The sequence below is a fragment of the Streptosporangium sp. NPDC023825 genome, from assembly GCF_040639575.1.
GTDB lineage: Bacteria > Actinomycetota > Actinomycetes > Streptosporangiales > Streptosporangiaceae > Streptosporangium.
This window is the reverse complement of sequence record NZ_JBFAAE010000019.1, coordinates 1-114,031: the sequence shown is the minus strand read 5'-3', so window position 1 is coordinate 114,031 and position 114,031 is coordinate 1. Positions and strand designations below refer to the sequence as shown.

At 71.0% G+C, this 114,031-nt stretch carries 99 protein-coding genes and 1 pseudogene; 58 read left to right on the top strand and 42 right to left on the bottom strand.

The genetic code is table 11. The annotated features are described in order from the left end of the window. Positions 1–27: 27 nt before the first annotated feature. Together AB0G15_RS19035 and thpR are read left to right on the top strand one after the other, a co-directional pair. Positions 28–1,293, top strand: a complete 1,266-nt coding sequence (locus tag AB0G15_RS19035) for an MFS transporter (RefSeq protein ID WP_362841181.1) — start codon at positions 28–30, stop codon at positions 1,291–1,293. After that, a complete protein-coding gene (thpR, locus tag AB0G15_RS19030; protein WP_362841178.1) occupies positions 1,247–1,837 on the top strand; it encodes an RNA 2',3'-cyclic phosphodiesterase in 591 nt (196 codons plus the stop codon). Before AB0G15_RS19035 ends, thpR begins: the two co-directional genes overlap by 47 nt. A gap of 133 nt (positions 1,838–1,970) precedes the next feature. Here thpR and AB0G15_RS19025 read toward each other — a convergent pair whose 3' ends face one another. Beyond that, positions 1,971–2,939, bottom strand: a complete 969-nt coding sequence (locus tag AB0G15_RS19025) for an aldo/keto reductase (protein ID WP_362841175.1) — start codon at positions 2,937–2,939, stop codon at positions 1,971–1,973. 118 nt (positions 2,940–3,057) lie between these two features. On the opposite strand from AB0G15_RS19025, the gene AB0G15_RS19020 reads away from it, so the two are divergent. Together AB0G15_RS19020 and AB0G15_RS19015 are read left to right on the top strand one after the other, a co-directional pair. Further along, positions 3,058–4,236, top strand: coding sequence for a hypothetical protein (locus tag AB0G15_RS19020; protein WP_362841172.1), 1,179 nt, complete (start codon positions 3,058–3,060; stop codon positions 4,234–4,236). 86 nt (positions 4,237–4,322) lie between these two features. Next, positions 4,323–7,811, top strand: a complete 3,489-nt coding sequence (locus AB0G15_RS19015; RefSeq protein ID WP_362841169.1) for a hypothetical protein — start codon at positions 4,323–4,325, stop codon at positions 7,809–7,811. Positions 7,812–7,875: 64 nt separating this feature from the next. On the opposite strand, the gene AB0G15_RS19010 is transcribed toward AB0G15_RS19015, so the two are convergent. Next, positions 7,876–8,253, bottom strand: a complete 378-nt coding sequence (locus tag AB0G15_RS19010) for an STAS domain-containing protein (protein WP_362841166.1) — start codon at positions 8,251–8,253, stop codon at positions 7,876–7,878. 375 nt (positions 8,254–8,628) lie between these two features. Here AB0G15_RS19010 and AB0G15_RS19005 point away from each other — a divergent pair, with 375 nt between their 5' ends. The 4 genes from AB0G15_RS19005 (at position 8,629) to AB0G15_RS18990 (ending at position 13,158) form a co-directional block, all read left to right on the top strand. Continuing rightward, positions 8,629–9,642 carry an NAD-dependent epimerase/dehydratase family protein gene (locus AB0G15_RS19005; RefSeq protein ID WP_362841163.1) on the top strand — a complete coding sequence of 338 codons (1,014 nt, stop codon included), beginning with the start codon at positions 8,629–8,631 and terminating at the stop codon, positions 9,640–9,642. A 195-nt stretch (positions 9,643–9,837) separates the two neighbouring features. Continuing rightward, positions 9,838–11,028: an L-2-hydroxyglutarate oxidase gene (gene lhgO / locus AB0G15_RS19000; protein WP_362841161.1), complete on the top strand. Its 1,191-nt coding sequence runs from the start codon at positions 9,838–9,840 to the stop codon at positions 11,026–11,028. Positions 11,029–11,062: 34 nt separating this feature from the next. Continuing rightward, entirely contained in the window at positions 11,063–11,770 is a 708-nt protein-coding gene (locus AB0G15_RS18995; protein ID WP_362841158.1) for a response regulator transcription factor, read from the top strand. After that, positions 11,767–13,158 carry a HAMP domain-containing sensor histidine kinase gene (locus AB0G15_RS18990; RefSeq protein ID WP_362841156.1) on the top strand — a complete coding sequence of 464 codons (1,392 nt, stop codon included), beginning with the start codon at positions 11,767–11,769 and terminating at the stop codon, positions 13,156–13,158. Before AB0G15_RS18995 ends, AB0G15_RS18990 begins: the two co-directional genes overlap by 4 nt. A gap of 166 nt (positions 13,159–13,324) precedes the next feature. Here AB0G15_RS18990 and AB0G15_RS18985 read toward each other — a convergent pair whose 3' ends face one another. After that, a complete protein-coding gene (locus AB0G15_RS18985; RefSeq protein ID WP_362841153.1) occupies positions 13,325–15,286 on the bottom strand; it encodes an efflux RND transporter periplasmic adaptor subunit in 1,962 nt (653 codons plus the stop codon). A 147-nt stretch (positions 15,287–15,433) separates the two neighbouring features. On the opposite strand from AB0G15_RS18985, the gene AB0G15_RS18980 reads away from it, so the two are divergent. The 7 genes from AB0G15_RS18980 to AB0G15_RS18950 all read left to right on the top strand — a co-directional run bounded on the left by AB0G15_RS18980 (position 15,434) and on the right by AB0G15_RS18950 (position 23,983). Continuing rightward, on the top strand, positions 15,434–16,597 hold the full coding sequence (locus AB0G15_RS18980; protein ID WP_362841150.1) for a biotin/lipoyl-binding protein: 1,164 nt from the start codon (positions 15,434–15,436) through the stop codon (positions 16,595–16,597). Further along, positions 16,594–17,361, top strand: coding sequence for an ABC transporter ATP-binding protein (locus AB0G15_RS18975; RefSeq protein WP_362841148.1), 768 nt, complete (start codon positions 16,594–16,596; stop codon positions 17,359–17,361). The genes AB0G15_RS18980 and AB0G15_RS18975 overlap by 4 nt, the downstream gene beginning before the upstream one ends. After that, complete coding sequence (locus tag AB0G15_RS18970; protein ID WP_362841145.1) at positions 17,358–18,626, top strand: ABC transporter permease; 1,269 nt, start codon at positions 17,358–17,360, stop codon at positions 18,624–18,626. The genes AB0G15_RS18975 and AB0G15_RS18970 overlap by 4 nt, the downstream gene beginning before the upstream one ends. A 46-nt stretch (positions 18,627–18,672) precedes the next feature. Next, on the top strand, positions 18,673–19,248 hold the full coding sequence (locus tag AB0G15_RS18965) for a hypothetical protein (RefSeq protein WP_362841143.1): 576 nt from the start codon (positions 18,673–18,675) through the stop codon (positions 19,246–19,248). A gap of 92 nt (positions 19,249–19,340) precedes the next feature. Next, positions 19,341–20,036, top strand: a complete 696-nt coding sequence (locus AB0G15_RS18960; RefSeq protein WP_362696376.1) for a response regulator transcription factor — start codon at positions 19,341–19,343, stop codon at positions 20,034–20,036. A gap of 261 nt (positions 20,037–20,297) precedes the next feature. Next, complete coding sequence (locus AB0G15_RS18955) at positions 20,298–22,166, top strand: ABC transporter (protein WP_362841140.1); 1,869 nt, start codon at positions 20,298–20,300, stop codon at positions 22,164–22,166. Continuing rightward, a complete protein-coding gene (locus AB0G15_RS18950) occupies positions 22,163–23,983 on the top strand; it encodes a GTPase (protein WP_362841137.1) in 1,821 nt (606 codons plus the stop codon). Before AB0G15_RS18955 ends, AB0G15_RS18950 begins: the two co-directional genes overlap by 4 nt. Before the next feature lie 191 nt (positions 23,984–24,174). Here the strand turns inward: AB0G15_RS18950 and AB0G15_RS18945 are convergent, their stop codons facing one another. Both AB0G15_RS18945 and AB0G15_RS18940 read right to left on the bottom strand, forming a co-directional pair. Further along, positions 24,175–24,519: a DUF1036 domain-containing protein gene (locus tag AB0G15_RS18945; RefSeq protein ID WP_362841134.1), complete on the bottom strand. Its 345-nt coding sequence runs from the start codon at positions 24,517–24,519 to the stop codon at positions 24,175–24,177. A 2-nt stretch (positions 24,520–24,521) separates the two neighbouring features. Beyond that, positions 24,522–24,731 (bottom strand): hypothetical protein, encoded by a 210-nt coding sequence (locus tag AB0G15_RS18940; protein ID WP_362841132.1) that lies wholly within the window; start codon positions 24,729–24,731, stop codon positions 24,522–24,524. A gap of 281 nt (positions 24,732–25,012) precedes the next feature. On the opposite strand from AB0G15_RS18940, the gene AB0G15_RS18935 reads away from it, so the two are divergent. The 3 genes from AB0G15_RS18935 to AB0G15_RS18925 all read left to right on the top strand — a co-directional run bounded on the left by AB0G15_RS18935 (position 25,013) and on the right by AB0G15_RS18925 (position 26,506). Beyond that, the gene (locus tag AB0G15_RS18935; RefSeq protein ID WP_362841129.1) at positions 25,013–25,615 is read left to right on the top strand and encodes a PadR family transcriptional regulator; all 603 of its coding nucleotides are present in this window, start codon (positions 25,013–25,015) and stop codon (positions 25,613–25,615) included. 115 nt (positions 25,616–25,730) lie between these two features. Continuing rightward, a complete protein-coding gene (locus AB0G15_RS18930; protein ID WP_362696153.1) occupies positions 25,731–26,111 on the top strand; it encodes an SgcJ/EcaC family oxidoreductase in 381 nt (126 codons plus the stop codon). After that, positions 26,108–26,506: a hypothetical protein gene (locus tag AB0G15_RS18925; protein ID WP_362841126.1), complete on the top strand. Its 399-nt coding sequence runs from the start codon at positions 26,108–26,110 to the stop codon at positions 26,504–26,506. The genes AB0G15_RS18930 and AB0G15_RS18925 overlap by 4 nt, the downstream gene beginning before the upstream one ends. Before the next feature lie 145 nt (positions 26,507–26,651). Here AB0G15_RS18925 and AB0G15_RS18920 read toward each other — a convergent pair whose 3' ends face one another. After that, positions 26,652–27,026 (bottom strand): hypothetical protein, encoded by a 375-nt coding sequence (locus AB0G15_RS18920; RefSeq protein ID WP_362696157.1) that lies wholly within the window; start codon positions 27,024–27,026, stop codon positions 26,652–26,654. A 235-nt stretch (positions 27,027–27,261) separates the two neighbouring features. Between AB0G15_RS18920 and AB0G15_RS18915 the strand changes: the two genes are divergently transcribed. Together AB0G15_RS18915 and AB0G15_RS18910 are read left to right on the top strand one after the other, a co-directional pair. Continuing rightward, on the top strand, positions 27,262–28,017 hold the full coding sequence (locus tag AB0G15_RS18915) for an ABC transporter ATP-binding protein (RefSeq protein WP_362841123.1): 756 nt from the start codon (positions 27,262–27,264) through the stop codon (positions 28,015–28,017). Continuing rightward, positions 28,002–29,837: a hypothetical protein gene (locus tag AB0G15_RS18910; RefSeq protein ID WP_362841121.1), complete on the top strand. Its 1,836-nt coding sequence runs from the start codon at positions 28,002–28,004 to the stop codon at positions 29,835–29,837. Before AB0G15_RS18915 ends, AB0G15_RS18910 begins: the two co-directional genes overlap by 16 nt. Here AB0G15_RS18910 and AB0G15_RS18905 read toward each other — a convergent pair. Next, entirely contained in the window at positions 29,821–30,441 is a 621-nt protein-coding gene (locus AB0G15_RS18905; RefSeq protein ID WP_362841118.1) for a helix-turn-helix domain-containing protein, read from the bottom strand. The genes AB0G15_RS18910 and AB0G15_RS18905 overlap by 17 nt on opposite strands. Positions 30,442–30,784: 343 nt before the next feature. Here AB0G15_RS18905 and AB0G15_RS18900 point away from each other — a divergent pair, with 343 nt between their 5' ends. Both AB0G15_RS18900 and AB0G15_RS18895 read left to right on the top strand, forming a co-directional pair. Beyond that, a complete protein-coding gene (locus AB0G15_RS18900; protein WP_362841115.1) occupies positions 30,785–32,365 on the top strand; it encodes an NCS1 family nucleobase:cation symporter-1 in 1,581 nt (526 codons plus the stop codon). Continuing rightward, positions 32,365–33,105, top strand: coding sequence for an aspartate/glutamate racemase family protein (locus AB0G15_RS18895; RefSeq protein ID WP_362841229.1), 741 nt, complete (start codon positions 32,365–32,367; stop codon positions 33,103–33,105). Before AB0G15_RS18900 ends, AB0G15_RS18895 begins: the two co-directional genes overlap by 1 nt. A gap of 60 nt (positions 33,106–33,165) precedes the next feature. Here AB0G15_RS18895 and AB0G15_RS18890 read toward each other — a convergent pair whose 3' ends face one another. Then, on the bottom strand, positions 33,166–34,635 hold the full coding sequence (locus AB0G15_RS18890) for an ATP-binding protein (RefSeq protein WP_362841113.1): 1,470 nt from the start codon (positions 34,633–34,635) through the stop codon (positions 33,166–33,168). A gap of 209 nt (positions 34,636–34,844) precedes the next feature. On the opposite strand from AB0G15_RS18890, the gene AB0G15_RS18885 reads away from it, so the two are divergent. The 3 genes from AB0G15_RS18885 to AB0G15_RS18875 all read left to right on the top strand — a co-directional run bounded on the left by AB0G15_RS18885 (position 34,845) and on the right by AB0G15_RS18875 (position 37,357). Beyond that, complete coding sequence (locus AB0G15_RS18885) at positions 34,845–35,369, top strand: sigma-70 family RNA polymerase sigma factor (RefSeq protein WP_362841110.1); 525 nt, start codon at positions 34,845–34,847, stop codon at positions 35,367–35,369. A 25-nt stretch (positions 35,370–35,394) separates the two neighbouring features. Beyond that, positions 35,395–36,492 carry a CU044_5270 family protein gene (locus AB0G15_RS18880; RefSeq protein WP_362841107.1) on the top strand — a complete coding sequence of 366 codons (1,098 nt, stop codon included), beginning with the start codon at positions 35,395–35,397 and terminating at the stop codon, positions 36,490–36,492. A 334-nt stretch (positions 36,493–36,826) separates the two neighbouring features. After that, positions 36,827–37,357: a pyridoxamine 5'-phosphate oxidase family protein gene (locus tag AB0G15_RS18875; protein ID WP_362841104.1), complete on the top strand. Its 531-nt coding sequence runs from the start codon at positions 36,827–36,829 to the stop codon at positions 37,355–37,357. An 806-nt stretch (positions 37,358–38,163) separates the two neighbouring features. Here AB0G15_RS18875 and AB0G15_RS18870 read toward each other — a convergent pair. From AB0G15_RS18870 to AB0G15_RS18820, 11 genes are all read right to left on the bottom strand, one after another. Beyond that, positions 38,164–39,078, bottom strand: a complete 915-nt coding sequence (locus tag AB0G15_RS18870; protein WP_362841101.1) for a LysR family transcriptional regulator — start codon at positions 39,076–39,078, stop codon at positions 38,164–38,166. A 78-nt stretch (positions 39,079–39,156) separates the two neighbouring features. Beyond that, positions 39,157–40,329 carry a glycine C-acetyltransferase gene (locus tag AB0G15_RS18865; RefSeq protein WP_362841099.1) on the bottom strand — a complete coding sequence of 391 codons (1,173 nt, stop codon included), beginning with the start codon at positions 40,327–40,329 and terminating at the stop codon, positions 39,157–39,159. A gap of 52 nt (positions 40,330–40,381) precedes the next feature. Next, positions 40,382–41,410: an L-threonine 3-dehydrogenase gene (gene tdh / locus AB0G15_RS18860; RefSeq protein WP_362696183.1), complete on the bottom strand. Its 1,029-nt coding sequence runs from the start codon at positions 41,408–41,410 to the stop codon at positions 40,382–40,384. 260 nt (positions 41,411–41,670) lie between these two features. Beyond that, positions 41,671–42,786, bottom strand: coding sequence for an SPFH domain-containing protein (locus AB0G15_RS18855; RefSeq protein ID WP_362841096.1), 1,116 nt, complete (start codon positions 42,784–42,786; stop codon positions 41,671–41,673). 4 nt (positions 42,787–42,790) lie between these two features. After that, entirely contained in the window at positions 42,791–43,228 is a 438-nt protein-coding gene (locus AB0G15_RS18850; protein ID WP_362841094.1) for an NfeD family protein, read from the bottom strand. 111 nt (positions 43,229–43,339) lie between these two features. Then, positions 43,340–44,476 (bottom strand): fumarylacetoacetase, encoded by a 1,137-nt coding sequence (gene fahA / locus AB0G15_RS18845; RefSeq protein WP_362696378.1) that lies wholly within the window; start codon positions 44,474–44,476, stop codon positions 43,340–43,342. Beyond that, positions 44,476–45,426, bottom strand: coding sequence for a hypothetical protein (locus tag AB0G15_RS18840; RefSeq protein ID WP_362841091.1), 951 nt, complete (start codon positions 45,424–45,426; stop codon positions 44,476–44,478). The genes fahA and AB0G15_RS18840 overlap by 1 nt, the downstream gene beginning before the upstream one ends. Positions 45,427–45,473: 47 nt before the next feature. Further along, positions 45,474–46,646 (bottom strand): homogentisate 1,2-dioxygenase domain-containing protein, encoded by a 1,173-nt coding sequence (locus AB0G15_RS18835; protein ID WP_362841226.1) that lies wholly within the window; start codon positions 46,644–46,646, stop codon positions 45,474–45,476. A gap of 270 nt (positions 46,647–46,916) precedes the next feature. Then, a complete protein-coding gene (locus tag AB0G15_RS18830; RefSeq protein ID WP_362841088.1) occupies positions 46,917–47,369 on the bottom strand; it encodes a DUF1801 domain-containing protein in 453 nt (150 codons plus the stop codon). 154 nt (positions 47,370–47,523) lie between these two features. Then, on the bottom strand, positions 47,524–47,769 hold the full coding sequence (locus AB0G15_RS18825) for a hypothetical protein (RefSeq protein WP_362841085.1): 246 nt from the start codon (positions 47,767–47,769) through the stop codon (positions 47,524–47,526). 77 nt (positions 47,770–47,846) lie between these two features. Further along, the gene (locus AB0G15_RS18820) at positions 47,847–48,203 is read right to left on the bottom strand and encodes a VOC family protein (RefSeq protein WP_362841083.1); all 357 of its coding nucleotides are present in this window, start codon (positions 48,201–48,203) and stop codon (positions 47,847–47,849) included. Positions 48,204–48,381: 178 nt separating this feature from the next. On the opposite strand from AB0G15_RS18820, the gene AB0G15_RS18815 reads away from it, so the two are divergent. Next, positions 48,382–51,171: a LuxR C-terminal-related transcriptional regulator gene (locus tag AB0G15_RS18815; RefSeq protein WP_362841080.1), complete on the top strand. Its 2,790-nt coding sequence runs from the start codon at positions 48,382–48,384 to the stop codon at positions 51,169–51,171. 203 nt (positions 51,172–51,374) lie between these two features. Here AB0G15_RS18815 and nhaA read toward each other — a convergent pair whose 3' ends face one another. From nhaA to AB0G15_RS18795, 4 genes are all read right to left on the bottom strand, one after another. Further along, positions 51,375–52,688: a Na+/H+ antiporter NhaA gene (gene nhaA, locus AB0G15_RS18810; RefSeq protein ID WP_362841077.1), complete on the bottom strand. Its 1,314-nt coding sequence runs from the start codon at positions 52,686–52,688 to the stop codon at positions 51,375–51,377. 135 nt (positions 52,689–52,823) lie between these two features. Continuing rightward, complete coding sequence (locus AB0G15_RS18805) at positions 52,824–53,636, bottom strand: SAM-dependent methyltransferase (RefSeq protein WP_362841075.1); 813 nt, start codon at positions 53,634–53,636, stop codon at positions 52,824–52,826. A 117-nt stretch (positions 53,637–53,753) separates the two neighbouring features. Continuing rightward, positions 53,754–54,386, bottom strand: coding sequence for a helix-turn-helix domain-containing protein (locus tag AB0G15_RS18800; protein ID WP_362696195.1), 633 nt, complete (start codon positions 54,384–54,386; stop codon positions 53,754–53,756). Between the two features lie 124 nt (positions 54,387–54,510). Beyond that, complete coding sequence (locus AB0G15_RS18795; RefSeq protein ID WP_362841073.1) at positions 54,511–55,170, bottom strand: response regulator transcription factor; 660 nt, start codon at positions 55,168–55,170, stop codon at positions 54,511–54,513. A 165-nt stretch (positions 55,171–55,335) separates the two neighbouring features. On the opposite strand from AB0G15_RS18795, the gene AB0G15_RS18790 reads away from it, so the two are divergent. Continuing rightward, positions 55,336–57,216: a DUF4118 domain-containing protein gene (locus tag AB0G15_RS18790; protein ID WP_362841071.1), complete on the top strand. Its 1,881-nt coding sequence runs from the start codon at positions 55,336–55,338 to the stop codon at positions 57,214–57,216. Between the two features lie 11 nt (positions 57,217–57,227). On the opposite strand, the gene AB0G15_RS18785 is transcribed toward AB0G15_RS18790, so the two are convergent. Then, positions 57,228–58,046 carry a HAMP domain-containing sensor histidine kinase gene (locus AB0G15_RS18785; protein WP_362841068.1) on the bottom strand — a complete coding sequence of 273 codons (819 nt, stop codon included), beginning with the start codon at positions 58,044–58,046 and terminating at the stop codon, positions 57,228–57,230. Positions 58,047–58,486: 440 nt separating this feature from the next. Here AB0G15_RS18785 and AB0G15_RS18780 point away from each other — a divergent pair, with 440 nt between their 5' ends. Further along, positions 58,487–59,815 carry a hypothetical protein gene (locus tag AB0G15_RS18780; RefSeq protein ID WP_362841065.1) on the top strand — a complete coding sequence of 443 codons (1,329 nt, stop codon included), beginning with the start codon at positions 58,487–58,489 and terminating at the stop codon, positions 59,813–59,815. A gap of 28 nt (positions 59,816–59,843) precedes the next feature. Here AB0G15_RS18780 and AB0G15_RS18775 read toward each other — a convergent pair whose 3' ends face one another. The 6 genes and pseudogenes from AB0G15_RS18775 to AB0G15_RS18750 all read right to left on the bottom strand — a co-directional run bounded on the left by AB0G15_RS18775 (position 59,844) and on the right by AB0G15_RS18750 (position 65,703). Beyond that, a complete protein-coding gene (locus tag AB0G15_RS18775; protein WP_362841223.1) occupies positions 59,844–60,584 on the bottom strand; it encodes a hypothetical protein in 741 nt (246 codons plus the stop codon). A 105-nt stretch (positions 60,585–60,689) separates the two neighbouring features. Beyond that, positions 60,690–61,466 (bottom strand): annotated as a pseudogene (locus AB0G15_RS18770) (phenylalanine--tRNA ligase subunit alpha); the annotation flags it as partial. Between the two features lie 452 nt (positions 61,467–61,918). Continuing rightward, entirely contained in the window at positions 61,919–62,134 is a 216-nt protein-coding gene (locus AB0G15_RS18765) for an EF-hand domain-containing protein (protein ID WP_350969734.1), read from the bottom strand. 234 nt (positions 62,135–62,368) lie between these two features. Then, positions 62,369–62,725, bottom strand: coding sequence for a four-helix bundle copper-binding protein (locus tag AB0G15_RS18760; RefSeq protein WP_362841061.1), 357 nt, complete (start codon positions 62,723–62,725; stop codon positions 62,369–62,371). A 177-nt stretch (positions 62,726–62,902) separates the two neighbouring features. Continuing rightward, on the bottom strand, positions 62,903–65,179 hold the full coding sequence (secD, locus tag AB0G15_RS18755; protein ID WP_362841059.1) for a protein translocase subunit SecD: 2,277 nt from the start codon (positions 65,177–65,179) through the stop codon (positions 62,903–62,905). Between the two features lie 137 nt (positions 65,180–65,316). Continuing rightward, positions 65,317–65,703, bottom strand: coding sequence for a hypothetical protein (locus tag AB0G15_RS18750; RefSeq protein ID WP_362841056.1), 387 nt, complete (start codon positions 65,701–65,703; stop codon positions 65,317–65,319). A 118-nt stretch (positions 65,704–65,821) separates the two neighbouring features. Between AB0G15_RS18750 and AB0G15_RS18745 the strand changes: the two genes are divergently transcribed. Next, a complete protein-coding gene (locus AB0G15_RS18745; protein ID WP_362841053.1) occupies positions 65,822–67,483 on the top strand; it encodes an alpha-amylase family protein in 1,662 nt (553 codons plus the stop codon). Between the two features lie 52 nt (positions 67,484–67,535). Here AB0G15_RS18745 and AB0G15_RS18740 read toward each other — a convergent pair whose 3' ends face one another. Then, positions 67,536–68,186, bottom strand: a complete 651-nt coding sequence (locus AB0G15_RS18740; protein ID WP_362841050.1) for a TetR/AcrR family transcriptional regulator — start codon at positions 68,184–68,186, stop codon at positions 67,536–67,538. Between the two features lie 79 nt (positions 68,187–68,265). On the opposite strand from AB0G15_RS18740, the gene AB0G15_RS18735 reads away from it, so the two are divergent. From AB0G15_RS18735 to AB0G15_RS18725, 3 genes are all read left to right on the top strand, one after another. Beyond that, complete coding sequence (locus AB0G15_RS18735; protein ID WP_362841047.1) at positions 68,266–69,000, top strand: SDR family oxidoreductase; 735 nt, start codon at positions 68,266–68,268, stop codon at positions 68,998–69,000. Between the two features lie 202 nt (positions 69,001–69,202). Beyond that, entirely contained in the window at positions 69,203–72,283 is a 3,081-nt protein-coding gene (locus AB0G15_RS18730) for an AAA family ATPase (protein WP_362841044.1), read from the top strand. Positions 72,284–72,506: 223 nt separating this feature from the next. Beyond that, positions 72,507–73,046, top strand: a complete 540-nt coding sequence (locus AB0G15_RS18725) for an RICIN domain-containing protein (RefSeq protein ID WP_362696219.1) — start codon at positions 72,507–72,509, stop codon at positions 73,044–73,046. Positions 73,047–73,071: 25 nt separating this feature from the next. On the opposite strand, the gene AB0G15_RS18720 is transcribed toward AB0G15_RS18725, so the two are convergent. Further along, complete coding sequence (locus tag AB0G15_RS18720; protein ID WP_362841041.1) at positions 73,072–73,488, bottom strand: VOC family protein; 417 nt, start codon at positions 73,486–73,488, stop codon at positions 73,072–73,074. 457 nt (positions 73,489–73,945) lie between these two features. Here AB0G15_RS18720 and AB0G15_RS18715 point away from each other — a divergent pair, with 457 nt between their 5' ends. Next, the gene (locus AB0G15_RS18715) at positions 73,946–75,037 is read left to right on the top strand and encodes an alanine racemase (protein ID WP_362841039.1); all 1,092 of its coding nucleotides are present in this window, start codon (positions 73,946–73,948) and stop codon (positions 75,035–75,037) included. 242 nt (positions 75,038–75,279) lie between these two features. On the opposite strand, the gene AB0G15_RS18710 is transcribed toward AB0G15_RS18715, so the two are convergent. After that, positions 75,280–77,094 (bottom strand): potassium transporter TrkA, encoded by a 1,815-nt coding sequence (locus tag AB0G15_RS18710; protein WP_362841038.1) that lies wholly within the window; start codon positions 77,092–77,094, stop codon positions 75,280–75,282. Positions 77,095–77,817: 723 nt separating this feature from the next. Beyond that, positions 77,818–78,357 carry a DUF4262 domain-containing protein gene (locus tag AB0G15_RS18705; RefSeq protein ID WP_362696227.1) on the bottom strand — a complete coding sequence of 180 codons (540 nt, stop codon included), beginning with the start codon at positions 78,355–78,357 and terminating at the stop codon, positions 77,818–77,820. Positions 78,358–78,532: 175 nt separating this feature from the next. Between AB0G15_RS18705 and AB0G15_RS18700 the strand changes: the two genes are divergently transcribed. The 8 genes from AB0G15_RS18700 to AB0G15_RS18665 all read left to right on the top strand — a co-directional run bounded on the left by AB0G15_RS18700 (position 78,533) and on the right by AB0G15_RS18665 (position 88,697). After that, positions 78,533–79,315, top strand: coding sequence for an IclR family transcriptional regulator (locus AB0G15_RS18700; protein ID WP_362841036.1), 783 nt, complete (start codon positions 78,533–78,535; stop codon positions 79,313–79,315). Positions 79,316–79,414: 99 nt separating this feature from the next. After that, the gene (locus AB0G15_RS18695; protein WP_362841033.1) at positions 79,415–80,830 is read left to right on the top strand and encodes an aldehyde dehydrogenase family protein; all 1,416 of its coding nucleotides are present in this window, start codon (positions 79,415–79,417) and stop codon (positions 80,828–80,830) included. Then, positions 80,827–82,530: an ATP-binding cassette domain-containing protein gene (locus tag AB0G15_RS18690; protein WP_362841030.1), complete on the top strand. Its 1,704-nt coding sequence runs from the start codon at positions 80,827–80,829 to the stop codon at positions 82,528–82,530. Before AB0G15_RS18695 ends, AB0G15_RS18690 begins: the two co-directional genes overlap by 4 nt. A gap of 93 nt (positions 82,531–82,623) precedes the next feature. Continuing rightward, positions 82,624–83,679 carry an ABC transporter permease gene (locus AB0G15_RS18685; protein ID WP_362841028.1) on the top strand — a complete coding sequence of 352 codons (1,056 nt, stop codon included), beginning with the start codon at positions 82,624–82,626 and terminating at the stop codon, positions 83,677–83,679. A gap of 37 nt (positions 83,680–83,716) precedes the next feature. Next, positions 83,717–84,703 carry a substrate-binding domain-containing protein gene (locus tag AB0G15_RS18680; protein ID WP_362841025.1) on the top strand — a complete coding sequence of 329 codons (987 nt, stop codon included), beginning with the start codon at positions 83,717–83,719 and terminating at the stop codon, positions 84,701–84,703. A gap of 184 nt (positions 84,704–84,887) precedes the next feature. Next, a complete protein-coding gene (locus AB0G15_RS18675; protein ID WP_362841024.1) occupies positions 84,888–86,885 on the top strand; it encodes a discoidin domain-containing protein in 1,998 nt (665 codons plus the stop codon). 397 nt (positions 86,886–87,282) lie between these two features. Beyond that, complete coding sequence (locus tag AB0G15_RS18670; RefSeq protein WP_362841023.1) at positions 87,283–88,089, top strand: SDR family oxidoreductase; 807 nt, start codon at positions 87,283–87,285, stop codon at positions 88,087–88,089. Between the two features lie 380 nt (positions 88,090–88,469). Beyond that, positions 88,470–88,697 carry a hypothetical protein gene (locus AB0G15_RS18665; RefSeq protein WP_362841020.1) on the top strand — a complete coding sequence of 76 codons (228 nt, stop codon included), beginning with the start codon at positions 88,470–88,472 and terminating at the stop codon, positions 88,695–88,697. Positions 88,698–88,727: 30 nt separating this feature from the next. Here AB0G15_RS18665 and AB0G15_RS18660 read toward each other — a convergent pair whose 3' ends face one another. Beyond that, on the bottom strand, positions 88,728–90,263 hold the full coding sequence (locus AB0G15_RS18660; RefSeq protein WP_362841017.1) for a glycosyltransferase family 39 protein: 1,536 nt from the start codon (positions 90,261–90,263) through the stop codon (positions 88,728–88,730). A gap of 324 nt (positions 90,264–90,587) precedes the next feature. On the opposite strand from AB0G15_RS18660, the gene AB0G15_RS18655 reads away from it, so the two are divergent. Further along, on the top strand, positions 90,588–91,103 hold the full coding sequence (locus AB0G15_RS18655) for an FBP domain-containing protein (protein ID WP_362841014.1): 516 nt from the start codon (positions 90,588–90,590) through the stop codon (positions 91,101–91,103). Position 91,104: 1 nt separating this feature from the next. Here the strand turns inward: AB0G15_RS18655 and AB0G15_RS18650 are convergent, their stop codons facing one another. After that, complete coding sequence (locus tag AB0G15_RS18650) at positions 91,105–91,518, bottom strand: SRPBCC family protein (RefSeq protein ID WP_362841011.1); 414 nt, start codon at positions 91,516–91,518, stop codon at positions 91,105–91,107. A gap of 94 nt (positions 91,519–91,612) precedes the next feature. Then, positions 91,613–92,215: a MarR family transcriptional regulator gene (locus AB0G15_RS18645; RefSeq protein WP_362841009.1), complete on the bottom strand. Its 603-nt coding sequence runs from the start codon at positions 92,213–92,215 to the stop codon at positions 91,613–91,615. A gap of 271 nt (positions 92,216–92,486) precedes the next feature. Between AB0G15_RS18645 and AB0G15_RS18640 the strand changes: the two genes are divergently transcribed. From AB0G15_RS18640 to AB0G15_RS18610, 7 genes are all read left to right on the top strand, one after another. After that, complete coding sequence (locus AB0G15_RS18640) at positions 92,487–93,860, top strand: alpha/beta fold hydrolase (RefSeq protein ID WP_362841007.1); 1,374 nt, start codon at positions 92,487–92,489, stop codon at positions 93,858–93,860. 233 nt (positions 93,861–94,093) lie between these two features. Continuing rightward, positions 94,094–94,615, top strand: a complete 522-nt coding sequence (locus tag AB0G15_RS18635; RefSeq protein WP_362696255.1) for an RNA polymerase sigma factor — start codon at positions 94,094–94,096, stop codon at positions 94,613–94,615. Continuing rightward, entirely contained in the window at positions 94,612–95,817 is a 1,206-nt protein-coding gene (locus AB0G15_RS18630; protein WP_362841004.1) for a CU044_5270 family protein, read from the top strand. Before AB0G15_RS18635 ends, AB0G15_RS18630 begins: the two co-directional genes overlap by 4 nt. A gap of 112 nt (positions 95,818–95,929) precedes the next feature. Next, on the top strand, positions 95,930–96,562 hold the full coding sequence (locus AB0G15_RS18625; RefSeq protein ID WP_362841001.1) for an AAA family ATPase: 633 nt from the start codon (positions 95,930–95,932) through the stop codon (positions 96,560–96,562). Between the two features lie 267 nt (positions 96,563–96,829). After that, positions 96,830–97,675: a class I SAM-dependent methyltransferase gene (locus tag AB0G15_RS18620; RefSeq protein WP_362840999.1), complete on the top strand. Its 846-nt coding sequence runs from the start codon at positions 96,830–96,832 to the stop codon at positions 97,673–97,675. 143 nt (positions 97,676–97,818) lie between these two features. Beyond that, entirely contained in the window at positions 97,819–98,505 is a 687-nt protein-coding gene (locus tag AB0G15_RS18615) for a helix-turn-helix domain-containing protein (RefSeq protein ID WP_362840996.1), read from the top strand. Between the two features lie 69 nt (positions 98,506–98,574). Next, positions 98,575–100,035: a serine/threonine-protein kinase gene (locus AB0G15_RS18610; protein WP_362840993.1), complete on the top strand. Its 1,461-nt coding sequence runs from the start codon at positions 98,575–98,577 to the stop codon at positions 100,033–100,035. A 120-nt stretch (positions 100,036–100,155) separates the two neighbouring features. Here AB0G15_RS18610 and AB0G15_RS18605 read toward each other — a convergent pair whose 3' ends face one another. Continuing rightward, positions 100,156–100,884 carry a hypothetical protein gene (locus tag AB0G15_RS18605; RefSeq protein WP_362840990.1) on the bottom strand — a complete coding sequence of 243 codons (729 nt, stop codon included), beginning with the start codon at positions 100,882–100,884 and terminating at the stop codon, positions 100,156–100,158. Positions 100,885–101,108: 224 nt separating this feature from the next. Here AB0G15_RS18605 and AB0G15_RS18600 point away from each other — a divergent pair, with 224 nt between their 5' ends. From AB0G15_RS18600 to AB0G15_RS18585, 4 genes are all read left to right on the top strand, one after another. After that, complete coding sequence (locus AB0G15_RS18600) at positions 101,109–102,296, top strand: CE1758 family FMN-dependent luciferase-like monooxygenase (RefSeq protein ID WP_362840987.1); 1,188 nt, start codon at positions 101,109–101,111, stop codon at positions 102,294–102,296. Between the two features lie 2 nt (positions 102,297–102,298). After that, complete coding sequence (locus AB0G15_RS18595; protein WP_362840984.1) at positions 102,299–102,787, top strand: MarR family transcriptional regulator; 489 nt, start codon at positions 102,299–102,301, stop codon at positions 102,785–102,787. Further along, positions 102,784–103,500: a CE1759 family FMN reductase gene (locus AB0G15_RS18590; protein WP_362840981.1), complete on the top strand. Its 717-nt coding sequence runs from the start codon at positions 102,784–102,786 to the stop codon at positions 103,498–103,500. The genes AB0G15_RS18595 and AB0G15_RS18590 overlap by 4 nt, the downstream gene beginning before the upstream one ends. A 206-nt stretch (positions 103,501–103,706) precedes the next feature. Further along, complete coding sequence (locus AB0G15_RS18585; protein WP_362840978.1) at positions 103,707–104,735, top strand: oxidoreductase; 1,029 nt, start codon at positions 103,707–103,709, stop codon at positions 104,733–104,735. A gap of 17 nt (positions 104,736–104,752) precedes the next feature. On the opposite strand, the gene AB0G15_RS18580 is transcribed toward AB0G15_RS18585, so the two are convergent. Beyond that, a complete protein-coding gene (locus AB0G15_RS18580; RefSeq protein WP_362840976.1) occupies positions 104,753–105,355 on the bottom strand; it encodes a TetR/AcrR family transcriptional regulator in 603 nt (200 codons plus the stop codon). A 102-nt stretch (positions 105,356–105,457) separates the two neighbouring features. Here AB0G15_RS18580 and AB0G15_RS18575 point away from each other — a divergent pair, with 102 nt between their 5' ends. Both AB0G15_RS18575 and AB0G15_RS18570 read left to right on the top strand, forming a co-directional pair. Beyond that, complete coding sequence (locus tag AB0G15_RS18575) at positions 105,458–105,895, top strand: nuclear transport factor 2 family protein (protein WP_362840973.1); 438 nt, start codon at positions 105,458–105,460, stop codon at positions 105,893–105,895. After that, entirely contained in the window at positions 105,892–106,758 is an 867-nt protein-coding gene (locus AB0G15_RS18570) for an NAD(P)H-binding protein (protein ID WP_362840970.1), read from the top strand. Before AB0G15_RS18575 ends, AB0G15_RS18570 begins: the two co-directional genes overlap by 4 nt. A 66-nt stretch (positions 106,759–106,824) precedes the next feature. On the opposite strand, the gene AB0G15_RS18565 is transcribed toward AB0G15_RS18570, so the two are convergent. Next, entirely contained in the window at positions 106,825–108,372 is a 1,548-nt protein-coding gene (locus tag AB0G15_RS18565; RefSeq protein WP_362840967.1) for an MFS transporter, read from the bottom strand. A gap of 67 nt (positions 108,373–108,439) precedes the next feature. Between AB0G15_RS18565 and AB0G15_RS18560 the strand changes: the two genes are divergently transcribed. The 3 genes from AB0G15_RS18560 to AB0G15_RS18550 all read left to right on the top strand — a co-directional run bounded on the left by AB0G15_RS18560 (position 108,440) and on the right by AB0G15_RS18550 (position 111,657). Further along, positions 108,440–109,423, top strand: a complete 984-nt coding sequence (locus tag AB0G15_RS18560; RefSeq protein WP_362840964.1) for a LysR family transcriptional regulator — start codon at positions 108,440–108,442, stop codon at positions 109,421–109,423. A 369-nt stretch (positions 109,424–109,792) separates the two neighbouring features. Beyond that, complete coding sequence (locus AB0G15_RS18555; RefSeq protein ID WP_362840961.1) at positions 109,793–110,815, top strand: DUF3466 family protein; 1,023 nt, start codon at positions 109,793–109,795, stop codon at positions 110,813–110,815. A gap of 299 nt (positions 110,816–111,114) precedes the next feature. Continuing rightward, positions 111,115–111,657: an HIT family protein gene (locus AB0G15_RS18550; RefSeq protein ID WP_362840958.1), complete on the top strand. Its 543-nt coding sequence runs from the start codon at positions 111,115–111,117 to the stop codon at positions 111,655–111,657. A gap of 261 nt (positions 111,658–111,918) precedes the next feature. Here the strand turns inward: AB0G15_RS18550 and AB0G15_RS18545 are convergent, their stop codons facing one another. Both AB0G15_RS18545 and AB0G15_RS18540 read right to left on the bottom strand, forming a co-directional pair. Further along, positions 111,919–112,338, bottom strand: coding sequence for an ATP-binding protein (locus tag AB0G15_RS18545; RefSeq protein WP_362840955.1), 420 nt, complete (start codon positions 112,336–112,338; stop codon positions 111,919–111,921). A 190-nt stretch (positions 112,339–112,528) separates the two neighbouring features. Beyond that, complete coding sequence (locus tag AB0G15_RS18540) at positions 112,529–113,029, bottom strand: hypothetical protein (RefSeq protein WP_362840952.1); 501 nt, start codon at positions 113,027–113,029, stop codon at positions 112,529–112,531. Positions 113,030–114,031: the final 1,002 nt, after the last annotated feature.

The following is a 114,031-nucleotide window of genomic DNA, read 5'->3' as shown; positions in this document are numbered from 1 at the left end:
GCCACGGAGAGCGGGACGGCCCAGCCCGTGCCCGAGACGCGGGGCGGGATGTTCCGGTCCCTGCGCGTCTACAACTACCGGCTGTTCGCGGCCGGAGGCGTGGTCTCCAACGTCGGCTCGTGGATGCAGCGCACCGCGCAGGACCTGCTGGTGCTCGACCTGACGAACGGCAGCGCCTTCGCGCTGGGCGTGACCGTCATGCTGCAGTTCCTGCCGTTGCTGCTCTTCGGCCTCTGGGGCGGCATGCTCGCCGACCGCTATCCCAAGCGGCAACTGCTGATCGTCGCCCAGTCGCTCATGGGCCTGCTGGCGCTGACCATGGGCGTGCTCGTCGTGACCGGCTCGGCCCAGGTCTGGCAGGTGTTCGTGATGGCGTTCCTGCTCGGCCTCATCGCCTGTGTCGAGGTGCCGACCCGGCAGTCGTTCGTCGTGGAGATGGTCGGCCGCAAGGACCTGTCCAACGCGATCGCGCTGAACGCGTCGAGCTTCAACCTGGCCCGTGTGGTCGGCCCGGCCGTCGCGGGTGTCCTGATCTACGCGCTCGGCGGCACCGGTCCGATCTTCCTGATCAACGCGCTCTCCTTCGCGGGCGTGCTCGGCGGCCTGATGCTCATGCGCACCTCCGAGCTGACCACCCCGGAACCGGTGCCGAGGGCCAAGGGGCAGCTCCGCGAGGGCCTGCGTTACGTGATGGTGCGGCCCGAGCTGCTCATGCCGATACTGCTGATCGCCTTCGTCTCGCTGTTCACGCAGTCGTTCTCGATGTCGATCGCGCTCATGGCGCGCCAGGTCTTCGGGGCGGGCGCGGCCTCGTTCGGGCTGGCCTCCAGCATGTTCGCGGTCGGCGCGCTGGCGGGCGCGCTCATGGCGGCGCGGCGGGTACGGCCCAGCAGGCGGCTGCTGGTCGGCGGCGCGGTGGCGTTCGGACTGTTCCAGATCGTCAGCGGCCTCGCGCCGTGGTACTCCCTCTACCTGGTCTCCCTCGTGCCCGCCGGCATCGCGTTGATCTCGGTGAACACCGCGGCCAACGCCAGCGTGCAGCTCGCCACCTCGCCGGAGATGCGCGGCCGGGTGATGGGCATCTACGTGCTCGTGTTCACCGGGGGAGCCCCCTTCGGCGCGCTGCTGCTCGGCTGGATCTCGGATCTGGGCGGCCCGCGCGCGGGAGTCATGGTGGGCGGTACGCTCACGCTGATCGGCTCCGGTGTGGCCATAATGCTGACAAAGATGATCAGCAGGAGGTCGCATGCGGCTGTTCGTGGGGTTGCTGCCGCCACCACCGGTGCGCGATGAGCTCATCCTCGCCCTCGAAGCCCACCGGCCGCGCTGGCCGGGGCTCCGCTGGCTGGAACCGGCGAGCTGGCATGTGACGCTGTCGTTCCTCGGGGAGGTGCCCGACCTGGTGCTGCCCGAGCTGCGGGCGCGCCTCGCCGACGCCGCCACGCGTCACCCGCCGCTGACGCTGTCCCTCACCGGTGCCGGGGCGTTTCCCTCGGCGGGTCGGGCGCGGGTCTTCCTGACCGGTCTGGGGGGCGACCGCCCCGGCCTCGCCCGCCTGGCCGACCAGGTGGGGGCCGGGGCGCTGGAGGCCGGAGCCGGGCAGACGGACCGCCGGCGGTTCACGCCGCACCTGAGCCTGGCCCGGTGCCGCGCCGACACGGACGTGAGAACTCTGGTCGAGGCGTTCGGGGCGTTCTCCGGCGCCGCCTGGGAGGCGGGAACGGTGCACCTGATCCGGAGCGACTTCGGGGGCGGGACCACCGGCGGGGGCGGGGCTCGCTACGAGACGGTCGAGGAATGGCCTCTGACGGCCCGGGCACCCCGTGGACAGGGCTAGGCTCCAGGACGTGGATCGTCCCCGTCGCTGGCTGCTGCCCACGGTGCTCGCACTGCTCGTGCTCCTCGTGGTGATCGGCGCCCTCGTGTCCTAGCCGCAGGGCGGCCGTCTTCCATCCGCCCGGCGGCACCGTTCACCAGGCGTAGTGCTCGGGCGCCGTCTTGAAGCCGGGGAAGATCTCGTCCAGGCGGGTCAGGGCCTTCTCGTCCAGCACGATCTCCAGCGCCCTGGTGACGCCGTCGAGCTGGTCGAGCGTGCGCGGCCCGACGATCGGCGCGGTGACGACCTTCTGGTGGAGCAGCCACGCCAGGCCGACGTTCGCCGGGTCCTCGCCCAGCTCGTCGCAGAACTCCTCGTAACGCTCGATCTTGTCGCGGTGCTTGTCCAGCTGCTTGGTGATCTGCTCCGAGGCCGAACGCCCCTTGTCGATCTTCCGAAGGATGCCGCCGAGCAGGCCGCCCGCGAGCGGGCTCCACGGGATCAGGCCCACACCGTAGTCCTCGGCCGCCGGGATCACCTCGAGTTCCGGTGCGCGGACGACCAGGTTGTAGTGGGACTGCTCGGAGACCAGGCCGACGCTGTTGCGGCGCCGCGCGCTCTCCTGGGCCTTGGCGATGTGCCAGCCCGCGAAGTTGGACGACCCGACGTACAGGATCTTGCCCTGCTGCTTGAGGATGTCCATCGCCTCCCAGAACTCGTCGAACGGGGTGTTCCGGTCGACGTGATGCGCCTGGTAGAGGTCGATGTGGTCGGTCTGCATCCGCTTCAGCGACGCGTCGGCGGCGCGGCGGATGTTGAGCGCGGACAGCTGCCCCTCGTTGGGCCAGTCCCCCATCGAGCCGTAGAGCTTCGTGGCGATCACCGTCTTCTCGCGGCGCCCGCCCCCCTTGGCGAACCAGCGGCCGATGATCTGCTCGGTGATGCCCTCGCCCTTCTTCCAGCCGTAGACGTTGGCGGTGTCGAAGAAGTTGATCCCCAGCTCGTGGGCGTGGTCCATGATCGCGAAGGAGTCTTCCTCCGTGGTCAGGGGGCCGAAGTTCATCGTGCCCAGGCAAAGGCGGCTGACCTTCAGGCCGGTACGGCCAAGCTGCGTGTAATCCATACCTTCACACTAGGTACCTGGAGCGCACTCCAGGCGAGCGGATTCGCGAGGAAATCCGTGTCGGCCGGACCCGCCACGTCTGTGACGCCCGCGCGTACCGCCGGGGCATGATGGCTGAATGCTGAGTAAGGCGGGGGAAGTCCTGGTTCGCGGGTTCGCGGTGGCCGGTCTGGCCACGGCCGCGGTCCTCGCGGGACAGGGCGCGTGGGCGGGCGGGGGGCAGGACGTCCGGGGGGACGCGGGACACGGTACGCGGGCGGGGGCGGGGGCGGCGCGAGAGGCGGAGCGCGGCGCACCGGCGGCTACCGGGCGGGCGGACGGCGGGGAGCGGATCCTCTTCCGCTTCAAGGACAGCCGGATCACCGAGTCGAGCGGGCTGGCGGTCTCACCGACCGGCAAGGACGTCTACTACACCCACAACGACAGCTCCGCGGGGCCGGTCTTCTTCGCGGTCGGCCCCGACGGGCGGACCCGCGCGACCTTCACCCTGCGGGGGGCGGCCTCCCGCGACTGGGAGGGCATGGCCGCCTCCACCGACCCTCGGACCGGGCGGGGCGTGCTCTGGTTCGCCGACATCGGCGACAACCTCGAAGGGGCCTGGCCCGACATCTCCGTGTACAAGGTGGCGGAGCCCGCCACGCTGAGCGACGCCGTCGTCCCCGCCGTGCGCTACCGGTTCCGCTACGAGGACGGCGGGCACAACGCCGAGGGCATCATGGTGCACCCCCGTACCGGCCGCCTCTCCATCGTGACCAAGCAGTTCGCCGGCGCCGTCTACCAGGCTCCGAAGCGGCTGCGCGCCGACCGGGTCAACGTGCTCCGCAAGGTCGGCTCCGCGCCCATCATGGCCACCGACGCCGCCTACGCCCCCGACGGGTCGAGCTTCGTGATCCGTACCTACTTCTCCGCCACGGTCTACCGCGCGCCGGGGGAGCAGATCGCCCGGGTGACGATGCCGGAGTTGCGGCAGGCCGAGTCGATCGCCTACACACGCGACGGCAGGTACCTGCTCACCGGCAGCGAGGGAAGCCGCAGCCCGGTCTACCGGGTGCCGCTGCCCGAGAAGGTTCTCGGCGTGGCGGCTCCCGGGCCCGCGTCCGCCCGGCGCCAGGCGGCTCCCACCCCGGCCTCCGGTGCCACCGGCGCTCCGGAGCCCACGCCGGTCGCCGGGGTGGAGGCCGACGAGGACGGCTCCGGCGCGGACACGGGGGTGCCGACCTCGGCCGTGCTCCTCTGGCTGGCCATCGCCGCGGGCGCCATCGGCGTCATCACCCTGATCGCCCGCAGAACCCGCTGAGATACTCAAAACCGCCGAGGTACTCAGACCCGGTTGAGTGATCCGACGCAAGCGGACGGCAAGCCGCTTGCGCCATCCTTCGGACCATGCATGACGAGAACCCGGCGTCGAGCCCCCATTCCTCCTCGCCGGTGGGCTGCCCTGAGTGCTCGGCCCCCATCGCGGGGACGTACGAGCGCTGCCCGCGCTGCGCGCTGCCTCTGCGGGGAGCGGTGGCGGCCGAGCTGTGGCGGCTCGACGGTGCCCTCGCGGGGCTCCGCGCCCGCGAGGCGGAGCTTCTCATCCGGCGCGGTCACCTGCTCGGCCTGCTCAGGCAGGAACGAGCCGGACAGGAACCGGCCGAACAGGAGCGAGCCGGACAGGAACCGGCCGGACGGGAGCCGGCCGGCCAGGAAGGAACCGGACAGGAGCCCGCCGGACAGGAGCCGGCCGGACGACAGCGGGCCGGGGGCGAGCGGGAACACCTGACCGATGGCGGACCCGCCGGGCCGCCGGAGACGGTGCCCGAGCCCGCCGGGCGGGCGAAGACGATGTCGGAGCCGGGAAAGGACTTCTCGCCCCGGGCGGTGCAGAACCTGCTGCTCGGCCTCGGCGGACTGCTGCTGGCCGTCGCGGCCGTGGTGTTCACGGTGGTCAGCTGGGGGAGCATGGGCCTCGGCGGCCGGGCGGCGATCCTGGCCGCCGTCACCGGGCTGACCTTCGCCGCGCCGACGCTCCTGGTGAGGCGCGGGCTCGTCACCACCGCCGAGACCATCGCGATGCTCGGCGCGGCGCTGCTCTTCCTGGACGGCTACGCGGTCCGGCGGACGGGGCTGGCCGGGGCCGACGGCATGGCCGTACTCCATTACGCCGCCCTGTTGTTCGCCCTGGTCGCGCTCGTCATGGCGGGCTACTCGCGGTTCCTCCCGCTGCGACTGCCGCTGCCCGTCGCGATCGTCCTCGCCCAGTTCCCGCTCCCGCTGCTCGCTCTCGGCGAGACGACGCCGTGGATCACCGCCGCGCTCGCCGCGACGGCGGCCGCCGACGCCGCCTTCCTGGTGTTTTACATGGCGGGCCGGAGTCCCGAGCCCGGCACCGGAGCGGCGGCGCCCGCGGGCACGCCCGGCGGCCGCGGGCCGCTGACGACGGTCGCGGCCTGTTTCGGCGTGGTGTGGGGGCTGGGGGTGTGCCACGGCCTCCTGGAATCACTCCTGAGGAAGACGTCGAGCCCGTTCCCCGGCGAGGTTGCGGCGATCGCCTCGCTCAGGGACGCCCTGTTGCTGGTCACGCTGGCGGTGATCGGGCTCGCGGTCGCGCGGAGGGTGCGGAACACGGACCGCCTCCTGGTCGTCACCGCGGTCTCGGCGCTCACGCTGACGGCGGGACTGGCGGCCCCCGCCTGGCCGCTGCCGCTCACCTGGTGGGCCGTGCCGTACACGGTGGCGGCCTTGGTCGCCGTGGCGGTCATGCTGTACGCGCCCGGCCTGGACGAACCGCGGGTCCGCTCGGCCGGCGCCGTCTCCGCCGGGGTGCTGGCGGTGCTCACCGCACTGCCCTTCGCGAACGAGGTGATCTTCACCCTGTTCGCCCCGTTCAACCGGATCGGCGATGTGTGGTCGGGATCTCCGGGCTTCGCCGATGCCCGCCTGATCGCGCCGTTCCCGCAGTTCCCGGTCGTGTCGGGGCTGCTGGCCGTCGCCGCGGCCCTGGCGGCCGCCCGGGGGCGGGCCTCCATGGGGTTCGCCGCGCTCGCCGCCGGGACGCTCGCGACGGCCGTCGCCCCCGTCGCCTTCGGCTGGGGACACGGGGTGGACCTCGTGGTCCTGTCGGCGCTGGCCGTCGTCCTCGTGACCGGTATGACCCTGGCCCGTCGGCCGCGGTGGGTGGGGGACCTCGCGATCGCCGCCGGTGGGGTGTCCGCGGTGGCGACGGTCACCGCGCTCGCCGAGCGGTCCGGCACGTACGCGACGCTCGGCGTCCTGCTCGTCGCGTGGGGCGCGGCGGCGTTCGCGGCCCGGGTACGCGAGGCGGCGGCGGTCTCGCTGGTCGCCGGTGTGCTCTTTGCGACCGGCCTGATGTGGGCGGTCGCCGCCGGGACCCGGTGGCTTCCAGCGGGTGACGGCCTGTCCCTGTCCCTGGCCGCCGGTGCGGTGCTCGCGGCACTCCTCGCTCCGCGCGGCGGCTCACCGGCCAGGCCCCCGTCCGAGGGCGTGCCGGGGGAGAACAGCGATCTCCGGCGCTCCGCCGGGCTGGTGCTGAGCGTCGTGCTGGCGGTGCTCGCGGTCGTCTCCGCGCATGCCGCCGTCACCGCGGTCCTCGGCTTCCACCGCCCCCTCGTACGGCCGTGGACGGCCGTGGCCGGCCCCGCGGGCGGCCATCCGCTGCTCGCGGTGGTGGTTTGTCTCGTCGCCGCGGCGGCGGTGCTGGTCTCCTGGCAGGGCGCGCGGCGCCGGGGTGCGACCAGGGCGGCGCTGCTCGCCTGGCCCGCGGTGGTGGTGGCCCTGCCGGTGTCGGTCGCCCTGCCGTACGGGGCAGAGCTGGGGCTGTTCGTCGCCGGTACCGTCCCGACGGCGTGGATGGCGGCGCGGAGCCGCGCGAACGCGGTCTTCGGCGGGGTGGCGGCGCTGTGGACCGCCTCCGTCGCGATCTCCTGGGCCCTCATGAGCGAGCCCGCGACCCTGCTCGTCCTTCCGGCCGTGGCGGTGATCGCCGTGGCGGTCGTGCTGGGTGACCGGGCGAGGGCGAGGGGAAGGGCCGGCGCGGCGGCGGTCGCGTTCGGGGAGCGGGCGGTGGCGCCGGTCGCGGCGGGGCTGGCGGCGCTGCTGGCGGGCGGGGAGGCGCTGGCGGCCGGGCTGGCGGCGGACTGGCCGGTACGGCACGCGGCGTTCGGCCCGCTCGCCGTGGCCTGCGCGGCGGCGGCCGTGGCGGGCCGGTTCAGGAGGGCGACGTTCGCGGCCGGCGTGGAGGCGGCGGGGTACGTCCTCGTGGGAACAAGCCTGCCGCTCGCCTCGGCCGACCTGCCGTCGGCGAGCCTGGCGTGCGCCGTGACGGGCGTGCTGATGGCCGGTACGGCGCTGCGGCCCGATCGCCGATGGGCAGGATACGCCGGAACGGGCTTCCTGCTCCTGGCCTCCTGGCTACGGCTGCTGGCCTCCGACATCAGCGTGATCGAGGCGTACACGGTCCCGTTCTCGCTGGTGCTGCTGGCGTTCGGCTGGTGGCGGGCGCGCGGAGAGGAGAGGTCGTCCTGGGTCGCCTACGGTCCCGGGCTCGTCTCCAGCCTGGTGCCCAGCGTGTTCGCGCTGCTCACCGGCTCGGGCTGGCTCAGGCCGCTGCTGCTCGGCGTGGTCTCGCTGGCCGTGCTGCTGGCCGGTGCCCGGTTCCGGCTCCAGGCCCCGGCGGTCCTCGGCGGGCTGGCCCTGGCCGTCGTCGCCCTGCACGAGCTGGCGCCGTGGATCGCCGAGGTGGTCGTGCTGGTGCCCCGATGGGTGCCGATGGCGCTGGGCGGGGCGCTGCTCGTGGTCGTCGGCGCGACCTACGAGGCGCGCCTGCGGGACGTGCGACGCCTGCGGGGCGCGGTCGGCCGGATGCGCTGACCGTGCCCGGGACCGCTTCCCGAGGCCGGCTTTCCCCGGCATGCTTTCCCCGGCCGCTCGGGGCTCAGCCGGGGGACTGCAGGTCGCGGCGGGCGGCGTGATCGAGGGAGGCCGCCACGTCGGGGTCGACGGGAAACCAGGTGAAGAGATCGGTCACCTGCAGAAGGCGTTTGAGTACATCCGATACCCCGGCGAGACGCAGCCACCCTCCCGCCTCCGAGGTCAGCCGCGCGCCGCTGAGAAGTATCCGCAGCCCTGTGGAGTCGCAGAAGGTGATGCCTCCGGCGTCGATGACGATCCGCGGGCGGTAGCCGAAGACCAGTTGTTCGATGGTCTCTCTGAGCAGCTCGCTGGAATTACGGTCGATGTCACCCACGACAGTGATCACGGTGCAGTCGACGTGCCCGTGGTGGTCGACGCCGATGGAGAGTTCTCTGCTCATCGCCTCGTATCTCCACCCGGTGACGCGGTCGGTTTCGGCCGCCATCCGGCCTGATCAAGGTATACCCCTCCGTGACACCGGGGTGGGCGACGGACGGGAGACATGTGCGTAACGGCTACGGACACCCGCCGTTCGCCGCCCGCTCCGGAAGCAGGTGCGGGCGGCGATCTCAGATGCGATCTCAGATGCAATCTCACACGTGGTCCCGAGCGCGATCTCATGCCGAAAATGAATGACCGCATCACTCTTTACTGCCCCGACATATTCACGTATTCCTTGACCGGCCTGGACGTATTTCCCGCATAGGCAATGACGGTTAAGAACCAGGCCGGTTATCCCTTCTCTTGTGGTGATGATTGCCGCTAACTTTCGAGCATGCGCGTTCTGATAACCGGGGCATCAGGTTTCGTCGGCTCGCATGCGGTCGCCGCGCTCCTCGCAGACGGGCATGAGCCGCTTCTTCTCATACGTAATCCAGAGAAAACACGCGAGGTGCTGGCCGCCGTCGGCGTGACGGGGGCGATTCCCCTGCACAGGGCCGATATCCGGGACGCTGCGGCCGTGCGGGAGGGGCTCGAACAGTGCGACGCCGTCATTCACGCCGCCGCGGAAATCGGGGTGATCGGCCGGGCCGATGACCTAAACGGTACGAATGTGACCGGGGTCAAGAACGTCCTCGGGCAGGCCGTCGAACTCGGTCTCGACCCCATAGTGCACGTCTCCAGCGTCGGCGTCTTCGTGCCTCCCTCCGGACCGGTGATCACGACCGAGAGCCCGCTCTCCACGCCCAGGAACGGATACGGCAGAAGCAAGATCTCCGCCGAGCGCTACGCCAGGCGGCTCCAGGAGCAGGGGATGCCGATCACGATCGTCTATCCGGCCGGGGTCACCGGGCCGTACCAGCCCTCGCTGGACGCGATGGTGGAAGGGCTGCGCGCCGGCCTGGAGCAGGGCTGGCCGATCACCGCGGGCGGCGTCAACATCGTCGACGTACGGGACCTGGCCGTCGTGCTCGCCCGCTGCCTCGAACCGGGGCGCGGACCACGCCGGTTCATGCTGGGCGGCCACTACCTCACCTGGGCGCAGCTCGCCGACGTCTGCGACGAGTTGACGGGCAACCGCGGCCGGAGGTTCAGGATCCACCGGTCGGTGTTGCGCGGCGCGGCGGCCGTGGGCGACGTGATGAAGCTGATCAAGGAGATCGACTACCCGCTGACCAGGGACGCCGTCGAGATGATGGTCACGATGGTCCGCACGTACGACACCCCGACCCTGGAGGCGCTCGGCGTGGGCCTGCGGCCGGTCCAGGAGACCATCGCCGACTCGCTGCGCTGGCTGGCACAGGAAGGACATCTCACCACCGGCAAGGCCGGGAGACTGGCGGGATGACGTCACGCGGTGGCACGCTTTCCCCCTGGCGGAAGCGATCATCTCGGACCACCCCGTGATCACCTTCTGGGAAAGCAGCCTCGCGGGGAAGCAGCCTCGCGGGAGAGCGGTCTCGCCGGAAAGCGGCCTCGCGGGCAGGCGGCCCGGTGAGGCAGCCTCGTAGGAGGCAGGGGAACGAGCAGGGAGGAGCCGGCGATGAAGGTCGGGATCGTCGGTGCGGGGATCGTCGGGCTGGCCGTGGCCAGGGAGACGGCGCTGACCCACGGGGCCACGGTGACCGTCCTCGACAAGGAGGACCGCGTCGGGGCCCACCAGACCGGGCACAACAGCGGTGTCGTCCACGCCGGGATCTACTACCGTCCGGGCTCGCTCAAGGCCACGCTCTGCAGGGAGGGCGTGGCGATGCTCAGGCAGTACTGCGCCGAGCACCGCATCCCGTACGACGAGGTCGGCAAGCTCGTCGTCGCCTCCACCGGATCCGAGCGGCCCGAGCTGCGCGGGATCGCCGAGCGGGCCCGCGCGAACGGGGTTCCCGGCATCGCCGAGCTCGACGCGCTGGCCCTGCGCGAGATCGAGCCGCACGCCGTCGGCGTGGGCGCCGTGCACTCCCCGCACACCGCGATCGCCGACTTCCCCGCCGTCGCCCGGCGCCTCGCCCTGGACGTGGAGGAGAGCGGCGGCTCGGTGCTGCTGTCCCACCCGGTGCGCGCCGTAAGGGAGACCGCGGGCGGGGTGAGCGTCCTGGCGGGGGAACGGACGCTGAGGTTCGACCGGGTGATCGTCTGCGCAGGGCTCGGCACCGACACCGTCGCGCGGATGGCGGGGATCCCCGGCGACGTGCGGATCGTCCCCTTCCGCGGCGAGTACTACGCGCTGGCCGGGGAGGCGAAGGACCTGGTCCGCGGGCTCATCTACCCGGTTTCCGACCCCCGCTACCCGTTCCTCGGCGTGCACCTGACCCGCAGGATCGACGGCGAGGTGCTGGTCGGTCCCAACGCGGTCATGGCGCTGGCGCTGGAGGGCTACTCCTGGCGGGACGTCGACCTCGCCGACCTGGGCCGGATCCTGGCCTGGCGGGGCACCCGGCGGCTGGCCGCCAGGCACTGGCGGACCGGGATCAGGGAGGTGGCCGGTTCGATGGGTAAAGGATCCTTCCTGCGGGCCGCGCGCCGCTACGTCCCGGCCCTGACCGCAGCCGACCTGGTCAGGACCGCCGGAGGCGTCCGCGCGCAAGCTGTGGACGGGCGGGGCGGCATGCTGGACGACTTCGCGATCGACGTGCACGGCCGCGTCGCCCTCGTGCGCAACGCCCCCTCACCGGCGGCCACGTCAAGTTTGGCGATTGCCAGGCATATTGTGGGGTTAGCCTCAGTGTTGACCAGTTAACTGCTTTCTCATGTGGGCCGGTGAAAATAAACCAGTGACCGACTCACCCGAGGCCCGCCTGCTGATCGTCGAGGACGAGCCCAACATCCTCGAGCTTCTGGCCGCGAGCCTGAGGTTCGCCGGGTTCGGTGTCAACACGGCCGGCAACGGCACGGACGCCGTCGCCGCCGTCCAACGGCACCGGCCCGACCTCATCGTGCTCGACGTGATGCTCCCCGACATGGACGGCTTCGACGTCGTACGGCGCCTGCGCGGCGGCGGCAGCGACACGCCGGTGGTCTTCCTCACCGCGCGTGACGCCACCGAGGACAAGATCCGCGGGCTGACCGTGGGCGGGGACGACTACGTGACCAAGCCGTTCAGCCTGGAGGAGGTCGTGGCCCGCATCCGGGCCGTGCTGCGCCGTACCGGCTCCGGCGACCTCGCGCCCCGGCCGCCCCGGCTCACCTTCGCCGACCTCGAGCTCGACGAGGAGAGCCACGAGGTGTGGCGCGGGGGCAGGGCGGTGTCGCTGTCGCCGACGGAGTTCAAGCTGCTGCGCTACTTCATGGCGAACGCGGGGCGGGTGCTGTCCAAGGTCCAGATCCTCGACCACGTGTGGGACTACGACTTCAGGGGCGACGTCGGGATCGTGGAGTCCTACGTCTCCGTGCTCCGCCGCAAGATCGACAATGTCGAACCGAGGTTGATCCACACCCTGCGCGGCGTGGGATACGTGCTGCGCTTACCACCGGGCACATGATGCTCGACGCGACTCCCCTGCGGGTGAAGCTGATCGGCGTCATCCTGGTCCTGCTGACGATCGCGCTCGCCCTCATCGGCATCGGCAGCGTCTCGATCATGCGCGGTTACCTGATCGACCGCGTCGACGGCCAGATCGACCTGACCACCGACTCCGCGCTGCGCCGCATGAACAACCGGGGGTCCGTCGCGCTGGTCGGCAAGTCGATGCCGTCCGACGCCAGGCTGGAACTCCGCGGCAGGAACGGCAAGACCCTCGTCCTGCTCAGCGGCATCGACGTGGAGGGCAAGCCGGGGCCGGAAGTGTCCCCGGGACAGGGCGGCCACCCGTTCGAGAGCGGCGACTGGCGGGTCCGGGTGACCTCGCTGGACACCGGCGGAATCCTCATCGTGGCCGTGGACATGGGAGAGGTACGGCAGATCGTCGGCCAGCTCGCGCTGGTGGAACTGCTCGGCGGGAGCGGCCTGGTGCTGATGCTCGCCGGGGCCGGTGTGGTGATCATCCGCAGGAGCCTGCGCCCGCTGGAGGAGATCGAGCGCACCGCGGAGGCCATCGCCGCCGGAGACCTGGGCCGCCGCGTCCCCGACGCCGACCCGCGCACCGAGGTGGGCCGCCTCGGCCGGTCACTGAACGGCATGCTCGCCCAGATCGAGACGGCCTTCCGCGCCCGTTCGGAGTCGGAGTCCTCGGCCCGCAGCTCGGAGGAGCGCATGCGCAGGTTCGTCGCGGACGCCTCGCACGAGCTGCGCACACCGCTCACCTCGATCCGGGGGTTCGCCGAGTTCTACCGGCAGGCGCCCGGCATCGACGCCGCGCCGCTGATGCGCCGGGTCGAGTCCGAGGCGGTCAGGATGGGCCTGCTCGTCGACGACCTGCTGATGCTGGCCCGGCTCGACCAGCAGCGGCCGATGGTCATGCGGCCGGTCGACCTGCTCGCCATCGCCGCCGACGCCGTCCACGACGCCCGCATCCTCGCCTCGGAACGCGAGGTCACGCTCTCGGTGGACGGCTCCGCGCTCATCGTCTCCGGCGACGAGGTACGGCTCCGCCAGGTCGTGGGCAACCTCATGACCAACGCGCTCACCCACACCCCCGAGGGCACCCCCGTACGGGTGGCCCTCTCCGGCGACGACGGCATGGCCGTCATCGAGGTCGCCGACGACGGGCCCGGCCTCACCACCGAGCAGCGCGAACGCGTCTTCGAGCGGTTCTACCGCGCCGACTCCGCCCGGGGACGGCGCGCCCCCGAGGACGGCGGCAGCGGTCTCGGCCTGGCCATCGTCGCCGCGATGGTCGAGGCGCACGGCGGCCGCGTCGCCGTGGAGTCGGAGCCCGGCAAGGGCTCGACGTTCCGGGTGATCCTCCCGCTCGCCCCCGAATCCGACTGAACCGCGCCTGCGGATCCGGACGGATCGGGTCCTCGAATCCGGCTGAAACGCGCCTTCGGACCTGGCCTGACCCCGTTCCCGGACCCGGCCGAACCCCACCGGAATCCGCCGGTCCAGCCGGTACAGCCGGTCCGGCCGGTTCAACCGGTCACCGTCACCGCCCGGTTCAGGGGGCGCCGGTGCCGGGCTCCGGCCAGCTGCTGTCGGGGAACTCCCCTCCGGCCGCGCCGCCGGGCAGTACCACCCGGTCGTTCTCGGACAGTCCGGAGGTGATCTCGACGTACCGGTCGCCGCGGACCCCGGTCTCCACGACCCGCTCCGCGCCTCCTCGCACGGTGACCCTGGAGACCCCGTCCCTGGTCCGTACGGCCTGCGCCGGGACGTAGAGCGTCTCGGCGGACTCGGCGACGGTCACGGTGACCGAGGCGGTCTGGCCCACCAGGAGGTTCGCCGGGGGCTCGTCGAACGCGATCGTGACGCCGTACCTCACCAGCCGGTCGCTGGTGGTCGCGGTGGGGGCGATCCCCGTCACGGTGCCCGTGTACCTCTCCCCCTGCCGGGTGGCCAGGGTGATCGCCGCCTGCTGCCCCGGCCTGAGGCTGCCGATGTCGGATTCGGTGAACAGCGCCTCCACCTGGAGTTCGTCCAGGTTCCCGAGGGTGAGGAAGGTGCCGGTGCCCGCGCTGTCGCCGACCGCCCCGGCCACGGACATGACGGTGCCGTCGGCGGGGGCGACGATCCGCACGCCCGCGAGTTCCTCCGTGGCGTCGGTCAGCTCCGCCCGGGCCTGCTTCACGCGAGCCTCGGCCTGCTCAACGGTGAGCGTCCCCCGCCCGGCTCCGCCGTTCTGCCGAGAACTCTGCTGAGGGCCCTGGGCGTTCCTGTTCGTTGAGGTGCCCCTGTCTGTTCCCGTGCTCGCGCTCGGCTTCGGGGTGGGACAGCCGGTGGTGGTGGGCCTGGCGGTGGCGGTCGGTACCGCCGTGCCGGTGGGAGCGGTGGGACCCGCCGTCGGTCCGGGGTGCTCGCCGGGGCCGGTCGACGGGTCCGAGGGCGGGCCCGTGGGACCGGGGCCGGTGGTCGCGGGCGGCTCGCCCCCGTGCGGCCTCGCGGTCACGGTGACCGTCGCGGTGGCCGTCACGGTCACCGTCGGAGCGGCCGTCACGGTGACGGTGACCGTCGGCGCGGGCTGGGGAGAGCCGTCACCCGTCCGCGCGGCCTCCGGCTCCGCGACCGCCGGTGTCGCGGTCGGTGCCGGTACGGACGCGAAGTCCCGCGCCGGGACGGGGGTGGGGGCCGGGGCCGCCGCGAAGCGGTACCCGGCGGGGACGATCCCGCCCGCGGGGACGGCCTGTGCCGTCCGCGCCGATCCGGCCGGTGTGGGTGCCGGGTACGGCGAGGGCGTGCGTGCCGATCCGGCTGGCGCGGATGCCGAATACGGTGAGAGCGTGCGTGCCGATCCGGCCGGTGTGGACGGCGAGGGTGGCGAGAGCGTGCGCGCGGGCCCCGGCCCCCGCGTGGGGGCACCCGTCCCGGTAGGGGCGGGCGTGGGGGTGGCGTCCGCCCCCGGGGGGCGTGTCGCCGTGGGCTCGCAGCCCGCCTGCCTGGCGGGACCCGTCCGGTCCCCGGTTCGATCTCCTGTCCGGTCCGGCCCTGTCCGGCCCCCGGTCTGGTCCCCGGTTCGGCCACCCGTCCGGTCCCCGTCCTGCTGCCCGGCCTCGGTCGTCCCCGCACCCCCCGCCGTGCTCCCCACCGTGCTCCCCGCTGTGTCCAGCGCCTCCTCGGCCGCCGCGAGCCGCGCCTTCGCCGCGTCGTAGCGCTCGCGTGCGGGGGCGGAACCGATCCTGGCGAGCACGTCCCCCTTGCCGACCCTGTCCCCGGCCTTGACGTAGACCTTCGTGACCGTCCCCGAACCGCCGAAGGCCAGGTCGCGGGTGCCGTCGTCCACGGTGCTGCCCGCGGCCGACACCGCGGCGGTCACCGTCCCGCGCCTGGCGGACGCCAGCTCCACCCGGGGAGCCTGGTCGGAGCCGCCGTCGAACACGACGATCGCCCCCGCCCCCACCAGGACGAGGGCGGCCAGGGCGAGTCCTCCCGCGCGCAGCTTCTTCGGGAGATGGGTCGGTCTCATGGCGGACATCCTGGACCGCCTGATTCACAGCATGCTCACAGGTCCCTGAAGGTTTGCTGTGCATCACGGGCGGTACGACCAGGTCTGCAGGAAATCTTCAGCCTTCGTCGGGGTGAGTCCAAGCCTGATGCGCCAGGGTCAGGCGCTGTGAAGCTGTCGACCAAGCGCGGAGCGCTGATCGTGAACGGGACCCTGGGGGTCCTGTTGCTGGGCGGGGTGGTGATCGCCTACTCCTCCCTCGGCGGCGAGGCCCCATCCGCCGACGCCGCGGTACGGACCGTGCCGGTGACCCGTGCCACGGTCTCGGCCTCCGTCTCCGCCTCGGGAACCGTGGCCAGCGCCCGAGCCCGGTCCCTGTCCTTCGGATCGAACGGCACCGTCGAGAAGATCTACGTCAAGGCCGGTGACAAGGTCACCGCGGGGCAGATCCTCGCCCGGCTGGACGACGACTCGGCGCAGGAGAGCCTGGACGCGGCCGCCGCCGCCCTCGACACCGCGGACGACGACACCTCCACCGCCGCGGCCTACGCCGAGTACGTCACGGCCAGGAACACCTACCGGTCCGCGAAGCGCGCGGTGGACGGCACCGTCATCAAGGCGCCGTTCGCCGGTACGGTCACCGCCGTCAACGGCACGGTCGGCGGCTCCTCGGGCACCGCCGCCAAGGCCGCGACCAACGCGAAGAACTCGGCCGGTTCCGGGACCTCCGCGAACACGGACGGCGCGGCGAACGCCTCGGGCGGGTTCGTCGACCTCGCCGACACCCGCAAGCTCGAACTCGTCGGCACCTTCACCGAGACCGACGTCACCAAGCTCAAGATCGGCCAGGCGGCCTCCATCGGGTTCGACGCGCTCACCGGGGTGACCGCCTCCGGAAAGGTCACCCAGATCCAGCCGACCGCCACCACCGGCAACAACGTGGTCCAGTATCCGGTGACGATCTCCTTCACCGAGGTGCCGAAACAGGTCAGGCTCGGCCAGACGGCCACGGTCGGGGTCGTCGTCGAGCGTGCCGAGGACGTGCTCGCCGTCTCCTCCGCGGTGGTCTCCACGGCGGGCGGGCGGAGCACGGTGACCGTGCTGCGGGACGGACGCCAGGTGCCCGTCCAGGTGGAGACCGGGATCAGGGGCGACGCGCTCACCGAGATCAGGTCCGGGCTCGCCGAGGGAGACCAGGTGGTCCGCCCGGTGGCCACCGAGACCACCCGGCAGGGCGGCGGGTTCCCCGGCCTCGGCGGCGGGGGCGGCGGTCGAAACGGCGGGGGCGGAGGCGGCGGCATGCGCCCCGCCGGGGGAGGGAACGGCCGATGACCGTCCCCGTCCTGTCCCTCACGGACATCACCAAGGTGTACGGCAGGGGAGACGCCGAGGTCCGGGCGCTGCGCGGGGTGTCGCTCAGCGTCGACCGGGGCGACTACGTCGCCATCATGGGAGCCTCGGGTTCCGGCAAGTCCACGCTCATGAACATCCTGGGCTGCCTGGACGTGCCCACCTCCGGCGACTACCGCATCGACGGCACCGACGTCGGCTCGCTGGACGAACGCAGGCTCGCCGTCCTCCGCAACCGGAAGATCGGATTCGTCTTCCAGTCGTTCAACCTCATCCCCCGGATGAGCGCGCTCGCCAACGTCGAGCTGCCCATGGCGTACGGCGGGGTCGGCGCCGCCGAACGGCGGGCCCGCGCCCTGGCGGCCCTGGAACAGGTCGGCCTGTCCGACCGGGTCCGCCACGAGCCGAACGAGCTCTCCGGCGGCCAGCAGCAGCGGGTGGCCGTGGCCAGGGCGCTGGTCACCGCGCCGGCCCTCCTGCTGGCCGACGAGCCGACCGGCAACCTCGACACCGCCTCCACCGGGGACGTGCTGGGCATCCTCGACCGGCTGAGCGTCGCGGGCCGGACGATCGTGATCATCACCCACGAGGACGACGTGGCCGCCCACGCCAAGCGGGTCATCCGCCTGGTGGACGGCCGGATCGTCGAGGACCGCCGTCAGGCCCCCGCCGACGGCATTCCGCCTCGCATGCCGGAGTCCCCCGCCGACGGCATTCCGCCCCGCACGCCGGAGGTCACCGCGTGAGCCGGCTCGAGATCCTGAGGTTCGCGCTCCGCGGGCTGGCCGCCAACAAGCTGCGCAGCTTCCTGACCACCCTCGGCATCCTCATCGGGGTGGCTGCCGTGATCCTGCTGGTCGCCTTCGGCGAGGGGGCCTCGCAGAGCATCCAGCAGTCCATCCAGCGGCTCGGCGCCAACACCCTCACCATCTCGGCGTCCTTCGCCGGAGGCGGCGGTGGCGGAGGCTTCGGGGGAGGGGGCGGGGGCCGGGCGGCCGGGGGCCGGAACGAGGGCCCGCGTACCCAGGCCAGGCAGCTCACCCTGGAGGACGCCAGGGCGCTGACCGACCGCGAGCGGGTTCCCTCGGTGCGGAGCGTGTCGCCCGTGGTGACCGCGAACGCGGCCACCGCCGTCCACGAGGGCGCCAGCCACACGATCGCGCAGCTCGTGGGCACCTACCCCAGTTACTTCGAGGCCACGAACAGGCCCGTCGAGAGCGGCACCTACTTCGTCAACGACGACGTGCTCGCCGCCAGGAAGGTCATGGTCATCGGGCGGACGGTGGCCGAGGAGCTGTTCGGCGCGGCCGACCCGGTCGGCAGGCCGGTCAGCGTCTCCGGGGTGCCGTTCACGGTGATCGGGGTGCTCAGGGAGTCGGGCTCGGCGGGCATGCAGGACGCCGACGACGTGGCCGTCGTGCCGCTGCCCGCCGTGCAGCAGAGCCTGACGGGGTTCGGCGCGCTCGGCTCGATCATCGTGCAGGCGACCGGTGCCGACACGACCGACTCCGCCCAGGCCGAGGTGACCGCCGTGCTCGACCAGCGGCACGGCATCACCCCTGCGGGCGTCGCGGACTACCGGATCCTGAACCAGGCCACCCTGCAGGAGACCGTCAGCTCGACCGTCGGGATCTTCACCGCCCTGCTCGGCGCGGTCGCCGCCATCTCCCTGCTGGTCGGCGGCATCGGCATCACCAACATCATGCTCGTCACCGTCACCGAACGGACCAGGGAGATCGGCATCAGGAAGGCCATCGGCGCGCCCAGGAGCGCCATCCTCGGCCAGTTCCTGCTGGAGGCGACGGTGCTGAGCCTGGTGGGCGGCCTGTCGGGGGTCGCGATCGCGTTCGCCGGCACCCGCTTCACGATCGCCGGGATCTCACCGGTGCTCGTACCGTCCTCGATCGTGCTGGCCCTCGGCGTCTCCGTGGGCATCGGGCTGTTCTTCGGCGGTTACCCCGCCAACCGCGCGGCCAGGCTCCGGCCCATCGAGGCCCTGCGTCACGAGTGACCCGTACGGCTTATCCGGCTCAGGCGGCTTAGGCAAGGAGAGACACATGGGCGGCAACGCCGACGAGACGGTCCCGGCGGGGAGAGCGCTGGAGAGTTCCCCGTTCCCGGGGGACCTGGACAGCGAGCTGGCGGCCCGGCCGCCGCGCCGCCTGTCGACGCTCACCCTCGTGCTGGGTGCCGGGGTGATGCTCGTGGCGGGGGTGATCGTGGGCATCCAGGCGCAGAAGGCGATGGGCGGCCCCTCCGGCGTCCCCGCGGCGGCGCGGCAGGGCGGCGCGGACTTCGGCGGCCCCGGCGACCGGCAGGGCGGCCAGGGCCGTCAAGGGGGCCAGGGCCGTCAGGGCGGCCAGAGAGGCGAGGAAGCCGGTCGGGGCGGCGGCGGCCGGGGCGGCATGACCGTCGGCACGGTGCAGCGGGTCGAGGGCGGCAAGGTCTACGTCCAGACGGCGGACGGCTCGGTCGTGACCGTGAACACCACGGACGAGACGTCCGTACGCGTCACGAAGGAGGGCAAGGTCACCGACCTCGAGCCCGGAGGCGCGGTGGTCGTACGCGGGGCGGCGGCCGAGGACGGATCGGTGACCGCGACCGCGATCAACGAGGGCGCCGGACGCAGGTGAACCGGCCGCGCCCGGAGGACGGGCCGGTTCTCAGGAAACGTTCAGCCCTGGCTGAGCTGCGTTCCAGCGAGGTGGGCGAGCCTCGGGATGTGCTGGACAGAGTGGAAGCCCGATTGCTGGTCGTGGACGACGAACCGAACATCAGGGAGTTGCTCTCGGCCAGCCTGCGCCTGTCCGGGTTCGAGGTGGTGACCGCCGTGGACGGCCGGGAGGCCGTGCACTTCGCCGAGCGCATCCGCCCCGATCTGGTCGTGCTGGACGTGATGCTGCCCGACATGGACGGCTTCGCCGTGGCGGGGCGGCTGCGGGAGATGAGCGGGCAGATGCCCGTGCTCTTCCTGACCGCCAGGGACGCCACCGACGACAAGGTCGCCGGGCTGCGCCTGGCCGACGACTACGTGACCAAGCCGTTCAGCCTGGAGGAGGTCCTCGCCCGCATCCGGGCCGTGCTCCGCCGTACCAGGGGAGACCTCGACCTGCCGGTCCGCCTGCAGGTCGGTGACCTCGAGCTGGACGAGGAGGCGCACCAGGTCTGGCGCTCCGGCGTCCCGGTGCGGCTGTCGCCGACCGAGTTCAAGCTCCTGCACTACTTCATGGTCAACACCGGCAGGGTGCTCTCCAAGGCGCAGATCCTCGACCACGTCTGGAACTACGACTTCGGCGGCGACGCCGGGGTGGTCGAGTCCTACGTCTCCTACCTGCGCCGGAAGGTCGACACGGCCGAGCCCCGGCTCATCCACACCCTCCGTGGTGTGGGCTATGTGCTGCGACCGCCCCACAGTGATTGAATTTTCAGCTGATATTCAGCTTCAGCTGACCCGTTTCTGAGCTTTGTGTGTTCCAATAGACAATGCACGACCCCCGATCACCTCGGAAGCATCCGATGGGCTCGGGCTCGCCTCCAGCTGCGGGGGAGACGAGCTCGGCACGGCCCGCGGATGAGGTCCGAGGGCTGGGCCCCACCGTTTTACCGAGTTCGCCCCCGTAACCCGGTCGAGCGGTGGGGCCAAACGCGTCTAGAGGGCTCTTCGCAGGGCAGGATCGACCGTATGGGTGACAACGACGGTCTTCTGGAGACGCTGCGAGAGCTGCGGCGGCACCTCGACCGCGAGCTGTTCCCCCTCGCGATCGGCGACGTGGTGGCCGACCGCCGGGCGCTGCGCGAGCTGACCGGCCAGCTCGACGACTACCTGATCCCGCGGCTGAGCGCGATCGACGCTCCGCTGCTCGCCGTCGTCGGCGGCTCCACCGGGGCGGGAAAGTCCACGCTGGTGAACTCCCTGGTCGCCGAGGACGTCTCCGAGCCGGGCGTGCTGCGGCCCACGACGATGGCCCCCACCCTGGTCACCAGCCCCGTCGACCGCGAGTGGTTCACCGCCCAGCACGTCCTGCCCGGCCTGCCGCGCGTCACAGGGAGCGGCAGGGGCGAGCCCGGCACGCTCCGGATCGTCACCGCCGCGGCCGTCCCGCCGGGCCTGGCCCTGCTCGACGCCCCCGACATCGACTCGATCGTCACCGCCAACCGCGAACTGGCCGCCCAGCTGCTCGCCGCCGCCGATCTGTGGTTGTTCACCACCACCGCCGCCCGGTACGCGGACGAGGTCCCCTGGAGTTTCCTGCGTTCGGCCAGGGAGCGGAGCACGGCCCTCGCCGTCGTCCTGTCCAGGGTGCCCCCCGAGGCCATGGGCGTGGTACGCAAGGACCTGAACCGGCTGCTGGAGGCGAACGGCCTGGGCGGGACGCGCCTTTTCGAGGTGCCCGAGCTGGTACTGCCCGACGAGAACGCCCGCCTGCCGCGCCAGGCGGTCCAGCCGATCGCCGACTGGCTCATGGCCATCGCCGCCGACTCCCGTTCCCGCGCCGAGGTGGTGCGCCAGACCCTGTCCGGCGCGCTGGAGAGCCTCTCCACCCGCGTGCCCGCGCTCGCCGCGGCGGTCGACCGCCAGCACACCGGGGCCGAGGAGCTCCGCTCCATGGCGGACGCCGCCTACGCCGTGGGCCTGTCCACCTTCGACGAGGGCATGCGGGACGGGTCGCTGCTGCGCGGCGAGGTCCTGGCCCGCTGGCAGGACTTCATCGGGACCGGCGACCTGATGCGTTCCCTGGAGAGCCGGGTCGGCAGGTTCAGGGACCGGGTCGTGGCCTTCGTCACCGGGCGGCCCGCGCCCGAGAGCGAGCTGCGGACCGCCCTGGAGAGCGGGGTGGAGGCGCTGATCAGGGCGTCGGCCGACAGCGCCGCCGAACGCCTGCTGGAGTCGTGGTCGTCGCATCCCTCGGGGCGGGCCCTCCTCGAGCGCGAGGGGGTCGCCGTCGCCGGACGTCTGGGCCGCGCCTCCGCCGACCTGCCCGCCAGGGCCGAGGAGGCCGTCAGGGGCTGGCAGTCGTACGTGCTCGACCTGGTCCGCGAGGAGGGGGCGGACAAGCGGACCACCGCCCGCGTCACCTCCTTCGGCCTCAACGGGGCCGGGCTGCTGCTGATGATCGCGGTGTTCGCCTCGACCGGCGGCCTGACCGGCATCGAGGTCGGCATCGCCGGAGGCACCAGCGTGCTCAGCCAGAAGGTCCTGGAGGCCGTCTTCGGCGACCAGGCCGTCCGCGACCTCACCGTCAAGGCCCGCTCCGACCTGCGCGCCCGCGTGGCGATCCTCCTCGGCCAGGACGCCGACCGCTTCACCGACCTGCTGGACGCCGTCCAGCCCCCCGAGGGCACCGCCCCCGCCCTCCGCGCCACCGCGGACGCCGTACGCGAGCACCTGCGCGAGCTCCCCGTCGCGGACCGCCGGGCCGCCCTCCCCGCGGGTTCCGTCCCGATCGCCGTGGGGGAGTCCCGAAGACCGCCCGACGGCCTCCCGCACGTGACCGGCGCACCTGACGGCGTCCCGCGCGCCACCGGTGCGGGAGAGGCGGGCCAGGCGTGAAGCTGCTGCGACGAGAGAAGACGGTCTCGCTGGACGACCGGCTGGCGGCACTGGCGCGCGCCGCCGACCTGGCCGACGGGAGGCTGGACGCCGAGGCGGTCGCCGCGGCGCGTTCGGTGATCTCCCGCGCCGGCGTACGGGCGAGCCTGTCGGTCGACCACACCGCGGTCGCGCTGGCAGGGGCCACCGGCAGCGGCAAGTCCTCGCTGTTCAACCTGCTGTCGGGCACCTCACTCGCCACGGTCGGCGTCACCAGGCCGACCACCTCGGCCGCTCAGGCCGCACTCTGGGAGGGCGCCGGGGCGGGACCGCTGCTCGACTGGCTGGAGATCCCCCGCCGCCACGAGCTCCTCGGCACCCCCGGCCAGGCCGCGCAGAGCCCGTGGCACGGAAACGGTGAGGAGCCCCGGCCCGGCACCGGCCGGTCGGCCGGTGCGAGCGGGACCGAGCTGAGCGAGCGGGCCGAAGGGACGGCTTTCGGGACGGACGGGGAGGCCGCCGGGCTGATCCTGCTGGACCTGCCCGACCACGACTCGATCGAGCCGTCGCACCGGCTGGAGGTCGACAGGCTCGTCGAGCTGGTCGACCTGCTGGTGTGGGTGCTCGACCCGCAGAAGTACGCCGACGCGGCCGTCCACGACCGCTACCTGCGGCCGCTGGCCCGGCACCGGGACGTCATGGTCGTCGTCCTCAACCAGGTCGACCGGCTCTCCCCGGCCGCCGCCGAGCGGTGCCTGAAGGACCTCCGGCGGCTCCTCGACGAGGACGGGCTGACCGGTGTCCCGGTGGTCGGGGTGTCCACCCGCACCGGCGTGGGCGTCCCCGAGCTGAGCTCGCTGCTCACCTCCCGGGTCGCCGACCGGCGGTCCTGGTCCGCCCGCCTCGCCGCCGACGCGGGGATGGCCGCCGACGCGCTTCTCCAGGCGTCCGGCGTCATCCCCGGAGAGACCCCTCCCGGTGCCGCGAGCAGGCCGGACGGGCTGGCGAGGCCGCTGAGGGACGCGCTGTCGCAGGCCGCCGGGGTGCCGGTCGTCGTCGAGGCCGTGGCCAAGTCCCACCGGCACCGCTCGGTCGCCGCCACCGGCTGGCCGCCCACCCGGTGGATCCGCCGTCTGCGGCCTGACCCGCTCCGCCGCCTCCGCCTGGACGCCACGAGCCGGTCCACCGGAGAACGGGTGATGCCAAGGGAGCCCGGAGAGCCGGGGAACGTCATCGGAAGGACCTCGATCCCCGTCGCGACCGTCGTCCAGCGCTCCCGGATGGACACCGCGATCCGCGAGGCCGCCGGAGCCGCCTCCGCGGGGCTTCCCGCGCCGTGGGCCGCCGCCGTACGGCAGGCGGCGAGGTCGCGCGGAGACGAACTGGAGGACGGTCTGGACCGGGCGGTGGCCACCACCTCGCTCGGGGTCTCCAAACGGCCCCTGTGGTGGCGGCTGGCCGGTATGGCGCAGTGGCTGGCGCTCGCGACGGTGCTCGCCGGGGGGATCTGGCTGCTCGCCCTGATCGCCCTGGACTATCTCCGGCTTCCGCAGCTCTACATGCCGACCGCGGGGGAGTTGCCCTGGCCGACCACGCTGCTGATCGGGGGTGTCCTGCTCGGGCTGCTGATCGCGCTGCTCTCCCGGGTGGCCGCCTGGCTCGGTGGGCGGCGCCGGGCCCGCAAGGCGGCGAAGGCGCTGCGATCGAGCGTCGACAAGGTCGGCCGCGAGCTGGTGCTGGATCCCATGGAGGAGGAGCTGACCCGGTATCAGCACTTCACCGAGGCGGTCACGGTGGCCGGGAACGTCTCGGCGGCCGGGAACGGAGCCCGCGGATAGCCCGCGAACAGGCGGGACGGTTTCAGCGGGGATCGAGTTCAGCGGGGATCGAGCGCCTCCCGGGCGAAGGGGGACGGACCCTGGAGAAGGGATTCTGGCGTCCGTCTCTCAGGAGGCGCTCATCCGCGTCCTCTCCCACTGCCGCGCGGAACCGGACGGGGCCGGTCGGCGCGTCGCGTGGGGGGAGCGCGTCAGGAGGTGAGATTCACGTAGTAACTCGAATAGCCGTTCATGTCGATCAGCCGGGTGCCGACGAGCCTGGCGGCGGTGCTGCCGATGCCGAGGCAGGAGTCGAAGGCGTTCTGGTAGACGTACATCGGGCCGTAGGCGCCGGTCCAGACGGCTCCGTTGGCCGCTTCGGCGTAGTAGGCGGCGTAGCGGTTGTTGGTGTTGAGGACGAACGCCTCGCCGCCCGGGTTGATGGGCCACCAGCCCCGGGTGCCCCACTGACCGTAGTCGCGGCAGCCGTCGGGGCTGTAGAACATGATCGCGACCCACACCTTGGAGCTGTAGCGATTGCGGAAGTGCAGTTGCATCTCTACTCCTCCGATTCCGTGAATCGCATGGCGAGGGGCCTGTCGTCGATCGGCTGGTCGGCCAGGGGCGGCAGGTGGTCGTCGGTCTTCGCGACCACGGCGGCGCGGTCGGCTGCCCCCGGCCGCTCGTCCGTCTCGCCCGTGTTGGCCGCCGCCGCGTCCGCGAACGCCACCCGGGGGTCGGGAGAGCGTTCAGTGCCGTTGTCCGGCATGTGGCTCACCTACATTCGTCGAGTTCGTAGAGTGATTGCTCGACAACATACAGTCACATCCAAGGCCATGTAAAGAATCGTTTTCATTTCCAGTCGGGCGGGGCGGCCGGCGGGACGGTCGCGGCGAGACGCGGGGCAGGCGGGAAGGTCGTCGCGTGGCCGGGGCGCACGATGCCGCGACGCGGCGCTTTCGAGGCCGCCGGGCGCGGGGCCGATCGTCTGGTCGAGATCATTGTCGCTTCTGCTATATTGCATAACGCAATATAGAGAAAGGCATCATCATGGCGCGACGCCCCGATCTGGTCGGCCTGACCGTGCTGGCCATGCTCTCGGTGCGCGCCGCCCACCCCTACGAGCTCCACCGCTTCATCGTCGACACGCACAAGGACTACGTGACGGGGCTGCCCAGGAGCCTCTACCACGCGGTCGAGAGACTCGCCGGTGAGGATCTGATCGTCCCGGTCGAGACCAGCAGGGACGGTCGCCGGCCGGAGCGCACGGTCTACGAGATCACCGACGAGGGCCGCCGGGAGCTGTCGACCAGACTCCGCGCGCTCCTTGAGAACCCCGGCCCCGACCGCCGTACGTTCACCGCGGCCGTCTCCCTCATGGGGACCCTGCCGGTGCCCGACGCGATGCGCGCCCTGCGCGCCAGGGCCGCGACGATCGAAGGGCTGCTGGCCGGGATGAACGCCCACCTGGGCGCCATGAGGGAGAGCGGCCTGCCCGACATCCTGATGATCGAGGTCGACTACGAGCGCACGCTGAACGAGGCCGAGCTGGCCTGGGTGCGACGCGTCGTCGCCCGCCTGGAAACCGGGGAACTCGACTGGCGGGGCACCGTCAGGCAAGAACTGCTGTCGCAAGTACTCGACGAACCATGAGAAGGCGGCTGCCGGGGTGCGCCAACACCCCGGCAGCCGGACATCCGAACAAGGCGCCTGCCCTGTCTGGACTCGCATCCCCAGGATAGGCGCCGCGACCGTGAGGAATCGCGCCATGTCCGTGAACACGGAGATCACCGGCCTGCTCACCCGCCTCGCCGAGGCGTGGAACGCGGGCGACGCCACCGCCTACGCCGCCCTCTTCACCGAGGACGCCGACTACATCGTCTTCAACGGCGCGCACATCGAGGGGCGGGCGGCCATCGAGTCCTCGCACCGCCCGCTCTTCGACGGCCCGCTCAAGGGCTCCACCATGTCCATGCCGGACGACCGGATCAAGGTCAAACCGCTGGCCGACACGGCGGTCCTGGTGATCTCGGAAGGTGGCACCGACCTGGCGGGCGAGCTCCGCACGTCGATCGTCTCCTTCACCGCCGTCAGCACACCCGGAGGATGGCGGTTCGCCTCCTTCCAGAACACCAGGGTGGCGCGGTGACGAAGAGGAAGCTGATCACCGAGGTCGCCGGGATCGTCGAGGCGCCGGTCGACGTGGTCTTCGACGACCTGGCCGACGCGCTGCTGCCCGAAGGCCGGCGCGCCGGCCGCTTCACCGTCGAGGATCTCCCCGGCCACACCTCCACCGTGGAGGTCGTCGGTCACACCATCTCCTTCCAGGGCGGCTGGTGGTACCGGGGCGAGTGGAGCGTCGAACCGCATCCCCGGGGCGCGCTGCTCGTGCACCGGGTCTTCAACGTCGCGCGGTCGATGCGGTGGGGCGTGTCGCCGGCCAACCGCTTCTTCATCGGCTTCGCCGACAGGACGCGGCAGGGGTTCGCCGAGAGTCTCGTCCGGACAGGACGGCGCCTGGACTGTCCGGCCCGTATGGCCTAGTGCTCCGGTGGCGCCGCACGACCTCGCCGGTCGGGAGGGCGCCGCCGGCGAGCGGACCTCGGGCACGTGGCTCGAGTCCGTCCACGCCTGAGTCACCTGGCCTTCGCCGCGGTCCCGTCCGGTGACGGGACCGCGGCGAAGGCCGTCACCGGTAGCGGAAGCCGTCGAAGAAGCGGCGGAAGACGCCGCCGATGCGGGGCAGGGGCTCGGCCGGCGGCGGTGCCTGCGCGCGCTGCCTGGCGATGGGCCGGTCGTAGTCGGTCCGCGCGATGGCGTCGAGGACCTGCTGCTCGTCGAAGTCCTCGGACCCCTCGATCACGGGGACGAAACCGACCAGCATCCCGTTGCGCATCACCTGGGCCTCGAGACCCGCGGTGCCGTCGGTGTCCCACTCCGCCTCGCGCCCGTCGGGCAGCGACACGCGTATCCCGAACTGATACACGCCGACTCTCGCCAGATGGCCGTCTATGCCGCGGTCGCGCAGCGCGTCAACGATCCGTCGTGCCCGGTTCTCTTCCACCTCTCCCAGGATAGGTCGGCCGGATCCCGTCCGCTCATGAGGCGCCGGCGAGCGCACTGGGCGCGGGACACCTCGTGCCGGGGGTGACCCGGGAGATCGTTCTTCCGGTCGGGAGCGTGGTCACGATGTCGTCGAGGCTGTAAGTTCTCAAACACTTATATTTCTTGATCTTCGTCTCGGTCACCTCGCGTACCAACCGGCCGACTTCCGCCCCCGCGATCCGGAGTACCCCCCCATGCCCGCAGCACTCGAGATCCATGGCCTGTGCAAGACCTTCGGTGAGAAGGTCGCCGTCGACCATGTGGATCTGAACATCCCCCAGGGCTCCTTCTACGGGCTCGTCGGCCAGAACGGCGCCGGCAAGACCACCACCCTGTCGATGGCCGTCGGCCTGCTCCGCCCCGACGACGGCCACGCGCGCATCTTCGGAGCCGACGTCTGGTCCGACCCGGCCACGGCCAAGACGCTGGTCGGCGTGCTGCCCGACGGGATGGCCATGCCCGAACGGCTCACCGGCCGGGAGGTGCTGACCTACCTCGGCCTGCTCCGCGGGCTGTCGCGCGAGGTCGTCGACCAGCGCGCCGAGGAACTGCTGTCGGTGCTGGAACTCGACGAGGCGGAGAAGACGCTCGTCATCGAGTACTCCACCGGGATGCGCAAGAAGATCGGCCTGGCCACCGCCCTGCTGCACGCGCCGAGGCTGCTCGTGCTCGACGAGCCCTTCGAGGCCGTGGACCCGGTGTCCGCCGCGACGATCAAGACGATCCTGCGCGGTTTCGTGGCCGGCGGCGGGTCCATCGTGCTCTCCAGCCACGTCATGGCCCTGGTGGAGCAGCTCTGCGACCACGTCGCGGTGATCGACAAGGGCAGGGTGGCCGCCGCGGGGTCCCTGGACGAGGTCCGCGGCACCGGCTCCCTCGAAGACACCTTCGTCGGCCTGGTCGGCACCTCCGACGGCGGATCGAAGGAGCTGACGTGGCTGTCGCGCTGACCATGGCCCAGATGAAGGTGGCCGTGCTCCGGCACTCGATGAGCGGGCAGCGGGCCGGCTTCGTCGTCATGGGCGCGCTGGTCGGCCTGGTCTTCGCGGCCGGCACGATCTTCACGGCCCTCTCCTGGCCGGAGCTGCTCCCGGCCGTGTACGCCGTCTGGATGCTGGGCTGGATCTTCGGCCCCGTCTTCGCCGGAGGCGGCGACGAGACGCTCCGCCCCGAGTACTTCACGCTGCTCGGCCTGCGACCCAGCCGCCTGGCCTCGGGACTGCTCGTGGCGGCCTTCGTCGGGGTGGCGCCCGTGATCAGCCTGCTCGCCCTGAGCGGGCTCACGGTCTTCGGCGTACGGCAGGGGTTCGCGGCCGCGCTCGTCTCGGTCCCGGCGCTGCTGCTCCAGCTCGCGATGTTCGTCCTGCTCTCCCGGGTCGCGGTCGCTCTGCTCGGCCTGGCGCTGCGCTCCCGCGTGGGCGCGGTCGGCGCCGGGCTGACCAACGGCCTGATCCTGGCCTTCCTCGGCCAGATCTGGGTCGTCTTCATGGCGCTCGGGCAGACGGCGGGCATCCCGCCGGTGGTGGCGACGGCGGCCCGCTACCTGCCCTCCGGCTGGGGGACGGTCGCGGTCGAGGCCGCCGCGTCCGCGGACTGGCCGCGAGTCCTGGCGGCCCTGGGCGGGATGGTGTTGCTGGTCGTCCTGCTGCTGGCCGCGTGGGCGGCGCTGCTCACCCGGCGGGCCGGGGCGTCCAGGGCGGCCACGCGGGGACGCCGGCCGATCCGGGCCACCACCGCCTCCGGCGCCGTGCTCGCCAAGGAACTGCGTACCTGGTCGCGTGACCTGGTGCGCACGCACCAGCTGACCTTCGCCCTCGCCTACGGCGTGTCCTTCGCCGTGGCGCCGCTGCTGCTGGGCTGGACGGGGATGCTGCCCTGGGCGGGACCGGTCTTCGTCGTGATGGCCGCCGCCATGTCGGCCAACCTCTACGGCACCGACGGCACCGCGCTGTGGCTCATGCTCATGACGCCCGGCGCGAGCGACGTGCGCGGCCGGCAGCACGCGTGGCTGCTGACCGTCGCGCCCGTCGCCCTCGTGGTGACGGTCTCCCTCGCCGCGGTCACCGGCGGGCCGTGGCCCATGCTGCTCGCCGTCCTCCTCGCCATGCTGGGCGGCGGCGCCGGGCTGGTCCCCCTGGTCTCGGTGTACGGGCTCATCCCCGGCACCGACCCGCACCGGCGCGGCGGCAACCCGCTGCGCTCCACGGAGGAGGACGGCGCGGTCACCGGCATGGTGTACGCGGTGCTGGCGCTGGTGGCCCTCACCGCGGCCCCCGCCGCGATCGTGACCGGGCTGTTCGGCTGGGCGGGCGTGGCCGTCGGAGCCCTGACGGGGGTGCTCTGCTACTGGTGGTTCGGGTTGCTCGCCGAGCGGCGGCTGCTCGCGCAGGGGCCCGAACTGCTCGACACGATGCGCACCGGCCGCAGGCCCGCTCCGAAGCCGGGCGCGAGAGGGCGGCTCCCCTTCGAGTCCCTGCCGCGCCACAAGCAGATCATCATCGGGTTCTGTTTCACGGTCGGCGCGATCCCGCTGTTCCCGCAGGGACTGCTGGCCGGCTATCTCAAGGCGTCGGAGAGCCCGACGCGCGCGTGGTTCCTCGCCCTCTACCTGCCGCCGTGGCTGCAGTGGCCCACGATCGTGTTCATGGTCCTGCTGGGGGTGGGCATCTACACGACGGGCGTGGTCCTCTCCTACCGCCGTAAGGAGTCTCCGACGGCCGGCGGTGAACCCGGTGGTGAATTCGGCGGCGAACTCAGTGGTGAACGATGAGCCAGGTCGCGACGGCGGTGACGGTCTCCGAGCGGTTGCCGATGATGTGGGGGCGGCTGCACGGGAAGGTGATGGAGTCGCCCTCGGCGAGGGTGACGACCTCCGACTCGAAGTCGACGGTCAGCTCGCCCCGGGTCACCGTCCCGACCTCGTAGCCCTCGTGTTTGAGGAAGTGGCCGTGGGCGTTGGAGGTCGAGCCCGGCGGATAGGTCGACTCGAAGAACTCGACGTCGGGTGACGGCGTGGGCGAGAGCCTGCGGAAGGTGACGCCGCCGCTGAGCTGAATGGGGGCGACCTCCCACGAGCGCCGGATGGCGAACCGCCCTGCGGGTGTGTCCTGCTCCGCCGGGCCGGCGCCGGGCGGTTCGGCGGTGTCGAACACGGCCGCGAGCGGCACGCCGATCGCGGCCACGAAGGCGATGAGCCTGCTGACGGACGGCCGCATCGTGCCGAGCTCGATCTGGGAGACCGCGCTGGCCGAGATGCCGAGCTCGCGCGCCAGGGCGCGCAGCGACATCCCCGACCGGAGCCGCAGCTCGCGAAGCCTCCGGCCGAGGTGCTCGTTCGTGATCGCCTCGATCTCCGTGCCGGGTTCCGGGGTCATGCCTGTCACGGCCTCCACACCAATTGTCACAAGGCCTTTACGCGGGTGAAATTAGGACTCGGGTGTCAAGGCATACATTGACGGCAGCTGTTAAGTGACCACTTAACAGCCCACGCCACAGCCCCTGCGACGACCCCGGCCGCAGCCCATGCCGCGGCCCGTCGCACAGCCCGTCGAGCAGTCCCGAACGGTCGCCACGGCTGCGCCGACACGCCATTCTCGCCGATCCTCCGAAGCCGATTCCTCGCGCCGGGCCCCCGAGCCGATCCCGGGCACCTTCCGCCTCGGCGCGCCCGCACGCGGGACACCGGTTCCCGCGCCGTACCCCCCACGGAAGCCGACAATGACCGAACACAGCGCACCGTCCCAGCCGAAACTACACGACGTCGTCGAGGCGGCAGGCATGCCCGTCGGCGCCGGTCTCGTCAAGCCCGGCTACGATCCCCGGCTCGCGAACGAGGACCTGGCCCCGCTCCGCGAGCAGAGGTGGTCCTCGTACAACATCTTCGCCTTCTGGATGTCCGACGTGCACAGCGTCGGCGGCTACGTCACCGCGGGCAGCCTGTTCGCCCTCGGGCTGGCGAGCTGGCAGGTCCTGTTCGCCCTGCTCGCGGGCATCGTGATCGTGAACGTGTTCTGCAACCTGGTCGCCAAGCCCAGCCAGGTCACCGGGGTGCCGTACCCGGTCATCAACCGGGCGATCTTCGGGGTGCGCGGCGCGAACATCCCCGCCATCATCCGCGGGCTCATCGCGATCGCCTGGTACGGGGTGCAGACCTACCTCGCCTCCCAGTCGCTCATCATCATCTTCCTCAAGTTCTGGCCCGCGTCGGCGTCGCTGAACGAGGGCGGCTTCCTCGGCCTGTCCGCGCTCGGCTACATCTGCTACGCCATCCTCTGGGTGGCTCAGGCGGCCGTGTTCTGGAAGGGCATGGAGGCGATCAGGCGGTTCATCGACTGGGCCGGTCCCGCCGTGTACGTCGTCATGGTCGTGCTCGCCGTCTACCTGGTCGGCCAGGCGGGCTGGGAGAACATCAGCCTCGACCTCTCCCAGGGCGAGAACCTCGACTTCGGCGCGTCCATCCCGGTCATGCTCAGCGCGATCGCCCTCGTCGTCTCGTACTTCTCCGGGCCGATGCTGAACTTCGGCGACTTCTCCCGGTACGGGAGGTCGTTCGCGGCGGTGAAGAAGGGCAACCTGCTCGGGCTGCCGGTCAACTTCCTGTTCTTCTCGCTGCTCACGGTGATCACCGCGTCGGCGACCGTGCCCGTGTTCGGCGAGCTCATCACCGACCCCATCCACACGGTCGAGCGCATCGACACGCCGTTCGCGATCCTGCTGGGCGGGCTCACCTTCGTCATCGCGACCATCGGCATCAACATCGTCGCGAACTTCATCTCCCCGGCGTTCGACTTCTCCAACGTGAACCCGCAGAAGATCAGCTGGCGGACCGGCGGCATGATCGCGGCGGTCGGCTCCGTGCTGCTCACGCCGTGGAACTGGTACAGCAACCCGGACGCCATCCACTACACGCTGGGCATCCTCGGCGCCCTGATCGGGCCGCTGTTCGGGATCCTGATCTCCGGCTACTACATCGTGAGCCGCCAGCGGGTGTGGGTGGACGACCTGTTCACGCTCGAACCGACCGGCCGCTACTTCTTCCGGAGCGGCTACAACCCCAACGCGGTCTGGGCGACGGTGCTCAGCGGGGTCCCCGCGATCGCGTCGGTGCTCGTGCCGAAGATGCTGCTGGACCTGGAGCTGACCACGGCCGACGTGACCTGGATCGCCGACTACAGCTGGTTCGTCGGCTGCGGGCTCGGGTTCGCGGCGTTCACCGTGCTGGAGCGGATGTCGCCGAGGATCGGCGGACTCGACCGCGACGCCGAGCGGGTGTCGGACGGCACGACCCTGGCCGGTTGATGACCCGCATCGGCATCCGGGTGATCAACCCCAACACCGCCCGGGCCATGACCGAGACCATCGGCCGGTGCGCCCGGGCGGTCGCGGCGCCGTCCACCGTCGTCACGGCCGTCAACCCGGCGATGGGCCCCGAGTCGATCGAGAGCCACTACGACGAGGCCCTGGCCGTGCCGGGCCTGCTGGCGGAGATCGCGGCGGGCGAGGCGGCGGGGGCGGACGGGTACGTCATCGCCTGCTTCGGAGACCCCGGCCTCGACGCCGCCCGCGAGCTGGCCTCGGGGCCGGTGGTCGGGATCGCCGAGGCGGCCATGCACGCCGCCACCCTGGTCGGCCGGAGCTTCAGCGTCGTGACGACCCTCGCCAGGACCACGGGCAGGGCGTGGGACCTCGCCGCCCGGTACGGTTTCGCGGGCGCGTGCCGGGGGGTGCACGCCTGCGACATCCCCGTACTGGAGCTGGACGACCCCTCCTCGGACGCGCGGAAGGTGGTGGCCGCCCTCTGCGCCGAGGCCGTGGAGCGGGACGGATGCGACTCGATCGTGCTCGGCTGCGCGGGCATGGCCTCGTTCTGCGCGGACGTCTCCCGGGCCGTCGGCGTCCCCGTGATCGACGGCGTGGCGGTGGCGACCAAGCTCGTCGAGTCGCTGGTCCGCCTCGGCCTGCGGACGAGCACCCGGGGCGAGTTCGCCCCTCCGGGGCCCAAGAGGTACACGGGCCTGCTGCGCGACTTCACCGTCTGACGTAAGCAATCCGGTGCCCTGTCCTCCGGCACCGCGGCGCGGGGACAGGGCACCGGTCGTTCAGGACCCCTCGTAGAGACGGGCCAGATCGACGAGTTGCACGTCCACGCGGTCCTGCGCGGTTTCCCGCAGTTGGGGCATGAAGCCGGCGGCGCCGAACAGCAGAAGCCGGGTGCCAGGGGTGGCGCGGTCGTCGCGACGGATGAGAAGTTCCCGGAGGCGCTCAAGGCGCTCAAGATGACCACGACCGACGACGTCGCCGTACTTCGCCTCGCCGATCGCGAGGATGACCTCTCTGCCGTCGCCGTCACGGCCGAAGACGACGACGTCGATCTCGTGGCTGTTCCTGGCCGCCGGGTCGGGCAGGACACCGGAGGCGACACGGGTGCGTAGACCGCCGAGAGTTTCGGCATCGGCGTACCAGCGCGTCCAGGTGCGGGCCAGGTGTTCGAAGTGCGGGCCGAGGACCTTGCTGCGAAACGCCGTCTGCGAACGATCCCAGACCTGTCCGGCATAACCGGGACGCTCCAGGTCGGTCCATTCCGGCCGCATGATCGCGTGGTAGAAGCTGAGAATGGGCTCGGTGATGCGGTAGGTGGAACGTTTGCCATGGAAGGCGTCCGGATCCCGGGTGATCATGCCGACGTCTTCCAGGAGCGTCAGGGAATGGCTCAGGTCGGTGGATTTGCGGCCGAGGAATCCGGCGATGCCGCCGCGAGTATGGTTGCCGTTCGCGATCGCCGACAGGACACCGTGGTACAGGGCGACGTCCCGCAGCTCTGGCTCCTCGGCGAGGAGGAACCGGGCCTCACGGAACAGGGGACGACCCGGGTTGAGCACGTTGCGCGTCACCCACGGCCCGAAGTCCTCGATGTCGTCAGGGACGTCGCCGAGGGTGAACTCGCGCCGGTAGGCGGGGGTGCCGCCGACGACGGCGTTGACCAGCAACGCCAGGGCCGGATCGGTGATGCCCCAGAAATCCCTGGCCAGCCGGTAGTCGAGGGTGGGAACCACCAGCTCCAGGCTCGCCCGACCACGGAGCGGCGCGGTTCCCGCGAGGAGCGAGCCCATGAAGGACAGGGCCGACCCGCACAGCAGGAGCCGTACCGCGCTGCCGTGGCGCTGCCCCTGAGGGCCGAGAGCCCGTTGGATCAGGGAGGGAAGGTGTGAAGAAGCCCTGACCAGATAGGGAAACTCATCGATGACCACGGGGGTCGGCCCGGCGACGGCGATGGTCATGAGGAATTCGATGGCCTCGTCCCAGTTCGCGAACCTGCGGGGGACCGGCTCTCCGAGATGGCGGGCGAGCGCCGTGCCGAACTGCTGGAGAGACTCGGTCTCGGTCGCCTCGGTCGCGGCGAAGTAAAACCCTCCCGTGGCCCGGCAGACCGCGTCCAGTAGGAAGGTCTTACCCTGGCGGCGGCGTCCGGACACCACGCCAAGCGTGGCCTCCGGTCCCGAATAACGGACGAAGCGCGACAGTTCCGACCACTCGTAGTCACGATCGAACATCTCTACCGGCTTGTCCATGATCATCTCCATCAATGATGAGGACGTTTATTATAGGCCAACTCCTCATCGGTTATCGGGGGTGGGCCGGAGGGCTTCTTCCTTGGGGATTTGCCGTGAGACATGACCATCGTTGTGTGACAAGGGCTGACGTGGTGGAGTTCGGCCGAGCATGAGGGACGAATCGACGGGACGTGGTAATCCGGACGTGTCCGGAGGGACTACTTGGTGTGGACGATCCCGAAGAACGATTCACCGACCTGTACGACCGGCACTACCGCAGCGTGCTCGGCTACGCCCTGCTGCGAGCCGAGCGTGACGCGGCCGAGGACGTCTGCAGTGAGACGTTCCTCGTGGCGTGGAGACGGCTCGCGGAACTGCCCGAGCCGCCGCTGCCCTGGCTGCTCGGTGTCGCCCGCAACCTGCTGGCCAAGCAGCGCGACTCGCGCACCCGCCGCCAGGCCCTGGCCGACCGGATAGCCGCCCTCACCACCTCACGCGACCACGTGGCGTGGGACGTGGCCGAGCACGTCGTCGACAGGGAGAGCGCCCTGGCCGCGCTGTCGGCCCTGCCCGAGCAGGACGTGGAGGCGATGGTGTTCGCCACCTGGTACGGCCTGCCGCCGGAGCAGGCCGCGACCGTCATGGGGTGTTCGGTCCGCACGTACAACGTCCGGTTGCACCGGGCGCGCAAGCGCCTGGCCCAGGCGATGCACGCCGGCGGCCCACGCCGCGTTCGCAGTCTCGAATCCTGATCCGCACCCCTTTGGAGCCCCTTTCATGGACGATCGCACGTTCGCCCGGCTCAGGCCCAGCGAGCTGGACGAGCTGACCGAAGACGGCTACCGGCGCCGCCGGGCGGACGACCTGGCCCGCGCCTTCGCCACCCCGTACACCGAACCGGCCCGGCCCGCCCGCCCGGCCCGGCCGCGCTCGCGGCGGCCGTACCTCCTCATGGCCGGCACGCTGGCCGCCGGGCTCGCGGCCGCGGCCGTCGTCGTCACGACCGGTGGCGGCGCCGGTCCGGAGCCGGGCGGTGCCGTGGTGGCCTCCACGACGCGGGGGGCGCCCGGACGCGTGGCGGACGCGCGCACGTTCCTGCTGGCCGCGGCCTCGACCGCGCGGCGGGAACCGGCGGACTCCGGCCGCTACTGGTACGTCAACGAGCGCACCATACAGAAGGTGTACGACGTCCCCGGCGAGCACACGGCCGAGATCAAGGCGGAGCCCGCCGAGTTGCCGTACGCGGCCTACCTGGCCAACACCCGCGAGACCTGGCGCGCCATGAAGGCGGGCGAGACCGGCCGGAGGGTGAGCAACCAGGACGTGGCGGTCACGTTCGGCTCCCCGCAGGACGAGGCCGCCTGGAAGGCGGCGGGGTCGCCCGAACTGGCGGACGACAAGCCCCGGAGCGCCGACGACGACTTCGAGCCGATCCTGTCGATCGACAACCCGAGCCTGACCCTGCGGAACGTCACCGAACTGCCCACCGGCAAGGACGGGCTCAAGCGCCACCTGGACGACCTCTGGAAGCGCAGCCCCGACTCCGCGGGCTCCGGCAAGGCCGTTTACCTGTGGCAGACGGGCGTGGACCTGATGACCGCGCCGATCACGCCGGGCACCCGGTCCGCCCTGTTCAAGGTGCTCGCCGACCAGCCGGGCATCACCTCGCAGGGTGAGGCGAAGGACGTGCTGGGGCGTACAGGGGTCGCCCTTTCCTCGTCCACGGCCGACGCGTTCACCTTCCGTCTGATCATCGACCCGCGGACGGCCGAACTGCTCGAGTACGACGTGGTGGAGAAGGGCGTGCCGCTACTGCGCGTGGCACTGGCCGACGTGGGCTTCACCGACGAGCTCGGCGAGCGCCCGAAGGACTGATCTCCCTCGTGACCGTCAGCCCACACCCTCACCGTGACGGTCACGGCCCCGCCCTCCTGATCGGCGAGCCGCCCGAACCTCGGCGTGCCGCCGGTCAGGAGGGCCTTTCCACGCAGAAGGTCGATCACGGGCCGGTCCCAGGTCACGGCAGGCACCGGCAGCAGCGAGTGGGAGCGGTGGGCATCACCTCCCCGGACTCGCGGCGGTCCGCCACGGTCCGCGAGACGGGCGAGGAAACATGACACGAGGTGTCGGGTTTTCGGGCGAGCATGGTTCGACCGGTCGGCGTCGACGGCGGCCGTGGACCGGCCTCTACGGATGGACAAGGACTTCAATGCGCGAAACGCCAGAAGAGCTCAAAGAGCTTCAGGCCCTCCTCGACGCCTCCCTCTCCCGTTCCAGTTCGCACCTCCGCTCGATCATCAACGACGAGCACACCCTGACCGCGGAGCAGCTCGCCCAGGTCCTCACCGGCATGTGCACCCTCGCGCTGTCCACCGTGACGGCGAAGGGCGAGCCGCGGATCAGCGGTGTGGACGGGCACTTCCTGCACGGAAAGTGGCACTTCGGCACGGCGCGCAACGCCGCCAAGGCCCGCCACCTCGCCGTCAGGCCCGCCGTCAGCGCCGCGCACATGCGTGGCGAGGACCTGGGCGTGTTCACGCACGGCACGGTGGAGATCCTCAACCCCCGGGACGGTGAGCCTGCCGCGGACTGGCCGGACCTGCTCGCGTATCTCAAGGGCTTCTACGGCGACGACTCCTTCGACTGGGACGACGAGGTGGTCTACTACCGGCTGCGTCCACACTGGATGACCGTCTACACCTCCGACGTCGCGAAGCTCACCGCGGCACCCCGGTCCTGATCCGCAGCGGGACGGAGGCCGTCGTGTGAGCGGCGATCCTGATCGTGCGGTGCCTCGGCAGCAAGGCCGTTGTCGAGAACCCGGCTGGACCGGGTCTCCTGTCCCGGTGCCGGAAACTGCTCGCGAGTCTCTCCGCATGGGAACGACGGGTGCCACGATGCCTCGTACGGACCGAACGTAACTTTGCGGAGACGGGCCTGACGCGGTGTCCTCGCGGTACGCCGGAGCGCGTCCGGCACGGAGCGAACCGGAGATCGGTCCGGGGAATCGGCGAAGATCACTATCTCGTCGGTGTCGCCCTCGGCGGTGACGTGTACGACGTCCGTTCCGGACAGGAGACTCCGGCCGGAGGCGTCCTCGTAGCGCCATCCGAAAGGCGCCCGCTCTCCCGGCGCGTCCACCTGGGTCGTACGGGGCGGGAGGGACGGGAGGATTCGTTCCGGAGGGCGAGTACGGCCAGGTCAAGCGCTTTCCAAAAATTACGTAATTCGTAACGCATCCATGAGTCCCCCGTTTCACGAAAAGTCCCATAAGGAATCTTTAGGACGGAGTGGGTGATATGTACCTGGTGTTTCAGTCAGTGATCGCCGGGATGATCGCCGCGGTCGCCCTCGTGGTGGGGGCGATGGGCCGTCATTGGCACCGTAGCCGGCACCGGTGGCCTGTTCTGGCGGGAGCGTGGACGGGCGACGGCGAGGAGCCCTCGTCGCCCCCGGAACTCGAAGGCGTGGACGACGGGTATCTCGGTGCCTCATACGTACCGAAGACGTCCTCGGCCGCGACGAGCGTCCGTGTCACGGGGGTCGTCACAGGGACGGGGTCCTGCGCAGTGTCGTCGCGGCGTCCTGGAGAGCGTTCAGCAGTGGGATGAGCAGGGGATGCCGCTCGGCGCCCCGGCGTACGGCGGTGAAGACGCGGCGTTCGGGGCCGGGCACCGGGCGGATCACCACGCCGGACGGGTCGGTGCCGCGCAGGGCCAGGCGGGGTACCATCGCCACCCCCGCTCCGGCGGCGGCCAGCGCGACCACCGCGCTGAAGTCGTCGGAGGAGTGGGCGAACTCGGGGGTGAAGCCCGCGTGCTCGCAGGCCAGCGCGATCACGTCGTGGCAGGGGTTGCCCGGGTAGGGGCCGATCCAGGTCTCGCCCGACAGGTCCGCGACCGTCACCTCGCTCCCGGAGAGGCGATGGCCTCGGGGAAGCACCAGGTCGAACGGCTCGGAGTAGAGCGGGATGCGCGACAGCCGCCGGTCGTCCTCGGCCGGGGCCCCGCGGTACTCCACGGCCACGGCCGCGTCCACCGCGCCGTCCAGGACCATGGTGAGGCTCTGGTCGCCCTCGGCGTCCAGGACGCGCACCCGGATGCCGGGCTCCTTGTCCCGCAGGACGCCGACGGCGGGGGCCACGACCAGCCCGATCGCGGTGGCGAAGGAGGCCACCTTCACCTCGCCCGCCGTACCGGCCGTGTAGGCGGCGATGTCGGCCCCGGCCCGCTCCAGCTGGGCGAGGATCTCGTTGGCGTGGTCGAGGAGGATGCGCCCGACGGCGGTGAGCCGCACGCCCCGGCCGTCGCGGTCGAGCAGGCGGTGGCCCACCTCGTGTTCCAGGGCGACGAGCTGCTGGGAGACCGCGGAGGGGGTCAGGTGCAGCGCGGCGGCGGCCGCGGTGACCGTGCGGTGGTCGGCCACCGCACGCAGGGTTCTGAGCCGCCGCGTGTCTATCACCTCTGTATTCTCGCCGAGGTCGCCCGTTAACTACGACAAAAGCCCTTTTGGTGGTTATCGCGTAGGGCCGGCCGCTGTTCAGCCGCGGGCGGCGACGAAGGCCTCCAGGGCGCGGTCGACGTCCTCGGCCGAGTGGGCCGCGGACAGCTGGACCCGGATGCGGGCCTGGCCGTGCGGGACCACGGGGTAGGAGAAACCGATCACGTAGACGCCCAGCTCCAGCAGGCGTTCGGCCATCGCGGCGGCCTCGGCGGCGTCGCCGATCATCACCGGGACGATGGGGTGGTCGCCGGGCAGGATGTCGAACCCGGCCTCGGTCATGCCGGTGCGGAATCGCTCGGTGTTGGCGCGCAGTCTCGTCCGGGCCTCGTCCGAGCCGCTGATCAGGTCGAGGACGCGCAGCGACGCGGCGGCGATCACCGGGGCGAGCGAGTTGGAGAACAGGTAGGGGCGCGAGCGCTGGCGGAGCAGCTCGCAGATCTCCTTGCGTGCCGCCACGTAGCCGCCGCTGGCCCCGCCGAGCGCCTTGCCGAGCGTGCCGGTGAGGATGTCGACCCGGTCCCGCACGCCGTGCAGCTCGGGGGTGCCCCCGCCGTGCTCGCCGACGAAGCCGACGGCGTGCGAGTCGTCGACCATCACCATGGCCCCGTACCGCTCCGCCAGGTCGCAGATCTCCTCCAGCGGCGCGACGTAGCCGTCCATGGAGAAGACGCCGTCGGTGACGATCAGCCTGCGCCGGGCGTCGGCGGACTCCTTGAGCCGCGCCTCCAGCTCGGCCAGGTCACGGTTGGCGTAGCGCAGGCGCCGGGCCTTGGACAGGCGGATGCCGTCGATGACGCTCGCGTGGTTGAGGGCGTCGGAGATCACCGCGTCGCGGTCGTCGAGCAGCGTCTCGAACACGCCGCCGTTGGCGTCGAAGCACGAGCTGTACAGGACGGTGTCCTCCTGGCCGAGGAAGTCCGACAGCCGCGCCTCCAGCTCCTTGTGCACCTCCTGGGTGCCGCAGATGAAGCGGACCGACGCCATGCCGAAGCCCCAGCGGTCGAGGGCCTCCTGGGCGGCGGCGACCACCTCGGGGTGGTCGGCCAGGCCGAGGTAGTTGTTGGCGCAGAAGTTGAGCACCTCGCCACCGCCCGCGACCGCGATCCCGGCGCGCTGCGGGGTGGTGATGACCCGCTCGGGCTTGAGCAGCCCGGCCTCGGCGATCTCGTTCAGGGTCGTACGGAAGTCGTCGCGGAGATTGTCGAACATCAGGCGGTCCAATCCGGGGTGATCTTGCCGGAGTCGCGGCGGGAACCGAACATCAGGCCGTCCAGTCCAGGATGACCTTGCCGGTCCTGCCTCCGGCGGCGGTGTCGAAGGCCGCGTCGAAGTCGCGGTAGGAGAAGCGGTCGGTGATCACGGGGGAGAGGTCGAGGCCCTTCTCCAGGAGCACGGACATGGCGTACCACGTCTCGTACATCTCCCGGCCGTAGATCCCCTTGAGCGTGATCATCGAGGTAACGATCGTCGCGAAGTCGACGGCGAACTCCTCGGCGGGCAGGCCGAGCATGGCGATCTTCCCGCCGTGCGACATGGAGGCGATCATGTCGCGGAGCGCCTTCGGGTTCCCGGACATCTCCAGGCCCACGTCGAAGCCCTCGCGCATGCCCAGCCCGTCCATGCCCTCCTGGACGGATGTCTCGGCGACGTTCAGCGCCAGGGTGACCCCGAGCTTGCGGGCCAGCTCCAGCCGCTCCGGGCTGACGTCGGTGACGACCACGTTGCGGGCGCCCACGTGGGTGGCCACCGCGGCGGCCATCAGCCCGATCGGGCCGGCGCCGGAGATCAGCACGTCCTCGCCGACCATCGGGAACGTCAGGGCGGTGTGCACCGCGTTGCCGAACGGGTCGAAGATCGCGGCCACGTCGAGGTCGACCGGGACCCGGTGCACCCAGACGTTGGAGGCCGGGAGCGTCACGTACTCGGCGAAGGCGCCGTCGCGGTTCACCCCCAGCCCGATCGTGGCGCGGCACAGGTGCCGCCGTCCGGCCATGCAGTTGCGGCACTTGCCGCAGACCAGGTGCCCCTCGCCGCTGACCAGGTCGCCGGGGGCGATGTCCTCCACGCCCGGCGCCACCTCGACGACCTCGCCGCAGAACTCGTGACCGACGACGAGCGGCGTCCGCAGCGTCTGCCGGGCCCACGCGTCGAAACTCCGGATGTGCAGGTCCGTGCCGCAGATCCCGGTGCGCAGCACCCTGATCAGCACCTCACCGGGGCCGACGGACGGTTCGGGCACGTCGGTCAGCCACAGGCCGGGTTCGGCCCTCTCCTTGACCAGCGCTTTCATAGCGGATTCCCCCTCAGCTCCGACCCTACGCACTGTGCCCGGTCGCCTTCGGGGATGTCCATCGCGGTTTTCTTAACCCCACCCACAGCGTTGCTTCACGCCCGGTCCCCGAGACCTAGAGGGTTACCCAGACATTTGACCGCAAACCGACCAGGGGGCGGTCCTCGCCGCCGGTTCCCGGCACGACGTCGGCCCTCCCGCCCGGACACGCAGGGCGGAAGGGCCGAGGGAGATCGAGAATGCGGGGAGGGCCGGAAAGGTCAGGCGCCGTTCCGGTGGTGCTCCTCCCGCGCTCCCACCGCCGTTCCCGCCCCGGTCCCCGTTCCCAGGAGGTCGTCGCCGGGCAGGTGCGCGGGGGCCGCGTTGAGCTGGCGGGGGCCGCCGCCGAGGCTGTCCGCCTCGGCTGCCTCGGCGACCGCGTCGGCGGCGGCCTGCTCGGCCTGCTTCCGCTCCTCGGCCGCCGCCTCGTTGACCCTGGGGGTCTCGCGGACGGCCGACGACTGCGGCAGCGCCTCGGTGAACGCCTTGGAGACGCCCTGGATCGCGGAGGTGACCTCGCTGGGGATCACCCAGAACGTGTTGTTCGGGCCCTTGGCCAGCTCGGGCAGCACCTGCAGGTACTGGTACGCCAGCAGCTTGGGGTCGGGGTCGTTGCGGTGCACGGCCTGGAAGACCTCGTCGATGGCCTGGGACTGGCCCTCGGCCTTGAGGATCGCGGCGCTCCGGTCACCCTCGGCCCGCAGGATCGCGCTCTGCTTGTCGCCCTCGGCGGTGAGGATCTGCGACTGCCGCTGGCCCTCGGCGTTGAGGATCGCGGCGCGCTTGTCCCGCTCGGCGCGCATCTGCTTCTCCATCGCCTCCTTGATGCTCTTGGGCGGGTCGATGGCCTTGATCTCCACCCGGTTGACCCGGATGCCCCACTTGCCGGTCGCCTCGTCCAGCACCCCGCGCAGCTGGCTGTTGATCGTGTCGCGCGAGGTCAGCGTCATCTCCAGGTCGAGCGAGCCGACGACGTTGCGCAGCGTGGTGACCGTGAGCTGCTCCACGGCCTGGATGTAGTTGGCGATCTCGTACGCCGCGGCCCGGGGGTCGGTGACCTGGAAGTACAGGACCGTGTCGATCTCGACGACCAGGTTGTCCTCGGTGATCACCGGCTGGGGCTTGAAGGAGACGACCTGCTCGCGCAGGTCGATCATCGGATAGACGCGGTCGATGTACGGGATCACGAAGTTCAGGCCGGGCTTCAGCGTGCTGTGGTAGCGGCCCAGCCGTTCGACGTTGCGGGCCCGGGCCTGGGGGACGATGCGCACCGAGCGGATCACGGTGAACACCGCCAACAGGACGATGAGCAGTCCGGCTATGAGCAGAGCGTCCATGGTGTCACTCCCGTGGATACACGAGCGCGGTCGCGCCCTCGATCTCGATGACGTCGACGGTCGCCCCGGCGGGTATCACCAGGGTCTCGTCGTAGGCCCTGGCGGACCACTCCTCGCCGCCGATCCGCACCCGGCCGTCCATGCCGGTCACCTCGCGCAGGACGTAGGCGGGCTTGCCCACGAGCGCCTGGATCCCGAACCGCTGGCTCCGGGGCTGCCGCATGGTGAGCTGGCGCTTGGCGATGGGCCGGACCACGACCACCCCGGCGGCCAGGGAGGCGATGAACACCACGAGCTGGAGCGGGACGGGCAGCCCCAGCCCGGCGGCGACGGAGGTGATGAGGGCGGCGCCCCCGAGCAGGCCGAGAGCGGTGGTCAGGGTGAATATCTCGGCGACTCCCAGTGCCACCGCCAAGATCAACCAGATGACCCAGTACTCCATGCTCCGGCCCTCCTGCCTGTACAACGCGCCGGACGTCTGGGAGGTTCCTTTCCCACCGTATGTCCTTCACCGGATCGCCGACAGGCCCGGCTCTGCCGTCCGGCCCCGGGGCTACCGTGCGGGCTCGATCGTTCCCGACACCTCTCCCAGGGTGATCACGGTTCCCCCGGGTCCGGGGGCGGTCGCGGTGATCGTGACGGTGTCCCCGTCCTCCAGGAAGGTCCTGGCCGAGCCGTCGGGCAGCTTCAGCGGCTCGGTGCCGTTCCAGGTCAGTTCGATCAGCGAGCCGCGCTCGCCGGGCCCGGAGCCGGAGACCGTGCCGCTGGCGTAGAGGTCGCCGGTGCGCAGGGCGGCGCCGTTGACGGTCATGTGGGCGAGCATCTGGTCGGGGGTCCAGTACATGTCCCGGTACGGGGGGCGGGAGACGACCTCGCCGTTCACCGAGACCTCCAGCCGCAGGTCGAGCCCCCACGGCTCCTCGCGGCGCAGGTAGCCGAGCGGCTCCGGGTCCTGCGGCCTGCCCTCGGTCCGCGCCTCCGACAGGGCCGCGAGCGGGGTGATCCACGGCGACACCGAGGTGGCGAAGGACTTGCCGAGGAACGGGCCCAGCGGGACGTACTCCCAGGCCTGGATGTCGCGGGCGCTCCAGTCGTTGACCAGGGTCACGCCGAACACGTGGTCCTCGAACCGCCCGGCCCGGTCGCCGAGGGCCGTGGGCGCGCCGACGACGAATCCCAGCTCCGCCTCGATGTCCAGCTTGGCGGACGGGCCGAAGACCCCCGCGCCGCGCTGCCCGCACGGCCGGGTGACCGGGGTGCCGGACGCGACGACCGTCCCGGCCCTGCCGTGGTAGCCGACCGGCAGGTGCCGCCAGTTCGGCTTGAGCGGCTCCTCGTCGGGGCGGAACATCCGGCCCAGGTTGGAGGCGTGCTCCAGCGAGCAGTAGAAGTCGACGTAGTCGGCCACCTCGACCGGCAGGTGCAGGGTGACCTGGTCGAGCGGGACGAGGTGCGGCCCCATCACCGCCTGGTCGGTGCTCAGCTTGTTCTGGATCAGGGCCCGGGTGTCGCGCCACGCGGCCGGGCCCCTGGACATGAAGGCGTTGAGCGAGCCGGTGGCGAACACCTCGTCGTGCAGGGCCCCGGCCAGGTCGACCACGTGGTCGCCGTAGCGGACGCCGACGCGAGGGGTCTCCCCCTCGTGGCGGGAGAAGACTCCGTAGGGCAGGTTCTCCAGGCCCCAAGACATCACGCACTCTCCTCTGCTGCGCCGGTGGCCGCCGTTCCGGCGGTCGTTCCGTCGCCGGGTGTTCCTTCGGGGGACGCCGCGCCCGCGGGCGCGGGCGGGCGCCGGGTGATCAGGCACAGGGCCGCCAGGTCCTCGATCGGGGTGTGCGTGTCGCACGACCCGTACGACACCAGCAGCTCCCTGGCGCGCGCCGCGGTGTCGCCGGGCACGGCCTGCGCCAGCCGTACCAGCTCGCCGACGTCGGTCAGCTTCAGCACCGGCACCGGATCGCGGTCCTCCACGGCCGCGCAGACCGCGAGGACCAGGTTGAGGAAGCCGTGCCGGTCCACGCCCAGCACGGGGTCGAAGTGGCGGACCGCGTTGTGCAGCCCCGCGGTCGCCTTGAACGGCACGCCGTGCCTCGCGCAGTGCGCGATGAGGGCGCCCAGGTCCGCGGCGCTCGGGAAGGCTCCGGCGGTCAGCCCGCCGCAGCGGAACTTCAGGCCGGGGCCCGTGGCGTCGCGCGGCAGGGAGGCGAGGTCGCCGGGGGAGACCTCCACGAACAGCCGGGCACCGCCGGGCAGCCGTCCGGCCAGCCGCTCCGCCACGGTCGCCGGGGTCTCGCCCGGCGCCTGGCGCACCTCGACGAGCTCGACGGCGATGTTCTCGAGGGACTCGAGGGACTCGAGGGACGGTACGCCGGGGGTGTCCAGGATCAGGCCGAGCCGGACCGGGAAGGTCAGGTGGTCGCGAAGCTCCGCCAGGCGTCCGGCCGGGCAGAGGAAGCGGTGGGCGAGCACCGGGTCGTCGCCCGCCCGGTCGTTCCTGTGCCGCTCCAGGGCCTCGGCCATCGGCAGCCCGGTCGGCGGGAACAGCCCGGCGTCGTCGACGAGCCCCCGGAAGAGCGTCGCCGTTGCCGTCCCCACGTCGTTCACCTTCGCGCCCGTCCCCGTGCTCGTGTGTGCGCTCATGGTCCTGTCCCTACCCCGTGGCGGGCCCGCGATCGTGCCCGCGTCCGTCAACGGGCCCATGTCCACGCGTACGCGGGGTCCTCCACCGACAGCCCGGCCGGGCCCAGGTCGAGGGGGCGGAAGGTGTCGACCATCACGGCCAGCTCGCTCGTCTGCGTGTGGCCCTGCCGCACCGCCTCGATGACGGCCTCGACGGCGCCCGGCTGCGGGCCGTGCGTGAACCCCGCCGGGTGCAGCGAGACCGAGCCGACGTCGATGCCCGAGCCCCTGCGCGCGGTGTAGTCACCTCCGGCGTAGAACATCAGCTCGTCGGAGTCGACGTTGTGGTGGTTGTACGGGATCGGGATCGCGTCCGGGTGGAAGTCGAGCGGCCGGGGGCAGAACGAGCAGATCACGAAGTTGGGACCCTCGAAGGTCTGGTGCACCGGCGGCGGGGCGTGGGTGCGCTTCACGATCGGCTCGAAGTCGTTGATGTTGAACGCGTACGGGTAGAGACAGCCGTCCCAGCCGACCACGTCGAACGGGTGGTCGCGGTAGACCAGCCGGGTGAGCCCGCCGCGCGTGCGGACCAGGACCGGCACCTCCTCGCCCTCGGCGATCAGGGGCTCCTGCGGGGTGCGCAGGTCGCGCTCGGAGTAGGGGGCGTGCTCCAGGAACTGGCCGTACTTGGACAGGTAGCGCTTGGGCGGCCGGATGTGGCCCGCCGCCTCGATGGTGAAGGCCGTGACGCGGCCCCGCGGCACCCACCGGTGGATCGTCCCGGTCGGGACGACGACGTAGTCGCCCTCCCCGGCCTCGATCGCCCCGTACGTCGACTCGAACCTGACCTGCCCGCTCGCGATGTAGACGCACTCGTCGCCCATGGAGTTGCGGTAGAGCCCGCTGGGGGCCTCGCCCGCGGCGTACGACATGCGGACGTCGGCGTTTCCGGCGAGCAGCCCGCGCCCGGTGACCAGGTCGCCCCCGTCCGGCAGGTCCTGGGTGCGCAGGTGGCGGGGGGAGAGGGGCACGTTGGGGGTGAGAAGCCCTCTCGACGCCTCGGGCTCGACGGCCTCGGCCTTGATGATCGCCGTGGGGAGGTGACGGTGGTAGAGCAGCGAGGAGTCGCTGGAGAACCCTTCCTCGCCCATCAGCTCCTCGGCGTACAGCCCGCCGTCGGGCCGCCGGAACTGCACGTGCCGCTTGCGGGGGATCTCCCCCACGACCCGGTAGTACGGCATCCGCTTCTCCCAGCTCTGTCCGTTTATCGGACGCATACGTCCTTTATACGAACAACCATCTGTCAGGGGAGGGGAGATGTCAAACGTCGTCGCGGCGTCGTCGGTTCTCAGCGCACCTGATCCAGTCTCACGAATCTGATCCATGAGGTGATCCGTTCTCAGCACAGCTGATCCGCTTGTCACTGAGTCTTCTGGTATCGATGAGGTGTGTGCCTGTGAGTGAGATGACAAGCCAAGCGTCGGGGTTACCGGACACCGCTGCGGCGCGCCTCAGCTCACCGCCTGCCTCACCAGCGCACCGATCCGCGCCTCCACTTCGGCCGTCACCTCGGTCAGGGCGAAACCGGCAGCCCACATCGTGCCGTCGTCCAGGTTCGCCTGGTCGCTGAACCCGAGCGTCGCGTAGCGTGTCTTGAACTTGGCCGCGCTCTGGAAGTGGCAGACGATTTTGCCGTCCAGCGCGTAGGCGGGCATCCCGTACCAGAGCTTGGGCGCGAGGGCCGGGGCGCTGGCGGTGATGACGGCATGGACGCGCTCAGCCATGATCCGGTCCGATTCCTGCATTTCGGCGATCTTCGCGAGTACGTCACGCTGGTCCTGTGCCGCCTTGTCCGCGCGTGAGCTGCGGCGCGCCGCCTTCTTCTGCTCTTGGGCGTGGTCCTTCATCGCGGCCCGCTCCTCGGCCGTGAATCCCTGGTAGGTGCTGCTTTCGGTGTTGCCCATGGCGATTTTCTCCTTGAGAATCTTGATTTTCGGGATCTTGGGAAGGGACCTTGTGGTCCTTTGTTCGGAAGCGGTGCCACCGGAGCGTGAAGCCTCGGGCAGGCGGCGTGTCCGATCGAGGCGTCAGACCAACCAGCTCGGCTGCCGTCGCGCATCAGCTCGCGGCCGGGTGGTTCGCTCTCCTTGCGTCGAGCCTGGGTGCGGCGCGGGGGGCGCGAAACCAGCGGTGGTTCGTTGGGTCGCCCATGGGATCGCGGGCGCCGCGGTCGACGTGGAACCGCTTGCCCGCCTTGACGTCCGCCACTCCCAACAGGAGCGCGACCTGGTCGACGCGGTTGTGGAAGGCGTCCGCGGCCGTGGGGTCGGGAACCTCAAGGGTGACGGATTCGAAGGAGATCATGCGGATCCTTTGAGCGAGGGGGTTCGTCGTCTTGTCGGCGGCCGCTACGCAGCGGACATGGCAGGGGTAGGAGGCACTCAACGGTCCTGCAGGAGCCCCAGGACGTTGCCGTCGGGGTCGATGACGGTGGCCACCAGACGGCCGCCGCCGACCTCGTGCGCGGCCTCCTGTACGGTGGCCCCCGCGGCGATCACCTCGGCCAGCTTCGCCTCGATGTCCGGCACGTGCCAGTAGGCCACCGGCGAGGTCATGCCCTGCGGTCCACCGCCCGGCACCAGCCCGATGTGCTGGCCCTCAACCTCGAAGCCGACGTAGTAGGACGAGTCGGTCTGCGGCGGGATGCCGAGCAGGGCCGCGTACACCGCCTTGGCCTTCGCCAGGTCGGACACGGGGTGCAGCACGGTCTTGATTCCCCGGGTGAGAGAGCCGGTCATGGTCACTCCTGTGGTCGTGGGCCTCATCGACCCGCCGTGTTCGTGTTCACAGCCTCTCTCCCGGCCCGCCCGCTCCACATCCGTGGTGACCACGGAACCGCCCACGGATCGACGGCACGGATCGCGCACAGTGGCCACTACGGATGAGAGCACGGAGGGGATGCGGCAATATGTGACAGTGATTGCAGCGGCGGACATCTCGCCTCGGGAAGCCGAAGTGCTGGAACTGGTCGGAGCCCATCTCAGCAACGCCGAGATCGCGGCACGGCTGTGCATCTCGGTACGTACCGTGGAGAGCCACGTCTCCTCGCTGCTGCGCAAGCTGGAGGTCCCGGACCGGCGGGCGCTCGCCCGCCGCGCGTCCGAGCCGGCCGGCGTCGGCCCGTCTCGCCCGGCACCGGTTCTGCCGGCCGCGCTGACCTCGTTCGTCGGCCGGGCGAGCGAGCGGGCCGAGCTGGCCGAGCTGATCAAGGCACACCGTCAGGTGACCGCGGTCGGTTCCGGCGGGGTGGGCAAGACCCGGCTGGCGTTGGCGGTGGCCGCGGACGCGGCCGGCGAGTACTCCGACGGGGTGTGGTTCGTCGACCTGGTTCCGGTCACCGATCCGGGGATGATCGCGGCCGCGGTCGCCGGGGCGCTCGGCCTCGGTGAGCAGCCCGGCCGTGGCATGACCGAGTCGGTGGTCGCCGCGCTATCCGACCGCCATGCGCTGCTGGTGCTGGACAACTGCGAGCACGTGGTGGACGGGGTGGCGCTGTTTCTCGAGCGGCTGCTGGCGACGTGCCCTCACGTGACGGTGCTGGCGACCAGCCAGGCACGGCTGATGGTGCCGTTCGAAAGGGTGTACCCGGTCCCGCCGCTGTCGCTGTCCGTCGACGGTGAGTCCGACGCGGTCGCGTTGTTCAGGGAGCGGGCGGCGGCGGTGGGCCGGTCGCTGGATCCCGCACTGCGCGATCAGATCGCCTCGATCTGTGAGCGGCTGGATGGGATGGCGCTGGCGATCGAGCTGGCCGCCGCCCGGTGTTCCACGCTCGGGCTGGACGGCATCAACGCCGCCCTGTCCCATCCGCTGCGGATGCTGACCGGCGGCTCCCGTGCCGATGAGCGGCACCGTTCGGTGCGGGGGGCTCTGGACTGGAGCCATGCTTTGCTGGAACCGGCCGACCGGGCGCTGCTGCGCCAGGTGTCGGTGTTCGTGGCACCGTTCACCGCTGCCGCGGCGGCGGAGGCAGCCGGGTCCGAGGAAGGCATTGTCGCCGAGGGGCTGGCCCGGCTGGCCGAACAGAGCCTGCTGATGGTGACGGCGTCCCCGGGCGGGACCGAGTACCGGGCGTTGGAGACCATCCGTCAGTACGGGGTGGAGCGGCTGGCCGAGGCCGGTGAGCTGGTCGACGTTCGATCCCGCCACGTTCGCTGGTGCCTGACCAGGGCCGCCGAGCTGGCGGTGGTACGAGCGGACTGGCGGGCCCGGTTCGACGCGGTGGCGGACGATCTGCGCGCCGCCCTGGCGTGGGCGGCCGACCGGCCGGAACGGCGCACGGACGCGTACCGCCTCGCCCGGCATCTGGCGGAACTGACCTTCGCCCGTCATCTGATCGGCGAGTCCCAGGGGCGCTATGAGCAGGCCGCCGCGCTCGCCGACGATCCCGCCGCCGGCGCGTCGATGCTCCGGCATGCCGCGGCCGTGGCCGGTTGCCGGATGCATGGTGATGACATGTACCGCCTGCACCGCGCGGCCGCGGACGCCGCTCGCCGGTCCGGTGACACCGCCGGTGCCGCCCGTGACCTGGCGACCGCCGCCGCCAACGCCTACCGGTTCTCCGGAAAGTTCGTCCGGAAGCTGCCACGGGAAGAGGCGATCGCGCTCATCACCCAGGCGCGGGAGCTGGCCGGCGACGACCCGGCCGCCCTGAACGCGGTGGCGCTGGCCGAGGCCGGGCGGGCGCTCACCGAGATCGGTGCCGTACCGGGCCTGAACGACAACTCGGTTCCCATGACGATCGCACGCGCCGAACGAGCGGTCGAACTCGCTCACCGCACGGGTGACCCGCTCGCCGAGTCCGCCGCGCTCGATACGCTCACCTGCGCCCAGAGCTGGGCCGGTGACACGTTCGCCGCCGCCGACACGGCCCGGCGCCGGATCACGCTGCTCTCGTCCACACCGGCTACCCCGGCCGGTACCCACGAGCTGATCGAGGCGCTTGGTGAGGTCACCGAGGCCAGCCTCGGCACTGGCGACCTGCCGGGTGCCCGCCGGTGGGCACGGCAACTCGCGGATCATCCGCTGCTGGCGGAAGTCGGCCATCGTGCCACGAGCTGGCTCCTTGTGGCCGACGCGATGGCGGGCGACGTCGAGGAGATAATCGCCGGCGGCGTCCGGTTCCTCGACGCGTGGCAGCAGGCCGGCAGCCCCGCCAGATCCGTCCTCGGCCCGCCGGCGGCCGCAGTGGCGATGATCCACGGCCTACGCGAGGACCAGGACGCCTGGCGCGAATGGAGCGCGGTCCTGAATCAGCTCGACCCCTCACCGGGGAATACCCACGGCTACGGGGCGATCTTCGACGCGATGCTCCTGCTCCACCGTGGGCAGGCGCCGCAGGCGCTGGAGCGACTGGCGCCTGAGCCCGGCGAGGTGTGGCAATGGGTCACCTGGATCTGGCTTCACTGGTACGTGGCGCTGCGCGCCGAAACCGCCGTGCTCGCCAGGAGCTCCGATGCCGGCGACCGCCTGACCGGGGCTCGGACCGTCGTGGCCGGCAACCCGGTCGCCACTGCCATCGTGGAACGGGCTCAAGCGCTGCTAGACAATGACCGGGAGCGGTTGCTCGCCACGGCAGATGCGTTCGACACCGCCGGCTGCCGCTATCAGTCGGCGCGGACCCTGGTGCTCGCCGACGGCGACCACGCCGCCCGCGGCGCGGCCGCGCTGGCCGATCTCGGCTTCGCCCCGATGGCCCCACAGGGGTAGATCCCGACGCTGTCGGTCGTTCCGCCATCGGGAAATCCCAGATGGGTTGAGACGAACGAGCATTCCTGTGTTCCACGCAAGCTGATCCACCTCAGGCCGGAGCCCTGTCCCGGATCACTTCATGATCACTTCATATGGGAACCGACAGCGAGGACCCCCGGGGCGACCGTCTCGAGTTCCTGGAACCGCTCCCCTGAGCGCGCTCAGGGACGCTCCTGGTAGACGTCGGGGATGCCGTCGTGGTCACGGTCGGCGGTCTCGGCCTCGTGGATGCGCCGGTAGACACGATTGCGCAGCCGGAGGACGAGCGCCGCCGCCAGGGCCGCGATCAGGGAGCCCGTCAGGACCGCCACCTTGACGTGGGCGTCGCGCTCGCTGCCGGCCCCGAAGGCCAGTTCCCCGATGAGCAGGGAGACGGTGAACCCGATGCCCGCCAGCACCGACAGCCCGCCCACGTCGACCCAGGCCAGGTTCTCGTCCAGGTCGGCGCGGGTGAAGCGGGACACCAGCCAGGTCGCGGCCATGATCCCGACAGGCTTGCCGGCCACGAGCCCGATGACGACGCCCACCGCGATCGGGTCGGTCAGGGCGGTGGCCAGGCCGCTCGTCCCGCCCAGGGCCACCCCGGCGGAGAAGAACGCGAACACCGGCACGGCCACCCCGGCCGAGAGCGGTCGCAGGCGGTGCTCGAAGTGCTCGGCCAGGCCCGGCCCGGCGTCCGGGCCGCCGGCCCGCTCGCTGCGGACGACCGGCACCGCGAAGGCCAGCAGCACCCCGGCGACGGTGGCGTGCACGCCCGAGGCGTGCATCAGCGCCCAGGTCGCGGCGGCCAGCGGCAGCAGCAGCCACCAGGCGCGCACCCGGCGTTGCACCAGCAGGGCGAAGACCGCCAGCGGCACCAGGGTGCCCAGCAGCGGGAGCAACGAAAGGTGCTCGGTGTAGAAGACCGCGATGATGACGATGGCCAGCAGGTCGTCGACCACGGCCAGGGTGAGCAGGAAGGTGCGCAGCGCCGCGGGCAGGTACCGGCCGATGACCGCGAGCACGGCCAGCGCGAACGCGATGTCGGTGGCCGTCGGGATCGCCCAGCCCCGCGCCGCGCCGCCGGCGCCGCTGGAGAGGGTGACGAGCAGATACAGCACGGCCGGGACGATCACACCGCCGAACGCGGCCGCGATCGGCACCGCGGCCCGCCGTGCCTGGCGCAGGTCGCCGGCGACGAACTCGCGTTTGAGCTCCAGCCCGGCCACGAAGAAGAAGATCGCCAGCAGCCCGTCGGAGGCCCAGGCCGCGAGGGACAGATCCAGGTGCAGGGCCGCGGGGCCGACCTTGACCGCGCGCAGCGACTCGTAGGCCCCCGACCACGGGGAGTTCGCCCAGATCATCGCCGCCACCGCGCCGGCCAGCAGCAGCGCCCCGCCGACGGTCTCCCCGCGCAGGATGTCCGCGACGCGGCGGGCCTCGTCCCACGAACCTCGGCTGAACAGGCGAGGCGTGCCGGGTGAGGTGCCGCTCATGGGTGCTCCACTTCGGGGGTCGGGTCGGACACTGCCGACCAGACTTCCCGGCGCACCAGCGTTCACCCTACCGGCGGGCTCGCCGGAACCCGGCGCGGGGGTGCCGCCCCGAGGGTCGCCGAGGGTCGCCGAGGGTCAGGGCTTGCGGCCCACGGCGCAGAACTCGTCCACCTCGCGGTTGCCGCCGACGATCGACGGCCCGGGACGCCAGAGCGGGCACGAGACCACGCCGGGCTCCACCAGTTCCAGGCCCTCGAAGTAGCTCGCGATCTGTTCGGGGCTGCGGAGGGTGTACGGGACCGAGCCGGCCTCGTTCCAGATGGCGATGGCCTTCTCGAACTCCGCGCCGCGGATCACGTTGGTGCCGTCGGCGACCGCCAGGTAGCTGCCGGAGGGCAGGGCGGCCAGCAGCCGGCGCGTGATCCTCCGTCCCTCGTCGATGTCGGTGAGGTGACCCAGGATGTTCATCAGCATGAGCCCGACGGGCCTGTCGAGGTCCAGGGTGGCCCTGGCGGCCTCCAGGATCGCGTCGGGGTCGCGCACGTCGGAGTCGATGTACTCGGTCGCGCCCTCGGGGGTGCCGGTCAGCAGGGCGCGGGCGTGCGTCAGCACCATGGGGTCGTTGTCGACGTAGACGACGCGCGCGTCCGGGGCCACCTGCTGGGCGACCTGGTGGGTGTTGTCGACGGTGGGCAGCCCGGTGCCGATGTCGAGGAACTGGCGGATCCCGCCCTCGCCGGCCATGTACCGGACGGCGCGGGAGAGGAACGCCCTGGACGAGCGGGCAATATCCACGATGTCCGGAAAAATCCCGACGAACTGGTCGCCGATTTCCCGGTCGACGGCGTAGTTGTCCTTGCCGCCGAGCCAGTAGTTCCAGATCCGGGCGGAGTGGGCCACGCTGGAGTCGATCGGGGTGGGAGTGTGCGGGGAAGGCTCGTCGGGCACGGGGTGCTCTTTCTCTGGCGCCGGAGAGTGAAGATCTTTAGTTTGCCATCTTGCCGGTTCTGCGCCGATCTTGGGCGGATTTGTCTGGTTATTTAGTGTTTCGCGCTGAAGGAGGCGTCAGGTCAGCGAGCCGGACAGCTCCGCCGCGGCCGCGGCGACCCGGGGGCCCACGGCGTCCGGGTCGAGCGCGGTGAAGGTGACCACGCCCACCGACGCCTCCAGCCAGGGAAGGCCGGGTACGGGGGCGGCGACGCCTCTGGCCCCCTCCTGGAGCTGGCCCTCGGAGACCAGATAGCCGGTACGGCCCGCGCGCAGGGCGAGGATGGCCAGTCCGGCGGCGCCCCGTTCCAGCGGGTGGCGGGAGCCCTCGCGGTAGGCGACGTGCATGTTCGTCCAGGAGGGTTCGACCACCGCCACGGCCAGGCCGTCGTCGCCCTCGGCCACCGTCAGGTGCGCGGTCGCCCCCACCTCCTCCGCCAGCCTGCGCAGGGTGGGCAGGGCGCCCTCCCGCAGCAGCGGCTGCACGGCCCGGGCCAGGACGAGGACCCCGAAGCCCAGGTGGACCCGCCCGTCGCCGTCCCGGCGGACGAAGCCCTCGCTCTGGAGGGTGGTGAGCAGCCGGTACACCGCGGGGCGGCTCAGCTCCAGCTCCGCCGCCAGCTCCGTGGGGGTGCGGCCCCGCCGCCCGTCGGCGAGCAGGCGCAGCAGCCGCAGGCCGCGCTGCAGGGTCTGCGAGGATTCGGCCGGCATCTAGGACGCCCGCTGGGCTGGAAGCATGTCCCGATTATCGCGCGCCGCCCCGGAACGCCCATCGGCCGGAGACATGTCCCGATATCGCCGCCGTCCCCGTGCCCTCCGGCGGGCCCGGCGGGTCTCAGCGGGCGTCGAGGAAGGTCAGCACGGCGAGGACGCGGCGATGGTCGTCCTCCGTCCCCGGTATCCGCATCCTGGACAGGATGCTGTGCACGTGCTTCTCGACCGTGCCCTCGGTGATCCATAGTTTGTGCGCTATGCCGGAGTTGGAGCGCCCCTCGGCCATCAGGGCCAGCACCTCCTGCTCGCGTGTCGTGAGGAGTGCCAGCGGATCGTTCCTGCGGTGGGCCCTTATCAGTTCCCTCACGAGACTCGGGTCGACGACCGAGCCGCCCTGGACGATGCGCTCGAGCGTCTCCACGAAGTCGTCCACACCGGTCACCCGGCTCTTGAGCAGGTAGCCGACCCGATGCCCCGTGGCGAGCAGTTCCATCGCCTCCTCCACCTCGATGTGCGCCGACAGCAGCAGGATCCCCACCTCGGGGAACTCCTCGCGGATCACCCGCGCCGCCTCGATGCCCTCGTTGGAGTGGGCCGGGGGCATCCGGATGTCGAGAATGACGAGATGGGGCCGGTGCCGCCGGACGAGGGCGAGGATCTCCGCCGCGTCCCCGGCCTGGCCGACGACCTCGAGGCCCGACCGCGACATGAGGCTCGCGACTCCCTCGCGGAAAAGCACGTCGTCGTCCGCCAGCGCTATTCGTATCCGGTCCGCACCCACGGCTCCAGCCCTTTCGCCATGCACTTCTCTCCGAATTTTTGTTAAACAAATGGTCGTGCGGGGTTAAAAGAATGACATCTCGGAGGTTCGGGCGGCCGTACGTGCGGAGTGCGGTCGGGAAACAGCCGCCAAACCCCTTCCTGACATGCGAGTATCTTAGTCTCCATGCGCGAACGGCTTTTGTCGTTATTGCTGCGCACAAAGCGGCCGCCCCTCTGGTTGGGGATCATCTGCGGCGCTCTGTGTATCGCGGCGGAAGCCATGCTGTCCCTTTTCCTGGAGCGCGTGATGTCGGGCGACTTCCTCGGAGGGATCTATCTGCTCGGTGTTCTGCTGATCTCGATCCAGTGGGGGCTGGGCCTGGGACTGGCGACCCTGGCGGGCAGCGCCGTCGCCTTCAACTACTTCAACCTCCCGCCGGAGTGGAGCTTCTCGTACGGGACGCGCGGGCTGTGGACCCCGATCCCGATCTTCCTTCTCGTGGGGTTCGCGATCAGCTCGATCGCGGCGCTGGTGCGCTCGCTGAACATCCAGGCGGAGAACCGCCGGCACGAAGTGGATCTCACCGCGCAACTGGCCCACGTCCTGTTGCGCACGAAGGACCTGAAAGCCGCGCTGCAACCGGCCTCGCGTCTGCTGGCACGGGCCATGGAGGCACCGAACCTGGAGATCCGGCTCGAGGAGCTCCCCGGGGAAGAGCACGCGGAGGCGCTGCCGCTCGTGGAGAACGGCGTCCGGGTCGGCACGTTGGTCCTGCCCGTCGGCGTGCCCGAACCCGTACGGAGGCGTCTGCGTGAGCGGATGGTGCCGTCCCTGGAGACGCTGCTGAGGGCGGCCCATGATCGCGAGAACACCGAGACGGTCCTGGCGTCGAGCCGTGACGAGATCCACCGGATCGCGCAGGAGCAGGCGGCGTTGCGGCGGGTCGCGACCCTCGTGGCGCGGGGCATCTCCTCGGCGGAGCTGTTCAACGCGGTCGCCTTCGAGATGGGCTCCCTCATGAAGGCGGATCACGTGGCGATCAACCGCTACGACCCCGGCCACGTGACGGTGCTGGGCTCGTGGAGCTGGCAGGACGGCACGGAGAAGGTGCTGCCCCTCGGCTCGCGGTGGCCGCTCAACGAGGTGAGCGTCTCGGCCACCGTGCTGAAGACCGGGTGCCTGACGCGAAAGGGGAGCTACGAACAGAGCGGCGGAAAGATCGCGACATGGGTCCGGAAGATGGGAGTCACCTCCACCGTCGGTTCTCCCATCATCGTCGACGGATGCCTGTGGGGTGTGATGCTCGTCTTCTCCAGCGCCCGGGAGCCGAGGTTCGAAGGGGTGGAGGAACGCATAATGGACTTCACCGAGCTGGTCGCGACCGCCATCTCCAACGCCCAGGCCCGTGCCGATCTCGCCTCCTCCCGCGCCCGCGTCGTCGCCGCGGCCGACGAGACCCGCCGGCGCATCGAGCGCGACCTGCACGACGGAGCTCAGCAGCGCCTGGTCTCGCTCGGGCTGGAACTACGCGCTGTGGAGGACGGCGTGCCGCCGCCGATGACCGAGCTCAGGGAACAGCTGTCCCGGGCGGTCGACGGGCTGACCGGGGTCGTGAACGATCTGCAGGAGCTCTCACGGGGCATCCACCCGGCGATCCTCTCGAAGGGCGGGCTCGTACCCGCGCTGAAGGCGCTCGCCCGCCGCTCCGCCCTTCCCGTCGAACTCGAGCTGGAACCCGTCCCCCCTCTGCCGGAGCACGTCGAGGTGGCCCTCTATTACACGGCCGCGGAAGCGCTGACCAACGTGGCGAAGCACGCGGACGCCTCCGTGGTGTACGTCACCCTGGGCATGGCCGGAGCGTCCGTCCGGCTCTCGATCCGCGACGACGGGTGCGGAGGAGCCGACTACGGCAAGGGGTCGGGGCTCATCGGGCTCAAGGACCGCGTCGAGACTCTCGGCGGCAGGCTGCGGGTCGCGAGCTCCGCGGAGGAGGGGACGTCACTCTCTGTAGTGATACCGATCGTGATGACACCGATTGTGACGGTTTCGGCAGATCAATCCTGATGTCACCGATATCAGGAGTGGTCTGACATCTCGCGGCCGTCACGGTCGGCGAGGGGGAGGCGGAGGACGAACCGCGCGCCACCGGTACTGGAGTCCTCCACGTCGATGGTCCCCCGGTGGGACTCGGCGATGTCACGCGCGATCGTGAGGCCGAGCCCGGTACCCCCTCGGTTACGGCAGCGGGCGGTGTCCAGCCGGGTGAACCGCTCGAAGATCCTCGCCCGGTCGGCGGCGGCGATGCCGTCACCGTCGTCGGTGACGGCCAGCTCGCCGTACCGGCCGTTCCGGCACACCTCGACCAGCACCGCGTGCCTGGCGTGGCGCTGGGCGTTGTCCAGAAGATTGGCGAGGAGGCGGGTGATCTCCGCGTCGATGACGTTCGCCCGCACCCCGGGGGCGAGCCGGAGCCGTACGGGGACACCGTTCTCGCGCCGCGAGATCGCGGCACGGACCATCTCCCCCAGGTCCACGTTGACGAACGCGTCAGGAGTGTGCGCACCCACCTTCGCCAGCACCAGCAGGTCGGTGACGATCGTCTGGAGCCGGTCGACGCCCTCCAGCGCGTCTGCCAGGAGTTCGTTCAGATCCGTCTCGTCGGGGTGCAGCCGCGCCTCTTCCAGGAGCGTTCTGAGCCCGGCGATCGGGGTGAACAGCTCGTGGGAGGCGTCGGACACGAATCGCCGCTGCTGGATCAGCGACTGGTCGACCCGGTTTCTGGCGCTCTCCAGCCGGTCCAGCAGGTTGCCGGTGGCCAGGGCGAGATGCATGATCTCGTCCGCCCTGGGAAGACCGTGGAACCCGTTGTTCAGATCCTTGGCACGCGGCGACATGAGGATTCGTTTCGAGGTGCGTCGATCGGTGCGCTTCCGCCGCCGGCGATGGGATTTCTCGACGGCGGTTCGATGGCCGGGGGGAGCCCTCCCGCCTCTGGACAGTTGTTCACCGAATCATGATGTCGTCTCCGCCGCCCGTCGTCTGCGCTGGCAGCCTCCGTTTGGTCCTTCATGCCAGCCGGGCCTGCGGCATTACCGCCAGCCGCAATGCCCCGGCGCCCTCACCCGGGTATCATCCGCCGCCCGGCCGGGCGGGCTCACCGTGGCACGGCGATGGTGTGAAGGGTGATGGCCGGTACGGGTTCGACGGGAGATGCCATGACATGGCAGGAGATATCAGAATGCTGAGGATTCCTTGACTGGGACTGTCGAGTCCATCGTGATCTGGGTAAAGTGCGGATCGATCGTTTTGACCAGCTTTCCGGGGAGTTCAGGACATGCGACTTACTCTGCGCCGGGCTCTCGCCATGGGCGCCGCGCTCGCGCTCGTCGGTGTCATGACACCCGGGGCCGCGTACTCGGAGGACGATCCCCGCAGCTGTAACGACCTGATGGGAGCCGACACCCCGGCCTACGTCGTGTGCACCTGGCTGGCCACGCCGGAGGAGGCCCTCGGGGTCGCGCTGTTCTGGGGAGCCGACGACAACGCCAACCTCAAGGGAGCCACCCCGAGCGACGGCAAGTTCCTCGACTGCTCGGCCCCCGGATCGGTCTGCCCGGAGCCGCCCGGCGGCGGTTCCGAGGGCGACGAGAACTCGCCCTTCCCCGAGGGGGCCGGAGACGGCGGCGCGCCCGACTGCGAGGCCGGCCAGCAGTGCTCGGTCGACGGGCACGGCGAGGGCGGTGACGGCACGGTCTCCGGGGCCGAGCGGACCGGCGCCTCCACGCCGACGCCGACCCCCACCCCCACGGGCGCTCAGGACCCCGCGGCCGCGGCCGCGGCGCAGACTCCCGCCGGTCAGGCGATCACCGCGGCGAAGGCCGTGCAGCTGAGGGTCTGGATCGACACCGAGCTGGCCGACGACTGGAAGGCCGGCACCGAGACCTTCACCGCCGCCGTCAAGCGCATCGGCGCGCTGGCCGCGCGGCCGGAGGTGGCGGGCATCCGGTTCACCTCCCAGCTGGGCTACAACACCACGTTCAAGACCGACGCGGAGATCACCGCGTTCGTCACCGCGGCCTCCGACGCCCTCCGCCAGGCCGCGCCCGGCAAGCGGCTGGGCATCCACACGGTGGTGCCCGAGCTCGCCTGCGGCGCGAACGACACCTGCAAGGTCGAGATGCGCAAGCGATACCCGCTGCTCGCTCCCGAGAAGGTCGAGTCTCCCCTGATCGCGGGCCGCGTCGACCAGCTCTCCCTGGACAGCGGCCTGCTGTACGGCGGCTACGACGCCTGGAAGATCAACGCCAAGCAGGCCCACCTCAACCAGTGGATCCAGGTCCGCGCCCGTTCGTGGGACGTCCTGGCCCAGATCGCCGCCGAGGAGACCGGGCTCGTCGGCCAGGTGACCGACGCCAAGATCGCCTCCCGGCTGTCGGCGCCCGTCAAGGACGGCGGCGCCCAGCAGGTGAACGTGTGGACCAGCGTCCAGAACGCCCAGGGCGCGGTGAGCCGGCTGACCGCCTGGGAGCAGCTGAAGAAGCTCCTGCCGATCCAGCGCCGCCTGGCCGGCGTCTACAACCCGGCCAGTCCCGAGACGGACGTGACCACCGACCTCAAGAAGCTCTCCGAGGTCTTCGGCCAGATCTATCTCACGACCGTCTGAGGCCCCCGCCGGCGGGCCGCCTCGGGAGTCACCTGCTCCCGAGGTCGGTGAGGTGCTCCATCGCGGTGAGGTCGATCTCCATGGCGCTCGTCCTCGGGGGCAGGCCCAGCGCCTGAACCGTCCCGGCGCGCAGCTCGCCCGCGTGGCCCAGCACGGCCTCGCCGACGAGCAGTTCCAGGCAGCGTCCAGGCAGCCAGGGCGCGTACTCGGTGGGCCGGGTGACCAGCCCGGCTCCCATGATGTGCGCCGCCGTACGCGCGGCGTCGACCGCGCGGGCCCATGACGACTCGCCGGTCAGGGCGGCGGCGAGGTGGCGGGGCTGGGCGGGGATGGCGGTGTTCAGCGCGTCGAGCTGGTCGTCGGTGGGGCGGCGGTCCGCCCGGGGGGAGGGCGGGAGGTCGCCGCTCGCGGGCGGCACGAAGACCGTCCCCTGCTCGAAGAGCGCCGGGGCGGGGTTTCCCCGGGTGAGGTTGAGACCCAGCGCGGCCAGCAGCCCGGGGAGAAGCGTGGTGCGCAGGGACGGCTCGCGCGGGCTGATCGGGTTCGTGAGCGTCAGCACGGCACGGCGCGGGTCGTCGGGCGCCAGGCCGAAGGCGTCCCACGCGGCGTCGCAGACGAAGGGAAAACACGGCGTCTCGACGTATCCCGCTCCCGCCAGCGCGTGCCCGATCCGCCGCCGCAGGTTCTGTGACCGGGTGAGCCCTCCACCGGCCTCCCGTCTCCGTGCGGCCCTGGCACCGTGGCCGCGTGCCAGCGGGATGGTCTCCATGTCGGGCACGGCCCGCGCGGCCGGCACGGCCCGCGTCGGGGGCGTGGCCCGGGGAAGGGGCCGGGGCCGCGGTCTGCCGGGGGTGAACTCGTCCATCCCGAGGGGGAAGCGGATGTCGCCGTCGACGACGTCGCGCATGTCCTTCAGCCCGTGCCGCAGCATCAGCGTTCGCTCGACGCCCATGCCGAAGGCGAAGGCGCCGTATCTGTGCGGATCGACGCCGCAGGCGGCCAGCACCCGGGGGTGGACCATGCCGCACCCGCCCCACTCGATCCATCCCTCGCCGCCGCAGGTCCCGCACGGGTCCGCGGGAACGTCTCCGGCGCCGCTTTCCCGAGAAGCCCGGGCGGGATCCTCCACGCCGGTGTCACGGCAGACCGTGCACTCCACGTCCACCTCCGCCGACGGGTCGGTGTAGGCGAAGCGGTGGACGCGGAGCCGGGTCGCCGTGCCCCCGCCGAACACGGAGGTGGCGAAGTGGTCGAGGGTCTTCTTCAGGTCGACCATGGTGAGGCCCAGGTCGACGGCGAGACCCTCGACCTGGTGGAACACCGGGCTGTGGGTGGCGTCGGCCGGGTCGGGGCGGAAGGCGCGGCCCGTGCAGACCATCCGCAGGGGAGGGGGCGTGTCGAGCATCGCCCTGACCTGCACCGGTGAGGTGTGCGTGCGCAGCACGAGACCCGATCTCCGGCCGGGGATCGAGGGGTGCTCGACATAGAAGGTGCGTTCGGGAGCGCGGGAGGGGTGGCGGTCGTCCATGTTGAGGGCGTCGAAACTGAACCACTCGGCCTCGACCTCGGGCCCCTCGGCGACACGGTAGCCGAGGTCGAGGAAGACATCGGTCATCTGCTCTGCCATGACGGTCACCGGATGCCGGGCACCACGTGAGTCATGCGGCGCGCTCCCGGCGCGGCCGCTGAATGCGCTCCTCATCGTTCTGCCCTCTTCCTCTGTGAGGCTTCCCGAGCAGGCCGGCTCCCGAGGCGGTCAGGCGAAAGCCGCCGGACCGCCTTCCGGCCGGGACATGACGGGAAGCGAGCGGAAGCGCGGACCGTGGCGACCGGACGACCTCACGCGCGGGACGCGAGATCACCTTCTGGAAAGGGATCGGCGTGCGACGACCGTTCGGGAACATCGGCGTTCACACGTCAATCCGAGCCTTCGCTACGCTGTGCGCTCATATGACTACCCAAAGTTATTGTGCGGTCAATGGCGCGTCAACATGCCACCAGGTCGGTGCCGGAGGTTCGGGCCGGCCCGCCTGCGGTGTCCGACTTGGGGGCCGGAGGGTGGGGCCGGCCCGGCCCGAGGCGTCCGGATCAGGGCTGGGAGGGTCAGCCCGCCCGGGTCTGGGCGAGGTATCCGGCGAACTCCTCCAGGGAGATGAGGCCGTCGCCGTCCTGGTCGATCCTGGCGACGGCCGCCGCGGCCGCCTCCGGGGTGATCGGCTGGCCGAGCACCTCCATGAGCCTCGTCAGTTCGGGGATCGAGATGAGGCCGTCACCGTCAACATCAACGATCTTGAAAGTCGTCGCGTAGTCGTCCGCCACGATTGCATCCGCCTTCGGCAGCAGGGAAATCAGACGCCAAGCACACTAGCGGGATTCGAGGCGCGGTCTCCTGCTGAAAGCGGAGGATTCCCATCGTCACGGTCATGACGGGGGCGCCGCCGATCGGATCGGCGGCGCCCCTTTCGCCCACTGTTCCGCCATGTCTCCCCGCGTCCCGTCACGTCATCCCTCTGCCGACGTGGACGGCCCGGCGAAGACCTGCCGGACGGTCGTTCAGGCTCGTGCGCCGACCATTGCCTGGCAGGCCTCGGCGCACATCCGGCACGCGTCGGCGCACTCCTTCATCATGGAGTCGTTGCCCACGGACATGCACGCCTCGGCGCACTTGGTCGCCACCTTCGCGCACATCGCGGCCATCTCCATCGCCATCGGCGACTGGCGCATCATCATGTCCGCGCACATGCGGGTCATGTCGGCGCAGTCCATGAGCGGGCCCATCATCGCCATGTCGGCATGCTGGCCCCCCTGCATGAGGCAGTAGGTCATGGTCTGCTCGCAACGGCTGTGGCTCTCCATGCACGCATCGATGCTCTTCTGCATCTGAGGGCTCATCTTGACCGCGTGGCTCATGCTTTCTCCCCGTTTTCGTGACCGTCCTGCTTCAACGGCCGAAGATCTCGCAACAGTGTTGTGCCCCTGTCGAGGACCCTTGCCGGCCGAGGAGTTCTGCCTTTAGTCGCAGATGGCAATAGTTTTGTGCATAAATTCACCCATCGTTTGTAGGATTAGTGGGGAAAGCGGAGGCGGTCAGACCACCGCGCCCGAGCCCTGGCGGGCCGGGGCCGGGCCCTTCCGCTTGGGCCGGGGCGGCCCGGTGGGCCTGCGCCGCTCCAGCTCGATCGCGAGCGGCCCCGCGACCAGCGCGGAGGAGAGCGTGCCGACGACGATCCCGATCAGCAGCGCCACCGCGAAGTCGGTCAGCGAGTCACCGCCGAGCACCGCCAGCGCGGCCAGGATGAACAGCGCGCCCAGGCCGGTGTTGACCGTACGGGGGATGGTCTGCAGGATCGCGGTGTTCGTCACCTCGGCGAACGGGGCCTTCGGCCGCGCACCCCACAGCTCGCGGACCCGGTCGAAGACCACGACCTTGTCGTTGACCGAGTAGCCGATCACGGTGAGCATCGCGGCCAGGAACACCCCGTCCACCGGCTTGCCCAGCCACGCGAACGCGCCGACCACGATCGCCGCGTCGGCCACCAGGGCAAGTACCGTCGCCAGTCCGAACGTCCAGCGGAACCGGAAGGCGAGATAGGCGAGCTGCGCGGCGAGCGCGACCCCGAGCGCGATCAGCGCGTTGCGGCGCAGCTCGTCCCCGAGGCTCGGCCCGATGAGCTCGTCGCGCTCCTTGGTGACCGACGCGCCCCCGCTCTCCAGCGCGCTCTCGATCCGCACCACGTCGGCGGGACTGATCTGACCGGTCCGTACGGAGATGTCCTCGCCGGAGGACTGCACCACCGCGTTGGGGAACCCGGCGTCGCTGACGAGCCGGCGGGCGGCGTCGGCGGTCATCGGGGTGCTCGTGGAGTACTCGACGAGCCTGCCTCCGGTGAACTCCACACCGAAGTCGAGCCCGCGCACCGCGACCCCCGCCACGGACGCGGCCACCAGCACGCAGGTGACCAGGAAATACACCGCGCGGCGGCTCATCAGGTCGGGCTTGCGCGCGTTCAGCCAGGTGCGGACGCGCCCGATGTCGGACAGGCCGGTCAGCCTGGGCCGCGAGGAGACGGCCTGGAGGCTCACCGCCCACTGGGCGAGGACGCGCGTGATGACCATCGCGGTGATCAGCGAGGCGATCACACCGATGCTCAGCGTGACGCCGAAGCCGCGTACCGGTCCGGACGCCAGGAGGAACAGCAGCCCGGCGGCGAGCAGCGTGGTGATGTTGGAGTCGGCCACCGCGCTCCACGCGTTGCGGAAGCCCTTCTCCAGCGCGCCCCGCAACCCCGGCTCCGCCGCGTACTCCTCCCGCGCCCGTTCGAAGACCAGCACGTTGGCGTCGACCGCCATGCCGATCGCCAGGACGAAGCCGGCCAGTCCCGGCAGGGTGAGCGTGGCGCCGAGCCCCACCAGCGCCGCGTACGAGATCAGCGCGTAGCAGGCCAGGGCGAAGGCGGCGATGAGGCCCACCAGCCGGTAGGTCACGACGATGAACAGCGCGGTGAGCGCGATGCCGATCACCGCGGCCTGGGCGCTGGCCGTGATCGCGGCGGCGCCGAGCGTCGGGCCCACGGTCCGCTGCTCGACGATCTCGACGGGTACCGGCAGCGAGCCGCCCTTGATCAGCAGGGCCAGGTCGGCGGCCTCCTCCGAGGTGAAGGTGCCGGTGATCTGGGTGGAGCCGCCGGGCAGGCCGACGTTGCAGGCCACGTCCTCGTTCACCTGGGGTGAGACGATCACCTTGGAGTCGAGCACGATGGCGACCCGCCGTTTGGGGTCGTTCGGCTGGTTGCAGGCGGCCTGGCCGGTCAGCTTGGCCCACTCCGCCCGCCCGCTGTCACGGAAGTCGACGGTGACGAACCAGCCGCTGCCCTGCTGGGCGTCGATCCCCGCCTCGGCGCCGCTGACGCCCTCACCGGTGAGGGCGGCCGGTCCGATGTGCAGCGAGCCGCCGCTCTCGTCGGGCAGGATCTGCTCGCCCTTCCCCGGCTTGGTGCCGGTCGCCGGGTCGGGGACGGCGAGGACCGGGTGGAAGGTGAGCTGCGCGGTCTTGCCGATGACCTCGGCGGCCTTGGTCGGATCCTGCACGCCGGGCAGTTCCACGATGATGCGCCGCTCGCCCGAGCGGGCCAGCGGGGCGTCGGCCACGCCCAGGCCGTCGGCCCGGCGGCGGAGCACCTCGAGGGTGCGGTCGGTGGCCGCGGCGTCGGCCTTGACGGTCGGTGAGTCTCTGGTCTCCAGTACGAGCTGGGTGCCGCCGCGCAGGTCGAGGCCGAGGCGCGGCGACATGGTCAGGGCGATGAACAGCGAGGTGGCGATGACGGCGAACGCCGCCACCGCGCGTACCACCGGGGCACGCGACATGGGAGCCTCCACAGGCTGGGGAACTGTCCTCGGGTCATGACGGAGGAGCCGGCGCGACGGCTTTCTGGCGCGACGGCTCTCAGACACGGGAAGGCGTTTTCCGGTACGGCGAAGGCCCGGAGCGGCTCCGGGACGGTTCAGCCGGTGGTGGAGGCGGGCGGTGCGCGCCCCGGCCTGACGAGCAGGGCCGCGAGCGGGCGGGTGTCGTCGTCGCGGTCCGGGCGCGAGTCCCGGCCGGTGGGGAGGAAGAGGTGCCGCGGGTCCGCCGGCGGGGTCGCGAGCGGGTGGCCGCCCCCGCCCCCCAGGCCGATCCCGGTGGCGGAGAGGCCGGCGACGAGGACGTTCCTGTGCCCGCTGTCGGAGGCCGGGCGAGAGAACCGCTGGTGTTCGCCGGAGGACTGGGTGACGGTGGTGTGCCGCAGGAGGACGGTGGCGCCGCTCCCGCTCAACCCGCCGGAGACGAGCAGCGGCAGCAGCAGGGCGAGCAGCCAGCCCAAGGGCGCGCCGCGCCTCAGCTGTCGCATGGTCTCCTCCTGGCCGTTCCGTCCACCGTAACGCGCCGGGGGGCTCGCCGACCTCTCCGGCGGCGGCCCAATGTCGGTGTTGTCTCATAAAAACGTCAAGGGAGGGTAGTGCGCACGCATGCGACTCACCTATACGGCTGATCTGTGGTGGAAGAACGCCGTCGTCTACTGCCTGGACGTCGAGACCTACAAGGACGGGAACGGTGACGGCATCGGTGATTTCCGGGGCCTCACCCAGCAGATCGACCACCTGGACCGGCTCGGGGTGACCTGCATCTGGCTGATGCCGTTCTTTCCCAGCCCCAGCCGCGACGACGGCTACGACATCAGCGACTTCTACTCGGTCGACCCCCGGCTGGGCACCCTTGGCGACTTCGTGGAGTTCATGCGCACCGCCAGGGACCGGGGCATGCGGGTGATCGCCGACCTGGTGGTCAACCACACCTCCGACGAGCACCCCTGGTTCAAGGAGGCCCGCTCCAGCCGCGACTCTCCCAAGCGCGACTGGTACGTCTGGCAGGACGAGCCGGGACCCGTCGACCCCAAGTCGATCGTCTTCCCCGACAAGGAGGACAGCCTGTGGGAGCTGGACAAGAAGACCGGCCAGTACTACTACCACAGCTTCTACAAGTTCCAGCCCGACCTGAACACGGCGAACCCGCAGGTCCGCGACGAGATCACGCGCATCCTCGGCTTCTGGATGGAGCTCGGCCTGTCCGGCTTCCGGGTCGACGCGGTGCCGTTCCTGATCGAGGGCATCGGCGGCGACCCGCACGAGTTCCTCGCCGACCTGCGCGCCTTCATGAACCGCCGCGACGGCACCTCGATCCTGCTGGGCGAGGTCAACCTGCCCTACCCGGACCTGATGAAGTTCTTCGGTGACGCGGACAACGGCGACGAGGTCACCATGTGCTTCGACTTCATCGCCATGCAGCGCTTCCACCTGTCGATGGCCCGCCAGAACCCGGAGGCCCTCGCCGAGGCCCTGCGCGACCGGCCGGAACCGCCCGACGACTCCCAGTGGGCGATGTTCGTCCGCAACCACGACGAGCTGACCCTGGACAAGCTCACCGAGGCGCAGAAGCACGAGGTCTTCGACGCCTTCGGCCCGGAGAAGAGCATGCAGCTGTACGACCGGGGCCTGCGCCGCCGCCTCCCCCCGATGCTCGGCGGTGACCTGCGGCGGCTCAAGCTGGCCTACAGCGTGCTGTTCTCCCTCCCGGGCACGCCGGTGCTCTTCTACGGCGAGGAGATCGGTCTCGGCGAGAACCTGAAGGCCGAGGGCCGGATGGCGGTCCGGGTCCCGATGCAGTGGTCGGCCAAGGGCGGCTTCTCGCCCGACCCGAAGACCACCGTCCCCTCGCCCACCGGCACGTTCGGCCCGCGCAACGTCAACGTCGAGGACCAGCGCCGCGACCCCGGCTCGCTCCTCAGCTGGACCAAGCTCCTGATCGAGCGCTACCGGGAGTCGCCCGAGCTGGCCTGGGGCACGTACGAGATCCTGGACGCCGGTGACGTGGCCGTGCTGGCCCACCGGGCCGACGCCGAGGGCGGCACCGTGGTCGCCGTCCACAACTTCGCCGACCGCGAGGCGAAGGTGGATCTCGTGCTCGAGAAGCTCGACGGCTGCGAGGTGCTGGTCGACCTGCTGGTGGACGGCACTCTCAACCTGCCCTCCGACGGCCGGGTGAAGTTCACGCTGGAGCCGTACGGCACCCGCTGGTTCCGCGCCTCCGTCCCCGACGCGGCCCCGGAGGAGACCTCGGCCAAGAGCGGGTGACCCGGTCCGGAGATCACCCCGGACCTCGTCCGGGGTGCTCGTCCGGCGTGTTTCACCGGACGGGAGAGTGCTCGTCCGGCGTGTCTCGCCGGGTGGGAGGGTGCCCGCCCGGCGTGCCCTCCCGTTTCCCGGGCCAGGCGAGCATCGCGAGGTCGGCGATCCGTTCCAGATCCCGCCGGGTCGCGCCGTCGCGGGCCTGGGTGGACATGCCCTGGACCGTGGCCGCGTAGAACAGGGCGAGGGCTTCGGCGTCGGTGCCCTCGGGGAGCAGGCCCGCCGCCACGTCCGAGGCGATGCGCGCCGTGACCGCGGCCTTGGCGGCCTCCCTGATCCCGCGCATCGCCTCCCGCACGTCGGCCGACTCCGGGCCGACGTTGACCGCCGCACTGAAGATCAGGCAGCCCGGCGGGTGCCCGGGGTCGGTGTAGTTGACCGCCGCCTCGCGCAGCATCCTGGAGATCGCCGCCCGCGCGGTCGGCTCCTCGGCCAGCGCCCGCGAGGAGAAGTCATACCTCCGGTAGCGCTCGACGACCTCCTCGAACAGGCGCCGCTTGTCGCCGAAGGCGGCGTACAGGCTGGGCGGGCGGATGCCCATCGCGGCGGTGAGGGAGGCGATGGAGGCGGCCTCGTAGCCGTGCCGCCAGAACTCCAGCAGCGCTATCTCCAGCACGGTGTCGCGGTCGAAGGCTCGCTTCCTGCTCACCGGACCATTGTATAGCGAGCACTACAAAACCCTGCTACGGTTCTATTTGTAGCGATCGCTATAAAATGTGGGAGGCGATGTGAGAACCGCGTTGGTGACGGGTGCGAGCAGGGGGATCGGCAGGGCGATCGCCCTGCGGCTTGGGCGCGAGAAGGTCCGGGTGGCCGTCCACTACGCCAGGGACGAGGCGGCGGCGGGGGAGGTCGTGACGGCGATCACCGAGGCCGGGGGAGAGGCGTTCCCCGTCCGGGCGGAACTCGGCGTGGAGGGGGACGTGGAGACGCTCTTCACCGCCCTGGAGAAGGAGGTGGACGGGCTCGACATCCTCGTCAACAACGCGGGGATCGTCGTCCCCGCCGGTATCTCGGAGATCACGCCCGAGGCGTACGACAGGATGTTCGCCGTCAACGTCAGGGCGCCGTTCTTCATCATCCAGCGGGCGCTGCCGCTCCTGCGCGACGGCGGGCGCGTCGTCAGCATCAGCTCCGGCGTGACCAGGATCGCCTTCCCCCAGAGTCCCGCCTACGTCGCGACCAAGGGGGCGCTGGAGGTGCTGAACCGGACGCTGGCCAAGGAGCTCGGTCCGCGCGGGATCACGGTGAACTCGGTCTCGCCGGGCATCACCGACACCGACATGAACGCGGGCTGGCTGCGCGGCGACGCGCAGGCCCAGGCGTACGCGGCCGGGCAGTCCGTCCTCGCCAGGGTCGGCGCCCCGGAGGACGTCGCCGACGTCGTCGCCTTCGTGGTCTCCGACGACGCCCGCTGGGTCACCGGGACCACCCTCGACGCCACCGGCGGCTCCGTGCTCTGAGCCATCTCCGGCTCCTCGCGACCTCGGGGCTTCGGGTCCCGGGTTTCGCACGACCTCTCAGAAGAAGGACCGTACGAAACGCACCGGTGACATGCTGTGAAAATCGTTAAAATGTTTTTTCCTCCGGCTGTGGCCGATCGGAAGTGAATTGATCGCTGTGGCCTGTCCCGTGCGGCGCGTTCAAGGAACGTGAGGAGCGGAAATGGCCCGTCCGGACCCCGACGACCATCTTCGGCGCCAGCTGCGCACCTTACAGCGGGTCGTGGGCGGACCTACCGACGCGACGCTGGCTCGCCGTAGCGGGGTCGCGGCGGCCACGTTCTCCGAGGTGATGGCCGGCAAACGGCGACTGCGGGACGAATTCGTCGCGAAGGTCGTCGCGGGCTGCGTGGCCTGTGCCCGCGCCACGGGGAGGGTCGCCCTCGATGAGCGGCACGTTCTGCAAGCACTGCGACTGCCTGGTCACACCGCCGCGGACAATGGCATCTTCGAACGCGACGACGATCTGAACTCCTGTTCATCGTCGCTCGACGACGTCCGCAGAAGGGCGGGGGCCACGATCGTGGTCGAGGGCCCGGCGGGAATCGGCAAGTCCGAACTGCTGGCGCGGGTGTGCTCGGAAAGCGCCGTGCGCGGAATCACTCCCCTGGTGGTGCGCGGCAATCAACTCGATCAGACGATGGCCTTCTGCGGCGTCCGAACGCTGCTCGGCCGCTGGGCGGCCGGTCACAGTGGCCAGGATCGGCAGCGTCTGTTCGCCGGCGCCGCCGCGTTCGCGCGGGTACCGCTCGGCCTGCCGCATACGCGGCGAGGGGGCTCGATGATCGGCTTGACCGAAGCCCTGTACTGGCTCCTGGTCAACGCCACCGACCCTGCCGGACGCGACGACGCGCTGCTGCTGGCCGTCGACGACGCGCACTGGCTGGACGAGGAGTCGCTGAACTGGCTGGAGTTCCTCAGTGACAGGCTGGCCGGACTGCCTGTCGTTTTGTTGCTCGCCTGCCGGCCGGACGAGCCCACGACGTCCCCGGCGCTCACCCGCATCATCCTGCGCGCGACCTCGATCATCCGGCCCCGGCCGCTCAGCCTGGACGCCGTGCGTGCCATCGTCGACCGCAGCCTCGGGCGCCGGAGCGGCCCTCCCGACGAGACGTTCTGCTCGGCCTTCCACCAGCACAGCGGCGGCAACCCGTTCTATCTGCGGTGGATGCTCGATCTGGCCCACGAGCGCCGGCTCGCGCCGACGGCCGGGTCCGCCACGCGCGTCGCTCGCCTCATACCTCGCCAGGTCGTGGTCCACCTCAACGAGCGGCTGAGCATGCTGGGGCCGTCGGCGGGGCGGCTGGCCCGTACGATCGCCGTGCTCGGCCCCGGTATCCAGCTTGACCAGGCCGTACGTCTCGCGGGACTGACCTCTGAGGAAGGTGGGCGCGAATACGACCGGCTCTGCAGGGCCGCGATCCTGGCCGACCGGTCCAGTGTCGACTTCCGGCACCCGATCATCCGAAGCGCGGTCTACGACGCCCTCGACCCCTCGCAGCGCAGCGACACCCATCTCGCGGCGGCAAGGCTGCTGCACCATGCCGATGCCGGCCTCGAGACGGTGGCCGCTCACCTGCTGCGGGTCAACACCGCGGGCGATCCCTGGGTGGTCGACCGGCTGGCCGCCGCAGCCGCCGAGGCGATGAGCTCCGGCCTGGCAGGCACGGCGGCCCGCTACCTCGGGCGCGCGGTCGCCGAGCCGCCCCCGCCCGGCCGGCGTTGCCAGGTACGAATGCGCTACGGGCAGGCGCTGGCTCTGGGCGAGGTGGCCACGGCCATCCCCGAACTGCTCGCCGCCCGCAAGCAGGCCGCCGATGACGCCCAGGGCGTCGAGGCGGCGATCGCGCTCGCCAAGGCGTACAGCTACGCCAACCGGCTCGGCGACGCCGTCCGATCCCTCGACCGGGCACTGGACGGTTGCCGTGACGACGCTCTGCGTGACCGCCTGCGGGCAGAGCAGTTGTTGTGGGCGACATGGTGGGCCGACGACCCGCACCGGCCCGACCGCATGCTGCTGCTCGACCGGGCCGCCCCACCGCTGTCCGGCACCGGCCACGTGGAACGTCTGCTCATCGCCACGCACGCATGGAGCCTGGTGCTGCGCGGCGAGCCGCGGACCGCCGCGGCGGAGGCCATCCGGCCCGTGCTCCGGAACGGTGTGTCGTTCGCCGACCTCGACCAGGGCATGGAGGTGGGTACCATGACCGGATTCGTCCACCTGTACTCCGACGACCTCTCGATGGCCGGACGTCTGTTCGAGCAGGCGATGGAGGAGTTCGACCGCAACGGCTGGCGCGGTACCCATCTCACGTTCACCCGCGCCCATGTGGCGAACGTGGCTCTGCGGGAGGGAAGACTCGCTGACGCGGTCGCCGACGCCGAGATCGCGTTGCGCCTGGCCGACCGCACCGGTCCCGGAACGCCCGGGGAGCAGTTCGCCACCGGCACCCTGATCGAGGCATTGCTCGCGCGCGGCGACGTCGAGCGTGCGCAGGCGGTGTGCGGCGACCGCGAGTACGGCACGTCCTTGGCCGACGCGGTGGTGCTCCCGGTGCCGAACGCCGTTCGGGGCGCCCTTCAACTCGCGCGCGGTCAGACCGCCGGTGCCGCCGCCACTCTGCGCCGGGTCGGGCAGTGGCTCGAAAACGCGTGCCTGCTCAACCCGTCCATGTGCCTGTGGCGCTTCGATCTCGGCCGGGCGTTGCGACACTCCGCGCCGGACCAGGCCCGCGAGGTCGTGGCCGTCGGGATGCGGCGAGCGGATCGATTCGGCGGCGAGCTGGCCCGCGCGCGAGCCCTGCGGACCCTCGCCGTGTTGCAGCCGGACTCGGCCGTGGAGCTTCTCGAGGAGGCTATCCGGATCTTGTGTCCCACGCCGCACCGCCTCGAACAGGCCCACGCTCTCGCCGAACTCGGCACAGCCCTGACCCGGAGCGATCACGATGCCCGCGTTCTGCTGTCCGAGGCACTGACACTGGCCGAGGAGTGCGGCGCCGTGTCGCTCGGCGACGCCGTCGCGCGGCGGCTCGGGTCCGCTCCTCGCCTCCGGCGCCGGCGGGTGAACGCCCTGGACCCGTGTCGGCAACGCGTCGCCCGGCTCGCCGCGGACGGGCACTCCAAGTCCGAGATCGCCTACAGCATGGTCCTCGACCTGGACACGGTCACCACGCTCCTCCGCGAAGCACACGACGTCCTCGGAGTCGACTCGCTCGCGGGACTGCGCCGTGCCCTGACGCCGTGAGCGTCATGGCGGGACCGTGATCGCCACCATTCTCCGGCCGGTACGGCCCCTGTCTTCGGGTGCCGGAAACGTTCGGTTATTCGGCGGCGATGGCGGAGCCCCGGCGCGGCCGGTGAAATGAGTCATCCGGTGACCGCGCCCGGCGGACCGGAACTCTTCGAAGGCGAAACGGAGCCGTGACGGTTCCTCCTGTCGTCTCCACGACCAAGGGAAAGTGATGGCAATGGCGAAGCATTACACGAAGACGGTCGGCGTGCTCCTGGCGGCGATGGTCGCGACCGCGGGGATGGCGCCGTCCGCGCCGGCGGCCTCGGCCGCCCTGGCGTCACCCGTGCCGGCGGGGGCCCTCACCTGGATCAGGAACTTCAACAGCTTCAAGTGCCTGGCCATCGCCGGTGCCGACCGGAACGACAACGCCCCCGCCGTCCAGTTCGGCTGCGACAGTCACGGGTCGCGTGTCTGGTATCTCGTGGACAGAGGCAACAACCATTACTGGATCAAGAACAACTTCACCGGCAAGTGCCTCACCATCGCCGCCGGCAGTCCCTACGAGAACGCCCCCGCCGTCCAGTACTACTGCGACGCACATCCGTCACGCCTGTGGTCCTTCGTCGACAAGGGCGATTCCAACTACCACATCCGCAATTACAACAGTGGCAAGTGCCTCACCGTCGCCGGCGGCGGCATCACCGACAACGTCTACGCCAACCAGTACTTCTGCGACAACCATCGGGCGCGTCTCTGGTACTTCGTCACCCGATGACCCTCGGGATCGAAGGCCTGAACGGCTAACGGGCGCCCCGGGGATCGGCGGCCTCCCCCAGCTCGGTGAAGAGCGTGAGCTGGAGCCCGGCCGGACCCTCGAGGCGGGAGTTGAGCGAGTTCCACGGGGTCCGGACGGGTTCGGCGACCACCGTCGCCCCGGCCCCGGCCAGCTCGGCGGTGACGGCGGCCGAGTCGTCCACCTCGAACGCCACCCGGATGTGCCCGGCCACCCTCCGCCCCACCTCGACCCGGTCGATGAACTCCGCCTGCGACGGGTCGGCGATCTCCAGGGTGGCCCGGCCCGCCTCCAGGATCGTCACCCGTCCGTCGGGCGAGGAGTACGCGGCCCGCTCGGGCAGGCCGAGCACGTCGCGGTAGAAACGCAGCGCCTCGTCGTAGTCGGCGGCGGTGACGACCAGGCGCAACTCTCGAACGGTCATGACGGCTCCCATGATGATCGCGAATCTCTCGACTACGACAGCACGACCGGTCGCGTCCGGCATTCCCGATTCGTTCGGCATTTCCGATCCGTGCGGGATGCCCGGCCGCCCGCCCGGGGACCCTTCAGGCCGCTCGCCGGGGTGGGACGCCCCGGCCGCTCCCCGCGCCCTCGTCGCGTTCGCTCCCCGCGCCCTCGTCGCGTTCGTGGCCTTCGCCCCGGATGGCCGCCTACCGACGGGCGGCGCGGTACTCCCCGCGCCCTCGACTTTCCCCGACACGGCACCGTATCGACGAACCGCCCGGGCGAAGCGTGTTGGATGTCCACCACACGGATCAGATCGTGGACGAGGAGGTGACCGCGGTCACGGCCGTCGTCACGCCCACGCGCCACCTGATCGTCGAGACCCGGTTCTCGCCCGTTCGACGTCCCGTACCGCCATGATCGGAGAGAACGCAGTGACAGCCACCGTCGCGGCGCAGCCGCAGACCTCGGAGTCGTTCCTGGCCGGGCCGCTGCCCGCATACGTCTACGACCTGGTCGAGCTCGGCGTCCACGTCAGGGACATCCGCGCCGCGCTGGGAGACGTCGAGCTGTACTACGCGGTGAAGGCCAATCCCGACCCGGAGCTGATGCGGACGCTCGCCCCGCACGTCGACGGCTTCGAGGTCGCCTCGGGGGGTGAGCTCGCGCACGTGCGGGAACACTTCCCGCACGCGCCGATCGCGCTGGGCGGGCCGGGCAAGACGGACGCCGAGCTGTTCGCCGACGTGACCCGTCTGCACGTCGAGAGCCCCGGCGAGCTGCGCCGCCTGCTCGCGTCCGGCCGCTCGGCGGACGTGCTGCTACGGGTCAACCTGGACGTCCCGATCGCGGGGGCCTCGCTGGCGATGGGCGGCGGTGCCACACCGTTCGGGATGGACCCCGCCGGGATCGCCGAGTGCGTCGCCCTGCTGGAGGCCCAGAGTGTCGTACGGCTGCGCGGGATCCACGCCCACCTGGCCAGCGGGCTCGACGCGCCCCGGATGCTGGAGCTGGCGGCGGCCGTCCTGGACTACGCGCGGACGCTGGGGGCGGCCGAGATCAACCTCGGCGGCGGCATGGCCGTCTCCTACGCCGACCCCGACGACCGGTTCGACTGGACGGCCTACGGCGCGGGCCTGGCCGCGCTCCGCCGTCCCGGAGAGACGCTCCGGATCGAACCGGGACGCTCGCTGACCGTTTACTGCGGGAGGTACGTGACGCGCGTCATCGACGTCAAACGCGTCCACGGCGAGCTGTTCGCGATCGTGGCGGGCGGGACCCACCACATCCGCACCCCCGCCACCAAGGGCCACGACCAGCCCCTGGTCATGACGGAGGCCGGTGAGCCGATCACGATCGTCGGCCAGCTCTGCACTCCCAAGGACACCCTGGCCCGCCGGGTCCCCATCGCGCTCAAGCCCGGCGACCTGGTGGAGTTCACGATGGCGGGCGCCTACGCCTGGAACATCTCCCACCACGATTTCCTGATGCACCCAAAACCGAGCTTCCACTATCTGAGCCGCTAGGAACCGGTGGGGGCCGAGCCGGGGAGAACCGCCGGCCGGCCCCGACCCGGGTACGGGAACGCCTGCCGATGCGCATATGCTGCGCATCGTCGTTTTCATGTCAGGCAGCGCCCAGAGGGAGAAGCTCACCGTGTACAAGGAGTTCGCGATCGAGGCCGTGGTCTGGGTGATCCCCGTCGTAGTGCTGCTCGGGCTCGCTTTCATGATCACTGCCTGACCCGGCAGGGCCCCGCCCCGGCGGGTCAGCGCTCGGCCAGGACGATCACCGAGTCGCCGGGGCCGAGGCGCAGCGGTCGCGACTTGTCCGGATTGAGGACGACGCCGAAGTGCGGGGCCTCGTTCACGCGGTCCGCCAGGCGGTAGCCGATCGCGGTCTCGCCACGGCGCCGGGCCGACTCGATCACCGAGGCGAAGTCGACCGGCGCCCCGGGGCGGACGTACTGCTCCGCCGGGCGCGGGTAGATCTCCGAGCCCCCCGAGTCGAAGAGCTGGCCGAACACCTCGGCCAGGTGCCGGTTCTCGGCGAGCTGGGCCAGCAGCAGGCCGATCACCGTGTCACTGATCACGATGTCGTCGGCCCTGGTGACCTCGGCCAGGCTCCGGTTGTTCTCGTCGTGCATCTCGCTGACGATGGAGTAGCGCTCGCCGAGCGAGGACTGCATGTCGCGCAGCTGGAGCAGGGTCGTCAGGGTTCGCGTGTCGGCGTGGCCGGGGCTGTAGCGGTCGTCGGAGAGCACGATCACGTGCTGGTAGACGCCCAGGCCGAGTGAGTCCAGCGCGTAGCGGTCGGAGGTGTCGCACTCCTTGACGTTGACCGTGAGGTTGCTCAGCCCCATGAAGCCGGTCGCCGCGTCGGGGTGGTCGGAGGCGACGTCCAGGACCGAACCCGGCGCGACGTACGCGTCGAGATAGCGGACGATCTGCCGGCCCCGGCCGTTCCAGTTGAGGATCAGGGTGCGCTCGGCGCTCTGCCTGGTGTGCTCGACCAGGACGATCGACTCCTCACGGGCCGAGGGCATGCCGGCGGCCAGGTGGATCATCGAGTCGTCGTTGGCGATCACGATGATCTCGTCGTCGTCGGAGATCACGGTGTTCATGGGCGGGTTCAGCGTGACCTTCCCGGCCTGGCGCAGCCCGATCACCGTGGCGGTCTGGTACGCCGGGAGCACCTCGCCGTACGCCATGCCGGTGAAGTGGGGGTCGGAGCGCAGGTAGATCTCCCCGTCGCCGAAGTCGAGCAGGTCCATGCAGACCACGGACATGCCCGACTGCCGCGACGACTGCACGATGAGCCGGGAGGCGGTGTCGTCGGAGTCGACGAGGTGGACGTCGGGACCGCCGGCGAGACGCGCGGCGGCCATGTTGGAGCTCTCGGCGATGGCGGCCACCACCGGCGGGTGGCTGCCGGGCCGTTTGGCCAGGGCGAGCAGCGTCTTGATGACGTGCGCGTCGGGGTCCTCGCCCTGCGGGGAGAGGACGACCACCGAGCGGGCCCCGGTGAGGTTCATCAGGTCGAGGTCGGTCGGTTCGGTGGGCCGTCCGGTCCGGCAGACCAGCCTGGTCCTGCCGGTGTCGCCCGCGAACTGCCGGATCTCGTCCTCCATGGCGATCTTGTCCTTGTCGGCGAGGATCGTGATGACCGACCTGCGGTCGCTCGCGTGGGCCTGGACCAGCTCGCTGACGATCGTGAAGACCTGCTCCGACCAGCCCAGGATCACGATGTGGCCGGTCTCGATGATCCGGGACCTGCCCTTGCGCAGCTCCTCGAACCTGCTCTTGAGGTCGTTGGAGAGGATGCCGACCAGGGCGCTGACGATGAAGAGCCCGCCCAGCGACGCGACGAACATCAGGGCGACGAACGGCGCGCTGCCGGTGTCGCTGGCCACCTTCCCCGGGCTCAGCGCGCGCATCAGCGTCATCCACAGCATGCCCGGGGCGCCGTGGTTCTTCTCGGCCTCGTTCGGGGTCAGCCACAGGCTCAGCGCGGTGACCAGCAGGATGAGGCCGAGAGAGACGAGGGCGAGCCATCCGATCAGCGCGGGCGTACCCCGTGACATGGTGTTGTCGAACCAATAACGCAGGCGTTCCCGAAATGTCGCCCTTGGCACGGAATTCCTCCCCCGTTGGTAAAGCAGAGTCAACAATTGTACAAAAACCACGGGTCGCCGAGTGGGGGGTCGGGTGAACGGGCCGAGGACCGCCGGTACGGGCGCCCGACGCCTCGCCGGCCGGGAAACCCCGCGTGCCGGAAAGTCTCACATGCCGGAAAGCCTCACGCGCCGGGAAATCCTCACGGGCCGGGAGACGGGCGAGGTGCGCGAGCCGCGCCGGGGCCGCCGAGGCGCGGTTCTCGAGGCGGTTCCCGGACCGCGCCGAGGCCTCGTCCTCCGTCCCCGGGGATGGGACCGGAGGCGCCACGGGGAAATGGCCATGGGCTTTATGTGAGGTTTCCTGGGATAAGACCCTGAGTCGCCGAGAAATCATATGAAACAGGTGAGTCGGGCTGTTTATCCGGTTATTCGAGTTTCGGTTCGCCGCAACGCCGGAACCGGCGCCCGTCGCGATCTCCGGCGTCCCGGCCGGTTCCGGTGGCGCGTCTTCGTCCCGGCCGGTTCCGGTGGCGTGTTTTCGTCCCGGCCGGGTCTCGGGTCGCGGATGGCGTGTTCTCGCCCCGGTCGGGTCCCCGGTTGCCGACGGCGTGTCGCCGTCCCGGTCGTGTTCCCGGCCGCCGGTGGTATGCGGCCATCCCGGCCGGGCCTCCGGCTCCTGGCCCGGGTTCGTCAGGGGAGTTTGGTCCAGGGGCCCGGGGCGTGGTCGTCCTTCGGGATCCACAGCGCGGGCTGGAGCTCGCGGAGTGGCGGGGCACAGCCGTCGTTCCAGGGGAAGCGGCCCGCGGCGTCCGGCCAGACGATCTCCATGAAGGGCAGCGGGGGCCGCTGGTAGAAGTGCAGTGCCGTGCCGAACAGCGACCGGTACCAGCTCGTGTCCACCGCTCTCGCGACGACCGGATAGTTCCTGATCACGTCGTCCCGCTCCCGGGCCTCGACCAGGTGACGCCCGGCGGCGATCTCGTCGGCCAGGGTGTCGAGGCAGTTACCCATCACGTCCACGCGGAGACCGAACATGGCCACCTCGGGGGAGCGGAGCGTGTGCCACAGCCCGACGGTGAACGCCCAGCCCGGCCCGTCCTCGTCCTCCGGGACCATCACGACCGCCCACCCGCGCTCCCGGACACTCCGCATCGTTTCGAGGCCGGCCTCGTCGAGTTCCACCTCCTGCTCGACGCACAGCAGGCAGTGGCACGCGCTCTGGTGGGACATATGCCTGATCGTAGTGCTTTGTGGTCGTTCATGCCCACAAGTCCGAACGCGTCTGCCCCGCTCCGGCCTCACCTCATGCGGGGGCTATTTGTGCGCGAGGGTTGACAGTGGTTATCACCGATGTAACTATCGCAAAAATCTTACAAATATCTGAAAATAGATTCGAGTAACTCGAATGAAGAGCGGTAGGAAATCATCAAGCGTCGACAAGGCATTTGAGCTCATCAGTGCCGTGTCCGGAAGCGGTCAATCCGGAATGACCCTGGGCGAACTCGCGGCGCATACCGGCGTCGCCGTCAGCACCGCCCACCGCTACGCCATCTCGCTGCTGGAACTGGGCGTTCTGGAGCGGGACGCCACCGGCGCCTTCCGGCTCGGTGTCACCCTCATCACCCTCGCCGGGCGCTACCTGGAGGAGGACGGACTCCGCGCCGCGGCCCAGCCGTACCTGGCCGAGCTGGTGGAGATCAGCGGGGAGACCGTTCACCTCGGGGTCCCGGTCGGCCACCACATCGTCTACGTCGACAAGGTGGAGAGCGCCAAGTCGGTGCGCCTGGTCTCCCGGATCGGCAGCCGCGTACCGCTGCACTGCACCGCGATGGGCAAGGCGGTCCTCGCCTTCCTGGACGAGCCGCGCCGCGCCGAGATCCTGGCCGTGCGGGCGGAGCCCCGCACGCCCAGGAGCCTCACCGGCGAAGCGCTGCTCGCCGAGCTCGACAGCGTGCGCGACCAGGGCTTCGCGATCGACGACGAGGAGAACGAGGAGGGGGTGCGCTGCATCGGCCTGCCGATCATGAACGCCTCCGGCCGCCCGGTGGGTGCGTTCAGCGTGTCGGCGCCGGCCGGACGGTTCAGCGTCGGCGACTGCCACCGCCTGGCACCGGTCGCGCTCGGGATGGCCGCGGACATCGGCCGTCGCATCGGCTACGCCGCCCCCAGGACCCGCAAACCCGCCTGATCCCGCCCCTTCTCGGGATCCACAGCTCGTAACGCATCCCGCCCCCTCTCAGGATCCGCAGCTCGTAACGCAAGGCTCGCATGGAAGGAAGTGCAACGAATGTCCGCTCTCACCTCGCCGGACGCCTCCGTCATCACCGTCCGCAACCCCGGCACCGGCGAGCAGCTCGGGGAGGTGGAGGCGGCGAGCGCGGAGCGGGTGGCCGAGGTCGTCGAGGCCGCCCAGGAGGGCCAGCGGGCGATGGCGGCGATGCCCGCCCACGAGCGCGCGGACCTCCTGCGCCGGGTGGCCGGCCTGATCGAGGCCGAGCGGGACGATCTCGCCGCGCTGCTCGCCGCCGAGAACGGCAAGCCCGTGCAGCAGACCCGGGGCGAGGTCGACGCCGCGATCCGGATCTTCCGCGGGTACGCGGGGGAGGCCACCAGGCTCTTCGGCCGCCAGATCCCGCTCGACGCCGTTCCCGGCCTGGAGCGGCACCTCGCGGTGACGATGCGCGAGCCCCTCGGCGTCGTCGCGGCGCTGGTCCCGTTCAACTACCCGGTCGAGCTGTACGCGCACAAGGCCGCGGCGGCCCTCGCCGCGGGCAACGCCGTCGTCGTCCAGCCACCCGCCCGCTGCCCGCTGGCCCTGGTCAGGGTGGCCGAGCTCGTCGAGCGGGCCGGTGCGCCCGCCCACGCCCACCGGCTGGTCGCCGGAGGCGTGCAGGTGTCCCAGGCGCTGGCGCAGCTCCCCGGGATCGCGGCGGTGAGCCTCACCGGCAGCACCGCGGCGGGCCGCGAGATCGCCCGCCTCGGGGCCGCGACCCTGAAGAAGGTATTCCTGGAACTCGGCGGGAACGACGCGCTCATCGTCTGCGACGACGCCGACGCCGAGGAGGCCGCCCGGGCCGTCGTCCTCGGCCGCCTGGCCAGGGGGAACGGGCAGATCTGCTGCGCGGTCAAGCGCGTCTACGTCCAGGACGGCATCCACGACGCCTTCGTCGAGTCGCTGCTCGGCCAGACGGCCAAGCTCTCCGTCGGCGACCAGCTGCTCGAGGAGACCGACGTCGGCCCCCTCATCGCCGAGGAGGCCGCCGAGCGGGTCGAGGCCGCCGTCGGCAGGCTCGTCGGGGAGGGGGCCGGGCTCGCCGCCGGGGGCGGCAGGCGCGGCGCGTTCGTCGACCCGGTCGTGCTGGTCGACGTGCCCGCCACCAGCCCCACCTTCGCCGAGGAGATCTTCGGCCCGGTGGCGCCCGTCGCCCGCTTCACCGACCCCCTCGACGCGGTGCGGATGGCCAACGAGTCCCCGTACGGCCTGCACGCCGCGGTCTTCACCCGGGACGTCTCGCGGGCGTTCGCCATCGCGCGGCGCCTCGACGTCGGCGGGGTCGTCATCAACGGCTCGACCGCGCTGCGCGCCGAGAACCTGCCGTTCGGCGGTACCAAGGACACCGGCGGCTACCGCGAGGGCCTGCACGAGACCGTCCTCGACTTCACCCGGCAGAAGACGGTCGTCGTCATGGAGGCGTTCGGATGAGCCTGGAGCTCCGGGGCGTCCGCAAGGACTACGGCGGCGTCGAGGTGCTGCACGGGGTGGACCTCGTAGGCCATCCCGGCGAGGTCCTCGCCGTGGTCGGCGCGAACGGAGCCGGCAAGTCGACCCTGATCAGGATCCTCGCCGGCGCCCAGCCCATGAGCGCGGGCGAGATGTGGATGGACGGCGAGCGGGTCGAGCTGCGCTCGCCGCACGACGCGCACGCCCGGGGCATCCGCACGGTCTACCAGGAGCTGACCCTGGTACCCCAGCTGTCGGTCACCGAGAACCTGCTGATGGGGCACTTCCCCAGGAGGCGCGGCGGGCTCATCGACTGGGCGGCGGCGCACGCCCGCGCCGGGGAGCTGCTGGAGGGCATCGGCTTCGGCGCGATCGACCCGCGTACCGTCGCGGGCCGCCTGACGGTGGCCAGGCAGCAGATGGTGGAGATCGCCAAGGCGCTGGTGGACGAGCCGCGCGTGCTGGTGCTCGACGAGCCCTCCGCGGTGCTGGCCGGAAGCGACCTCGAGTCGCTGTTCGCGCTGATCAGGCGGTTGCAGGAGCGCGGGGTGCTGGTCGTCTACGTCTCCCACCGGCTCGCGGAGGTCCTGGAGCTCGCCACCTCGATCGTGGTGATCAAGGATGGCAGGATCGTCGAGACGACCGAACCCGCCCGCACGGGCGAGAACGAGCTGATCCGCCTCATGGCGGGCCGCCGCCTCGAACAGATCTATCCCGACCGGCGCGCGGACCCCGGCGAGGTACGGCTCAGCGTCTCCGGGCTCACCCGCGGGGGCGAGTTCGAGGACGTCTCGTTCTCCGTGCGCTCGGGGGAGATCGTCGGGCTGTTCGGCCTGGTCGGCTCCGGCCGCAGCGAGCTGGCCCGGTGCGTCTTCGGCGCCGAGCCCGCGTCCGCGGGCCAGGTGCGCGTCGTCCGGTCCGGTGCCGGATCCGTGGAGCGGACGCGTGCCCGGTCCGGTGCCGGATCCGTAGAACGGACGCGTGCCCGGTCGGGCGCCGGGTTCCCGTCCGCGGACGAGGCGGGTGCCCGGTCCGGCGTGGAACCGGTGGGTGCCCGGTCCGTTGTGGAACCGGCGGGTGTCCGGTCCGGGGCCGAGCCCGCGTCCACCGACCGGGCACGCGGCCGGTCCGGGGCCGTCGGCTTCCGTACGCCGGCCGAGGCCATCGCGGCCGGGCTCGCGCTCGTCACCGAGGACCGCAAGCGCACCGGCCTGGTGCTCGGCATGAGCGTGCTCGACAACATCGCGCTCACGACCCTGCACTCGGCCACCCGGGGCCCGCTGATCGACACGGGCCTCAGGCGCAGGAACGTCGCCGGCATGATCGACCGGCTGGGCATCCAGCCCCCGGGGTGCGCCTCGATGCCGGTGGTCAACCTCAGCGGCGGCAACCAGCAGAAGGCCGTGCTCGCCAAGTGGCTGCTGGCCGAACCGCGCGTGCTCATCCTCGACGAGCCGACCCGCGGCGTGGACATGGCGGCCAGGGTCGACATCTACCGCATGATCGACGACCTCGCCCGGCAGGGCCTCGCCGTCCTGCTCATCTCCTCGGACCTGACGGAGGTGCTCGGCGCCACCGACAGGGTGCTCGTGATGAACCAGGGGCGCATCACCGGCGACCTGCGTTCGGACCGGACCACGGAGGACGAGATCCTCGCCCACTCGATCGGGCGGACAGCATGACCCGCCCACCCCGGAGGACAGCATGACCCGGCCAGCCCGGAGTGACCACATGACCCGGCCCGCCCGGAGGCCCGCCAGGCCCGGGGGGATCGCGTGACCGGGCAGCCGGCGGGGCCCGCGTCCACCGACGCGGCCCCGACCACCCCGAGTCCCGAGGCCTCCTCCGGCCCGGTGCCCGCCGGCCCGGCGGCCTCGGTCCCCGGAAGGTTCCCCCGGCTGGTCCTGGCGGGCCGGGACCTCACCGCGCAGGTCGCGTTCGTCACGCTCATCGTGGCGCTCGTCGCGGTGGCGGCGCTCACCTCCGACACCTTCCTCACCTCGCCCAACCTCACCAACCTGCTCAAGCAGATGGTCACCACCGGCCTGCTGGCGTACGGCATGCTCGTGGTGATCCTCACCGGTGGCATCGACCTGTCGGTCGGGTCGGTGGTGGCCTTCTCCGGCATCATCACCGCCGGCCTCGTCTCCGACCTCCCCATCCCGATGGCGACGGTCGTGGGCGTTGCCTGCGGGATCGGGTTCGGGCTGGTCAACGGCGTGCTGGTCGCCCGGTTCGGGCTGGCGCCCTTCGTGGTGACCCTCGCGGCGCTGACCACCATCAGGGGTCTGGCGTTCGTCTACTCCGAGGTGCCGATCACCCCCGAGGACCCGGCGTTCCTCACTCTCGGCTCGGCGATGCTCGGCCCCGTCCCGCTGAGCACCGTGATCATGCTGGCGGTGTTCCTCGCGGGCGGCCTGTTCCTGACCCGCTTCCCGGCCGGCCGCTCCATCGTCGCGATCGGCGGCAACGCCGAGGCCGTCCGGCTCGCGGGCATCAACGTGCGCGGGCACGTGATCCTCGCCTACACGATCAGCGGCGCGTGCGCCGGCCTCGCGGGCGTCATCCTGGCCAGCCGGGTGGGCATCGCCCAGCCGAGCGTCGGGGTGGCCTTCGAACTCGACGCGATCGCCGCGTGCGTGATCGGCGGGGCGAGCCTGGCGGGCGGGCGCGGGTCCGTGAAGGCCACCTTCGGCGGCGTCCTGGTCCTCGTACTGATCAACAACCTTCTCAACCTGTACGGCGTGCAGAGCTTCTGGCAACAGGTGCTCAAGGGACTGATCATCATCGCCGTCATCCTCGTCCAGCGCGCCAACCAGGTGCGCACCTGACGTACCCGCTCCACGACACCCCCCGAGGTATACCGAAATGAACGCCAGAAAACTCAGCGGCCTGCTGGCCGCCGGCCTTCTCGCTCTCAGCCTTGCCTCCTGCTCGTCCAGCGAGGGCGGGCCCTCCACCGCCGCCTCCGCCTCCGGCGACGGCTCCTACACGATCGGCGTCGCCAACTTCATGCTGAGCGGCCCCTACTTCAGCGGCATGGACAAGGCGATCGCCGCCCAGGCCAAGAAGAAGGGCAAGATCGAGATCATCAGCACCGACGCCAACGGCGACGCGGCGAAGCTCGCCTCCAACGTCGAGGACCTGCTGAGCAAGAACGTCGACGCCATCATCATCTCCGGCGGACCGCTGGAGTCGGCGCCCGCGGCGCTCAACGCGGCCAAGACGGCGAACAAGCCCGTGGTCCTGGTGGACCGCAAGTTCCGGACCGGCGAGTACACCAGCTGGATCGGCCCGGACAACAAGGCGATCGGCGTGCAGAACGGCCAGTTCCTCGCCGAGAAGCTGCCCAAGGGCGGCAAGGTCGCGATCATCAAGGGTGGTCCCGCCGACAACAGCATCGGCCTGGCCCGTACCGAGGGCGTGAAGTCGGTGCTCGCGAGCACCGCGGGCATCACGCTCGTCGAGGCACCCGACTTCGGCAACTGGGGATCCGACGGCGGCCTGACGGTGATGGAGGGCCTGCTGGCGACCAACCCCGACCTCGTCGCGGTGTTCTGCGAGAACGACGCGATGTGCCTGGGCGCGCAGCGTGCCATCGCGGACGCGGGCAAGGCCGAGCAGATCGTCATCGCGGGCGTGGACGGCCAGGCCGAGGCGCTCAAGGCGATCCTCGACGGGACCAACTACCTGGTGACCGGCCTGAACGACGCGGACATCATCGGTGCCATGGGCCTGGACCGGGCGGTCGAGATCCTGGGCGGGGCCAAGGTCGAGAAGGACACCGTGGTGCCCTCCCCGAGGGTCACCAAGGAGAACGCGGCCGAGTACCTCGACCCGAAGGGCGGCTTCTGACGCGCGGCCGTCCGGGGGGACGGCTCGTGGAGTACGGCCGGTTGTGAACGGCACCCGGGTGGCGGTCGGCGACGCCACCCGTGGTCGCCCGGTATCGGGAACGGAGGTGCGCACACCCGCGAGGGCGCGGGTCGCGTTCAGGCACGAGCAACGCCTTACTCGTCGAGTGAAGGGCACGTAACCCATGCGAAGAAACGTCAGAGGGGCCGCACGCAAGGCGGCCCTCGCCGCGGTCACCACGACCGTCATGGCCATCACCTCGTTCGGGGTCGGCACCCCCGCGACGGGCGACGCCGCGGCGCCGGCCGGGGCCCGTACTCCCGGTCCGAGCGCCCTGAGCGCCCCGAGTGCGTCCGGTGCGCAGGGCAAGCCGGCCACGCCGAGCGCGCAGGCCAAGGCGGGCGCGGAGAGCAAGGCGGGTGCGGAGAGCAAGGCGGGTGCGGAGAGCAGGGCGGGTGCGGCGAAGAGTGCCGCCGCCTGGACCTTGCTGCACTCGGAGAACTTCTCGGCCCCCATCAACACGGGCAACGCGCCGTGGGTCAGGGAGAACTACACCACCCCGTTCGACACGATCATGGACGACTCCGGCCAGTGGTACCGCAACGACTACGGGCCGGCCTGGACCACCGCGTTCAACTCCTTCGCCACCTACCGCAAGGAGTTCCCGGTCGGCCAGGGCGGCTGGCTGACGGCTTCGCTCTCCGCCCGCGACTGGAACAAGGACGGCGTCATCGAGTCGCCGCCGTCGATCACCACCGCGACGGTGGGCGGCGCGCCCGCGGCGGTGCTCAACGTGCCCGACCACACCGGCGGGGCGATCTTCCGGCCCACCGACAAGCTGCCCGACCAGTACCGCGTCGAGTACAAGCTCAAGACCATCGACTTCGGCGGCAAGCGGAACGGCTCGATCGAGTACGACGGCAAGGTCAACGGCTACAGCACCCAGGGATGCAAGACGCAGCACCCCTGGGGCGAGGGGTCCAGGAGCCCGGGCTGGAGCGGTAACGCCGCCGCGCCCTACTGCGAGTGGCAGGACGTGCGGTCCGGGCCGTACGGCTACAACGGCTTCCACTTCATGTCGATCGTGGACTTCGCCAACCCCGCCCCGCGGAACAACCACTTCTGGCACTACCGCCGCAAGGTGCTGATGGACTCCTTCTCCCAGCACCCCGACCGGGTCGGCAGCGGCACCGGCGGGCGGGTCTGCAACTCCACCACCAACCAGTACTACAACTACCGCGACGGCAACTTCAACACGGTCAACATGTGGATCAGCGGCCTGCCCAACTGGACGCCGGGGCCGGGCGGCCTCGCGGGCAACTCCCAGTGGTTCATGACGAGCTGCTCCGGCGGCGTGGCCGAGCAGCAGCTGTCGTCGGCGGCCGAGCTCCAGCCCGAGCTGATGCCCAACCAGTCATACACCTTCGCCATCGAGCGCGACGCCACCGGCTACGTGCTCGAGGCCAGCGGCAACTTCGCCCGGGTCGGGCAGAAGACGATCCGCTTCCACCGCCCCTTCGTCGTCGGCAACGCGCCGATCTGGCACTACAACGTCAAGCCCGGCGAGTACGACGGCCGCTACAACGCCACCCTCGTCCAGAACGACGTGAACGGCAGCGCGTCCTGGCCGAACCAGTGGCCGGCCGGCTCCCAGTATCCCGACTACTTCGTGATCGGCGACCTCTACACCAACGTCTACGAGGGCAGCGCGAGCCTGACGGACATCCGCCTCTACGTCCCCGAGACGACGCAGCCGGTCACCAACCTCGCGCTGAACAAGCCGGCCACCGCGAGCAACCAGTGCGCGGCCGACGAGGCCCCCGCCAAGGCCGTGAACGGCAGCTGGACGGCCGGCACCTCCGACAAGTGGTGCGCGCTGGGCACCGGAAAGTGGCTCCAGGTCGACCTGCAGTCGAACACGCAGGTGGGGCGATTCGTGGTGCGCCACTCCGGCGCGGGCGGTGAGAAGACGGCCTGGAACACCCGCGACTTCGACATCCAGGTCAGTACCAACGGCACCACCTGGACGAACGTCGTGAGCGCCCGGGGCAACACCGCCAACGTCACCACCCACACCGTCACACCCGTCAGTGCCCGGTACGTCCGGCTCAACGTCCTCACCCCGACCAGCGACAGCGATACCGCGGCCCGCATCTTCGAGCTGGAGGCCTATGCGAGCTGACGAGGCCCCGCCCGGCCGACGAGTCCCCGTCCGGTGGGCGTCCCGCCGGCCGGGCGCCTGACCCGGCCGAGGCTCGTTCGGCCGGCGTCTCGCCCAGCCGGCGTCCGGTCATGTCCGGCGTGAATCACCGGTGCGTGTCCGGCGTGAATCACCGGTGCGTGTCCGGTGTGAATCGCCGGTGCGTGTCCGGTGTGGATCGCCGGTGGATATCCGTGGTGGATCGCCGGTGCGTGTCCGGTGTGAATCACTGGTGCATATCCGGTGTGGATCGCCGGTCCGAATCCAGCGTGAATTGCCGGTCCGAATGCTGCCAGCCCGGGATCGCGTGCCCGCCATAGCTTTGCTCGTGTGAAGGGCCCCTCCCGCCGTACGGGGCCCCACGACGAAAGGGCATTCCATGGACCTGCAGCTTTCCGGCCGTGTCGCGGTCGTCACCGGCGCCTCCAAGGGCATCGGCCTGGCCGTCACCCGCACCCTGCTCGACGAGGGGGCCCGCGTCGTCGCCGCCTCACGCAAGAGCTCCCCGGAGCTGGAGGCGCTCGACGGTGCGGACCTTCTCCACGTACCGGACGACCTGACCGACCCCGAGGCTCCGGGCCGGATCGTGGCCCGGGCCGTGGAGGTGTTCGGCGGGCTGGACATCCTGGTGAACAACGCCGGTGGTCCGCCGCCCGGTGTGGCCCTGCCGCGCTTCTCGTTCCTCGCCCCCACCGACGACGACTGGCGGGCGATGTTCGAGTTCAACCTGTTCTCGGTCGTACGGGCCGTCCGTGCCGCCGTTCCGGTGATGCTCCAGCGGGGCGGAGGCTCGATCGTCAACGTGTCCTCGGGCAGCGCCCGGCTGCCGGCTCCCATGAACGTCGACTACAACGCGGCCAAGGCGGGCCTGAACAATCTCACCAAGGCGCTGTCGGAGGAGTTCGCGCCGCAGGGCATCCGGGTGAACACCGTGTCGCCGGGGCCCGTGCGGACGGCATGGTGGACCGAGGAGGGCGGCGCGGCCGACATCATCGCCGCGCAGGCGGGAACCGACCGCGACACCGTGCTGAACGGTGTCGCGGCGGAGATGATGAAGCTGACCACCGGCCGCCTCGTCGAGCCGCAGGAGGTCGCCGACGTGATCGCCCTGCTCGTCTCGCCGCGCTCGGCGAGCACCACCGGCGCCGACTTCGCCGTCGACGCCGGTTTCCTCAAGGAGATCTGAGGTCGCTTCCCTCAAGGAGATCCGAGGGCGCCTTCCGCGGAGAGATCCGAGGCCGCTTTCCGTAAGGAGATCCGAGGCCGCGCAGGCCCGTGGTCGCCGGCCCCTCCGCAGACCGGGTCCTGGTCCTCTGGCCTCCTGGCTCCAGAAGACCAGAAGACCAGGGCCCCAGGTGCCTGCCTGTCCGCACCGGATGTCCCGTTCAATCGGATGATCGTGGCGTTCGCCGTATGCGTCTCGCCGTTCTGTCGTAGGGAAATGCGAGACTTGCGAAACCGCGCCACGCGTTCCCGCGACGCCGGGTTTCCGCGATGTGGTGTCCCCGTGCCGGGGGTTTCCCGTGGCGCGGGACGGCCGGCTCACCCGTTCCGCAAGGAGGCAGCATGACGACCCGCGACCAGAGCGGCCAGGGAGACGCCCTCATCGACATCCCCACCAACATCGGACGTCCCGCGCGCGGGGCCCTGGCCGCGGCCGGTTACACGACGCTCGCCCAGGTGGCCGCCACGAGCGAGCGGGACCTCCTGCGGCTGCACGGCATGGGCCCCAAGGCCATCGGCCTCCTGCGCGAGGCGCTCGCCGAACGCGGCCTCGCCTTCGCCGAACGTTAGGCCCGCGCGTTTCTCGCGGGTGGCTGGGCGTCAGCTGTGGTGCCGCATCTCGGGCCAGAGCAGCTGCCACGGGCGCGACGGATCGCGGCAGACGAGGATGGGCAGGTGCTGCTCCTCGTTGGACAGGCCGACGCCGTTGTCGATCCTGCCGCGTTCCTCACAGGTGGTGAACGCCCGGGAGTAGCCACCGGGGGAGTCGGTCACGACCACGGCGATCCGGGCGGACGGCGACGGCGGGCCGCGCCAGTAGAGCTCGTTGTGCCCGCTGTGGACCTCGGGCAGGCCGTACTCCCCGCCGTAGCGGTCCAGCGCCCCGGCCTCGCCGTAGTTGTCGGTGAGGAGTACGGTCCGCGCGCGCTCCTGAGGCGTCAGCCCGCCGACCACCCCCGCGACCCGCGCGGCGAACTCCGGCCAGCCGATCGACTCGCGCGCCACCTCGTTGATCCCTGCGACCGGGGTGCCCTCCAGGGCCGAGGGAGGGATCACCGGCAGCGCGATGACGACGGAGAGGACCGCGTTGACCGCCAGGGCGCCGACGACCAGCGCGTGCCGTCCCGCACCCGGCATCCACCGGCTGACCGGGCCGCACCCCGCGGCGAAGAGCAGCACGAGCAGACCCGCCACGTAGTCGGGACGCCCGCCGGAGTAGAGCGTCAGCGCGCAGGCCGTCGGGTAGGCCAGGGCGAGGCAGCGCAGGCGGGGTTCCCGCCACAGCCGTACGGCGCCGACCACCTGGACGACCGCCTGGGGCGGGCCGAGCAGCAGGAGCTGCAGCGGTACGAAGGCGAGGCGGTTGTCGGCGCCCTCGTCGGCCTCCAGCGCCCCGGCCATCACCAGCTGTGGCCAGCCGTGGGTCGCCTGGTAGACCAGGTTGGGCGCGGCGATCACGAGGGCCAGCAGCGCGCCGAGCCAGAGCCTGCGGTCCCGCAGCACCTCGCGCGGCCCCGCCGCCAGCACTCCCACGCCCACGCTGACCAGGAGCAGCGCGATCAGCTGCCGGTTGTACGTCGCCACCCCCGCGACGGCGCCCAGCGCGAGCCACCAGCGGCCGTCGCCCCGCAGCGCCCGTACGGCGAACAGCGCCGCCGCGACCCAGAGCGGCAGGTCGACCCCGAGAGTCAGCAGGGAATGGCCGCCGATCAGGAGCAGGGTCGTGGTGGCGATTCCCGCCGCGGCGACGATCTGCGCCCTCCGGTCGCCGCCGAGTTCCCGGGCCAGGAGGGCGACCAGGACGACGACGAGCGACGCGATCAGGGCGGGAACGACGCGCAGGGCGACCACGGTGTCGCCGAACACGGCGATCGAGGTCCGCGCGATCAGCGGGGTCAGCGGCGGGGTGTCGAAGTACCCCAGGGCGGGCTGCTCACCCAGCATCCGGAAGTACAGCTCGTCCCGGTGATAGCCGTAGCGCGGGCTCGCGACCAGCAGCACGGCGAGCGTGGCCAGCGCGACCGCGCCGACGGGCCACCGGGCGAAGGTGGCGGCCCGGACGGTCGTGCCGATGGTGTGCGGGGCGGAGGGGGAGGGCGTGTCAGGGGTGTGCGACGCGGAGGAGGACTCGGACACTCGTTCATCATCGGCTCTCGACGCCGGTGACGCGAGGGGTGATCCCGATCCGCTCGCCATCCGGCGACGGGCGCTCGCGCGGCCTCCGAGCGTTGGGGGAAAAATCCCTCGACGTCCTTGATGTCGTACTGAGACACTGGCCGCTGCCGGATGCCCGGGAGTACCTCGGCCTGGCCGAGACCCGTCCCGGCCCGGACCTGACCGGGCTGTGACCTGGCCTAACCTGGTCTGACCGCTCGCCGGTCGGCGGAGGCGCCGATCGCGGGGGCCGGCGCCGGGGTTCCGGCGGCCTTTTCCACTGATTGTCATGACAGTAGGTGAACCATGAACCCGGTCGGCGAGCGAGAGATACGCGAGTCCTTCGTCAACTGCTCGAAGGGGGAGGCGCGCAGGCTCAACCTGCCCAGGAACCTTTCCGAGCTCCCCTGGGCCGACCTCGACTTCCTGGGCTGGCGCGATCCCGGCGCCCCCGACCGGGGTTACCTGGTCCTCGAGCGGCAGGGCGAGCTCGTCGGCGTCACCCTGCGCGTCGCGCAGGATGTCCGCAGGAGCTTCACCAAGAGCACCGTCTGCTCGATCTGCCTGACCCCCCACTCCGGCAGCGGGGTCGCCCTGTTCGTCGCGCCCAGGGTCGGCGCCGCGGGCCGCCAGGGCAACACGGTCGGCACCTACGTCTGCGCCGACCTGGCCTGCTCCCTCTACGTGCGCGGCACGAAGCGGGCGGAGTCCGGCGTGCGGTTCGAGGAGACGCTCACCACGGAGGAACGGATCGCCCGGACCGCTTTCAATCTGGAGGACTTCCTGGACAAGGTCTTCGACGGCGACCTGCGCTCGGCGTGACCTAATCGGCGACGGCTTCCTCCAGAGTCCGTTTCATGTCCGCCGCCCCCCGCTCGACGCGCTCGCGGATCTCCGCCGCGAGCGTGTCCGGCAGCACGTCGGTCACCCAGACGAGCCGGCTGCGGCCGGATTCTTCGGGCAGGACCTGGAACGAGGCGTGGTGGTGCGTGAGGGCCGGTTGCGCCCCTTCGACCACCGCGTAGGCCAGTCGGCGAGTCGTGTCGTCGACGTCGACGATCAGCTCGCGGATGACCTTCCCGTTGGGAAGGACGAGAATTCTGACGTCACCCTCGATGCGGGTGCCGGCGACGCGGTCTGGCAGGAGGCGCCGGTGCACCGCGCCCACGTCGCGTATCGCCCCCCACACCTGCTCGGTGTCGGCATTGATCACGACTTCTGTGCGGATGGAAGCCATTTTCTGATCTCCTCTATGGGTGATTTCCCGGTCGGCGGATTTCTTCGCGCGGCCCCGGGCTCGCGGCCGGGCGTCGTCTGTGTCGTCGGTCCGGTTACGGCCGAGTGTCGTCCGTGCCGCCGGCCCTGTCGTCCATGCCGTCGGCCCGGCTCAGGTGCAGGGAGAGCCTGTGCTGGTTTTCTGCGAGGCGTAGGCACAGGTGCCGCAGCTGGGTCAGCTCGTCGGGCGTGAAGCCGCGGAAGATCGCCGCCATGGCGGCCTGTGTCGGCCGGCGGAAGGATTCGATCCACGCCTGTCCCGCGGGGGTGATCCGGGCCAGGACGGAACGCCGGTCGCGATGATCGGGGGTCCGCCGCACCAGCCCGTCACGTTCGAGGGTGTCGATCAGCCCGGTGACGTTGCGGGAGCTCACTCCGGCCGACTGGGCCAGGTCGCCGATGCTGAACCCGTCGTCGGCGGAGGCGCTCAGCCGCATCAGGATGTCGAACGCCCCCGAGCTCAGCCCGCGCCCCTGAACTCCGTGGGCGCGGATGCGCTCGACGGCGTGGAAGGCGGTGCGGACGGCGGTCGCGGCTTCGAGGGCGAGGGTGTCGTCTCCGGCGGCGAACCGGGCCATGGCCGCCCTTGCCCCGGCGTCGAAGAGAGAGCCGCCGGGATCGCGGGCGAACTCCACCGATGATTTATGTACGTCCTTCATAATAAAAATTAATATTAATACTTGCTTCGCTAAGTTGTCGACACGGAGATCCCGCGCCAGGGGACGAGGGCGCGACAAGGGCCGACTCCGGACCCCGGAGAAGCCTGTCCGTCCCTGTACAGGTCCTGGACCCCGGAGCCACCATGGCCTCGGACGGTCGCGCGGCGGTCGTGATCGTTGCGGGATGACATCCCCCGGTCTGATCCGCCGTCTCCGGAATCAGACCGGGCTCCGATGCGGCCGGGGTGGCCGTTCGGAGATCGTGGCCTCCATGCTGACGTCAATCGCCGTCGCCCTGACCCTCCTGGGCTCGGGCGTGCAGGCACCACAGACCGATTCCCTCGACTGGAGCACCTGCCCGGGTGACAAGATCGGGATGGAGTGCGCCGACCTGCGGGTCCCCGTCAACTGGCAGCAGGCCGGCGGGCGCGAGATCACCCTGAAGCTGGGCCGCCTGAAGGCCACCGGCACCTCCGAGGGCTCCGTCCTGATCGCCTACGGCGGCCCGGGCGCGCCGGGGATAGCCATCACCCGGTCCGGGAACCGGTGGGCCGAGCTCCGCGAGCGCATGGACATCGTCACCTGGGACACCCGGGGCTACGGCGAGCAGATCGGCGGCCTGAGCACCGGCCTGCCGTGTACCTGGACGCGCATCCCGCTGCCCGAGTTCCCCGAGGACGACGCCGACTTCGGGCGGCTCTCCGACACCAACCGCGGCTACGCCGAGGCCTGCCGCAACAGGGATCCCGAGTTCTTCGCCAACATGAGCTCGGCCGACCAGGCCAGGGACATGGAGGCGATCAGGAAGGCCCTCGGCGGTGCCAGGCTCAACTTCTACGGTGCCTCCTACGCCGGGTTCTACGGGCAGGCGTACGCCAGGCTCTTTCCCGGCCAGGTGCGCACGATGGTGCTCGACGGCACGTGGAACCACAGCACCGCCGACTGGGCCGGTGAGCTGGAGGCGATGGCCAGGAGCAACGAGGAGGCCATCGGCCGCTTCTTCGCCTGGTGCGCCGCCGGGAAGTGCCGCGACGTACCCGCGAAGTGGCGCAAGCTGGTCGCCGGGGCCGACCGCACGCCGGTCCCCGCCAGGAAGGCCGGCATCGCGTACGACGGACGCGACCTGCAGGCCTTCGCGGTGAGTTCCGCCAGGAGGGGCGCCGAGGCGTGGCCGAAGCTGGCACGGGACATCCGCGCGGCCGCCGGCGGTGACGCCTCCGGCTTCGTGCCCGAGCGCGGCGCCCGCTATCCCGACCAGTCGACCGGCGTCACCGAGTGCGTCGACTGGCCCCGTCCCGCCGGCCGCGCCGAACTGGAGGCGACGATCGCCCGGCTGCGCAAGGTCGCGCCCAACGCGGGCACCGCGAGCACGATGGCGACCGCGACCCTCGGCTGCGTCGGCTGGCCGGTAGGGGTGACCAACCCGCCCGCCCCGCTGCCGAAGGGGCTGCCGCCCATGCTCGGCGCGGGCGCCTGGGGCGAGTCCGACGCCGTGCAGCGGGTGCTCGGGCAGGTGCCGGGCAGCGTCGTCGTCCGGCACGAGGGGCCCGGCCACACGCTCCAGGCTTCCAACCCCTGCGCCCGCGCCCACATCGACCGCTACCTCACCGACCGCGTGCTGCCCGAGCCCGGGACGAGGTGCTGACACGCGATCGGGCGGGACGTGAGGACCGCGAGCTCGTGATCACCGGGCGGGGAGGGGCTGGTCGCGGGGCCTTCCTCGCCCGCGGTCACCGGGCGGGAGACCGATCTCGGACGGGGATGATTCCTGATTTGTAGTGGTTCGTACCATTTTTTGAAGAAGGCAGGTAACAAACGAGGAGCCCCGGCCATTTCCCGGTGTCAGAACAACACATCCGGTACGAAGGGGGCGGGGCGGTGACGGACGACTCGCAGCGGTTCACCAGCATGTACGACGAGTGCCGGCAACGTGTCTGGGCCTACGTGGTCAGCCGCGCGGGACGGCAGGTGGCGGACGAGGTGGTGAGCGAGACGTTCGCGATCGCCTGGCGGAGGCTGGAGGAGGTGCCGGAGCCGGCCCTGCCGTGGCTCCTCGGGGTGGCCCGCAACGTGCTGCGCGACAACATCCGGGCGGAGGTCCGGCGCGACGCGCTCAGCGCCGAGTTGCGGGCCTGGACCGAGGACGACGTCGCCGAGCAGGTCGCGGAACGGCTCAGCGTGCTCAAGGCGCTGACGGGCCTGTCGGAGGACGACCGGGAACTCCTGATCCTGACCGCCTGGCAGGGGCTCTCCCCGCGCGACGCGGCGCGGGTCGTCGGCTGCTCTCCGACCGCCTTCCGGGTACGGCTCCACCGCGCGCGCAAGCGGCTCAAGCAGGAGATGGACACCGCCGCGTACCCCGGACCCCGGATGAGGAACCTCAGCGAGGAGTGGTCATGAACCCCATCGATCAGCTGCGGGCCGCGCGCCCCGAGCACCTGGGGGACACCCCGGTCGATTCGCGTACCAGGGCCGCCGAGCTCTCCCGCGCCATGGCACAGCCCCGGCAAGCGCCTGCCAGGCGCAGGGTCGTCCGCCCGGGATGGGGCCTCGGCCTCGCCGGAGCCGCCGCGGCCGTGACCGCGGTCGCCGTCACGATCTCCGCGACCGGCGGCACGGTCCCGGACGCGCCCTTCGCCCAGGCCGGCCCGGGCCGGACGGCCTCCAGCCCGGCGTCCTCCGGTCCGGCGTCCTCCAGCCCGACGGCCTCCGCCCCGCGGGTCGAGCTCTCCAGCCGATCCATCCTGCTCGCCGCCGCCCACGGGGCGGCCCGCCAGCCGGAGACGACCGGTGCCTACTGGTACACCGCGTCGGTGACCCGGATGCTGTCCGAGGCGGCGGACGGGGGCTACACCGTCGTCGAGCGGACGCGGAACGAGGGCTGGACCCCGTCGGCGACCGGCGGGGACCAGTGGAGCCGGACGCGGTCACTCGGGGCGCGGCCCGCGAGCCCGGACGACGAGGCGGCCTGGCGGCGGGCCGGTTCCCCGACCGAGATCGAGGTCAAGGCCCCCGGCAAGAGGGGCGGTTACGTCCTGTCGACCGAGCCGGGAGAGGCGGAGGACAGCCACACCCCGCTCGTCGACGGGGACAAGGTGTTCTGGCTGGGCCGCAACGTCACCATGAAGGACCTGCGCGGCCTGCCCGACGATCCCGCCGAGCTCAAGGCCTGGCTGCTGCGCTCGTACGGGGGGACCGGCACCGAGTCGGACGATCCGATGTCGTCGGACGCCTGGCTGTTCGCCGTCTCGGTCGGGCTGATCACCGACATGCCGGTCACCTCGCAGGTGCGCGGCGCCGCCTTCCGGATGCTCGCCGACCTCAAGACCATCAAGGTCTCCCGCGGCGTCACCGACGCGGAGGGCCGCACCGGCAGCGCGGTCGCCATCGAGGGACCGGCCAGGGCGAAGGCGGACGCCAAGGGCGCCGACGGAGTCCTGCTGGACCGTCTGATCTTCGACGAGGCGACCGGCAGGGCGCTGGCCAGGGAGAACGTCGTCATGCGGCCGGGCGGACTGCAGGCCGGATTCGAACCGGGCACCGTGTGGCACTCCCAGACCGTCCTCGAGGCCGGCTGGACCGACGAGAAGCCCGCGTCCTGAATCCCCGGGCCCACGTGCTGAATCCCCGACCCGCCGTACTTCCGGGGCGTACGGCGGGCCGGGGACATGCCGATCCGCCCGCGATCCGCACCCGCCCCCGTAGGCTCGGAGCATGCTCCTGTGGATCAACGGCCCCTTCGGCGGCGGCAAGACGCAGACCGCGCACGAGCTGCGGCGGCGGCTCCCGGGAAGCGTCATCTGCGATCCCGAACACGTCGGCTTCGGCCTGCACCGGATGACGCCGCCGCTCCTGCGCGGGGACTTCCAGGACCTTCCGGCCTGGCGGCAGGGGGCGTACGAGGTGCTGGACCTGGCCCTCACCAAGCACGACGGCCCGGTGATCGCACCGATGACGGTCGTGGAGCCCGCGTACTTCCGCGAGATCGTCGGCCGGTTGCGGGAACGCGGCCACGACGTCAGGCACTTCGCGCTGCTGGCCGGCCGGGAGACGGTTCTGCGCCGCCTGCGCGAGCGCGGCTTCGGGCACGTCATGCAGTACGTGGCCGGTAAGAGCGCGTCCCTGCGCAGGGAGAGCTTCGCCGTGTCCAGGCTCGACCTGTGCCTGGAGCGGCTGCGCGAGGCGGAGTTCGCCGAGCACGTGTGGACCGACCGCCTCACGATCCCGCAGGTCGCCGACCACGTCGCCGCCTCGTCCGGGCTGGAGCTCGTCCCGAACACGGACGGCGCGCTGCGAGGGCGCCTGCGCCGTGCGTGGACGGGTGTGAGACACATCCGGTTCGACTGAGCGAGAGGGCGACGCCGGTCCCCGTGTCCCCGTGTCCCCGTGTTTCCCGCGTCCCCGTGACCCCGTGACCGACGTCCGCCACCCGACCGCGTGTGCCCCTCCCGCTCCGGCCCGCCCGGGTGACGATTGACATGTACGATTCCACGCCCTCATTATGAACAAGCATTCATGAACGACTGTTCATATCGGGGATGTAGCGGCCGCACCGAGTGCGGGACCGGTGAGAAGCCGTCCGGGACGCCCCGAGAGACCCACGGGAGGAACTCGATGCTCTCCACCGTCAACACCGAGCAGGCGAAAGCGTGGAACGGCTACGAGGGGAACCACTGGGCCGACCACCAGGCCCGGTACGACGCCGTGAACAGCGGGTTCAACGACCACCTGCTCGCGGCGGCCGCCATCGGCGACCGGGACCGCGTGCTCGACGTCGGATGCGGCAACGGGCAGGTGACGCGGCTGGCCGCCGGGCGGGCGCGGCTCGGAGGGGCCACCGGGATCGACCTGTCGGCGCCGATGCTGCGGCGGGCGCGTGCCAGTGCGGACGACGAGGGGGTCGCCAACGTGACCTTCGAGGAGGGCGACGCCCAGACCCACCCCTTCCCCACCTCGGGTTTCGACGTGGCGGTGAGCCGGTTCGGGATCATGTTCTTCGCCGATCCGGTCGCCGCGTTCGCCAACATCGGCCGCGCGCTGCGCCCGGGCGGGCGCCTGGCCATCCTGTCCCTGCGAAGAATGGCCGACAACGACCTGGGCACCGTCTTCGCGGCGATGGCCGAGCACCTGCCGTCGCGCCCCGCCCCGACCGGACCCGGTGCTCCCGGCCCGGAGTCGCTGGCCGACCCGGCCCGTGTCCGCGAGGTGCTCACCGGCGCGGGCTTCGAGAAGGTGACCTCCACACCGGTCGACGCGCCCCAGGTGTGGGGCAGGGACGCCGCCGACGCGGCCGGTTTCCTCGGAGCATGGGGCCCCGTCCGCTTCGTTCTCGACCAGGTCGACAGGGACACCGCGACCCGAGCCCTTGACGCGCTCACGGTGGCGTTGCGGCCCTACGAGGAGCCCGACGCCGTACGGCTGCGCGGCGCCGCCTGGCTGACCACCGCCACCCGCCCCTGACCGCCACCCGCCCCTGACCGTCACCGGCCGCTGACCGTCACTGTCACCGTCCCTGACCGGAACCTCTCCGGACCGGAACCTCTCCTGACCGCCACCCGCTTCCGGTGATCATTTGCTCCCGGCGGTCACTACGATGCGATGTGATGTCCCCGAGAAAAGCAGCGGCCCTGCGTGACGGCGAGGGCGATCAGAGCCTGCGCGAGCACCTGATCGCCGCCGCCGAACGCCTCATGGCCCAGCGCGGTACCGCCGGGCTCACCGTACGCGACATCGCCCGCGAGGCCAGGGTCGCCGACGGTGTGCTGTACAACCACTTCACGGGCAAGGAGGAGCTGCTCGCGCTCGCCCTGCACGCCCACGTCCAGACCGTCGAACGCGGGCTGGGCGAGCGACCCACCAGGGCCGGAAGCGGCACCGTCGAGGACAACCTGCGCGCCTACATCACCCAGGGGCTGGCGCTGCACGTCGCGATCCTGCCCTCCTTCGCGGGCCTGCTCGGCCGGCCGGAGGTCCTCATCCGGTTCGCGAACCTGCCCAACCCGGTGGCGGGCGGCCGCGGACTGCGCGCGGACCTGGCCACGTACCTGCGCGCCGAGCGCGATCTCGGCCGCCTGGCCCCGGACGCCAATCCCGAGGCCGCCGCCGCCATGATCATCGGCGCCTGCCACGAGCTGGTCCTGCCCCACCTGCTCGGCGGTGGCGCGGCGACCGCCCTGGAGGTGCCCCCCGGCTTCGTCGAGGACCTGCTCACCACCGTCCTGAACGGCATCGGCCCGGCCGCAGGCCCCGGAACCGTCGCAGGAGCAGGGACATCGGCTTCCCCGACGTGAAGCCGATGAGCATTCAAGGGACGCACTCTGATGAGTCCGGCCGGGAACGGCAAGGAGGGCAGGAGACCGATGGACACCGAGGGATGGGCGGTCAGTGTTCCCCGCGGATACCGCGTCGGTGACTGGCAGGTCGGCAGGCCCATCTCCACGGGGAGCTGGGCGAGCGTCTACCTGGGAGTACGCGACGGGGAGGGCGCGACACGCGCGGCGTTGAAGTTCCTGCCCACGGGCACGGTCACCCGGCGGCAGCTGGGACACCTCAAGGACATGACGCAGCGCGAGATACGCCTGCACAGCAGGCTGCGGCACGCTCGCCTGATCCGATTACACGAAACGCTCGTCATCGACGACGCGGGAAATCCCGAACTCGACGGCGCGTGCGTCCTGGTGATGGACCTGGCGGAACGGTCACTGGCCGACCTGATCCGGGGAGGGGCCCCCGCTCCCGGCGCGCCGAGGCTGATCGCCGAGATCTGCGAGGGAGTAGCGCACATGCACGCCGAGGGGTGGGTGCACGGAGACCTCAAGCCCAACAACGTGCTCGTGATGGCCGACGGCTCGGTGCGTCTCGCCGACTTCGGCCTGGCCACCGAGATCGACGGGACCCACGGCTACCTTCCCCCGATGGGGTCGGTGGACCACGTGCCTCCGGAGCGCTGGGGCGAGCCCCTGAGCGAACGCGGACACGCCGTGTGGGCCTCGGCCGATGTGTGGGCGCTCGGCGTGACGGCCTGCCAGCTGCTCACCGGCCACCTTCCCTTCAACGCCCCGACCGCCCGCGCGCGCTATGTGGCCGCCGTCGAGTACGCCGCGGGCGAGCGACCCCTGACGCTTCCGGTCTCGCTGCCCGAGGGCTGGCGCTCCTGGGTGACCGACTGCCTGACACCCGACCCGAGGCTCCGGCCCAGCGCGGCCCGCCAGCTCTACCGGGCACGGGTGCTGGCCGGGACGACCGAGGCCCCGCTGCGGCGAACGGGCACACGGCTCGCGGGGGCGATGGCCGCGGCCCTTCTGATGATGGCCGGCGTCTCAGGGGCCGCGATGGTCGACTCGTCGGTGGCCGATCCGTTCGGGCGCTGGTTGCGCTCCGATTCCGACATCCCCCAGGAGTACCGCGCCCTGATCGTCGAGGCCGGCACGATGTGCGGCGAGCCGGGCCTGAGCCCGGCACTGGTCGCCGGCATCCTGAAGGCGGAGAGCAACTTCGACGCGGGGCTGTACGACGTGGCCAAGAACGAGTACGGCCTCGCGCGCTGGACGCCGTCGGTGCTGCAGTACTACCTGCCCGCCGACCGCCGCGGCGTCATCCCCACCCCGCCCTTCTCCCCCCAGGACACCATCCCCGCCGTCGGCCGCTATCTGTGCACACGGCTGCCCCTGATGGCCGGGGTGCCCGGAGATCCCGGCCTGCTGGGAGCCGCGGCGTTCCGCTCCTCCGACGACGTGGTCCGCGAGGAGAACGGGGTGCCCGAACGTATCCGGCCGTTCGTCGAACGGGTGCGGAAGCACCGGGCCGAGTACCAGCCGTGATCGCATACGCGTCCGGGTCGCACGTCAGACACGGTCACGTGCGCGTCCGGGTCGCACGTCAGACACGGTCACGTGCGCGTCCGGCCCGGCACGCGCGACCGGGCCGGACGCCGGACGCGATCACGTGTTCAGCCATTTCAGGTGTTCCTCCCGCACCAGGTCGAAGCGCAGCGCGACCGAGACCAGCGCGGCGCGCTGCCAGTCGGCCTTGCGCGAACCGGACGACGGCTTGACGCGCAGTTTCGTCCGCGCGAGATAGTCGATGTGGAAGTTGACCGCGGTCCGGGTCAGTCCCGCGCAGCCGGGGACCTCGTGCAACCGCTCCAGCACCTCCGGCACCGTCGGGATGACCGCGGACGTGCAGTCGCGAAGGCGCGGCTCGCAGAGCGCGATCAGCACGAGGAAGTATTTCGCCGTCTCGTCCAGGGGAAAGCCGGAGATCGTCGGCTCACCGGCCATCGCGGCCTCGGGCGCGTCGGGGTCGATGAAGCTGTGCTGTGAGGCGAAGACCAGAAAGGAACAGGCGCCACCCGCCACCGGGAGCGCCACCCGGGCGAACTCGAACGGTATGGGCGCGGCCGCCCGGCGCGGAGCCACCTTGAGGAACTCCCCGCCCCCCTCGGGATTCTCCACGACAAGGGTGGAGTCATGGCTGAGATTGGTGAGCAGCCAGTAATCCTCTACGGCCCGTATGATCCCGGCCCGCCGGGATATCCCCGGGTGGTCGAGAGGGAAGTCGACCGGGGCGTCCGCCGTCCCGCGCCCAAAGGTGATCTCGCGGCCCGGAGAGAGCTCGATGACGGCCTGTTCGGCGTCGGAGACCTCGGTCTGCAAGAGGATCGTCCGCATCCACCCACCCTCGCAGCGTTCCGGAACCTCGGGCGTTGACGAGCCACAGCTTACGTTGATCAACGCCGCTGTCAGAACCGCCAGGACCGGCGTTGGCGGCGATCACCTTCGTGGCCACCCGGAAAGGCACCGAGGGCGCCCAGGTAGGGCTGGTGTCCATCGCGGGAATACATGCGCAGGCATGTTGTTATGGTGTCCAGAAACAACCCAAAAAGGCGGATATCATGCAGTTTGGAATCTTCACGGTCGGTGACATCGCGCCCGACCCGGTCACCGGCCATACCCAGAGCGAGGCGGAGCGCATCGGCAACATCGTGCGAATCGCGCAGCGGGCCGACGAGGTCGGGCTGGACGTGTTCGCGCTCGGCGAGCACCACAATCCCCCCTTCGTCCCGTCCTCGCCCACCACCCTGCTGGCGCACATCGCGGCGCTGACCAAGCGCATCATCCTCAGCACCTCGGTCACGCTCATGACCACGAACGACCCGGTGAAGATCGCCGAGGACTACGCCATGCTCCAGCACGTGGCGAAGGGACGGCTTGATCTCATGCTGGGACGTGGCAACACGGTGCCGGTCTATCCGTGGTTCGGAAAGGACATCCGGCAGGGCGTGGCTCTCGCTCTGGAGAACTACAACCTGTTGCACCGGCTCTGGCGGGAGGATGTCGTGGACTGGGAGGGCACCTTCCGCACCCCGTTGCAGGGCTTCACCTCGACCCCGCGGCCCCTGGACGATGTGCCGCCCTTCGTCTGGCACGGCTCGATCCGCACCCCCGAGATCGCCGAGCAGGCCGCTTTCTACGGCAACGGATACTTCGCCAACCACATCCTGGCGCCGAACCTGCACTTCAAACCGCTCGTGGACTTCTACCGCGCGCGTTTCGAGCACTACGGGCACGGCACGAGGGAGCAGGCGATCGTCGGCCTCGGCGGGCAGGCGTTCATCGCCCGGCGCTCCCAGGACGCCGTGAACACCTTCCGCCCGTACTTCGAGGAGTACCCGATCTTCCGGGGGAGCTCGCTCGATGACTACATGGCTCGCACGCCGTTGAGCGTCGGCAGCCCGCAGGAGGTCATCGACAAGACCCTCACCTTCCAGGAGGGCTTCGGCGACTACCAGCGCCAGCTCTTCGCGCTCGACGGCATGGGGCTGCCCGTCGAGATGGCGCTCGAGCAGGTCGAGTTGCTCGGGACCGAGGTCGTCCCGGTGCTCCGCAAGGAGATGGCCGGCAGGCGCGCCCCCGGAGTGCCCGACGCCCCCGTCCACAGCACCCTGGTCGCGGAGAAGTACGGCGACGCCCGGCCGCGGCAGCCGCGCCCGAACCCGAACCGCGGCGACAACCTCTCCGGCGCGTCCCCGTACCAGGACAGCGACCCGGCCGTCGCGGCACGCTTCCCGTCGGTCGTGTGACCGTGGCGGGCAACGTCCGACTCGCGAACGAGGCGTGGGAGGCCTTCTTCCGGGCGCAGGCCACGATCGCCCGCGAGTTCACCGAGGCCGGTCACTGGGGTGATCTGCTGCCGCGGGAGTACGGCGTGCTCTACGCGCTCTCCACCGCGGGACGTGGGCTGCGGATCACCGAGCTCGGTTCCGACGTGCTGATCTCCCAGCCCGGCATGTCCCGGCTCGTCGCGCGGCTCGAAGCTCGCGGGCTCGTCGAGCGGGAGGGCGACCCGGACGACGCCCGTGCCTGTCGCATCCGCCTCACGCCGGCCGGCGTGGAGGTCCAGCGACGCGCCGGCACCGCCCACGCGCGACATGTGGCCCGGGCGATGACCCGGGCCCTGGACCCCGGTCAGCTGGAGATGGTCCGCGACCTCAGCCTCAGGCTCCTCGAAGCCGCCGAGCACGAGGCGGCGACCGCCGCCACCCCGAAGAGAACGAGAAGGAACCCCGAATGAGCCCCGACACCTTCGACCCGCACGATTCATCCGGACCGGACGAGCCCCTGCGCCTCGTCGTCGTCAGCGCCGGCGTGAGCGAGCCCTCCTCCACCCGCCTTCTCGCGGACCGCACGGTGCAGAAGGTGCTCGACCTGCTCCGTGAATCCGGCACGCCCGCGACCGTCGGGGTCATCGAGCTCGGACCGCTCGCGGTCGACATCGCCCAGGCGATCGTCTCCGGATTTCCCGGCGAGCGCCTCAAGGCGGTGTTCGAACGCCTTGCCGCCGCCGACGCCGTCATCGCCAGCACACCCGTGTACAAGGCGGGCATCAGCGGGCTGATGAAGTCCTTCGCCGACATCCTCGACAACGACCTGCTCATCGCCAAACCCGTCATCCTCGCCGCCACCGCGGGCACGGCCCGGCACGCCATGGTCGTCGACGAGCACCTCCGGCCCCTGTTCGCCTTCATGCGCGCTCTCCCCGTGCCCACCTCCCTCTTCGCCGCACCCGAGGACTGGGGGCAGGCCGCGCTCGGCGACCGGATCCAGCGAGCCGCCACCGAACTCGTCCTCCTGCTGCGCAGTGGCGTCGGCCGGTCGATCGCCGACAGCGCGTGGACCGGCTACCAGCACCAGTTCGGCGGCAACGCCACCCGCGCCGAACGCAGCGCCGACGACGTCGACTTCACCACCGACCTCATGCGACTCGCCGCCGGCGGAACGCTGTGATCGCGGGTGCCGGTCCCCGACCGGAGTGCTTCCCAGGGAACCGGGGTGCTTGCGAGGGAATACGGCACGTTTGCTAAGTGGAGGAGCCTCCGTTATCGTCGATCCCATGTAAACGGAGAATCCTCCGTTTTGTTGGCCGTCGTAGGAGAACCCATGCGCCACATCAAGCCCGGCCACCCGGGTCCCGACCTCTGGGAGGCGATCGCATGACCGCGCCCGCACTCACACCGCAGACCCCGCTCGGCACCGGATACGGTCCCGCGACGACCGCGGCCGAGGTCGTCGCCGGTGCCGACCTCACCGGCAGGACCGCGATCGTCACGGGCGGCTACTCCGGCCTCGGTGTCGAGACGGTCCGCGCGCTGCGCGCGGCGGGAGCGGAGGTCGTCGTTCCCGTACGGAACCGCGAGAAGGCGGCCGAGACCCTCGCCGGCGTCGACGGCGTCCAGCTCGAACCGATGGACCTCCAGGACCCCGCGTCGGTCGACGCGTTCGCCGGCCGCTTCCTCGACGGTGACCGGCCGCTGCACATGCTGATCAACAGCGCCGGGATCATGGCCGTCCCGCTCTCGCGCGACGCGCGCGGCCACGAGTCCCAGTTCGCGACCAACCACCTCGGCCACTTCCAGCTGACGCTCCGGCTCTGGCCCGCGCTGCTGCGGGCCGAGGGCGCCAGGGTGGTCGCGGTCTCGTCGTGGGGACACCGCGAGTCCGGCATCGTCTGGGACGACGTGCACTTCGAGCGCCGCCCGTACGACCCGATGGGCGCGTACGGCCAGTCGAAGACGGCCAACAACCTCTTCGCCGTCGAGCTCGACCGGCGTGGACGCGACCGCGGAGTCCGGGCGTTCTCCCTGCACCCGGGCAGGATCCTCACCCCGCTCGTACGGCACACCGACCCGGAACTCCTCCAGCGGATGGGCATGATCGACGAGAACGGCGAACCGCTCATCGACCCGTCGCGAAACAAGAAGAGCCCCCAGCAGGGCGCCGCGACGAGCGTGTGGTGCGCCACCGGCCCGCAGCTCGACGGGCTCGGCGGCGTCTACTGCGAGAACTCCGACATCGCCCCGCTCGTCCCCGAGGGCGACGATCCCGTCGCCATCGCCGAGGAGCGGGTGCGAACCGGTGAGTCCCTCGCCTTCGGCGTCATGCCCTACTCGATCGACCCGGACTCCGCGGCCCGGCTGTGGGACCTCAGCGAGAAGCTCACCGGAGCGCGCCTCGACGCGTGACGGCGCATGCCGGCGCGTCACCGGGGCCGGTCGGGCTCCGGGGCCCGGCCGGCGGGATCGCCGGCGAGAACGACGCGTACGAGACAGGCGAGGCCGTCGCGAGTTCGTTCCGGTGGCTGGTCGCCGAGATGCTCGATGAGATCACTGCGCACGGCGGCGAGCAACGCGTGGGCCAGGTAGTCGGCGTCGTCCGGCCGGTGAACCTCGGCGACGATCTCCGCCAGGTGCCTGTGCCACCGGTCGTACGTCGAGTTCCGGTACGGGCTGCCGCTGCCGGCGTTCTCCAGGGCGAGCATCAGCGAGCGGTTCGCGAGCTTGAACCGCAGGATCGCGTCGAGCATCGCCGTCGCCCGCTCCACCGGGCCGGACGACGATTCGCCCGCCGCGAGTTCGGCGCGCAACCGCTCGCCGCGTTGCTCGACGAGGGCCTGGAGAAGGCCGATCCGGTCACCGAATCCCCGGAACGGGGTTCCCTTGCCGACGCCGGCGGCGGCCGCGATGTCGTTCATGGACACGTCACCGGGATCGTCCGCGGCGTCGAGCAGGCGGGCCGCGGCGGCCAGCACCGCCTCCCGGTTGCGGACGGCGTCCGCCCGCTCCTTGCGCCCTGCCGCCGTCATGTCCCGCCCCTTCGGTTTGGTGATTCGGACCACCGGTCCGTATATTAAATGGACCGGCGGTCCGAATCATATCGCGGAGCGTCCTTCGACCACGGGAGAGACATGACCGACACGACAGCCGCCGTCTTCCGGCGCGGCGTGGACCTGTTGCTCGCCAAGGACATGCGGGCCTACCTCGAGTTGTGGCACGAGGACGCGGTGGCCGAGTTCCCCTTCGCGCCGCCCGGATCGCCGCGCCGCCTCGACGGGATCGCCGCCATCACGGACTACCTCATCGACTACCCCGACAAGCTCGACATCGCCGAGGTCACCGCCCTCACCGTGCACGAAACGGCCGATCCGGCGGTCGTCGTCGCCGAGTTCACCGCCTCCGGAAAGGTCGTGGCCACCGGCAAGCCGTACGAGATCTCCTACATCGCCGTGGTCACCGTCGCCCACGGAAAGGTCGTCCACTACCGGGACTACTGGAACCCGATGGTCGCGCTCGAGGCACTGGGCGACGACCAGCTGGGCGCCGCGGCGGCAGGCACGACCCGATGACCGAGGCCGACACCGTCCTGGTGACCGGCGCGACCGGCAACACCGGCCGGCGCGTCGCCGACCGGCTCATCCGGCGGGGACACCGCGTACGGACCGCGAACCGGAGCCGGCCCGCGCAGCCGCGGGCCGCGCGGCGGCACGTGCGCTTCGACTGGGACGACCGGAGCACCCACCCCGCGGCCCTGGACGGCGTACGCGGCGTCTACCTGGTGCCGCCGATCGGGGTCGTCGAGCCGGCGCGGCAGATGCGGCCGTTCCTGGACCTGGCCCGCGACGCCGGCGTGCGACGGATCGTCCTGCTCAGCTCGTCGGCCATCCCGGCGGGCGGGAGCGGTCTGGGGCTGGTGCACACCGCCATCGCCGAGATGTTCCCCGAGTGGGCGGTACTGCGACCCTCCTGGTTCATGCAGAACCTCGCCGACGACCACATGCACGCACACAGCATCCGTGAACGAGGCGAGATCGTGACCGCGACCGGAGACGGCCGGGTCGGCTTCATCGACGCGGCCGACATCGCCGCCGTGGCGGTACGCGCCCTCACCGACACGACACCGCACAACACCGACCACCTGCTGACCGGCCCGCAGGCCCTGAGCTACGCGGAGGTCGCGGCGATCATCGCCGAGCTGAGCGGGCGCCCGGTCCGGCACCGCGGCGTCACGGTGGACGTCATGCGGCAGCTGCTCACCGGCGCCGGCATCCCCGGCCGCTTCGCCGTCCTCCTGTCCGGCATGGACCACGCCATCGCCGGCGGAGCCGAGGACCGGACCACCACGACGGTCGCCGACGTCACCGGTGACCGGCCGACGAGCTTCCGCGAGTTCTGCGCCGCCCACGTCCGGCGATGGCAGCCGGCCGGCTGAACGGCGCGGGAGTCCGGCGACACCGGCGTGCCACGTTCACGCCGCGGCGGAGTTCCTCGCCTCCGGTCACACGGCGGGCTTTCTCGTACGATCCGCTCCGGCGCGCCACACCGTCGCCGACACCAGCACGGAGGCCAGGACCAGGGCGCCCGCCGCGGCCAGGAAGGCCCACCGGTAGCCGCTGACGGCCGCCGCCGGGGAGGAGTCGCCGGCCTCCAGCGCCACGCCGGTACGGCCTATCGCGATCGCGGCGAAGACGGCCAGCCCCAGGGCGCTGCCCAGTTGCTGCATGGTCGTCTGCACCCCGGAACCGAGCCCGGCGTCCTCGTCGGTCACTCCGTGCAGCGCCGCGTTCTGCAGCGCGGGAAAGGCGATCCCCAGTCCCGCGGCGATCATCACCATGGCGGGCAGCACGTCAACGGCGTAACCGCCGGCGACCGACATCCTCAGCGCCACGTACAGCATGCCCGCGGCGCTGAGGACGAGACCGGCGCCGCTGGTGAGCGCGGTACCGAGCCGGTCGGTCAGCACGGTCGAGACCATCAGCCCGCCGAGGAAGGCCACGCAGAACGGCAGGTAGGCCAGCCCGGTGGCCAGCGGCCGGTAGCCGAGCACGTTCTGCATGTACAGGGTGAGCAGGAACATCGTCGCCGCCATCCCGCTGGCCAGCGTGACCGTCGCCAGGTTCGCCGACAGGCGGACGCGGCTCGCGAAGAAGCGCGGCGGCACCAGCGGCGAGGCGGCCCGCGCCTGCACGACGAGGAAGGCGGCCAGCGCGGCCAGTCCCGCGCCCAGGGGGACGAGGGTGGCCGAGGTGCCCCACCCGCGGTGACCGGCCGACAGCAGGGCGGAGATGAGCGCGATCAGGCCGGTCGTGACGAGTACCGCCCCCGCCCAGTCCACCCCGTGGCCGCCGCCGCTGCCCGGCCGCGCCTTCACCAGCCGCGGCGCGAGCAACAACGCCACCGCGGCGACCGGCAGGTTGATCAGGAAGATCCAGCGCCAGCCCGCCAGTTCGGTCAGTGCCCCGGACATCAACACCCCCACCGTGGCGCCCAGCCCGCTCAGCCCTCCCCAGATCGCCAGGGCGCGGGCCTTCTCGCGACCGTCGCGGAAGGTCAGCACGATGATCGACAGGGCGGCCGGCGCCGCCAGCGCCTCGCCCAGGCCCTGCCCGAACCGGCTGGCCACCAGCATGCCGGTGTTCGCCGCGACCCCGCTGGCCAGTGACGCCAGCGCGAAGATCGCCGTGCCCAGCAGGAACATGCGGCGCCTGCCCCACAGGTCGGCCAGCCGCCCGCCGAGCAGCAGCAGCCCGCCCGCGGTCACGACATAGGCGTTGACCACCCAGGCGAGGTCCGCCGTCGAGGCGCCCAGGTCACGTTGCAGCGAGGGCAGCGCGACGTTCACGATCGAGCTGTCCACGGTGAACATGAACTGCACCATCGCCAGCACCGCCAGCGCGCGCCAGCGGCGCGGATCCGCCGCACCGCCCTCCGCCGCGCCGCCCTCCGCCGCATCGCCCTCGGCCGCACCGGTCACGTCGGCGGTGGCGGTCGTGTCTCGGACGGTCGTGTCTCGGACCGTTTCGCCCGACCGGGTGTCCTCATCCATGAGATCCACTCCACCGCTCGCCGGCGCGCGGTGTCCAACAAGACCTTCCCTTCTTGACAAGCGTTGCTTGTCGCTGCAGCGTGTGGGGGTGGATCTCGACCTTCGACAGCTTCAGGCGTTCGTCACGACCGCCGAGGAACTGCACTTCGGACGGGCCGCGGCCCGGCTGTGCCTCACCCAGCAGGCGCTGTCGCTTCGCATCCGGCGCCTGGAGGAGACCCTGGGCGGATCGCTGTTCGTGCGCGGTCATCACCTCGTCGAGCTGACCGACCTGGGACGGCGGCTGCTGCCCCTGACGCGCCAGACCCTGGCCGCGGCCGAGGAGATCGTGGCCGCCGCCCGGCTCGACTGCCGTCCGCTGCGGCTCGACACCTTCCGCCCCATCGCAGGCTCCTTTCTGATGCGCTGGCTGATCGACCTGGTCGACCTGCCGCTGGAGCTGAGCAGCCGGCACAGCCTGGGGACCGCCCTGTCGGCGCTGCGGCGCGCCGAGATCGACGTGGCCTTCGGCCGGGTGCACGGCCTCGCCCCCTCCCGGTTGGAGGACCTGGCTCATCAGCCCCTGAGGTTCGAGCCGCTGTACGCGCTGATGTCACGCCGCCATCAGCTGGCGGCGCGGTCCCGCCTGCGCCCGGCCGACCTGCGTTCCTGCGGGATCTGGACACCGGCCCTGGCGGGCGCCACCGAGCTGGACGGCTATATGCGCGCCTTCAGTGACCATTTCGCCGTCCCTCTGGCCATCGGGCCGGCGCTGGCCACGCTGGAGCAGGTGGTGGCGCAGCTCCACGCCCGTACCGACCGCGTGTGGCTGATCGACGCCAACGCCCAGACCGCCGACATCGCGGACACGGCGCTGATCCCGCTGGCCGATCCCACCCCGCTCTACCCGTGGTCGCTGGTCTGGCGGCGCCGCAACGACCATCCGCTCCTGAACCGGCTGCTGCACACCGCCACCGCCACCGCCCGGCAGGAAGGATGGCTTCACTACGAGCCCACCGCACACTGGCTCCCGGCCGAGGACCTCGCCGCCGCGGCCGCCGGCCGTCCGTGAAGACCGCGAACACCGGATCAACCACAGGACCCAAGAAAAAGGACCCGGGCGACCATCTCGGCCTCTCAGGCGAGGATTCCGTCACTCCTCGGCCGGGTGCGCGGCAATCCTCTGCTGAGCCCGTCGCGACCTGGATCACCTTGTGCGGCTCGGCCAGGCTCGCCGTTCGACGGCACGTGAACACGCCGCACGTGAACACGCCGCGACACCGGCGGAGAGACCTCCCGCAAGGTGACCTTGATCTTGTGAGCCGCGGGCGAGACGTAAGGATCTCGTGAGAAAAGGCGGCCGGTCCGGTGCTTATCGTGATCACTACATCCGTGCGCCTTGAAGGGAATCCTCTACATGCGCCGATTCTTCCGCCATGCCATGACCATCGCTCTGATCGCGACCGCGTCGTTGGCCCCGCTCTCCTCGCCAGCCGCGGCAGCGAGTCCGGAGCGCCTCCGCGTCGTCCACCTCGGCACCCTCGGCGGCATATGGAGCATCGCCCGAGGCATCAACAACCACGGCCACGTCGTCGGCGACAGCCCGCTGGAGTCCGGGCTCAGCCATGCGTTCCTGTGGAAGAACGGCACGATGACCGACCTCGGCACGCTCGGCGGCGAGACCAGCTTCGCCTCCGGCATCGACGACGACGGCCGCGTCGTTGGCTGCAGCGAGCTGCCCTCGGGCCAGTGGACTCCCTTCCTCTGGCACAACGGCAAGATGGAGGACCTCGGCGCGCACGGCGCCCCCGGCTACTGCGACGCAGAGGTCGCCAACGGGCACATCGTCATCAGTTTCGCGCCCACTCCCGGCTTCGCCGAACAGCGCGCCGTCCTGCTGTCCGGTGACGTCAAAACCGTCATCGACCGCCGCCCCGGCCTGGTCGCCGACGCCGTCAACGACCACGGCCAGGTGGTGGGCGCCGAGAACTACGTCGTCAACGAGAGCGGTCTCCCGCTGCCGATCTACCGGGCGTACCTGTGGCACAACGGCACCGGCCGCGATCTTGGCACGTTCGGCGGGATGAGCGCCCCCAATTCGATCAACAACCTCGGCCAGGTGGTCGGCAACTCCGATACGACCGACGGCCGCCGTCGCGGCTTCTTCTGGAACGGCTCCTCCATGACGGCCCTTCCCCTGCCCGCCGACGTCTCCAACGCCGGCGCCGTCGCCATCAACGACCGCGGCCAGATCGTCGGCAGCTACAGCAAGGTCGGCAACCCGTACGGCTTCACCGCCCTGTGGGACACCCCCACCACCCAGCCCCGTACCCTGCCGCTGCCCACAGACGCGAAGGTAACCAGCGCCCAAGCTCACGACATCAACAACCAGGGCTGGATCGTCGGCTCCGTCACCTACCACTGGACCACCGGTCGCCACACCCAGGCCGTCATCTGGCGCTGACGGGAGCCACCGGGTCAGCTGATCGGGCAGACTCGGGGCCTGGTAGCCACTGGTGAGTGAGCACTTTCCCGCACCGGACCGATGTTCGAGTCCTGGGGTCAGACCGTGCCCTCACCAGTGGTCAGGGGCCTTTGAGGTTCCCCCGTAGCCCGGACAGCAGCGGTGTGCCATCAGGCTCCCGGGCCGGGTGCCGATCCTGGGTCAATGGGACAAGCAGCCGATGATGAGCGGTCGTCAGGGATCAGGCTCCAGCATCAAATGAATGGCACCTGTCCGGACGCGCTGGGACCATTGCGCGCATGACACAGAGCGCGACGTCGGCGGCGCAGGGGTGCATCTTCTGCGCCATCGCGGCCCGGCAGGCCGAGGCCAGTGTGGTGTACGAGGACGAGACCGTTGTCGCCTTCATGGACCTGAACCCCGTCGCACCCGGCCATCTTCTTGTCGTGCCACGCGAGCACGCGGTGGGCCTTGAAGACATCGACGGAGCCACGAGCGCTCACGTGTGGTCGGTCGGTCATGACATGGCACGAGCCTTGCGACGCTCGAGCATGCGTTGCGAGGGGATCAACGTCTTCCTCTGTGACGGCGAAGCCGCCTTCCAGACGGTCTTCCACTTCCACCTTCACGTCATCCCGCGCTATGCGGGAGACGGTTGGACCATCATTCCCGATCCGGTGGAACGCGAGAGGCGGCTCCTCGACAGCGACGCGCAAGCGATCAAGGACGCCATCGCGTCGACAGGCTCACTGGTGACTTCCGCTCATGCCGCTGTCGGACCGCTCAGTGATCGCCAGCGGGGATCGAAGACACCCTCTGAGGTCAGCGCCTCAGAGGGGTGATGTCGGCTCCGTCTTCGCTGCGAGAGGTGGCCAGTTCGTTGATGGCCATCGCATAGAGCTCAAGCCGTTGTTCAAGCTCGCGCTTTTCCTCACGCGCCTTTCTCAGCTCGGACCGGAGGCGGATGTTCTCGACTTCGAGAGCTTGGCATCGTCCTCGTATCCGTTTCTCGCCTCTCGGTTGCTTCCGGTGGACCGGTGTGGTGGTACGAGTCCCTCCAGGGCTCGCATCATCACACCGGTCCACCGGCCCTGCCCGGGTTCTCAGCCGGGTGAGCCGAGCTCGAACCAGATGACGGTCCCGGTGCCGTCGCGGTGGAATCCCCAGCGGGTCGCGAGGTCGTTGACGAGCATCAGCCCCCGGCCACCCGTGGCGTCCGGCCCGGAGTTCCTTACGCAGGGGATCCGTGCGGAGCCGGGATCCTGGACGGTGACGACGACGCCGTGCGGGAGGAAGGCCACCGTGACGACGAATTCCCCTGGCCGCTCGCCTGGTCCCGTACCGTCCCACCCGGTGCCGGTATCAACTGGTTGGGCGGAGTGCTCGACGGCGTTGGTGGCGAGTTCGCTGGTGAGGAGCACGGCGTCGTCATGCAGCGGGTGGCCGTCCCCGAGGATCTCGGCGACGAAACTTCGGGCGGGCCTGACCTGGTCGCGGGTGGCCCCGAAGCGCTGAGAGATCACGGGAGAGCTAGTGGGTACGTGACCCGCGTAACCCGCGTAACCCGCGTAACCCGGGTGACCCGAGGGCGTCGACCACCCGGGTACGTGGCCCAGGTGCGGCGACCATACCGCTCCCGTGTAGGCCGGACCCGTGTGGGCCGGACCTGCGTGGGCCGGTTCCGTGGCGTCGTCGGCCGTCACCCGGAACCGGTCAGCGAACACGCCGACGAGCACGGAGAGGAGTCGCCCCGCCATCCCTCCCACCCCCCTTCCTCGTGACCGCGATGCTCTTCCCGCCCTCGGCGTCCCTTTCCGTCTCGCCCCCGGCGTCCCTTTCCGCGAACCTGACGTCCTCGGTGCCGTCGACACCTTCAGGCCGTGGCTCTGGAACGGTCGTGGGGAGAGGACGCCGTGGCCGTTCACGCTGGTCGGAGGCGGGGTGGGGACGGAAGTCCTCGATGTGCCGCATCCGCGCGACCAGCTCGGCGAAGGTGTCGGCCTCGACCAGGCCGACGCGCTCCCGGCACCAGGCGGGGGAGAGCGCCCACCAGCGTTCGGTGGCCTTGCCGTACCAGAGACACCAGCCGGTGAACCGGAGTGCCGGCGCGCCGGTGTCGTCCTCACCGGGTTCACAGGAGAGGGGCGCGGAGAGGGTTTCCGTTGTTTCGGCGGTCGTTGTCGTGCCGGTCGCTTCGATGGGTGGCGGGCTCATGCCGTCACCCCTTTCCGGTACGACTCGCGCCTGCCCGGCCAGGGCCGTACACCTGGCGACTCCCGTCCGTACGGCTGCTGCCTGGACGAAGGCTGTCCGTACGGCGGCGGCGCGGCTATCGAGGCCGGTCGCGCGTGGCGTCCCCTGCCCGCCGGAGAACCCGCGAGGGGCCGGATCGTCGAGCGTGTGGCCACGGCGGTGGATGGATTCGGCGCGGCGGGCACCGGGTGTGCGGCCGGTACGGCCGAAGGCAGCCGACCGCAGAGGCCGAGGCGGCGCCGGGCCGTCATGCGGGTACGGACCTGGGCCGGGGTGGGCTGCTCCCACAGGTGACCGGGCCGATGCGGCAGGCTGGCGGCGTCGTGCGCGTACGGGGGATGGCCGCACCAGCGGCAGCCGAGGGGCGAGGGCGGCTGCTCGGCATGCCAGCGGACTCTGACGATCCTAGGGGTTCTACTAGGGTTGGCCATGGGTCGCACCTTCCTGTGCGATCAAGGCTCTGCCGGGTGACGCTACTCGCCCGGCGGAGCCGTTTTTACGATGCCCTTGAGTTCGCTGGTCGTGACTACCTGCGTGTTTTCAGGCGGGGTGATCTCGCTCGACGACCTGGCACGGACTCATAGTGATTACCGCCGGGGGGCCATCCGGCACGTCTTTCCCAAATGAGATCGGGCAACGTCGCCCGCGTTCTCGGGAGTGAGTTTCTTCAGCTGATCGAGGGCACATACCGAGTCGATGCTCATGGCGTCCATCTCTCACGATCCGGCCTGCTCAAGGTGCTGACAGCAGACCGCACGACCTGATTTGCTCGCAACGAACAGCAAAACAACAGGGAGTACGCGCATGGCTACCGAGAGAAAAGGAAGTCGCGGGCGACCAGCCAAGGTCCCCGATCCCGGATCGTCACTGAGGTGATCTCAGCAGGAGTTCGCTATGTAGCAGTGCTCGAAATGGATCGGTACGAGTGCCGCCTTGACGAATTCTCTTATTCTGGTCGGACTG

Excerpts from the sequence above, each read along its gene's own strand:
- thpR (WP_362841178.1), top strand. The coding sequence starts at position 1,247 with ATGCGGCTGTTCGTGGGGTTGCTGCCGCCACCACCGGTGCGCGATGAG.
- AB0G15_RS19025 (WP_362841175.1), bottom strand. The coding sequence starts at position 2,939 with ATGGATTACACGCAGCTTGGCCGTACCGGCCTGAAGGTCAGCCGCCTT.
- AB0G15_RS19020 (WP_362841172.1), top strand. The coding sequence starts at position 3,058 with ATGCTGAGTAAGGCGGGGGAAGTCCTGGTTCGCGGGTTCGCGGTGGCC.
- AB0G15_RS19015 (WP_362841169.1), top strand. The coding sequence starts at position 4,323 with ATGCATGACGAGAACCCGGCGTCGAGCCCCCATTCCTCCTCGCCGGTG.
- AB0G15_RS19010 (WP_362841166.1), bottom strand. The coding sequence starts at position 8,253 with ATGAGCAGAGAACTCTCCATCGGCGTCGACCACCACGGGCACGTCGAC.
- AB0G15_RS19005 (WP_362841163.1), top strand. The coding sequence starts at position 8,629 with ATGCGCGTTCTGATAACCGGGGCATCAGGTTTCGTCGGCTCGCATGCG.
- lhgO (WP_362841161.1), top strand. The coding sequence starts at position 9,838 with ATGAAGGTCGGGATCGTCGGTGCGGGGATCGTCGGGCTGGCCGTGGCC.
- AB0G15_RS18990 (WP_362841156.1), top strand. The coding sequence starts at position 11,767 with ATGATGCTCGACGCGACTCCCCTGCGGGTGAAGCTGATCGGCGTCATC.
- AB0G15_RS18985 (WP_362841153.1), bottom strand. The coding sequence starts at position 15,286 with ATGAGACCGACCCATCTCCCGAAGAAGCTGCGCGCGGGAGGACTCGCC.
- AB0G15_RS18975 (WP_362841148.1), top strand. The coding sequence starts at position 16,594 with ATGACCGTCCCCGTCCTGTCCCTCACGGACATCACCAAGGTGTACGGC.
- AB0G15_RS18965 (WP_362841143.1), top strand. The coding sequence starts at position 18,673 with ATGGGCGGCAACGCCGACGAGACGGTCCCGGCGGGGAGAGCGCTGGAG.
- AB0G15_RS18955 (WP_362841140.1), top strand. The coding sequence starts at position 20,298 with ATGGGTGACAACGACGGTCTTCTGGAGACGCTGCGAGAGCTGCGGCGG.
- AB0G15_RS18945 (WP_362841134.1), bottom strand. The coding sequence starts at position 24,519 with ATGCAACTGCACTTCCGCAATCGCTACAGCTCCAAGGTGTGGGTCGCG.
- AB0G15_RS18940 (WP_362841132.1), bottom strand. The coding sequence starts at position 24,731 with ATGCCGGACAACGGCACTGAACGCTCTCCCGACCCCCGGGTGGCGTTC.
- AB0G15_RS18935 (WP_362841129.1), top strand. The coding sequence starts at position 25,013 with ATGGCGCGACGCCCCGATCTGGTCGGCCTGACCGTGCTGGCCATGCTC.
- AB0G15_RS18930 (WP_362696153.1), top strand. The coding sequence starts at position 25,731 with ATGTCCGTGAACACGGAGATCACCGGCCTGCTCACCCGCCTCGCCGAG.
- AB0G15_RS18915 (WP_362841123.1), top strand. The coding sequence starts at position 27,262 with ATGCCCGCAGCACTCGAGATCCATGGCCTGTGCAAGACCTTCGGTGAG.
- AB0G15_RS18905 (WP_362841118.1), bottom strand. The coding sequence starts at position 30,441 with ATGACCCCGGAACCCGGCACGGAGATCGAGGCGATCACGAACGAGCAC.
- AB0G15_RS18900 (WP_362841115.1), top strand. The coding sequence starts at position 30,785 with ATGACCGAACACAGCGCACCGTCCCAGCCGAAACTACACGACGTCGTC.
- AB0G15_RS18895 (WP_362841229.1), top strand. The coding sequence starts at position 32,365 with ATGACCCGCATCGGCATCCGGGTGATCAACCCCAACACCGCCCGGGCC.
- AB0G15_RS18890 (WP_362841113.1), bottom strand. The coding sequence starts at position 34,635 with ATGGACAAGCCGGTAGAGATGTTCGATCGTGACTACGAGTGGTCGGAA.
- AB0G15_RS18880 (WP_362841107.1), top strand. The coding sequence starts at position 35,395 with ATGGACGATCGCACGTTCGCCCGGCTCAGGCCCAGCGAGCTGGACGAG.
- AB0G15_RS18875 (WP_362841104.1), top strand. The coding sequence starts at position 36,827 with ATGCGCGAAACGCCAGAAGAGCTCAAAGAGCTTCAGGCCCTCCTCGAC.
- AB0G15_RS18865 (WP_362841099.1), bottom strand. The coding sequence starts at position 40,329 with ATGTTCGACAATCTCCGCGACGACTTCCGTACGACCCTGAACGAGATC.
- tdh (WP_362696183.1), bottom strand. The coding sequence starts at position 41,410 with ATGAAAGCGCTGGTCAAGGAGAGGGCCGAACCCGGCCTGTGGCTGACC.
- AB0G15_RS18855 (WP_362841096.1), bottom strand. The coding sequence starts at position 42,786 with ATGGACGCTCTGCTCATAGCCGGACTGCTCATCGTCCTGTTGGCGGTG.
- AB0G15_RS18850 (WP_362841094.1), bottom strand. The coding sequence starts at position 43,228 with ATGGAGTACTGGGTCATCTGGTTGATCTTGGCGGTGGCACTGGGAGTC.
- fahA (WP_362696378.1), bottom strand. The coding sequence starts at position 44,476 with ATGTCTTGGGGCCTGGAGAACCTGCCCTACGGAGTCTTCTCCCGCCAC.
- AB0G15_RS18840 (WP_362841091.1), bottom strand. The coding sequence starts at position 45,426 with ATGAGCGCACACACGAGCACGGGGACGGGCGCGAAGGTGAACGACGTG.
- AB0G15_RS18835 (WP_362841226.1), bottom strand. The coding sequence starts at position 46,646 with ATGCCGTACTACCGGGTCGTGGGGGAGATCCCCCGCAAGCGGCACGTG.
- AB0G15_RS18830 (WP_362841088.1), bottom strand. The coding sequence starts at position 47,369 with ATGGGCAACACCGAAAGCAGCACCTACCAGGGATTCACGGCCGAGGAG.
- AB0G15_RS18825 (WP_362841085.1), bottom strand. The coding sequence starts at position 47,769 with ATGATCTCCTTCGAATCCGTCACCCTTGAGGTTCCCGACCCCACGGCC.
- AB0G15_RS18820 (WP_362841083.1), bottom strand. The coding sequence starts at position 48,203 with ATGACCGGCTCTCTCACCCGGGGAATCAAGACCGTGCTGCACCCCGTG.
- nhaA (WP_362841077.1), bottom strand. The coding sequence starts at position 52,688 with ATGAGCGGCACCTCACCCGGCACGCCTCGCCTGTTCAGCCGAGGTTCG.
- AB0G15_RS18800 (WP_362696195.1), bottom strand. The coding sequence starts at position 54,386 with ATGCCGGCCGAATCCTCGCAGACCCTGCAGCGCGGCCTGCGGCTGCTG.
- AB0G15_RS18790 (WP_362841071.1), top strand. The coding sequence starts at position 55,336 with ATGCGCGAACGGCTTTTGTCGTTATTGCTGCGCACAAAGCGGCCGCCC.
- AB0G15_RS18785 (WP_362841068.1), bottom strand. The coding sequence starts at position 58,046 with ATGTCGCCGCGTGCCAAGGATCTGAACAACGGGTTCCACGGTCTTCCC.
- AB0G15_RS18780 (WP_362841065.1), top strand. The coding sequence starts at position 58,487 with ATGCGACTTACTCTGCGCCGGGCTCTCGCCATGGGCGCCGCGCTCGCG.
- AB0G15_RS18775 (WP_362841223.1), bottom strand. The coding sequence starts at position 60,584 with ATGGAGACCATCCCGCTGGCACGCGGCCACGGTGCCAGGGCCGCACGG.
- AB0G15_RS18760 (WP_362841061.1), bottom strand. The coding sequence starts at position 62,725 with ATGAGCCACGCGGTCAAGATGAGCCCTCAGATGCAGAAGAGCATCGAT.
- secD (WP_362841059.1), bottom strand. The coding sequence starts at position 65,179 with ATGTCGCGTGCCCCGGTGGTACGCGCGGTGGCGGCGTTCGCCGTCATC.
- AB0G15_RS18750 (WP_362841056.1), bottom strand. The coding sequence starts at position 65,703 with ATGCGACAGCTGAGGCGCGGCGCGCCCTTGGGCTGGCTGCTCGCCCTG.
- AB0G15_RS18745 (WP_362841053.1), top strand. The coding sequence starts at position 65,822 with ATGCGACTCACCTATACGGCTGATCTGTGGTGGAAGAACGCCGTCGTC.
- AB0G15_RS18730 (WP_362841044.1), top strand. The coding sequence starts at position 69,203 with ATGGCCCGTCCGGACCCCGACGACCATCTTCGGCGCCAGCTGCGCACC.
- AB0G15_RS18725 (WP_362696219.1), top strand. The coding sequence starts at position 72,507 with ATGGCGAAGCATTACACGAAGACGGTCGGCGTGCTCCTGGCGGCGATG.
- AB0G15_RS18720 (WP_362841041.1), bottom strand. The coding sequence starts at position 73,488 with ATGACCGTTCGAGAGTTGCGCCTGGTCGTCACCGCCGCCGACTACGAC.
- AB0G15_RS18710 (WP_362841038.1), bottom strand. The coding sequence starts at position 77,094 with ATGTCACGGGGTACGCCCGCGCTGATCGGATGGCTCGCCCTCGTCTCT.
- AB0G15_RS18705 (WP_362696227.1), bottom strand. The coding sequence starts at position 78,357 with ATGTCCCACCAGAGCGCGTGCCACTGCCTGCTGTGCGTCGAGCAGGAG.
- AB0G15_RS18700 (WP_362841036.1), top strand. The coding sequence starts at position 78,533 with ATGAAGAGCGGTAGGAAATCATCAAGCGTCGACAAGGCATTTGAGCTC.
- AB0G15_RS18695 (WP_362841033.1), top strand. The coding sequence starts at position 79,415 with ATGTCCGCTCTCACCTCGCCGGACGCCTCCGTCATCACCGTCCGCAAC.
- AB0G15_RS18690 (WP_362841030.1), top strand. The coding sequence starts at position 80,827 with ATGAGCCTGGAGCTCCGGGGCGTCCGCAAGGACTACGGCGGCGTCGAG.
- AB0G15_RS18680 (WP_362841025.1), top strand. The coding sequence starts at position 83,717 with ATGAACGCCAGAAAACTCAGCGGCCTGCTGGCCGCCGGCCTTCTCGCT.
- AB0G15_RS18675 (WP_362841024.1), top strand. The coding sequence starts at position 84,888 with ATGCGAAGAAACGTCAGAGGGGCCGCACGCAAGGCGGCCCTCGCCGCG.
- AB0G15_RS18670 (WP_362841023.1), top strand. The coding sequence starts at position 87,283 with ATGGACCTGCAGCTTTCCGGCCGTGTCGCGGTCGTCACCGGCGCCTCC.
- AB0G15_RS18665 (WP_362841020.1), top strand. The coding sequence starts at position 88,470 with ATGACGACCCGCGACCAGAGCGGCCAGGGAGACGCCCTCATCGACATC.
- AB0G15_RS18655 (WP_362841014.1), top strand. The coding sequence starts at position 90,588 with ATGAACCCGGTCGGCGAGCGAGAGATACGCGAGTCCTTCGTCAACTGC.
- AB0G15_RS18650 (WP_362841011.1), bottom strand. The coding sequence starts at position 91,518 with ATGGCTTCCATCCGCACAGAAGTCGTGATCAATGCCGACACCGAGCAG.
- AB0G15_RS18645 (WP_362841009.1), bottom strand. The coding sequence starts at position 92,215 with ATGAAGGACGTACATAAATCATCGGTGGAGTTCGCCCGCGATCCCGGC.
- AB0G15_RS18640 (WP_362841007.1), top strand. The coding sequence starts at position 92,487 with ATGCTGACGTCAATCGCCGTCGCCCTGACCCTCCTGGGCTCGGGCGTG.
- AB0G15_RS18630 (WP_362841004.1), top strand. The coding sequence starts at position 94,612 with ATGAACCCCATCGATCAGCTGCGGGCCGCGCGCCCCGAGCACCTGGGG.
- AB0G15_RS18625 (WP_362841001.1), top strand. The coding sequence starts at position 95,930 with ATGCTCCTGTGGATCAACGGCCCCTTCGGCGGCGGCAAGACGCAGACC.
- AB0G15_RS18620 (WP_362840999.1), top strand. The coding sequence starts at position 96,830 with ATGCTCTCCACCGTCAACACCGAGCAGGCGAAAGCGTGGAACGGCTAC.
- AB0G15_RS18615 (WP_362840996.1), top strand. The coding sequence starts at position 97,819 with ATGTCCCCGAGAAAAGCAGCGGCCCTGCGTGACGGCGAGGGCGATCAG.
- AB0G15_RS18610 (WP_362840993.1), top strand. The coding sequence starts at position 98,575 with ATGGACACCGAGGGATGGGCGGTCAGTGTTCCCCGCGGATACCGCGTC.
- AB0G15_RS18605 (WP_362840990.1), bottom strand. The coding sequence starts at position 100,884 with ATGCGGACGATCCTCTTGCAGACCGAGGTCTCCGACGCCGAACAGGCC.
- AB0G15_RS18600 (WP_362840987.1), top strand. The coding sequence starts at position 101,109 with ATGCAGTTTGGAATCTTCACGGTCGGTGACATCGCGCCCGACCCGGTC.
- AB0G15_RS18590 (WP_362840981.1), top strand. The coding sequence starts at position 102,784 with ATGAGCCCCGACACCTTCGACCCGCACGATTCATCCGGACCGGACGAG.
- AB0G15_RS18585 (WP_362840978.1), top strand. The coding sequence starts at position 103,707 with ATGACCGCGCCCGCACTCACACCGCAGACCCCGCTCGGCACCGGATAC.
- AB0G15_RS18580 (WP_362840976.1), bottom strand. The coding sequence starts at position 105,355 with ATGACGGCGGCAGGGCGCAAGGAGCGGGCGGACGCCGTCCGCAACCGG.
- AB0G15_RS18575 (WP_362840973.1), top strand. The coding sequence starts at position 105,458 with ATGACCGACACGACAGCCGCCGTCTTCCGGCGCGGCGTGGACCTGTTG.
- AB0G15_RS18570 (WP_362840970.1), top strand. The coding sequence starts at position 105,892 with ATGACCGAGGCCGACACCGTCCTGGTGACCGGCGCGACCGGCAACACC.
- AB0G15_RS18565 (WP_362840967.1), bottom strand. The coding sequence starts at position 108,372 with ATGGATGAGGACACCCGGTCGGGCGAAACGGTCCGAGACACGACCGTC.
- AB0G15_RS18555 (WP_362840961.1), top strand. The coding sequence starts at position 109,793 with ATGACCATCGCTCTGATCGCGACCGCGTCGTTGGCCCCGCTCTCCTCG.
- AB0G15_RS18550 (WP_362840958.1), top strand. The coding sequence starts at position 111,115 with ATGACACAGAGCGCGACGTCGGCGGCGCAGGGGTGCATCTTCTGCGCC.
- AB0G15_RS18540 (WP_362840952.1), bottom strand. The coding sequence starts at position 113,029 with ATGAGCCCGCCACCCATCGAAGCGACCGGCACGACAACGACCGCCGAA.